This is a genomic window from Jiulongibacter sediminis, assembly GCF_001306455.1.
Taxonomy (GTDB): domain Bacteria; phylum Bacteroidota; class Bacteroidia; order Cytophagales; family Spirosomataceae; genus Jiulongibacter; species Jiulongibacter sediminis.
The window spans coordinates 1-115343 of the sequence record NZ_LGTQ01000010.1 but is presented as its reverse complement, the minus strand read 5'-3'; the positions used below and the strand labels follow the sequence as shown (position 1 = coordinate 115343).

The window sequence follows — 115343 nt, the reverse complement described above, 5'->3', positions numbered from 1 at the left end:
TGGTAGAAAGCGTGTCAATACACTCCATCCAGAACGGGATCCAGGCTTTGAGACCGCTTCTGTGGGTTAACATATCTCTGAAAGTCAGGTTGGCTTTATTGGTGCCTTTTGTTTCAGGAACGTAGTCGGCAAAGGTCTTATCAAGGTCAAATTTACCTTCAGACATCAGTTGCATTACGGCCAATGCAGAGGTGCTGATTTTGGTAACCGAGGCCATGTCGTAAAGGTCGGTCAATTGAACAGCCCCTTCCATTTTAACAGCTTCGGGGTTTCCAATGGCATTTATGGTGCCCACCTGACTATCGGGCTCAAAAGGGTTGTGGTTGTCCATCACATCTTTATTGCCTTTTTCAAACTCTTCGGTGGTGGCGTTACTTCGGTATCCTCCTCGCTCGGCATCTTCATAAGTATGATATCCATAAGCTCTTCGATAAATAACACGACCATTCTTGGCTACCTGAAAGGCCGCTCCTGGATAAGCTTTTTCTTCCAAACCGTAATTAATGACGGAGTCAATTCGACTTCTAAGGGTCTCTCCGTCAAGCCCTACTTGTTCAGGGACACCATAGGCTAGTCTATCTAATGTTTCAGGGTGTAATCCAAAGCCTGCTTTGTAATTTTCATTGACTGTGACAGGCAATGTTCCCTCGAAAGGAATAGCTCCAAAAATGGCCTGAGTGGCGGCTTCTTCGGTGTACGAGGTCAATTGATTTGCCATCACAATTGATTTGGCCTTACCTAAATCTTCAATTTTATTGATTGAGAAAGGATTGCCGAAAATAACTACTGTACTGTTCGGGTTTTCCAGTAAAGCACTTAGTGCAAATTGATTTTGTGGAGTTACCCCGTAATTACTGTATGGTCTAATGCTTTGTAAATGTAACCCAATGACCAAATGATCATAGTCTTTTGTTCTGTTGTGAATCAGCTGTACCAGATTGTCAGAGGCATTGACAGGCAAATTGAAAAAGTCAATTGCCGTGTAATTTTCTGCCATTTTTTGAAAATCTGAAGTGCCGGCATTGTCAATGGAGACAAAAGCAATTTTGCTCTGCAAATCCTTTATGGGTAACTGACTTCCCTCATTTTTAAGCAAAGTCAAGGTTTTTTCAGCAAACTCACGGTTGAGGTAATCGGATTTGATAGTGTTTAAATCCTCAATCAGGTTTTCCACTTTGGTGGACCGGTAATGGTCGAGACCCACCCATGATTTGGCTTTGAGAATTTTGAGGACACGCTCATTGATAATCTCTTCTGTCAGCTCTCCACTTTCCAGAGCTGCTTTGATCGCTTTGACGGCTGTAGGCACATCCACAAAAGTTTCCAAAACATCATTGCCGGCAATAATGGCCTGAACCAATGCTTTTCCGTCAGGGAAGTGTTTAGTGATACCCTGCATGTCCATGGCATCGGTAAAAGTAAGTCCCTCAAAACCAAGGTCTTCTTTGAGCAGGCTGGTAATAATTTTAGGTGAAAGCGTTGCCGCCAGATTTGGAGTATCATCCAGAACAGGAATACTCAGGTGAGCTGTCATAATTCCGGTGAGCCCGTTATCAATCATAGCTTTAAACGGCATGAGTTCTATGGAGTCAAGCCGAGCTCTGGAATGAGGAATAACCGGAAGGTCATAATGTGAGTCGACACCTGTATCACCGTGCCCGGGGAAGTGTTTTGCAGTAGCAATAATATGCTGACGCTGAAGGCCATTCATGTAAGCAAGGGCTTTTCTGGCTACCATTTGAGGGTCTTCCCCAAAAGAGCGAAAATTGATCACCGGGTTCTGCGGATTTACATTAACATCAGCTACGGGACCGTACATTACATGCACACCAAGACGCTGACATTGTTGCCCTATTTCAGCACCCATTTGTTCTATCAGTTCAATATGCCCTGTCATAGCCCCAAGTGCCATTTGGTAAGGAAAACGGACAGTAGAATCAAGACGCATGGCCAGCCCCCATTCAAAATCCATTCCTATGAGAAGCGGCACTTCAGAGATCGATTGTAGTTCATTGATAATACCAGCCTGAACGCTCGGCTGCCCGGCAAACATAGCAAGGCCGCCAATATGGTATTCTTTAACCCACTCTTTTAGTTTTTCCGGTTCATAGCCCTGGCCAGAGAAATTTCCTCTGGGCATTAGTAATTGCCCTATTTTCTGATCAACTGAAAGAGAATTGAAAACCGAATCCACCCATTGATGATTATAATCTTTTAGAAAAGCAGGTTGCTGAGCAAACAGATTAAGGGACAAAGTGGTTGAAAAAAGTACTATAAGGGCTTTTTTGAACATAATGAAGTGTATAACGTTATTCTGTCAAAACTAAGGATTTAATCAATCTCTGACGATATCAATAGGTTTTGATTTATCTAAAAAGTGTAGATTTGAGGCCGATAAAATTGGAATAACACAATGAAGAAAATATTTGCCACTTTAGTAATCCTGACTTTTTTGGTCAGCTCATGCTGGAAAAACAAGAGCCCGGAGGATTTACCGAGATTAAAAGAAGCCTTCAAAAAGCAGGTAGAGACCTTTGAAAAAGACAAGGTTTCGACGAATGAAAATGTAACCAAAAGCCTAGAATCACTCAGTGGATTGAAGGCAGCTCTGGAAGATTCTAAAAATGAAGATAAAGAGTTTGCCAAAGTTTATGGTAACTGGGAAAAGGTGGACAAAAAAGTCAAAGATCTTAATAAAGAATATGAAGATTTGAAAAGTAGGGCGGAGGGACTTTTTACCGCAATGGAAGAGCAAACCAACAGTTTGTCAGATGCCAAGAGCAAGGCAGATTTATCAAAAGCAATTCAATCGGCCAGAACGAAATATAACGCAACTTTGGCTAATACGGCAAAAGCGATCGGTAAGTTAAGAGTTCTTCATACAGATGCTGTAGATATCGTGAAAGCTTTGGAAGTGGCAGTAGCTCTGAATTCTTTTGATAATATCAATGCTCAATTGGAGAGTATTGAGGGGCGTGTTGATGGTATTATGCAGGAGCTTAACGTGGCTGTAGAGGAAAGTAAAAAGCTTTATGATCAGCGAATTGATGAGCTGAATTAATATCAAAAAAAGATAATTAAAGAGCGGCTGCCTTTACAAGACAGCCGCTCTTCTTATTACGGGCACACATTCTGAATTTTAGCTTCGAACACAGTGCCTGAATCAGCTTTAAAACCTGGATTCAAAAGGATGCTGTTACCTGAACGGTAATCCGACTGACTGTTGCCTGAAATCTGATTTGCAGCTTCAATCGTCTGTACTGCTTTGAAATCTTTGGTCTGACTGATCAGATCATCATTTGGTGAGGTCAGCAGGGCGTTAGTTCCTATAATGTTGAATGCAGAAGTAGAGATTTCAGAGTTGACAATTGGTGAAGTGGAGACCACTTTAATCTTGTAGCCAGTCCCTGAAGTAATAGTGGCAGGAAGACTGCAGGCAATGCTGTTTCCACTTCCTGAGCCAATCTGAGTCGGGTTTGTAAAATACCCATTGGCATCAGAGAGGTAAACGATGAAGTTATTCCCAGCCTCAAAAGTACCGGTTGTACTAAAATCGACATTGAAACTACCCTGAGCACAAAGAGCAGTGACCGAAGGTTCATTCAGATTTATGCTTCTCTGCCCGTTAACAACCCAGAAACCAATAACATCAGGTCCCAAGACAATATTACCCTGATTGTTTGGCTGGTCATAGCCTCTGGCAATAAAGGTGTAGAAATTTGTGCCTAGGTAGTCTCCTGTAGCCATATTGTTTGCTTCATACAAGGAATACGGAGCCTGATTGTCTTCAAAATACTGAAGATTAGAAGTACTGGATAGCTGTAGCCTTGTACTTGCCACGTTTACATTTGGAACGGCCAGCACAGTCACTGGTCTGTCAGAGATCTGGAACTCCGCATTTTGAGTTAAAGGAGCAATGATTTCCGGGTTCGCACCTCCAAAGGCGTAATAATAGCTGAAAGCTGGAGTGGCATTCTGAATGGAAACGATTGTTGTCGCTGTCGCTGTACAGGCTCCGTTTACAACGGTGAGGGTGTAGGTTCCCGCATCAGCGGTTGTGGCATTGGCTACAACAGGATTTTGCAGACTGCTGCTAAAGCCATTTGGTCCCGACCAGTTATAGGTTGGCCCGCCGGTTCCGGTGAGCTGAACGGTTTCACCTTCCAGGTAAGGCCCGCCATTAGAGGCAGTGACATTCAATGGAATAGAAACGATATCAACTTCAGCAGAGGAGTTCGCCGAACAAAGACCTGAACTGACGCTGAAAGCAGAATAAAGTCCCGGCTGCAGATTACTCAAAATAAAACTTCCTGAGCTCACCGTGACAGCAGCCGAAGAAGCTAGACTGTTTCTGGTATATCCAAGGGTATAACCACCGTCAGGCAAAGAAGTAGAGAAGGTGATGCTGGCGTCATTTAAGCCACAGGCCGAAGGTCTTTCATAAGAAGTTACACCAATGGTTTGCGGAGTCTCGTCAACGGTTACAACGGTTGTTGCTGTCGCCGTACAACCGTTGCCTGAAGTGATGGTCACGGTATAGGTTCCGGCGGCACTGATGCTGACGGTGGCTGTATTACCTAGTCCACCCGACCAGGCGTATTCATACGGATCCGTTTGGGACAAACCAGGTGAGGAATTGAAATCAACACCGCTACCTCCGTGAGCGGTTCTGGAAACTGTGTTTACAGTACAAGTGAGATTATCCGTTCCTGAAATGGAAGGGGTAGGAGGAGTATCATCAAGGGTTACAACGGTTGTGGCCGTAGCAGTACAGCCATTGCCGGTCGTTACGGTCACCGTATAGGTGCCCGGCGAAGAAATATTGACAGCGGCCGTATTCCCAAGACCGCCTGACCAGGTATATTCATAAAGATCGGTCTCAGACACAGAATTTAGCGTGACAAGTCCTCCTCCCTGAGCGGTTCTGGTGACACTCGTTACTGAACAACTGAGGTTTTCTGTGCCGTCAATGGTGGCTGTGGGCGGATTGTTATCAAGAAATACTTCATTCGTTGCCGTGGCTGTACAACCATTAGACCCTGTCACTGTTACGGTATAAGTTCCGGCAGCAGTAATAGTAGCTTCCGCGGTAGAAGCCGAATACCCACTAGGCCCTGACCAGGAATAAGAATTACCACCTGAAGCAGTTCTGGTGACGGAAGTGACCGCACAAGTCAGGTTATCCGTTCCTGAGATAGAAGGGGTAGGAGGAGTATCATCAAGAGTTACAACGGTAGTCGCCGTAGCAGTACAACCATTAGTTGCTGTCACCGTTACGGTATAAGTCCCGGCTGAAGTGATGGTGGCTTGAGCCGTCGAAGACGAAAAAGCACTCGGTCCCGACCACGAATAAGAATCCCCACCTGAAGCAGTTCTGGTGACTGAAGTGACCGCACAGGTCAGATTATCCGTTCCTGAAATGGAAGGCGTAGGAGGAGTATCACCAAGGGTTACAACGGTTGTTGCCGTAGCAGTACACCCATTAGTTCCGGTAACGGTGACGGTATAAGTCCCGGCAAAAGTGATAGTAGCTTGAGCCGTCGAAGCTGAATATGCACTTGGCCCTGACCACGAATAAGAAGTTCCACCAGAAGCTGTTCTGGTGACCGAGGTAACCGTACAATTCAAATTATCCATTCCTGAGATAGAAGGCGTAGGAGGAGTACCATCAAGGGTTACAACGGTTGTTGCCGTAGCAGTACACCCATTAGTTCCGGTAACGGTGACGGTGTAAGTCCCGGCAACAGTGATAGTAGCTTGAGCCGTCGAAGCTGAATAAGCACTTGGCCCCGACCACGAATAAGAAGTTCCACCAGAAGCTGTTCTGGTGACCGAGGTAACCGTACAAGTCAGATTATCTGTTCCTGAGATGGAAGGCGTAGGAGGAGTACCATCAAGAGTTACAACGGTTGATGCGGTAGCGGTACAACCATTAGACCCTGTCACCGTCACTGTATAAGTTCCGGCAGCAGTGATGGTGGCTTTAGCCGTAGAAGCCGAATAAGCACTCGGTCCCGACCACGAATAAGAATTACCACCGGAAGCCGTTCTGGTGACGGAAGTAACCGTACAAGTCAGATTATCCGCCCCTGAAATTGAGGCCGTTGGAGCGGATGGGTCTGTTAAAGTGAATGATGAGGGATCAGTGCCTGTGCATCCGGCATTGGTTACACTGAAATTGGAATAAGTACCCGCAGAAAGGCCTGATAATATAAACGATCCTCCAGCGACAGAAACGGTTTTTGGGCTTCCTGTACCGGTATAAGAAATTGAGTAACTACCATCAGGTATGTTTGTAGCAAAAGTTATACTACCATCTGCCCCTCCACATGTTAATGGATTTACTTCTGATTGACCTGTCAATGTTGGAGTAATATTGAAGACAACTTCCTGAGTGGGCACCCTTTCGCTCTCCAGATTGCCGTCATCACATGAAGCGTAATATGTTTTAGTAGCTGTAGGCATATAACTAAGTGGACTGCCCGAGCCTATAGCTGTTCCACCAGTGGCTACATTATACCATTTGACGGTGTTTGTGCCGCAATCTGCCGTTAGTGTAATATTATTTCCTTGGCAAACGTTATTGGCAGAGGCCGCAACACTGACCGGAGTATCCGGCCCACAGATTAATTCTCCTTTAATGTAAAGGTGATACATAAATCCAGAATTATTTTGAGTTACAGGAGAATTAGGAAATGGTGTTGAAAAATTTATGGATGCATGCTTGGTATAGGAATCTGGCCCGTAAGGATTATACGATAATTCTGTGAAGCCTTCGAAATTAAATGCCAGCCAATAGTATCCAGCCGTAAGCTCAATAGTTGAATCCAACACAAAAGTATTGTAGCCATCAATAATTTGTGGAGAAGAATCCAAAGAATTCCCTGCGGAGGTTCCCAATAATTGACCAGGTGCTTCACTCCCTGAGTTAGAATAGATTGCAAATTTGAATCGATTACTAATTGGAAAGGAATTCAAATGGTCTTTCAAAATAATTCCGATGCTATCAGCCACTATGTCATTTTCAACTTTCACTTTTAAGAAAAATGCATTATTCCCTGAAGTGGTAATGAATTCGTCTGCCTCATTATCTCCAGGAAAAAGTGTGGTATTTCCAATGGTAATATCATCTTGAATAAGCAGTTCCACTTCACGCGTTAGGGTATCGCCAGAAGCAGAGCTGATGAAACAACGATAAAGGTTTCCAGCCAAACCAGTTACATCAGAAATTGACAACTCGGATGTAGTCGCACCTGAATAAGTTACATTGTCTGAAATAGGAACAAAACCTTCTCCTGTATTTACCTGCCATTGATAAGTATCAGCAAAAAATGCGATGGTTGAAAGAATTGTTGACGAACCTGCACATGCAGACAAATCATTAGGCTGAATGGCAATTACAGGCTTTGTCTCGTAACGAAAATGAAAAGGAACAATATAGGTGCAGGCTGCACCTAATGTTTCAATTTTGGCAAATAAGGTTTGTCCACCTTGTGGCAAACTGCTTAAGGGTACAAATGTATTTGGAGCTGTAAAACTACCTGCTGAAACCAGTGCCAATGAGTCCTGAAAAATTCCAAGAATATTCCCGTTGAATGTTCCGCCATACACAAAAATAGAAGCATAGCTATCTCTAAACCCTGAATGGCTTACCGGTGTTCCTTTCACAAGAAGCGAAGCATTGGTATTATTAATAAGAGCGGCCTGAATTAAACTGGATTCAAAAACGCTTTCATTGGTGATGGTGCCGAAATTGATTACTTGACGATAGGCTACAAAAAGTCCTTGATTAGTAATATTAGCTCCATTTAGATTAATTAAGTCAGTCGATAGTTTTATTTGACCGCATGCATAATTATTGACGGTTCCGGCATTTTGAAAATTATTGCCATCAGGCAATCCAGATTCTAGTAAACCATAGTTATTTAAAATCCCATTTAAGGCATTCTCGAATGATATATTAAAAAAAGATGCTTGCGTCCTGATTTGACCAGCTGCCAGATTGGTAAAAGTGGCATTGTTATAAATGAAGTGTGCTCCACTGAGTCCTTGTTCACCCAGAGAAATACTTCCAGCATTGGTAAATGTACCTATATCATTGGATATACTTCTGGTGTTCGAATTGTCAATAACTATTTGCCCGCCAACATTATTATTGAAAACATTGTCATTCAATATGCCATAATCACCTACACTGGCATTGGCTCCTATGGTGATTTTGCCATTATTATCAACGGTACCTCCAAAATTATAAATGGCGTTAACAGAGGTGCGGTCAATTTCTATTTCGGCACCGGAGTTATTATTTAAACTGCCTGTATTTATAATACCATCTGATTGTAGGGCATTCAAATTCCCAAGCACCAGTTTACCATTATTATTAAGTGTACCATCATTTAGAATAGTAGTACCTAAAGAATGAGCACCATTAAGTGTCAACTGGGCATTAGTGATAATATTTAAACTTGCCCCACTGTTTATATCAAGTGAATATGCTACAGCAGTATTAATCCCTACAAAGGGTTCATAAGGAGTACCCGAAGGAATGACCACATCATTGGCGGCTGTGGGCACGCCGTTGGGTGACCAGTTGCAGGCGTTATCCCAAGCTGTATCAAAAGCTCCTGTCCAGGTCAGGGGTTCGGTTGCCGTGGCAATGGTGGTACAGGCGTTTGTTCCTGTTCCTTGAACAGTAAAATCATAGGCCGCTTCATCTGCATCATCACTGTTCACAGTAATTGTGGCCGTTCTAACTCCCACAGCAGCCGGGTCAAATGTAACATCAAATGGAGCAGAATTTGATGCCGCTATAGAAGTAGGGACATTGCTGATTACAAATTCACTATTATTTGTGCCGGTAGAAGTAATACTGCTAATGTTTAGCGTAGCTGTTCCTGTATTTTCAATCGTAAATCTATTGGTATTGCTGCCTGAGGCAATATTAATGGTTCCGAAATCAGTGCTGTCACTTACAGAAGGGCTATTGGCACCATCGGATATATTAACACTGTTTCCCCGTATGTTTATTTCTGGAGAAGGATTATTATAGGTAAATGGTACCCAATGGCTGCAGGCTCCACCATTAGGTGTTATTTTCGCCAGCAATGTTTGTGAGCCAACGGGCAGGCTGGCATCAGGGTTAAACGAATTAGGGCTTATAAAAGTACCAGCCGATGTTACTGAATCTGTTTTGAAGATACCGTCAACAGTGCCGTCATAGGTGCCGCCATAGGTAAAAATTGGGGTAGGGTCATCTTTGACAATGACAGAAGGGTTTGTGGCGTTGGCTACTGACCCAGAAAGGGTCTCATACTTCAAAACACCATTATTTGTAAAACTACTTACATTAGAGCTATGCAGTGTTCCATCAATCAAGAGATAGCCTTGATTCAAGGTGGAGCCACTATTAGTAAAGTAATCACCCGTAACCTCTAGTGTCCCGCATAAATTATTGTTGATTTGTGCAGGACTAATATTTTCAATTTGACCGGTCAATTTGATTCGTCCTGAATTATTTATAGCCCCTCCTGAATTAATTAAAGATGATTGAGAGCCTGTTCCCAGTATTGATGCTCCACTTTCGTTGGTAAAATTGGTACTTGATCCCAGGTTAAGCCCAATTCTTGCATTAATAGAGATACTTCCTCCTGATTTGTTGATAAATAGTTGGCCAGCTGAAGAGATACCAACATTTTGAAGCGATGTCATAGTGATTGTCCCATAATTATAAGCAGAGGCGTTTTCATCCACTACCATACAATCTGCTCCTGTAGTTGATGCCGTTGTATTCGTAAGGTTTATCGTTCCATTATTGATCAAAACAGCAGAGAAGCTAACGGCAATTAATGTTTGAACACTTCCCGAAATGGTTAAGGTTGCTCCAGAATTTATCGTAAGGCTGGCACCAGATCCAGAAACAAACATTGTGCCTACCTGGACTGTACCAGAACTAATAAGAGGATCATTCGGGCCGTCATTGATAATTACCTCGTTAGTAGCCGTAGGTACACCATAAGGTGCCCAGTTGCAAGGGTTCGTCCAGTCTGAATTTACGCTACCGGTCCATGTCATAGTCTCGGTTGCGGTGGCTACAGAGGTGCACACGTTTGTTCCTGTACCTTGAACAGAAAAATCATAAACGGCCTCATCTGAGTCATCACTATTTACAGTAATGGTAGCAGTTCTAACACCAACGGCTGTCGGGTCAAAAGTTACATCAAAAGTGGCTGAACTTGATGCTGCTATTGAAGATGGAACGTTACTAACCACAAACTCGCTGCTATTGGCACCGGTTGAAGTTATACTGCTGATATTCAGGGTAACACCACCATTATTTTCTATAATAAAGGTATTGGTATTGCTGCCAGAAGCCGCATTAACGCTGCCGAAATCGGTACTGTCGGATACTGTAGGATTGTTGGCTCCATCGGCTATATTCTGACCATTTCCTTTAATATTTATTTCGGGATATCCTCCATCTTCGTCTTTAATCACTACCGTCACTTGTTGCGTTCCACTCTCCACGGCATTTGTGGGAGTTCCCATATCAATGATAACGGTTTCGTCACCCTCGGGTATCCCGTCGTATTGAGATGTCACCCTTATACTGTCCATGGTCTCTCCGGGAGATAAGGTAATTGTATTTCCGGTAATTGAATAGTCAGTCCCTCCTCCGGTGGCAGTCCCACTAAAAGAAAGTGGAATGAAAACGGTGGTACCTGCCACCGCATCTATTTTGCCACGGATGTAAGCCTGACCACCACTCTCGTCAGTAATAGGGTTGTAATTGCCTAGGACCTCCAAGGTTGCATTAGGGGGAGAATCATCATCGATTATGGTATAGGTGACTTGCTGAGTACCACTTTCGGTACCGTTGCTAACACTAGTTATGTCTATCTCAATACTTTCATTTCCTTCGTATAGGGCATCAGGAACGTTGGTGAGACTAATGCTATTGCTTGTGTTTCCTGAAGGGATGAGAATATTGGTACCACTTCGGCTATAATCCACGCCGGAGCCTATCGCTGTTCCGCTAAAACTTAGATTCACTGTAGTGGCAGCTCCATATGCGTTGGACAATGTTGCTGTTACTGCCGTTGACGTAGTGATGGACTCAGATTTGGATTCAGGGGTGACGCTCAGTGATACGGTTGGAACGGGTAATACACTTATGGTGGCAATATAATTTCCTGAACTATTTGCCGATCCGTCATTCACCTCAAATTGAAAAGAAGTATTTGTGCTTCCATTCTGAATATATTGAAGGTTGCCGGCGTCCAGATCTGCTTTACTGATTTGATCATTCATTGAGATTGTTTCGCCACCGTCGAAAAGGTCGTCATTATCAGCATCGAGATACAATGTGCCTACAGCAGGAATTGACTCAATCAACACATGATCTAAGGGGTCAGAATCTCCGTCTGTATATCCGAAATCAGATGTAGAAAATGTGAATATTAAGTTCTCGTAAGCCGTAGAAGCAAACGAGCTGGCGGTAGGAGGATTGCCTCCAATGGTGAAGCCATTCCCACCGTTATAATCGGAAGGCGTAATGTCCTGATTGGTTCCATCATCTCGTATCCAGTTCGTGTAATCATTGATTGCTGCCAACAATTGCGACTGTGAGCCTGAAAAAATACCATTGTATTTATAATTATCAACCTCGGTTACTGGGTCAGGGTTTAGCATGACGGCATTGACTCCGTTGGTTAAATCGTCAGGAAGAGTAGTTATGTCGTTTGACGGGCTGGTGGGAGCTCCCCCAGGAGTACACCCTGAAATAGTATTTGTAAACCATTTAGTAGTCGGATTATCGCAGCCAGTCGTGTGAGCATAATTGTCATCACCATTAAGACCGGCAATAAAACTTGGGTTCGCCGTGCCAATGGCTCCCTGATAGGCCAGAATGGCATCACCTGCCGATAGGTTAAAACTAGAAGGTGTGAAGCCATCAGTAGTCACCAAAGGTCCTAACGTACCCCCTCCTGTAATTTGTAAAACATCTGGCGATGTCTCAATAATGGATACAATGGAGCCTGCTGATAACCCTCCGGCTGGAGCAGTCCATTTTAAATGCGTCTCCGTACTAGGGTACCAGGAGTCATCTTCATGCCACCCCTGATCTGTAAAATAGATAACTTCTCCGGCTGGAATATCTGCTAGGGTCACAAAAGAATAACCATCTGGTGTATCTGTATTGTATCCCACAAAAGCGATATCCCCCTGAGATAAGGAATAAGTGGGTGGGGTTATCATGGTAGCAGCAACACCCGTAAAGGGCTCATCCGGGATAATTGCAGTATAAGGACCTGCATTGAATACCCCGCCGTTTCCGGAATTGTATGAATTTACATCATGAAGATAGGTGCCAGCGGGAATGGTCAAAACAGCTCCATTGGCAATGGCATTTGCAGCTTCGAAAACAATGACCTCATCGGTGTTCACGTCGAATTGTCCATATGAAGATCCATATGTTCCGAAAGCTGTAACACTTCCGCTTTGCCCGCCTGTGGTGGTATATCCGGGGCCGGTGGCCGTGCCATGGCTGTTTAGTTTGGCCGAACTATATACATTTTTAATGACCACTGCTAAAGCCGGATTAGGATCGGTGAAATGATAACTCTGTGAAAATTGGAAATAGGCATCCTCATGGAGTACCATTTGAAGCCGGTTTCCACTAGCTACACTAAATGTAGCGTTCAATTGCTGGGCATTTGTTTTTGGTAAATATGAAAGGGAAAGAGTAATAAGAAATAAGAAAAGTTTCTTCATAGTTTTCGCAGGTATGTTTTCAGGAACATTGGCTCAGTTTGAGCTACGTTTTTAAGACGAAAGGATTTGGCCAAAGATCGTATCTGGTTATTCGTTTGGATTAACACAAATCAGCCAACCTTTGACTCATTTCAGTCAGAAGCTGTCATAGCTCTCTATCTATGTCCTTTTTGACCAGCCTCTGGCATTCTAAAAATCTGCTTTTGGCCTTTGCACAGCACTGCCTTGATTTTTTAAAACCTCCTCTAAATAGATTCCTTTATCACATTTATAAACCAGATTTCCGATGACTGTTTCACCGTTGCTCTTGTTGAAATACCCGGAGGCTTTGCTGAGGTTTCGGTGGTGTGGTTTTTGAGTTTTTGGATATCATTCTGCAGAGTTTTTGGAGAAAACCTCATGAATACGCTTAATGACTAAAAATTGAAATGGAGAATAGCCATTCAATAGTTATTCGATATTGAATTTTATGCCTGAATAGCTTTTAAAAAATTGTCGGTTCTTCTCCGGGAGGTCTTTAGAGTTTGCCCGTTCTTAAGGGTAATCAGTGCAAACTGATCTGAACTTAAAAAGCCTTTGACATACAAGGTATTGATAACTTGGCTTCGGTTAATCCTTATAAAACTATCTGTTGTGATGCCGTTAAAAACATGGCAAAGACTCTTGGCGGCGATAATCCGTCTTTGCCCTCTAATGTAGATTTGGGTGTAATTGCTATCGCTCTCCAGATAAACTATTTCGTCTAGTGGAATTTCCTGTTTGGAAGGTAAGATTAGTTTTTTCACGGTGATTGAGTTTTTGAGACTTCAAAACTCATGAAAACCCTATTTCGGCATTAACACATTTCGGACAATCTTTGACTTATTTCAGGCTGAACTTAACTTCTCGGAACCTCAGAGGGTGCTTTGTTGAATTCTGACTGGAAGATTTTTGAAAAATAGGATAGATTCTCAAATCCGACTTTGAAAGCGATCTCAGAGACACTGGTTTCAGTAGTCTGTAACAGAAATAGAGCTTTCTGAAGTCTGAACTTTCTGATGTATTCATTGGGAGAATAAGAGCTGATGCTTTTGAGTTTTCTTCTCAATTGCGACTCACTCATGTTCATTTTTGTCGCAATAGCGGGTACTGAAAGTGATGAGTCCTGATAGTGGATTTCCAGAAAATCCTGTAATTCCGCGATGAAAGCTTTCTCCCAAGGATTGGTTTCTTTTTCAATTTTAAGAGCTGGCTCTGCCACATTTTGAGAAAAGGCTTCCCTAAGTATGGCCCTGTTTGAAAGGCAGCTATTGATAACACCAATCAGTTCGTCCGGGTCAAAGGGCTTGGTCAGGTAATGATCGATACCAATTTCTAAACTCTGCAACTTGGCGGTTTTGTCACTTTTTGCAGTGAGCATGATTATTGGCACATGGCTTGAAGCTAAATTCTCCCTGATATTTTTACTAAACTCCAGACCATCCATAACGGGCATCATCAAATCGGTAATGATTAGATCCGGGATCTCCATACCTGCCTTTAGAATCCCTTCTTTTCCGTCAAAAGCTCTGATAAGGTCATACTCTTCATGCAATATCTCGAAAAGATACTCCTGCATATCAGGATTATCTTCTACGATTAGAATCAGTTTTTTCTCATCATGCCTTTGATCTTCACCGGAATGGGACTGTGCGTTTTTTGATGTTTTTTCCGGAATAATGAAGTCGGCGGAAGGTTTGCTTTCTTCATCAACAAAATTCTGCCAGGTTTTCTCATCTGCCGGTAGCTCTACCAAAAATGTGGTTCCCACCCCAGTGTTACTAAACACTTCAATTTTACCTTGAAGCAAATCTACAAGTTCTTTCACCAAAGAAAGTCCCACGCCAGAGCCCTGATGCTTTTGAGAATTAACCTGATAGAACTTATCGAAAATATGAAGGATATCTTTCTCAGGAATACCGAAACCACTATCCGCTACACTAATGCTAACTTTTTTGGGCCGAATGTCATAGTGTACATTGACCAAAACTTCGCTGACCTCAGGGGAATATTTAATGGCATTTGATAAAAGGTTGCTGATAATTTTATTCAGTTTATCATCATCAAAATAAGCCTCAAATTCCTCTTTATTTTGGCCGAAACTTAATTTCATGTTTTTGGCCGTAGCCAATGACTCAAATGAAAGTACCTGCAGCCTGATTTGCCGGGCAAGATCTGCTTTTACGATAAATGGCGGCTCTTTACCAGAGTCTAGTTTTTGAATGTCCAGTATCTGACTCACCAGATCACGAAGGCGGGTAACGTTTGGCTGCATCATATCCAGCAACTTTTCCTCCGGATAACGCTTTCTTAATTCCGCCAGCGGCCCACTGATCAGTGTTAAAGGTGTTTTGAGTTCGTGTGAAATGTTAGTAAAGAAACTTGTTTTCAGATTATCAAGCTCCATCAGTTTCTCAGATTGAATACGCTCGTTCTCCAGCTGCTGGTCGGCAATTATGCCTTTCATTTGTGTCTGACTGAAAATTCGCCCTAAAAAGAAAATAAATACCAAAAGTTCAGCTACGAGGAGTATGAAAGCCAGTAAAAGAGCCAAAGGAATCTTAATACCTGTGAGAACCTGAAAATTCATAAGAACATAACCTCCAATGCCCAACATAAATGGGATGGAATAGAAGTTCTGAATTGGAAGTTTACGGCAAGCGGCGTACACAAAACTTCCGATAGAAAAGACGGAAGTCATTAAAACCACCCACAGACCCATGGAAACATAATGCCAGTTGTAGCTAACCCAGACCATGACATGAGAGAGAGTACATAAAGCCAAAAGGATATAGAAGCCTGTTTTAATCCAGCCCGGAAGTTTCTCTAGCGGAAGAACCATTAGACTGAAGAGAATAACTCCGAAAGGTGAAGAGGCATAAAACAAGAAATTGACTTTATTCCCAATCTCAACTGAAGTTACAAAATCAGGATTCATCACATTGATCAATCCCCAATAACCAAAAGTTTTGATAAGAATGAAGAGTGAGTATGCCCTGAAACCTTTGTCTTTGATTACAAAAATACCCAGGGTTAGAACCAGTAAAAGTCTGAAAGCCAGAAGCCCAAAAAGAAAAAGTCGCTCACCCTGATAATCAAGAAGTACATCCGGGTAAATAGAGGCAGGAAAAATATACAGGCTACTTCTTATGCCCCTTTGATTTTTTAATCTTAAATAAATGGTTTCTTGCCGTGCTGGAGTGAATTTAAAGTAAGGTTCTTGTCCTTTAAAATTGCGTTTTTTTGAGGTGTTAATATCCCATGTGTCTGCCAGGATGTAGGCTGATTTTGTGGAATCATAGCGATAAAGCTGAATATCTTCTGATAATTCGTTCGAATATTGAAGAATCCATTCCTGACCTGATTTGGCTTCGTTTTTTAACGATACTTTTAACCAAAGGGCATTGTCAGAAAAGGGGACGAGCATAAAGTCTCCTTTGAGGGGCTTAAAATTTTCATGAGAAAGACTATTGACCTCGGATGTGCCTTTGACATCCTCGAAAAACTCAGTTTGTGATGTAATGTTGAGAGGTTCGGCAATATCACCCGTTAAAGGAATTTTCGCGGCATTTAACTGAAAAGAACCCAAGAAAATCAAAATACAGAGTATTCTGGCTGTCATTTATAGTTTACAAGGCTTAGTCAAATATATTAAAGCTTGTGAATTGTTAATTCGTTTTGAATCAAAATTCATGGGACATACGAGTCAAACCTATACAAGGGTTTAAAAGAACTGTATGAAGAACAAAAGAAGGGCTGATGTTGTCGTCAGCCCTTCTCTAAATTTATGTATTTGAAGATTAGTTTAGCTCAAAGCCTTCACCATCATATCGCCAATTTCTGCAGGTGACTGCACAACGTGAATACCGCACTCGGCCATAATTTTCATTTTTGCTTCAGCGGTATCATCAGCTCCACCGATGATAGCACCGGCATGGCCCATACGTTTACCTTTAGGAGCGGTTTGACCTGCAATGAAACCAACAACTGGCTTCTTGTTGCCAGTTGATTTTATATATTCAGAAGCAACAGCCTCATAGTTTCCTCCAATTTCGCCGATCATAACGATGGCTTCAGTTTCAGGGTCATTCATTAACAACTCAACTGCATTCTTTGTAGGAGTACCAATGATTGGGTCACCACCAATACCAATAGCAGTAGAGATACCGTATCCAGCTTTAACGATCTGGTCAGCAGCTTCATATGTTAAGGTACCTGACTTAGAAACGATTCCGATTTTTCCTTTCTTGAAGATGAAACCCGGCATGATACCTACTTTGGCTTCGCCCGGAGTAATTACACCTGGACAGTTAGGGCCTATCAGCGTACAGTCTTTACCTTGAATGTAGGTCTTAGCAGTGATCATATCTTTTGTAGGAATACCTTCAGTGATACACACGATCACTTTAATACCGGCATCTGCGGCTTCCATGATGGCGTCTGCGGCAAATCCAGGAGGTACAAAAATGATAGATACATCAGCACCAGCTTTTTCTACAGCTTCTTCAACAGTATTAAAAACAGGACGATCAAGGTGCGTCTGGCCACCTTTACCCGGCGTTACACCACCTACCACATTGGTACCATACTCTATCATCTGACTTGCATGGAATGTACCCTCAGAGCCAGTAAAACCCTGAACTATAACCTTGGAATCTTTATTTACCAGTACGCTCATCTAAAATTAATTTTTGAGATTGAAGGGCAGTTTATACCCCTTTTCATTTGGATGCCAAAAGTAGGTTGAAATAAGAAAAATACAAAATCACCTCGGCTGATTTCCGAGATAATTTTGACCATCTGGCTTAAATGGATGGTATCGGGCTTTGACAGGTCTTGAAATAGTTAAAATTGGCAGGACGAAGGGTACTCGATGTTTGACCTTGTGAATCAAAACGAAACATCAGAGTGCTCATTAATGCTTCGGACAGTCGCAGTCGTTTTTTTTGCCGAAAAGCTTCTTTCTTTTTTTGTAGCGACCGTTTTTCTTGCGTTTCCCTCTTTTGTTTTTGGAGAAGGTGATATGGTCAGGCTGAAGGACGGAGCAGCTGTAACTGACACCGGTTAGCATAAAAAAGGCGAGGATGATCGAAATTTTTTTTAACATACTAAAGCAACGTAAGGTGGCAAATGGAAATTGCCGTTGAAAGTGCAATATACAACGGATTTGAGGAAAGTTAAATTCAGTAGGAATAAAGGATTGATAATGAGTGGTTTGTTGTTTTAAGTTTCTTTAACAGAAATTAAGAAATGGAAGGTCTAAGTTTGTATTGTTGTTGCCGCCTAGGCAGTAAGTCAAAATAAACCAACATGAAAAATGAAAAATCTATTATCTAAAGTAACTCTGATGGCTTTTGCAGGCTTTATGAGTACGGCTGTCTTCGCTCAAAAAAGTGAAGACAAAATCAAAATCAGGGTGGAAAAGAATATCGATGGTGAAGTTCAAGTGATCGAGAAAGAAATTGATGCCACTGGTATGTCTGAAGCGGAACGTCAACGAGTGATGGAAAGCCTCCAAGATTCTCTAATCGGAGATATTGGCAAAGACAAAAAAGTTAAAATTGTAATTGATGAAGATCGCAGAATTGAGCGTCTTGAAGATTTTGACGAAGACTTTGAATTTAAAATGGATGATGAAGACTTCGAGTTTCATCATGATCGTTCGCCGGGTGTAAGAGTCTACAAAAAAGGTCGCAAGGGTGGCTCAGATGGTTGGGATGAGTTCCAGTGGGAGATGGAAAGGTTTGGAGACGAAATGAGAGTACTCGGTGAAGAGCTTCCGCGTCAGATTCAAAGAAGCATGCCTCGCGTATATGCCTGGACTGACGATATGATCAGAGAATTTACACCGTCTTCTACGATTAGAGGCTTGGACGTTTTCCCGAATAAGCCGGATACAGAGATTGTGAATATTAAATTCTTCGCTCCTGAAGAAGGAGATGTGAACATCACCATTTTAGATACCAAAGGCAACGTAGTGGCGAAGAAAGAAGCCAAAAATTTCAAAGGTGAATATGTAGGTCAGCTTGAACTCAAAAAAGCCGAAAAAGGCACCTACTTCGTCATTGTAAGTCAAGGAGATGATGGAGTGACCCGCCGTGTGGTTATTGATTAATTTAAGGTCTATCTAAAATAATAAAGCCCTTCTAAGTTAAACTTGGAAGGGCTTTTTTTTGAATCTAAGAGGCTTTACTTCTTGCCGAAAAGTCTTGCAAAAAAGCCTTTCGCCTTCTTAGAAATTTCCTCAACGGCTTCTTCAGCTTCGTGTGCGAGTTCTGAGGCCTTTGCTTTGGCTTTGTCCGCAGCTTCTTCAAGATCCTCTTTCATGTCCTCCATTTTCTCAGAGGCTTCAGCTTTCATTTTTTGTACTTTTTCATCCTGCATCATGGCTTTGACTTTATCTTTCGCCTTGTTCACAGCTTCTTCAGCCTCCTTAGCCAGCTCCTGCACTTTTTCCTTTGCCTCATCGATAGCCTCTTCAGCATCTTCTTTCAAATCGGCCATTTTTTCGGCTGCTTCTGCTTTCGCTTTTCCGGCAAATGCCTTGGCTTTTCCAGCAGCCTCAGCGGCATCCTCTTTCAGTTCATTGAATTCTTCTTTGGCTTCAGCCGCCGCCTTTGAAGCCATTCCTTTAACTTTTTCAGAGGCTTCAGCTGCTTCTTGCTTCAGCTCGTTAAATTCTTCCTTTACTTCAGCTGCAGCTTTAGAAGCGATGTTTTTAGCTTTGCCTGTCAAATCTTTTTCGTTTTCTGTGCTTTCTGCCATTATTTTATGGGGTTAATGTTGTTCCGAAAATACTTTTATTGATCGATTTGTCAAAATGAAATTATGTGAACGGCTATCTGTAATATTCCATCGGCTGCGAGCGATCAACTCACAAAGTCACCTGGTAAATCGGCTTTAGTGTCAGATTACCTTGAGTTGACAGAAATATTTAAACCATTTACAAGTTATTAATTTCTGTCATCCCTGTATGCCGACAGGCAGGCGTCAACTGTCACCGGTCAGAAATATCAAACACCAAACATCGCCGCATTACAATAAATACTTCAGCATAATCACCTCTTTTTCAGAGAGAAAACGCCATTTGCCGCGAGGCAGGTCTTTTTTGGTTAAACCGCCGAAAGTGGTGCGGTCAAGTTTAGTAACCTCATAACCCAAATGCTCAAAAATACGACGGACAATCCTGTTTTTACCAGAATGAATTTCAATGCCAACCACCTCAGCATCAGGGGTAACATAGGCCAACTGGTCAGGTTTTATAAAACCATCTTCCAGTTCAATGCCCACTTTAAGTAGGTCAAAATGTTCTTCAGAGAAAGGCTTGTCCAGTTCGGCCTGATAGATTTTACGAACATTACCTGAAGGATGTGTCAGCTTTTCTGTCAGTTCGCCGTCGTTGGTTAAAAGCAGAAGACCCGTGGTGTTTCTATCTAATCGACCAACTGGATAAACACGCTCTTTACAGGCTCCGGCAACAAGATCCATCACAGTTCTACGCTCTTCAGGGTCATCCATTGTGGTAATGAAATCTTTCGGCTTATTGAGCAGGATATACATCATTCGCTCACGGCTGAGCACGTCCTTGCCATATTTCACGGTATCCGAGTCTTTGACTTTGTAACCCATTTCGGTGACTACTTTGCCATTGACCTTGATCATGCCCGAGGCTATGAGCTCATCGGCTTCTCTGCGACTACAAAGGCCTGAGTTTGCGATGTATTTATTGAGGCGAATATCCTCATCGTCTGGTTTTGCGTTTTCCTCAATATTCTTTTTAGCCCTGAAGGGAGCCTTTCTTTTCAGGCTTTCCTCATCATAGCGTGGAGGTCTTTTCATACCAACCTGACGGTCTTTGCCCGAATCTCTGCGATCACCCCCAAACTTCCTGAAGCCGGTTTTACGCTCTTCCCCATCAAATTTCTTGAAGCCCGGCTTTCGGTCAAAACGTGGTTTGTCCTCTGACCCTTCAGAGTTATCACGATCATACTTTTTGAAACCACCCGGTTTTCTGTCTTTGTCAAATTTTTTGAAGCTTGGTTTACGATCATCAAAACGACGGGAATCTTCAGCATTATCTCTTCTGAATCCACCTTCTCTTCGGTCGCCCGATCCTTTACCAAACTTTTTGAAACCACCTTCTCTCTTTTCACCGTCAAACTTCTTGAAGCCTGATCTTTTTTCTCCCTCGCTATCCCGATTGTCTCTGTCAAAACGTTTTTGACCACCTCTGCGGCCTTCGCTTTGATTATCGTCTTTTGAGAACTTTTTGAAACCCGGTTTACGATCTCCAAAGCTTTCGTTTCGGTCAAATTTTTTCTGACCACTCTTGCGGTCATCGTTTGAGAACTTTTTGAAAGAAGATTCTCCTTTTTTATCGAACTTTCTGAAGCTCTTGTTTTCTCCTTTTCCTGACTTATTGTCCTTTCTTTCGTCTCTGTTTTTATCGAAATCTTTTGCCATAATTGCAGTAGTCTCTACTGTAAGTTTTTGTGAGTCACAAAATTAGCTTTATTCCATCACTTTATGTCATTGGCTACCATTATTTGGGGTACATCATGTTTTTGCTATAGCTCAAAACGGTAAAATACCATTCATCATCAGGGAATCGATTTTCTTGGATTCCGGGGGGCGTTTGTCCGATTTCCATTGCCGTATATTGGCCATTTTGCTAATTTTAGTACAACAAAATTGAGGTGTGGCTCAAACACTTTTACTTACTCTCGGTAGTTTCCACTCGTTACCGAATTAACCTCTTATAAACATGATTATAGCAATTGCAATTGTAGTGCTGCTGGTACTGGTGGCCTGGTCTATTATTAAAGTGGTGCCCCAGCAAAAGGCCTACATTATTGAAAGACTTGGTAAATATCATTCCACCTTGCAGCCGGGTATTAATTTCGTGGCTCCTTTTGTAGATAGAGTCGCTTATAAACACAGCCTGAAAGAACAAGCTTATGACATTCATGAGCAGGTGTGTATCACCAAAGATAACGTTCAGGTGAAAGTAGATGGTGTGATATTCTTACAAGTAGTAGACCCACATAAAGCATCTTACGGTATCAATGATTACGTTTTTGCGGTAACGCAGCTGGCTCAAACCACCATGCGTTCAGAGATCGGTAAAATTGACCTTGACAAAACTTTTGTGGAGCGTATGGCCATTAACCAGGCTGTGGTGGCTGCTATTGATGAAGCGGCTATTGGCTGGGGTGTGAAGGTGCTTCGCTATGAAATCAGAAATATTGACCCGCCACAAACGGTACTTATGGCCATGGAAAAACAGATGCAGGCAGAGCGTGAAAAACGTGCGGTTATTCTGGAATCAGAAGGTCGTCAGCAGTCAGCGATTAACATTGCCGAAGGAGAAAAACAAAGGGTTGTTTTAAACTCTGAGGCTCAAAAGCTGGAGCAGATTAATAATGCCGAAGGTGAGGCTGCTGCTATTCTTTCTGTGGCTGACGCTACTGCTGAGAGTATCCGCAAAGTAGCCGAGGCTATCAACAGTAAAGGCGGTATGGAAGCCGTACAGCTACAGGTGGCTGAGCAATATATTGAGCAGTTTGGTAAACTGGCCAAAGAAGGCAATACCTTGATACTGCCGTCTAACCTTACTGATGTGGGGTCTGTGATCGCATCAGCAATGACAGTGATTAAACAAACCGATAAAAAGTAAGCCAATGGAATTATCAAACCTTGAAATTTGGGCTATTGTGGGTGTTCTGCTTTTGGTGGCAGAGCTGGTAGCCACTTCCTTTTTCTTTATGTTTTTTGGATTAGGGGCACTTGCCGCAGCATTACTGACCTATCTGGATGTAACGCCTGACCTGCTCTCGCAATTGATTGCTTTTTCTGTGGTTTCTGTAGGGTCGATGTTACTCTTCAGAAGGCAGTTCAAAGAGATGTTTTTTCGCAAGGGCGAAGAGTATCATGAAATGCTGAATGAGCGGGCCAAAGTATCGCAGGATATCCCCGCCAAAGGCGAAGGTAAAGTGTTTTACCGCGGAGCCGACTGGATCGCCGAGAATCTTCATATGGAAGCGATACCTAAAGGCGAGCAGGTAATTATTCGCAAAATCGACGGTATTCGCCTGATGGTGGAGCCTGAGTAATTTTAAATTAAACTAGGATGAAAGACCCTGATATTTCAGGGTCTTTTTATTTTGAGTGGTTCTTTAACCTTGTATTCTCTCGAACAGAGTCTCCTACTGGGGCTCGGCAGTCTTATAACTCGTTTTCCAAATTTTGAAAACCCCGCAATGATGCCCTTCTTTGCGGTATGCCTTTGAATATCGTTTTGATAGAGCCGGAGATTCCGAACAATACAGGCAACATCGGTCGGCTCAGTCTTGCCTCCGGTTCCCGCCTTCATCTGGTGAAACCCTTTGGTTTCGAAATCACCGATAAACGTCTCAAACGAGCTGGCCTTGATTACTGGAAGCATGTGGAGCTTCATACTTACGAAAATATTGACGAGTTTTTTGAGAAAAACGAGGTAAGCAAAATGGCTTTTCTAAGCAGTCATGGGGAAAAAGACTACCTCGAGATTCCATTTCAGGATGACCTCTTTCTGGTTTTCGGTAAAGAATCGAAAGGCCTACCGAAGTCAATCACCGAAAAGTTTAAAAATCAACTTTATAAAATTTCTATTCACAGCAAAAACATCAGAAGCCTCAACCTGTCAAATGCAGTGAGCATTGTGGTTTATGAAGGTTTGAGAAGACTGGGAGCTTAAGGTTGTTCTGTCCCAAGGCCTTCTTATCTTTAAGGATAATTCAACCCGGAAATGACTTCAATTAAGCCTGCAAATCTTCTTTTTCTCTTTCTTTTGGGATTTTTCGCCTGCAAACCGGAGGAGGAACGGGCTAAAAACGTTCTTTTAATTTGTATTGATGATCTGCGGCCTGAGCTGAAAAGCTTTGGGGCAACCCACATCTCCTCACCTAATATTGACGGTTTGGCAGCAAAAGGTTTCGCATTTAAAAGTCATTATGTCAATGCTCCGAGCTGTGGACCGTCACGTTATACCTTATTAACAGGCCGCTATGGCCCTGCAGGCAACTACGCCCTTTTCCAAAGAAGTAAAGTTGAAGATTCTCTTCGTTATGCCACTATGCCTGAGTGGTTTAGAAATCATGGTTATACTACAGTCTCTGTTGGTAAAGTTTCGCATCACCCTGGTGGCAGGGGAGGGGATGATTGGAATGACGAAAGTGTCATTGAAATGCCAAATGCCTGGGATAAACATCTTATGCCTGTGGCCGAATGGCAACATCCTCGTGGAACAATGCACGGTTTGGCCAATGGAGAAATCCGAGTCAAAGAGTCTAAAATGGATGTTTATCAATCCGCTGAAGGTGGCGATGAGATTTACCCGGATGGACTTATCACTGAAGAAGCACTTAATCAGCTAAGTGAACTTTCCCGAAAGGACCAACCCTTCTTTCTGGCCGTTGGTTTGATCAAACCGCATTTACCTTTCGGGGCTCCAAAAAAGTATTATGACCTCTACGAGGAGGTTAAATTTCCAGAAACTAAACATCCTGAGAAACCGGAGGGAAGAACCACCTGGCATGGCTCGGGAGAGTTCAGACAGTATAATATGTGGGGTCAGGAAGCTAATGAAGATGAGGATTTTGCTCTTGAACTTAAAAAACACTATGCCACCTGCATCAGTTATGCCGATGCTCAGGTGGGTAAAATTCTGCAAAAACTGAAAGAAACAGGGGCGGACAAAAAAACTATTGTTGTTTTGTGGGGAGACCACGGCTGGCATCTTGGCGAACACGCCATTTGGGGCAAGCATAGTCTTTTTGAAGAGTCTTTACACTCGCCCTTGATCATTTTTGACCCGGAAGCTCAAAGCCCGGGAGAAACCGCAGAAATTGTTGAAACACTGGATATTTTTCCTACTCTCTGCGAACTGACAAACCTTCCCAAACCGGATTTTGTACATGGAGAATCATTGAGCCTCTTTCTTTCAGATAAAAACGTGTCAGGGCATTCTGCTTATGGTTACATAAGTAATGCCCAAACCATGAGAAATGACCAGTACCGGTTTATTTTACATGAAGATGGTTTTGCTGAGCTCTATGATCACCTTTCCTCTGAAGGAGAAACCCAAAACATAGCTATCGCAAACCCGGCTTTGGTAGAGGAGTTTTCAAAATTAATTGAGAATCGTCTGGGAATAAGAGATGAATACAACACCGATGAATGATCAACTGAACGACTTTTACCTTTCAAAAGCCGAACCTCACAAAAGCTGCCTGCTAGCCCTGCGATCCATCATTCTGGAGCAGGATGAAAATGTGAGCGAAACCACCAAGTACGGCATGCCTTGCTTTTGTTATAAAAACAAGATGTTTTGCTATCTCTGGACAGACAAAAAGTCGGGTTTGCCATACCTGCTCATGGTAGAGGGCGAGCACCTGAATCATCCGAAACTCGAGGAGGGTTCCAGAAAGCGAATGAAGGTTTTTTACGTTAATCCCGAAGCTGATTTGCCGATTGATGATATACAGTCCATTCTTCAAAAGGCTCTTGATTTATACAGAAACGGCGTTGTTCAAGCGAAATAGTACCCTCTGCAAAGCTTTGATTTTCAGGTTTTTTTGGTATATTTAGAGATGCCCCGCAATTGCAGCACGGCACTTTCAATCACCAAAACCTATTGAATCTATGAAGAATTTCCAAAACCGTCGTATAGAAGATTGGCAGTCTGCCACCACGCTTCACGTTCCCTCTGTGACAGAGTACATGACTCCCATAAAAAAGTTGATTACTATCAAAGAAGACACTCCTGTTATGGAAGTGTTACATACACTTTTGGATAAACGGATTACAGGTGCACCGGTGCTGAATGACAATGGCGACGTCGTTGGTTTGATTGATGACAAAGACTGCCTCAATATGCTCCTGGGAAGTGCTTATTACAACCAACCGCTTGAGCGGGATACGGTTTCGGAGTATATGTCAAATGTGATGAAGGAAATTACCGTTGATTACGATATGGTTCGGGTAGCCAATGTTTTTCTCACTACCCCATATAAGCGATTATTGGTGAAAGACCATCAGGGAAAATTGGCAGGTCAAATCAGTCGAAGAGATGTACTGAGAGCCATACGGGATATGAATTCTCAACCGAGGAACTAGAGTGGCGTTGGAAGTCAGGTGTAGGATGTTTTTTTTGGTCGATGTAAATAGCGGTGAAAATCCGGGGTATCCATGTCTTCCATGTTCCTGTGCTCAATAATTCTGCATAATTAATTGTCAATTTTACAACAGACCGACTGAGGTTCTTATTTTTGCAACCTCAACAAGGGCGAATGATTCATTACGAGCACTTTCAGCTGGCCAATGGCCTCAATATTTACCTTCATCAGGATAAAACCACACCAATGGCGGCTGTTAATATCGTCTATAATGTGGGCTCTCGTGATGAAGACGAGAACAAGACAGGTTTTGCTCATCTTTTTGAACATTTGATGTTTGGTGGTAGTAAGAATATTCAAAGTTTTGACGCCCCTCTTCAAAAAGTTGGTGGTGAAAACAATGCCTTCACTTCACCGGATGTAACTAACTATTACGTCACACTGCCGGTTGAAAATATTGAGACTGCTTTTTGGCTTGAATCTGACCGAATGATGAGTCTTTCTTTTGACCCGAAAGTTCTGGAGGTACAACGTAAAGTGGTTATTGAAGAGTTTAAACAACGTTATCTCAATCAGCCCTACGGCGATGTTTGGTTGAAATTAAGACCTTTGACTTATCAAAAGCACCCGTATCGTTGGGCTACTATTGGTAAAGAAATCAAGCATATTGAGGATGCTACTCTGGAAGATGTCAAAGACTTCTTTTTTCGTTTTTATCGTCCGAATAATGCGACACTGGTAGTTGCGGGTAATATTGAGCTTTCTCAACTAAAAGCTTTGGCTGAAAAATGGTTTGGTGATATTCCTGCCGGGGAACCGATAAATAGAAACTTGCCAAAAGAGCCGAGACAAAACGAAGCAAGATATACAACCACCGAAGCGGCGGTTCCGCTCAATGCTTTGTTCAAGGCTTATCACATGCCTGGCAGATATGACAAGGATTATTTTACGGCCGACTTGATCAGTGACGTACTGGGTCGCGGAAAGTCTTCAAGACTCTATACAAGTCTGGTACAGGATCAAAAGCTGTTTAACAGCATTTCGGCTCATGTGATGGGTTCGCTTGACCCCGGAATGCTAGTAATTCAGGGGCATTTGAATAAAGGTGTTAGTTTGGAAGAAGGGAATGCAGCTGTTGAAAAAATTGTTGAGGAAGTGAAGGAGATGAAGCTCGGTGAAAAAGAGCTGGAGAAAGTTAAAAATCAGGCCGAATCTACTTTGCAGTTTTCAGAGGTGGAATTGCTCAACAGAGCCATGAGTCTTGCTTTTACAGCCAACTATGGAGACCCTGAACTTTGCAATGCCGATGCAGAAAAATTGAGAGCTGTGACGCAATACGATATGAAAAACATGGCTGCCGAAGTCTTGAGAAAAGAAAATAGCAGCACTTTATTATACCAATCAAAGAATTAACACCTTAAAGCAATAGAACCGTGAGTAAGAAAGTACAATTAATTATCCTTGACGGCTGGGGAATCCCTAAAAAAGGAGAGGAGTGGAGGTCTGCCATTGATGCCGCCAATGTTCCATATTTCGATCATTTAATGGCCTCTTATCCGCACAGCACACTCGAAGCCTGCGGGCTGGCTGTAGGTTTGCCCGATGGCCAGATGGGTAACTCAGAGGTAGGTCACATGAATCTCGGTGCCGGTCGAGTGGTTTATCAGCAGCTGGAGAAAATCAATATTGAAATCAACGAAGGTCGCCTGGCTCAAGAACCGGTTTTGACAGAGGCATTGAGCTACGCTAAAAAAGAGCACAAAAAAGTGCATTTCATCGGTCTTGTTTCGGATGGAGGTGTGCACTCGCATATTAACCACCTGAAAGGCCTTTGCAAAATCGCTGGTGAAGCAGGTGTAAGAGATGTTTTTGTGCATGCTTTCCTGGATGGCCGCGATACCGACCCGAAATCAGGTAGAGACTTTATTGCAGATCTTCAGCTGTCTATGGCCAGCACCGGTGGGCAAATCGCCTCAGTGGTGGGTCGCTACTATGCTATGGACCGCGATAAAAGATGGGATCGTGTAAAACTGGCCTATGATGCCATGGTGCACGGCGAAGGTGAGCATTATGTTTCTAATGGCGGCCTGTTAACCACTATTCAGGAGGCTTATGAAGCTGGCATAACCGACGAATTCATGAAGCCGATTATTGTAACACAACATGAAGAGCCGATTGCCAAAATTGAAGATGGCGATGTGGTTTTGTGTTTCAACTTCAGAACTGACCGTGGCCGTGAAATTACGGAGGTGCTAACGCAAACTTCTTATCACGAGCAGAATATGCATCCGCTGGATTTGAAATATATCACCATGACAAACTACGATGCCACCTACAAAAATGTAGGAGTGATTTATGAGAAAGACAATCTCAAAAACACGATGGGTGAGGTACTTCAGGATGCGGGCAAAAAGCAAATCAGAATTGCCGAGACTGAGAAATATCCGCATGTAACATTCTTCTTTAGTGGTGGTCGTGAGAAAGAATTTGAGGGCGAGAGCCGTATTCTCGCTCCGTCTCCAAAAGATGTTGCTACGTATGATCTGAAGCCTGAAATGGCTGCCAATGATATCAAAAATGGTATTCTGCCTGAATTGAAAAAGGGTGAAGTTGATTTCGTTTGTCTAAACTTTGCAAACCCTGACATGGTAGGCCACACAGGCGATTTTGAGGCTGTTAAAAAGGCTGTGGAAACAGTAGATGGTTGTCTGAAAGAAGTCGTGGAAACTGGCTTGGAAAATGGCTATGCCTCAATTGTAATCGCCGACCACGGAAATGCTGATTATATGATCAATGATGACAAAACGGTCAATACTGCTCACTCGCTGAATCTGGTTCCGTTTATTGTAGTTGACCCGGAATACAAAGGCCAACCTAAAGATGGAAAGTTAGGTGATGTATCTCCAACGATCCTGTCAATGATGGGTGTAGATATTCCGGCCGAGATGACTGGTAACGTAATTGTGTAGTCGAAACAATAAGGCTTTACGTCTTGATTAATATACATCTTATGAAGACTTAAAAAGGGAGCCTTTTCGCTCCCTTTTTTCATTATTATTCAATTCCTTCTTAATTAGATAGTTTTCTAAGTATATAGTTAAATGATTATTAATGAGATTGTTGTGTTGTAATATTATTAAACTTAACAATTTCTTAATATAGAAATAATACAAAGGTAATTCCAAAATAGTCACATTTGCAGCACCAATATGATATGAGTTAACAAAGCTCAATTTTTAAAGAATAAAAGTGTTTAATCTAGAGACAGATGTCTTCATCCTGCTCGGGATAGTGCTGTTTGCCGCCTGCGTGTTTGAATTCATAAACGGTTTTCACGATACTGCCAATGCGGTAGCCACGGTGATCTATACCAATTCAATGAAGCCAATAAGTGCTGTTGTTTGGTCTGGGGTCGTCAACTTCCTTGGCGTAATCAGCGGAGGTATTGGCGTCGGTTTGAGTATCATACACTTACTCCCCATTGATTTATTGATTGATCAAAACACCGGTGAAATCTTTGCCATGGTGTTCGCCATGCTGCTCTCAGCTATTATCTGGAATTTTGGAACCTGGTATTTTGGAATCCCGTCAAGTAGTTCCCATACACTTATTGGTGCTATTTTGGGAGTCGCCTTAGGCTATGCTCTACTGCCAAATAACACTACCGTTCTGGAATCTGTTAACTGGTCAAAAGCCATAAAGATTTTTACGGGTCTGCTTATGGCTCCGGTAATTGGGTTTACCCTTGCCATAATTCTTATGGCGATATTGAAAAAAGTAGCTCCCGCCAGTCAGAGAGAAATGATTTTCTCTGAACCTGATGTCAGGAAGAAGCCTCCAATCTGGATTAGAGGTATCCTTATAAGCACAAGTACATTAGTGAGTTTTTTTCACGGCAGAAACGACGGTCAGAAGGGTATTGGGCTGATCATGCTAATTTTGGTAGCTGTTGTACCGGCCAAATTTGCTCTTTCGCCAAATACATCATTAGAAGATGTTATGCCCCAAATCACTCAGGCTGAATCTATTCTGAATGCCATTGAAACCAGCGATAATGATCAAATGGGCCTTATTGAAAGCAGTCTATCAGAAATACAGTATATAAAAACATCAGGCAATATTGAAGGTGAAGACCTCAATATCAGAGCATCTATACTTAAACTTTCTGATCATGTGAGTCACTTAGTTCAGTTAGAGAATTCGTCTTTGACAGCGGGTCAGAAATCGGAGCTATCAAAATTGTTGACACAAGATGAAAAAGGAGTCAGAAAGCTAGTAGATTTTGCTCCTTTCTGGGTGATTATGTTAATATCACTTTCTCTCGGTTTGGGTACCATGTTTAGTTGGAAACGTATTGTGGTAACCATAGGCGAAAAAATTGGTAAAACTCACCTGAATTATGCTCAGGGAGCCTCTGCCGAGTTAGTGGCTGCCACGACTATCGGTCTCGCTTCCGGTTTTGGTTTACCGGTTAGTACCACACATACACTTTCTTCAGGTGTGGCGGGTACAATGGTGGCTTCAGACGGCCTCGGAAATTTGCAGTTAAATACGATTAGAAATATATTGATAACCTGGGTTTTAACATTGCCGGCTTCTATTGGTTTATCTGCTGGTTTGTTTTTACTTTTTAGAATGTTTGTGTCATAAAGCACCCCTTAATACTACACTGATGGAGAATTACCTATCTATTTTCTTTTTCTTGTTGGCTTCTTACTCTGTAATAGCCAATGACTCTATTCAGACCCTTGGTACCTGGATGTCTTCAAATAAGAAAACTCCCTGGTATTATCTGGCCACTTTTGCGTCACTTGGGTTGATATTAACTGTAGCATACAGCTGGTATGCCTATGATGGAGATATTTCATACGGAAGGTTGGCTAAAATACCTTATCAGCCAATTCAGTGGTACCATGGTCTGGCACCGTTAATTTTAATTTTACTAACGAGGATAGGAATTCCAGTCTCGACATCTTTCCTGATACTGGCTACTTTTGCCAGCTCGGTGGTATTGGAAAGTATGCTATTGAAGTCAATTGTAGGTTATGCGTTATCCGCAATTGTGGCCTACGTTTTCTGGGTTGCCATTTCAAAAGTCCTGGATGAAAAGGCCAGCATCAGAGATAAAAACAAAGAGTGGTGGAAAAGACTTCAATGGATTTCTACAGGTTTTCTGTGGTGGAGCTGGTTAACACATGATGTAGCCAATATTTCAGTCTTTTTGCCTCGTCAGATTAGCTTTACTATGCTGATCTTAATTCTTGTATTTTTTACAGGAACAATCTTTTTCATTTTCAGAGAAGGTGGAGGTAAAATACAAAAGATAGTTTTATCAAAAACGAATACGAAGTACGTGCGGTCAGCCACCATTATTGACTTTGTTTACGCACTTATTCTGTTTTTCTTCAAAGAATACAACAGTATCCCGATGTCTACCACATGGGTATTTATTGGACTTTTAACAGGTAGAGAGATGGCCATTACTACGTTGTCAAAACATAGAAAGTGGAAAAAACTTTTCCCTATGGTGAGCAATGATTTTGGTAAGCTGGTGCTTGGTATGACTGTGTCTGTAGTAATTGCTCTTGGAGTTAATTACATCGCAAAATAGGAATCAAGAGAATCAATATACCCGGCTAAATCCGGGCCTTTTTTACACCAATAGAATCAATTAAAATGAAAAATGTATTTGTTGCAATTTTTGCAACAGTAGCACTACTATGTTTAAATTTTGAAGCAAAATCTCAGGTTGTTGAGAGTGTAAGCTCGAAATGGTTCGAGAATATACGGCTTGGAGGTTATACGCAGCTTAGGTATAACAGACTTTTTGAAACAAATGAAGATCTTACTTGTGAGCAGTGTGATAAATCACTGGGTAAAGGAAAAGGCTTTTTTCTAAGACGAGCACGTATCAGACTTGCAGGCAACCTCTCAAAAAGAGTTTATGCCTATCTTCAATTTGATATGGCCACTGCTTTTAGCAATTCAATTCAACATGGTCTTGGCTTAAAAGATGCATATTTTGATCTGGCTCTGAATGATGAAAGATCACACAGAATTCGATTTGGCCAATCTAAGATTCCTTACGGATTTGAGAATATGCAGTCTTCAAGTAATCGTTTGGCACTGGATAGAAATGACGCCATCAATAGTGCGGCAAAAGATGAGCGTGATCTTGGAGCTTTCTATTATTATACACCGGTAGGGATCAGAAAAAGACTTTCATTTCTAACTAGATCGGGATTAAAAGGTAGTGGTGACTACGGTATGTTTGGGTTTGGACTTTATAACGGTCAAGGTGCAGGAAGAATAGAGCAGAATGATAATCTTCATGTGATTGCCAGATTTACCTATCCGTTTCTTGTAGGAGAAAAGCAGATCATTGAAGCCGGAATTCAGGGTTATAAGGGTAAATACTCCGTGTCTTTGAGTGAGGTTAATGAAAATAGAGAAAACTTATTTGCTGATGAAAGAGTAGCGGCTTCTCTTACGGTATATCCGCAGCCATTTGGTTTTCAGGGAGAGTATAATATTGGTAAGGGACCAGAGTATAATGCATTAACCAATAGAACTGAGGAGCAAAGCCTTACGGGTGGATACGCTCAGTTAATGTATAGGTATGCCGGCGACAAGCATACTTTTATTCCGTTTTTAAAATACCAGTATTACGATGGAGGAAAGAAATTTGAGCTGGATGCCAGATCATATTTGGTTAGACAAACAGAGATTGGAGTAGAATGGCAATGGGACAAATTTGAGTTGGTCGGCTTATATTCTTTTGAAGACAGAAACTATGTAGACGGACTAAAGCCTGTAAACCATCAGGTAGGGAGCAGATTCAGACTTCAAGCTCAATTCAATTACTAGAAAGAGAAAATGCGAAAGAACAAAACAGGCCTCAATTCTTAAGTTGAGGCCTGTTTTGTTGATATTGTTCCGGATTAAAGACTCACCAGAGCCTCGCTGAAATTCTTCTTATACGTACCGGCTTTATAGGCATCAAAAGTTTCTTTTTTGTGGTAATCGTCACCGATGAATGTGATGATTTCATGAAACTGTCTGGCCTCCAGATAACCCGGTATCGGCTGAATCATGTTGAATTGCTCGTCAAGATAAACCATGCTTGGGTAGCTCATTTTTCCTTGTAATAAAGCTACAGCAATATCATTTGCCCGGTTTTGCTCATTATACTTGTAAGTGGTGTTGCCTATTACGATATCCTCTTTTGACTCAGCATTCAATTTAACAGCATAATAATTTTCATTGACATATTTTACAACTTCAGGGTTTGTAAAGGTTTTCTTATCCATCACCTTGCACCAGCCACACCAGTTGGTATAAACATCAATGATTGTTTTTTTGGGATTCTTTTGAGTAGCCGCAAAAGCCTCTTCAATGCTCATCCAATTTATGCCTTCAGTGGTAGGCCTCTCTTCCAAACACTTGAAAGAGCTGCCAATGGCAAATACAACTACTGTTAAAGCGAAAGCAAATGTCTTTTTTATCATAATGGTTATTCTCCTACTGGCATAAAACGCAAAAAGTATGCCTTTTATTCTCAACAGGATTTTAAACTAAATTCTGCGACTAATTAAACAAAACAGGATCAGGAATCAAAAAACGCTATTTTTGCTACTCCAAAAATCCCTTTCAAATGCTTAAAAGAATTGTCTTTCTACTTCTGACCGCGTTTTCTCTTCAGGTCACAGCTCAGGAACTAACTCAAACCATTAGAGGTGTAATCAAAGACAAAGAAGCCAAATTTGCACTTATAGGAGCTACAGGAGCTATCACAACTTTGGATAACAAAGGTGCTGTGGCCGATGAAAATGGCAATTACATTTTTGAGAATGTGCCTGTGGGCCGTCATACATTGAAGTTCTCCTACATCGGTTATGAAGATGTGGTGCTCAATAATATTGTCGTAGATGCTGGTAAAGAGGTGATTCTGGATGTAGAAATGCAGGAATCTCTCAGTCAGCTGATGGAAGTGGTGGTGAAAGCCAGAAGAAACGGAGCGGCCAAAAATGAAATGGCGATGATTTCTGCCCGTCAGTTTTCGGTAGAAGAGGCTGACCGGTATGCTGGTAGTAGGGGAGAGCCGGCTCGTATGGCTTCTAATTTTGCCGGTGTTCAGGGAGCGGACGACTCCAGAAACGATATCGTTATACGTGGAAATTCGCCTTCTGGTGTTCTTTGGAGAGTTGAAGGAGTTACTATCCCAAACCCTAACCACTTTGCCATCCCGGGTACTAGTGGAGGACCGGTAAGTATTATCAATAATAAGTACCTCGCCAATTCTGATTTTTTTACCGGAGCTTTTCCTGCGGAATTCGGGAACGGTACAGCAGGTGTTTTTGATTTGAAATTGCGAAATGGAAATAATCAGAATCATGAATTTATGGTTCAGTTCGGTTTTCTGGGTACCGAGGCTATGGCAGAGGGACCTCTGAATAAAGAAAAAGGTTCATCTTATTTAGCGACGTATCGGTACGCTAACCTCTGGATGTTTGATAAACTCGGGGTTGACATCGGAACTGCCGCCGTGCCCAAATATCAGGATGGGTTCTTACGTTTTAATTTTCCTCAAAAAGATGGTGCGGAGGTTTCGCTATGGGCTTTTGGTGGAAACAGCACCATTGATATCCTTATCAGTGATCAAACCATTGAAGATAGAAATATCTTCGGCTCAAACGATCGGGATCAATATTATTCCACCCGAATGGGTGTGGCAGGTTTGACCTACTCAAAGCCTATCAAAAAGAAGACTTTTTTGAAGGCAACGCTCGCTGCCAGTACCAATTTGCAGGATGCCAATCATGATTATGTTTTACTCAATTCTGATGCAGAGGGCAATCCTATTGTAGAAGGTGATCGCTATTCTATAAATCGTCTGATTCCGTTGCTTGATTATGTTTTTGATGAAACTAAGCTGACAGGAGTAGTATCGGTCAATCAAAAATACAGTGCTCGCAGTACCCTTAAATTTGGTATAAATACGGAGTTGGTCAATTTTGAGTCATATGATAGTGCTCGTGTAGTGACACCGCTTCCTGAGTTGAACATAACGCCATGGGATACCCGTTGGTTATCAAACAAAAATTATCTTCAGTTGCAGCCCTATCTGCAATGGAAATACTTCCTGAATGAAAAATGGACGATGAGTCTGGGTGCAACTAGTTTTTATAGCTCCATTAATGAAAACTCTTTTTCAGCTATTGAGCCAAGGGCAGGGCTCACCTATGAACTGGGCAATGGAAATAAAATCAGTTTAGCCACCGGTTTGCATTCTCAAATGCAATCACCTTATACATACTTCTATGGCAATAATATCTCAGAGAATAATCTGAACTATCTCAATCCAGACATGGGCCTTACGAAAAGCTGGCATTTTGTGGCTGGTTATAATCGTTTAGTTGGCAAGAACATGCGTTTGCTTTTCGAGACCTATTACCAAAAACTATTTAACATTCCAATTGAAGTGGATCCAACGAGTTCTTTCTCAATGGTGAATTCAGGTGCTGGTTTTTCTCGAATATTCCCGAACAGACTGGTCAATGAAGGAACTGGTCGAAACTACGGTGCCGAACTGACTTTGGAGAAGTTTTTCAGTGATGGCTTTTATTTTCTGACCACGGCCTCACTTTTTGATGCCAAATACATCGGTGCTGATGGTGTTTTGAGAAACACCGATTTCAATGGGAAATATGCTTTCAATGCTTTGTTCGCGAAAGAGATCAAATTCAGGAGGTCTGCTCTAAGTCTGGGAGCCAAGTTTACGGCTGTGGGCGGTCGTTGGTATGGCCCTGTGGACGAAACTGCTTCTGCGGCTGCACAGGAAATTGTTTATGAAGATGAAGGCAGAAACACTCTTCAGTTTGCTCCATATCGCCGTCTGGATGCTAAAATTGATTACAAAATCAATAGGAGAGGCCTGACACATACCATTGCCATTGACCTGGTGAATCCTTTAGGTATCCAGAATATTCTCTCTTTAAGTTATGCTCCGCAACCTGATGGAACATTCATAAAGCAGGAGTATCAGCTGGGTTTCTTACCGGTATTTTTCTACCGAGTGAATTTTTAAAACATAGAGATAAGCGAACGTTCTTATTCAAAACTGTCGTTTTTGAGGCCTGAACCTAAATTTCAAGTATGCAAGAGGTCTATGCCTATCTTCAAAAGTTAAAAGAAAATAACAACCGCCTCTGGTTTGAGCAGCATCGTGATGAGTATGAGGCTTGTCTCGAGAAAATGGTAAAATTTGCGGACGATCTCCTGATTGAAATGAATTCGCATGATGTGATTGAAAATCCTTCAGGAAAAAAATGTCTTCACCGGATTTACAGAGACACCCGCTTCTCAAGAGATAAAACACCTTATAAGAAGCACTGGGGAGGGCGACTAAAAAGAGCCGGAGCCCATCGAAGGGGGAGTTATTATTTTCATTTTGAGCCGGGTAATTCGTTTTTAGGCGGAGGTTTCTGGGGGCCTAACAAAGATGACCTTAAACAGATCAGAATGCATTTGGCCGCTGAGCCCTCTGAATACCTCGAGGTTATTAAATCAAAAGAATTCAAAGCGGCTTTTGGAGAGGTTAGGGGTGAGCAGTTGAAAACTTCGCCGAAAGACTTTGATGCAGATCACGAGAATGTTGAACTTTTGCGGTATAAACAGTTTCTTTTGGTCATGCCTTTAAAAGATGAAGATATTTTTGAACCAAATCTGGCTGCACGCGTATCTGATAACTTTAAGAAGATGCGTCCTTACTTTGAGGTGATGTCAGCTTATCTGACCACTGACCTTAACGGCGAGGAGCTGATTTAGATCATTAATTATTGTAGAAATGTGTCTTATTTTTGTACAAAACAGGCATAGTGAAACAAAACTTGGTTTTTCATCGAGAAATAACAGAAAATAGTAGAGGGAATAGCCCTTTATCTTGTAAAATCGAATCTGATTTTAGTAGATTTGTCTGTTCGAAAGCCATAAGTAAACCGAAACAAATTTTTTAACTAACTATGAAATTGACAACAAAAGTGGCGTTGGTGCTGGCTGCAACAATCGCATTTTCATCTTGTGTAAGTAAAAAGAAGTACACTGAACTTGAGTCTCAATTAGCCTCAGCTCAGTCTTCTTTAAATACTTGCAGCGATGATTTACTGAAAACCAAGCAAGATCTGACCAAAGCTGAGAACGATTTAGCAAACGCAAGATCAAGTGCAGAAAATACTGCAAGATTACGTGAAGAGCAAATTGCCGACCTAAGAGGTCAGGTAGCTGACCTTCAGAAATTGAGAGATCAGCAGATGGAGCAGGTTGAAGGACTTACAGTTCTTTCAAAAACTGCCAACGATAACATCGATAAAACGCTTTCTCAACTCCAGGAGAGAGATCAGTACATTCGTTTGCTTCAAGCGGCTAAAACAAAAACCGATTCTATCAACCTTGCTTTGGCAGTTAACCTGACAAACTCTCTTGATGTTGATATCGAGGATGAGGATGTTGAGATTAAAGTTGACAAAACTGTGGTAATGATCAACCTTTCTGATAAAATGCTTTACAGAAGCGGTAGTGCCAGAATCACAGCCAGAGCAAATGACGTTTTGGGTAAAATCGCAAAAATCATCAAGTCAAGACCTGATCTTGAGGTTATGGTTGAAGGTCACACTGATGACAAGTCAATCAGTACTGACTGTATCCAGGATAATTGGGATCTTAGCGTGAAGAGAGCAACTTCTGTAGTAAGAGTTCTTGAAGAGAATTTTGATGTTCCTTCTGAGAAGCTTATTGCTGCGGGTAGAGGTGAAACCATCCCTGTTGCTTCAAATGAAACAGCTGAAGGTCGTTCTACGAACAGAAGAACACGCATTATCCTAATGCCGAAACTTGAGCAGTTCTACGATCTTCTTGATCCGGATCAGGCGAAATAATACAAAGAGATATTCTCGAACACAAAATCAAAGGCGACTCAAACGGGTCGCCTTTTTTGTTAACTAAGCCGTTGTTTTTTTAATCCTGCTGTTGAGCCAACTCTTTTTCAAGTCGTTCCTCCAACTGTTTCATTTCGTCTCTGTATCGGGCAGCCTGCAGGAAGTCAAGCTCCATAGCGGCATCTTCCATTTTCTTTTTGGTATCCGTCACCAACTTTTTCAATTGATCAGTAGTCAGATAGGCTGTAACAGGGTCAGCCGCAATGTTATATTCCTGTGGCTCCACGTAATAGCCCCTAGTGGTTGGTTTTGAATCAGCCACAGAAGTTTGTTCCAGTATGGCCTCCTTACTTTTTAGAATGGTAGTTGGCACTATCCCATGGTCAGCATTATACTCCATTTGTATGGCCCGGCGTCTTTGGGTTTCATCAATGGCCTGCTGCATGGATTTCGTGATTTTGTCGGCGTACATTATCACCTTACCTTCAGAGTTTCTAGCCGCTCGGCCGATGGTTTGAATCAAAGAACGGATATCGCGAAGGAAACCTTCCTTGTCTGCGTCCATTATCGCCACCAGCGAAACCTCAGGAAGGTCAAGGCCTTCTCTCAAGAGGTTAACTCCGACAAGCACATCAAATTCGCCCAAACGTAGCTGCCTTAAAATCTCCACTCGGTCAAGGGTCTTAACTTCTGAGTGAATGTATCGGCCTTTTATTCCCACACGGTCAAGATATTTACTTAACTCTTCGGCCATGCGTTTGGTTAGCGTAGTAATGAGTACACGCTCATTCTTTTTGATTCGGTCATCAATTTCATTGAGGAGGTCATCAATTTGGTTTAGACTTGGTCTGACGTCAATTTCTGGATCTAAAAGGCCGGTTGGTCTGATAATTTGTTCGACGATAACACCTTCAGATTTTTGTATTTCATAATCAGCTGGTGTAGCCGAAACGTAGATAGTTTGACCTGCTAATTCCTCAAATTCATTAAACTTAAGCGGCCTGTTGTCCATTGCAGATGGTAATCTGAAACCGTATTCAACCAGATTTGTTTTTCTCGACCTGTCCCCACCATACATTGCCCTGAGCTGTGGCATGGTGACATGACTTTCATCTACCACCAAAATATAATCCTCCGGGAAGTAATCCAGTAAACAGAATGGTCTTTGACCGGGTTGTCGGCGATCAAAATATCTTGAATAGTTTTCAATTCCACTACAATAACCGAGCTCACGCATCATTTCAAGATCAAACTCTGTCCTTTCCTGAATACGTTCTGCCTCTGCCGGCCGACCTTCATCTTCAAAATATTTGATTTGTTTGACGAGGTCATCCTGGATTTCCTTGATGGATTGCAGCATAACGTCTTTGCCAGTCACAAAAAGATTGGCCGGGAAGACAACGATATTTTTCAGGTCTTCCATTTTTTTGCCACTGTGTGGTTCTATTCGTTGAATTTCTTCAATTTCATCTCCCCAGAAAATTACCCGATAGGCGTAATCTGCATAGCCCGGGAAGATGTCAACCGTATCACCTTTAACTCTGAATGTACCACGACTAAACTCAATTTCTGTTCTGGAATATAGAATCTCAACTAGGCTATGAAGAAACTGGTTTCGACTAATGGTTTCGCCTTTGACTGCCCTGACTACCGATTTCCGGAATTCATCAGGATTACCGGCACCATAAATACAGGAAACGGAAGCCACCACAATCACATCTCTGCGACCAGACATGAGTGAAGAGACCGTGGCCAGTCTAAGTTTGTCAATCTCCTGATTGATCTGAAGATCTTTTTCGATGTACGTATTGGTACTTGATATAAAAGCTTCCGGCTGATAATAGTCGTAATAGGATATAAAATACTCCACCGCATTCTCAGGAAAGAACTGCTTGAATTCCCCATAGAGCTGAGCGGCCAGAGTTTTATTGTGGCTAAGAATCAGAACAGGTCTGTCCACTTTTTCAATAACATTGGCGACGGTAAACGTCTTACCTGAACCGGTAACCCCCAGCAATACCTGATCTTGTTCTCCGCTTTGAATTCCATTGACCAGCTGATCAATGGCTGCCGGCTGATCACCGGTGGGTTGGAATTGCGAAGTAAGTTTAAAAGACATCTGAATTAGATTTTTACAATATTAAACATTCGAAGGGGCAATAGCAGCAGGATTCTCATTTTGCTAATGAACTGGAAAATTTGAAACGGAAATTCGTCTGTTGCCGTTTTCAATACGTAAATTGGTCAGCAGCAATAGTTGCAGGTCAAAAACGTTTTTATATTTGAGAATTGAACCTTCATGCCGCAGCAATTTCCCTTCAAAATGAGAAAACGCTTTATTACTTACATTTTGTTCTTGTCCGCCTTTGTTTTTGCTTTCGGAGCTACAGCTCAGCTACAATCCTACAAAAAGGGTCTGGCAAGTTTTGAGAAAGGCTTTTATGAAACAGCTCTTGAAGACCTGCTTAAAGTTGAAGAAATTGACCCTTCTCAGGAGGCGAAGCTAAATTACACTATTGCTGAGGCCTATCGCTTATCAAATCGCTGGGTTGAGTCTCTGAATTATTATGAAAAGGCTTTAAGTCAGGGTGCCGATGATGATGACGCTGTTTTTCATTATGCGTACGCTCTCAAAGTGAATGAGCAGTACCAGGAGGCCAGAGATCAATTTGAGAAATATGTTAATCTCAAGACCGATAATAAAGTCTATAACGAATGGGCCAATCGAGAACTGAGTACGCTGCAAATCATCGATTTAATCAAAGAAAAAGAAGTAGGCCTTAACTTCAGAAACCTCAAAGAAATCAATTCCGAAGGTTCTGAGTTTTCTCCGTTTGTGTATAATGGCCAACTGGTTTTTACGTCTTCAAGAAAGGATAAAGTTTACTCAAATGGACTTCCGTTTTTGGGGATCTACTCTGCACCTGTAAATTCTGATCTGACTTCAGTCGGTAAAGTGCAGGAGTTTAGCCCTGAAATTTTTGATCCGGAAAGAAATGAGGGAAGTCCAGCCTTCTCACCTGACGGCCGAACAGTGATCTTTGCCCGTGGGAATAGCGGAAAACGAAAAGATCTCTCCCCTGATGTGGATTTATACATCAGTAGAAAACTACCTGCCGGAAACTGGACGGAGCCGCAATTGGTTTCAGCCTCTGATTCGGCAAGTTGGGATGGAAGCCCCGCTTTTTCAGGTGATGGTCGTACAATTTATTTCGCATCTAATCGTCCCGGCGGTTCAGGTGGAATGGATTTGTATCGCGTTAATATGGATGCCTCGGGCCGCTTCGGGAATCCGGCCAATATGGGCAAGGCTTTAAATACTCCCGGTGATGAAATGTTTCCTTATGTGTCTAAGGATGGAAAGCTATATTTCTCTTCTGATGGCCATCCCGGACTCGGAAAACTGGATTTATTCGTAGCTGAAAGAAAAGGTGGTAAAATAGCCGTTGAAAATATGGGCTTGCCCTATAATTCTTCAAAGGATGATTTTGCCTTAAGTTTTGATGAGAATGGCAATATTTTCTTCTCGTCTAACAGGAGAGGAGGTCAGGGCGACGATGATATTTATTTCTATCAGGCTCCACCTGCTGAGGAATTGGCTTCGGTCGACCCTTTAAATGAAGATGGTAATAATCAAGAAGACGAAAGTGATGAGTCTGAGATCAAAGTTGTAAACTATTATCTCAAAGGTTTAGTGACTGATGCTGAGTCAGGTGATATGATAGCTGAAGCGAAGGTTAGCGTTTATAAAATTGACGGTGGATTTCAGGAATTATTGATTGAGACTAAGTCGAATATACAGGGGGCTTTTGGGCCGATTCAAACTCAGGAAGATACTGATTATCTGCTGATTGTTGAAAAACCTGATTATCTCACCAAAAGAGAGGGCTTTAGTATGTACGGCCGTACCATCCCTCAAATCTTATTGAGAAAACCGGTAACGGACACCACTTTTTCGACCACAGTTCGACTCGAGAAGGTGTTCATTGGAAAAACCTTTGTTCTGGAGAATATCTATTATGATCTTGATAAAGCTGACATTAGGCCTGATGCCGCAGTGGAATTGGACAAACTGGTGCAGATACTGCTAGACAATCCAAAATTGAAAATTGAGCTTGGCTCACATACGGATGTTAGAGGAACGGACATGTATAACCTTCGTCTCTCTCAAAGAAGAGCCGAATCGGCCATTGAATATATCATCAGCCGGGGAATTGAAAGGAGCCGACTGGTTGCTCAGGGCTATGGTGAGCGTGAATTAATTATTGACAATGCCAAAACCGAAGAAGAACATCAGGTTAACCGCCGCACTGAATTTAAGGTATTGGAGATTGCAGAAGATCCGGTTTTGGAGTAAACCACTTCGGATTATTCACTAATTTGGGTTTGAAAATCATTCAAACCCTTTTTTATGCTTAGAAAACTGTTTCTGACCCTCCTTTTTATTTCTCCTATGGCCAATGCTCAAAAAGTGATTCCGCTGTATCCTGATGGTGTTCCCGGTCTAAAAGATAATCATGGACTTAGTGAGGCTAATGTAAGCGATCGTGATGATGGAGTAATACGACTTAGAAACATTACAAATCCTACCTTGACTGTTTTTGAGCCAAAAGCCTCCAAAAAATCTGGGGCGGCTGTAATAATTTGTCCCGGTGGAGGATATTACATTTTGGCTTTCAACAAAGAGGGTACAGACGTAGCCAAATGGTATGCTGAAAGAGGAATTACTGCTTTTGTTTTAAAGTATCGCCTGCCACAGGAGGAGCTTTTTATTGAGAAATCGATAAGGCCTCTTCAAGATGCCCAGCAGGCTTTCCGATATATTCGTTCCCATGCCGATCAATACAAAATTGATAAAAATAAAGTGGGTATAATGGGCTTTTCTGCCGGTGGGCATTTGGCGGCAACGGCTTCAACTCACTATGATGAACAGGTTGGAGAGATCACTGATGAAAAAATGAGTGTGAAGCCTGATTTTAGTGTTTTAATGTATCCTGTGGTTTCTTTCAATGATAAATTCGGACACTCAGGTTCCAGGCAAAACCTTATCGGGCCGGATTTGACGATTAAAGATATTGAGCTTTATTCTAACGAGTTACACGTATCGGGAGATACACCACCTGCATTCCTGGTTCATGCTTTTGATGATCCTGTAAAGGTTGAAAATAGCCTGGCCTATGTTCAGGCGATGAAAAAAAATGGAGTTTCCGCTGAATTTCACATGTACGCCGAAGGTGGCCATGGTTTTGGTCTTGCCGTCAATAAAACAGGTCCTGTCAGTAGCTGGCCTCATCGGTTGGAAGAGTGGTTAAAGACCAGAGGTTTGATGAAATAACAATAACAGATATACGTGAATGTTAAAAAGGTACGATATTTGTACAAATTCATGAAGAATTGGGCCAAGGCCATTTAATAAAAAAGAATTTGAGGGTTTTCTAATCTGGGATTGTATAAGTACTTTTAGATCAGCAAACATTCAAACACATCAAATAGTATGAAAAAAGTAATCTATACCTTGTCATTTGCTGCGTTAGCTGCCTCAGCCTCAGCTCAAGTAGTTAGTTCGACCCAGATATATGTTTCAGAAGGTGCTGTTCTTAGCGTTGGGCAGGATTTTGAAAATAAGGGAGAGCTAATCAACAAAGGTGAGCTTCATTTGCGTCAGAATCTGAAAAACGACGGTGAACTTCGTTCTGAAGGTTCAGTTGTTTTTGACGGTTACAGACCTCAGGAAGTTAATGGAACAAATGACGTTCAGCTGGCATCTGCGACAGTAGAAAATGATGTGAATTTGAATACGCCAATGGTAATTGGTAGAACAATGAATTACAACCAGGGCGTTGTAAGTTCTTCTGATAACAGTCCTTTGGTTTTTGCTGCTGATGCAAATCACTTCGGAGCTTCGGATTATTCTCACTCGGTAGGTACTGTAACCAAACTTGAGGCGAATCAATTTGAGTTTCCTTTAGGTGACGGGGCTAATTATAGAGGCTTCAATGCCAGAAGCCAGAAAGGAAGTGCTTTAAGTGCAGCCTATATAGCTCAAAATCCTAATGAATTCTCTGGAGAACTAGCGAATGGTGTGGAATCAATCAACGATCAGGAGTATTGGGTACTGACCAGCAATGATGAAAATGAGGAGGCTGATGTGAGACTGATTAATACCTATGAAACGAATGTTGCTTACTTGAAGAGAAATACGTGGACAATTGCTGAAAACAGAACTTTAGATAAAACTTCAGGCCTTGATAAAGGTGTTAGATTTACTTCAGGAAGAGGTAAGCTTGTTAAGAAAGATATTGGTGTGTGGCCAAATCCAACTCAGGGTGACTTTAACCTGAAGCTTGCTGGTATGAATGATAAGGATGATGTGATGATTGATGTAACTAATCAGGATGGCCGTATCGTTTTAAGCATGAAAGGTAAAGTAAGTGATCTGAGAAAGGTTTACTCCTTGCCGCAGAGCCTTGTTACCACAGAACTTACTGTTAGAGTGATTAATGGTGAGGATGTGTTAACTGAGAAACTGATTCTTAACAGATAATGAAATTAACAACCATAGGTTGAAAAGGCTGCCCAAACGGGTGGCCTTTTTTGGTATTTACAGGTTATAAAATCTAATGGCATTTTCTCTGAAAATACAGTTTTGATCTTCAATGGAGAGCCCTGAGAAATATGTTTTTAGAATATCCAGCTGCTCCTCATATTTGGCGGCCACGAGACAGACCGGCCAGTCAGAACCATAGATCAGCCTTTTAGGACCGAAATACTCCATCAAATGATCCAGGTAGATGTAGAAGTCTTCTCTCTTCCAGTTTTGGTAATCAGCCTCTGTTACGATTCCGCTGACTTTAATGAAGACATTTTTATGCCGCGAAATCTCTTTCATATAATTGGCCCATCGGGTCAATGACTTATTTTTAATATCAGGCTTAGCGATATGATCAATGATTAGTTTGTTTTCGGGTAATTGACGAATGAAGTGAAGAGCTGCACGAAGCTGACGCTCGTAAATCAAGATATCATAGGTATAATTGAAATCGTGAAGTCTTCTTACTCCTTCGATGAATTCAGGTTGAAAAAGGAAATCATCCGGTTCTCCCTGAACGATATGGCGGAAACCTTTCATTAAAGGTTTGTTCTGATACGATACTAATCTTTCAGTCAGATTTTCTGACCTCAAATCAATCCAGCCAACTACGCCCCTGATGAAATCATGCTTCTCGGCATATCGAAGAAAAAGGTCATTCTCTTTTTCATTCTGATTTACCTGAACTAATACGGACCCTTCAACACCGTTTAAGGTTAGTATGGGTTCAAGGTCTTCCGGTAGAAAACTCTTTTGAATGGCAGCCATGGATTCGTCAATCCAACTGTAATTAATGGGGTCGTAAGTCCAGAAATGGTGGTGGGCATCGATCATACAATAATGTTACAATATCTGTACCTCATTTGAAAACAGAATTGAGCTATACATATAAAAAGGAGAAGTGACTAAAGGTTAATTTCCTTCAAGAGGGCCAGCTGGAAATCCTTCAATGAAAATGAACGGTTAAAGGTTTTCCACTTTTCTGAGTCAATCTGAGCATTTGGGAACAGACTTTCAGGTTGAGTAGCCTGAATGTTGATATTTTGAAAATTGTATCCTGTTAATTCTTCCATGGCCTCAGATAATTGATGTGCCCATTCAGTGAAATTCAGGGCAATCAAGGCTTGATAGAATACATAAGTCCACTCATTTCTGTGCCAAAGGAAACGGTATAAAGAACCTTTTTGGTTCGATTTCTCCAGTTCAATGGCCAGGAAGATCATGACTTTATGTTGAGTATCCATGTTTCCTCTAACGCTTTTTCTGTAGATATACTTTAGCTGCTCTCCAAGGCTAGAGTTTTGGTCAAGGCCTTTTGGGGGTTGAAATGGCCTTGACGGATAATCAGTTAGGCTTTGATAAGGTCTTGTCGCTGTTTTTTTACTGTTTCGGGCTGCGTATATCAATCGCAAGCCTATGGCCAACATTAGGAGTAGCTTGAAAAAGAGAGGAGTTTTCATGTGAGTTATACTTTTTTGCTAGAATCACATGTTTAAAGCTAAGTAAAGGTTAATCCAGAGAGTGAATGAAATCAAAACCAATGCTCATCTCGTCTGACTTCACTTCAGCATGAAAGCCTTCTTTGGTTTTTTTGTACTCAATAGCTTTTGGGAAATCATTTTCAGGATTTTCGGCGAGGAAGGAAACCGAATCGGACTGAGTAAAAATAAAAAGTGTAGGGTCTTCATTTACCCCGGTCACCTCGAAAACCCAGGAGGAGTCTTTCCTGAAAATTCTTAAATCTTCTCTGAAAACGGTATCTCCTTCGCTTAAGGTGTAACCTAGTCCATAGTAATTAGAATCATTTTGTTTAGACCATGATTCAAAAGTTTCTCTACCATCTTCGTCATTAGTTCTTTGCCATGATCCCAATAACCAATCCAGGTTATTTTCCTGTTTCTCCTCAGATAAGCTTGTAGAACATGAATTGAATAAGCCGGCAATAATGACAAGGATTAGGAATCTCATAACTTTTCTCTTAAGAAGTCTGCTGTATAATTTCCTTTAATTTTGGCCATTTCTTCGGGTGTACCTTCAAAACAGATATAGCCACCTTCTTCTCCTCCCTCCGGCCCAAGATCGATTATCCAGTCGGCTGATTTGATGACTTCCATATTATGCTCAATAATGAGGACAGAATCTCCTTGCTCAATCAATTCATTCAGAGCTTTCAATAATTTTTGAATATCATGAAAATGTAAGCCAGTGGTGGGTTCATCAAAAATAAATAGAGTTTTTCCTTTATCTGAGTTGCCTTTGCCAAGGAAGAATGCCAATTTAACACGTTGAGCTTCACCACCTGACAAGGTATTAGAAGATTGGCCTAATCTGATATAGCCGAGACCAACATCTTGTAGCGGGAGCAATTTCTCATAAAGCTTAGGCTGGCTTTCTTTAAAGAACTCCAGAGCTTCATCAATAGTCATGTCAAGGATGTCTGAGATGTCTTTCTCATTGTATTTTACCTCAAGTACTTCCTGTTTGAAACGTTTGCCTTTGCAGCTTTCACATGTTAGTTTTACATCAGCCATAAACTGCATTTCTATTGTTTGCTCTCCTTCACCAGCACACGCTTCGCATCTTCCACCATCTACATTGAACGAGAAAAAGGCTGGCTTATAGTCCCGCTGCTTTGCTAAAGGTTGATCTGCCATTAATGCCCTGATGGCATCATACGCTTTGATATACGTTACCGGATTGGAGCGGCTACTTTTTCCGATGGGGTTTTGGTCCACCATTTCAACCCGTTCTATTCTGCTGATGCTTCCAGTAAGTTCTTTGTATTTGCCTGAATCCTGTGAATATTCACCTTTAATTTTTGCAAGGGCGGGATAAAGTATTTTTCTGACTAATGTTGACTTCCCGGAACCACTGACACCTGTGACTACACTGAGTACATTCAGCGGGAATTTGACATCCACATTCTTAAGGTTATTTTCAGAAGCTCCCGTAAGATTTAGGAAATCAATGGCTTTTCGTCTTCTTTTAGGTATCTCAATTTTATCTTCACCTTTCAGGAATCGAATGGTGTGAGAAACTTCTCCAGCCGGAGCTTTTTGAATGTCTTCCCTATCACCCTGAAAGACGAGTTCTCCTCCCAGGTTTCCGGCATCAGGCCCGATGTCAATGATTTCATCCGCTGCTTCCATGACCTCTTCTTCATGCTCTACCACGATGACCGTATTGCCCAAATCACGCAGTGATTCTAAAACCGAAACCAGTTTTTGCGTATCTCTTGGATGAAGTCCGATACTCGGCTCATCCAGAATATACATACTGCCCACCAAAGCTGAGCCGAGCGAAGTTGCCAGCTTTATTCGCTGAAATTCACCTCCCGATAAGGTAGAAGTTAGCCGGTTTAAAGTAAGATAGCCTAAACCAACCCTGTCCAGATACTCCAGTCTGTTTTTAACCTCCAGCAGAATTCGTTTGCTTATTTTCTCCTGCTGACTTTCCAGTTTCAGTTCTTCAAAAAAATCTCTGGCCTTTTTGACAGGCATCAAAACTAAATCAGTAATGGAGTGGTCATTGATTTTCACAAAAGATGCGTCACCTCTTAGACGTGTTCCACGGCATTCCGGGCAGATAGTACGTCCACGGTATCTGCTCAGCATCACACGATACTGAACTTTATAGGTCTGTTTTTCAAGGTCTTTGAAAAAGGCATCCAGGCCCTCAAAATAATCATTACCGCTCCAGACCAGCTTTTTCTGCTCATCCGTCAAATCTTTATATGATCTGTGAATCGGAAAGTCAAAGCGAATTCCGTTTTTGATCAACGGTGCCAGCCAGTCGCTCATTCGTTCAGATCGCCACGGGGCAATAGCTCCTTCAAAAATGGAGAGTTCTTTATCCGGTATCACCAGATCTTCATCAATTCCTAAAACTTTCCCGAAGCCGTCGCAACGTTTACATGCTCCATAGGGGTTGTTGAACGTAAATAAATTGACCGAAGGCTCTTCAAAGCTCATTCCATCAGCCTCAAAACGATCAGAGAACGCTTTTTTCTCCTTTCCTAAAATTTCGATATGACAATCGCCTTGTCCTTCAAAAAATGCAGTTTGCACAGAGTCTGAGATTCGATAAAGCGTGTCCTCATCAGGCTCATTGTTTTCATCAAATCGCACAACGGCTCTATCAATCAAAATCTCAAACTGATCTGATTTCTTGATATTTTTAATCTCGAGTAATTCCTCAATCTGTTGAATTTCACCGTTTTGAGCGACGCGATTGAATCCTTTTTTAAGTAGAAGGTCAAGCTCCTTTTCTAATGTTCTTCCTTCAGAAACTTTTAAAGGAGTTAAAATCATGACTTTTTGGCCTTCTTCGTGAGAAAAGATGAAGTCACAGACATCTGTTACTGTGTCTTTTTTGACTTCTTTTCCACTCACCGGTGAAATTGTTTTGCCCGCACGGGCAAAGAGCAGTTTCAGATAGTCATAAATCTCAGTTGTGGTTCCTACTGTTGAACGTGGATTTTTAGTGCTTACTCTTTGCTCAATGGCAATTGCCGGCGAAACACCACGAATGTAGTCCACCTCCGGTTTTTCCATTCTTCCCAAAAATTGGCGGGCATAGGAGCTAAGACTTTCAACGTACATACGCTGACCTTCCGCATATAGTGTGTCAAAGGCTAGTGAAGACTTCCCGCTGCCGGATAGGCCGGTCACTACGGTCAGTTTATTTCTTTGAATAGCCACGTCAACATTTTTCAAGTTGTTGACGCGGGCACCTTTGATAATGATATAATTTTTGGGATCCAGGCGGCTGATATCGACTTTGGTCATCCGGTTTTGTAGGAAATGAATTAATCCGCAAATATACAAATGACAAAGCCTTCATCAGGGGTATTGCTAAAAATCTCCTCAATTGAATTCTTAATAAATTCTGAGAACAAGTACCTTTGCGGGCATGAGTAAAAAAGCCGTCATTTTTGACATGGATGGGGTGATTTGTCACACTAATCCTTATCATTCCAAAGCCTTTCGGGTGTTTTTTGAGAAAAGAGGCCTCAACCCTACAGATCAGGAGTTTGCTGAGCATATGTTTGGTAAAAGCAATAGTTACATCTTGAAGCATTTTTTGGGCAGAGAAATAGTTGGAGACGAGTTCAAACAAATGGAAGATGAAAAAGAAGGGCTTTTCAGAGAAATTTATGCCAATGAAATTGAGCCCATTTCGGGTTTTCTCAATTGGTTGGAACTGCTAAAAACAAATGGTTTTAAAACCGGAGTTGCCACATCGGCACCCAGGGCTAATCTTGACCTGATTATGGGAAAACTGGGTTTTGAACCTCAAATGGAAAGCATCATGGCCTCAGAAGATGTATCCAAACACAAGCCAGATCCTGAAGTTTACCTGACCACGGCGGCTAATCTGGGTGTTGAACCTCAAAATTGTGTGGTTTTTGAAGATTCTTTCAGCGGAGTATCGGCGGCCATAAATGCCGGAATGAAAGTGGTAGGTGTTTTGAGTAGTCATACCAAAGAAGAGTTGCCGCCTTGTGATCATCATATCAATACTTATGCTGATGTTTCACTGAGTCAGATTCAAACTTTTTTGAAGTATGCCTAAAATTGAACATTTAGCACTCTACTGCCGAAATCTGGAGGCAATGCGGTCTTTTTATATAGCCTATTTTGGTGCTAAGTGCAACGAAAAGTATGTCAATTCTACCAAAGGTTTTGAATCTTATTTTCTGACTTTTGATGAAGGAAGCCGACTTGAACTAATGGCCAAAACTTCAATAATTGAAGGTGAGAAGCCTGGGTTTGAGCAATTGGGCTATACTCACATGGCTATGTCCGTCGGTTCTAAAGATGAAGTGGACAGATTAACAGAAGCTTTACGAGAAGATGGTTTTGTGGTCGTGGGCGAATGCCGTACTACTGGAGATGGCTACTATGAAAGCGTTGTGCTTGATCCCGAAGGAAATCGAATAGAAATTACCGTTTAAGTCGTATTTTGAAACATCTCACTGATTCTTTTCTAAAAAACAGGCAAAGCCGGGCTATCGGAGCCTCATTTTTTTCTATCGGCTTTCTTTTTGGTACCTGGGCCACTTTTATCCCTTTCGTAAAAGATAAGTTTGGGCTAAATGACGCTGACCTGGGCCTAATTTTACTCAGCATGCCTTTAGGGGCTCTTACGGCTAATATGATAGGAGCCTGGCTGGTTTCTAAATTAGGGATGAAAACCACTACCGTTGGAAGCATGATAGGCATGGCTCTGGCCTTTTTGATTCCGATTAATGCTCCATCCATATATTTTATTCCTCCCGGATTATACCTCTGCGGAGCCGGGATTTCAATAACCAACATTGCTCAAAATATGGGTGTGACTAGTATTGAGTCTCATCAGAAAATCAATATCATGAGCACCTGCCATGGCATGTTTAGTGTGGGTTTGATGCTTGGTTCGTTATTGGCGAGTATTGGTCGGGGAGCGGGCATTTTACCTGGTTCTTACATGTTAGGAATATCGGTTTTAGTTATCGTTTTAGCCTTTTCCGTTAAATCAACGATTTTTAAAATTCAGGAAGAGGAAAGTCAGGTAGGTCAAAAAAGTCGCTTTTTTATTCCGAAAGGGGCATTTTTGATCATGATTTTGATTGGAGTGTGTGGAAACATTGTAGAGGGAACCATGGCTGACTGGACCTCCGTTTATATGCGGGATGTGGTCAAGAGTAGTCCTTATTTTGTGGGCTGGGGGCTTTCAGGTTACTCACTGTTTATGGCTTTGGGTAGGTTATACGGCGATAGTTTAATTCCAAAACTCGGTGCCAATAAGGTGTTAACAGCCGGAGGGCTTCTATCTGCTGCCGGACTTCTGTTAGCCATCTTTCTTCCCATGGTGTGGACCTCGATAGTTGGTTTTGCGATGGTAGGTGCCGGGGTATCATGTGCTGCTCCAATACTCTACGGAAGTGCAGCCAGGGTACCGGGAGTGTCAAAAAGCAACGGACTGGCCATTTTGAACACCTTTGCTATGGGCGGCTTTATGGTGGGACCTGTATTAATTGGCTTTATTTCGGAGGCGACGAGCCTTTCAATAGCTCTAGGAGTGGTTACCTTTTTAGCTTTAATCTGGATGTATTTATCCAGAACCGTTAAGCTCTATTGACGAATTATTTCAGTTGCGTATAAGCATACTGATATCCCTCTTTAATTACCTCTCTGATTTCCTCGCTGGTAAAGCTTGTCAGTTTGATATTGATAGGTTCCATAGGCCTGATGATTTTTAGGCTTATCTTTTTGTTGAGTGAAAAACCGGCAATGCTCATCAGGTTTTCGTTATAGTTTTCTGCCCAGTCTATATCATTGTTTTCAAACTGGTTAACCGAAATGTCTTTTATTCGTTCAATTAAGGAAAAAAAGGATCGGTAATTGATTGGTTCCAGTTTGCGATGTTTTGGGTGCGTGGCAATGGCATAAATTTCAGTAGCTCCATCTTCAATTGCCTTTTTCAAAGGAACCACCTCTCTAAGGCCCCCATCCAGAAAAGCCTGACGATGATCTCCGCCGATCTGAATGGCAGGCATGATGATAGGCAGGGAACTACTTGCTCTCAGGTAATCCAGAAAGTGTTGCTCCATTGGGTCAGCATAGTGCATTTGACCCGTATTGACGTTGACTGCACCTACCTTGAGTTTAACCGGGCTGCGTCTGAGATTTGTCAGGTCAATATGGTGTTTGAGTTTTTCGTGCAAAGGATTGGTATCAAGCAAACCATCAAATCGGCTAAGAATGGTTTCAATTCCCAGCATCCACCGTGATTTTAGAATGCCTATATCAGATGGTTTTGTGATATTTTCGACCCAAAAAGAAATGAGTTTTTTATTGACGAGCTCCCAGTCGATAGCCCCATGAGAAACATGTTGTTTGCCAGCCTCGTTGGCTATAAACGAGCTATTGAGGGCACCGGCGGAGATTCCATAAATCATTTCTGGCTGGAAGCCCGTTTCTAAAACCGCCTGAACGGCTCCGGCTTGCCATGCTCCTTTGAGTGAACCTCCTCCCAGCACTAATGCTCTCATTCTTCTTTGGTGATTTTATTATCTTTTCGTAAGAAATTTTAGGACGAATAATATATGCTAATTTATATTGATTCCGTCGAATGCAAATTTATATTTTTGCGTTGTAAAATTGTAATCTATACTCTCAAAGCCACTGTTCCCTGCAGGAACGTCGAATGTCGATAAAAATTAAGGACATACAAAGACCCATCATTAATGAAATGAAGGAATTTGAACGCAAATTCCGGAGTTCCATGAAAACCGATGTAATGCTGCTTGATCAGATCATGCGGTACATTATCCATCGCAAGGGTAAGCAAATCAGACCTATGTTCGTGTTTTTGTCTGCAGGAATCAATGGCGGAATCACCGAGTCAACTTATCGTGCCGCTTCATTGATAGAACTTGTTCATACGGCTTCTCTGGTTCATGACGACGTAGTGGATGACTCTGATTATCGTCGAGGTTTTTTCTCAATTAAAGCTCTTTGGAAGAATAAAATCGCGGTATTAGTGGGTGATTTCCTTCTTTCAAAAGGACTGGATTTGAGTGTCAAAAATCAGGAGTATAATCTGCTGGGCATAATCAATCAGTCGGTAACTGAGATGAGTGAGGGCGAACTTCTGCAGATTGAAAAAGCTCGTAAACTCAATATTTCCGAAGAAGTTTATTATGAAATAATTCGGAAAAAGACTGCGTCATTAATTGCCAGTTGTTGTGCAGCAGGGGCTAGTTCTGCGGGTGTAGAGGATGATCTCATTGAAAAATCAAGACTACTGGGAGAGAAAATTGGTTTGGCTTTCCAGATTAAAGATGATCTTTTTGATTACGGAGATGAGGAAATCGGGAAACCAACGGGTATTGATATCAAAGAGAAAAAAATGACGCTTCCACTGATATATGCCCTCAATAATTCAGGAAGACTACAGCGAAACCGAATCATTAATATTGTAAAAAGGCATTCAAATAAACCAGCTAAAGTTCAGGAAGTTATCAATTTTGTGAAGCAAAGCGGTGGAATAACCTACACCAAAGAGGTGATGATCGGTTATGTCAATGAGGCTTACACCATTCTAAAAGAATTTCCGGATTCTCCTTTTAAAGAGTCTTTGAAACAATTGATTCAATATACTATTGAAAGGACTAAATAAATTGGAAATGCTAAATTTATCGTATTTTCAATAAATAATGAAAAGTCATTCTTCATCAAAACTTAATCTTAACAATCGCCTCCCATTTGTTGATTGATTAAATTGCCAAAAAATTACACTCGTGAATAGACTTCTTACCCTTGTAGCTCTCGTTTCGCTAAATTCTTGCTTTGCTCAGCCAAAAAACTCCAGTTTGGTTCAGAAAAACGCTGAAAACAAACTAGTGGTGGGTATAGTGGTAGATCAGATGCGGTATGAATATCTCAATCGCTTTGCTGACAGATATTCGGAAGGAGGTTTCAAACGCCTCATGAGTCAGGGGTTTAATTGTAAGAATAATCATTATCATTATGCTTCCACAGTTACCGGGCCAGGCCACGCTCATGTTTATTCTGGAAGTGTGCCGGCGGTATCAGGGATTGTAGGTAATGAGTGGTTTGAAAAGATTAGTGGCCAAGGTATGTACGTGGCCTCAGACAGTACAGCGAGTGTAGTAGGGGAAGGTAGCGACCGTGCCGGTAAAATGTCTCCGAAAAATCTCAAAGTCACTTCTATTACTGATCAATTAAGAATGGCAACCCAGTTTGGGTCGAAAGTCATTGGAGTGGCTATCAAAGACAGAGGAGCTATCATGCCTGCAGGTCATACGGGTACAGCTTATTGGTTTGATTCATCTACCGGTAATTGGATTAGCAGTACGCATTATATGGACGCTTTGCCGGAATGGGCTACTAAGTTCAATAATGCAGACAAAGCCGAAGCGTATGCAAGCCTCACGTGGAATACTTTATACGATATTGAAACTTACACAGCCTCGGAAGAGGATGATCAGCCTTATGAAAACACAATAAGCGGCGAAACAAAAGCTGTTTTTCCTCATTCAATTAAATTGGGCTCTTTGGCTTCTACTCCATGGGGCAATACCTTAACGCTTGATTTTGCCTTGGAAGCAATGAAAAGTGAAAATCTCGGTAAAGGTAAATACACCGATTTTCTGGCTATTAGTTTTTCGTCACCAGATTATGCAGGTCATGCCTTTGGGCCGCAGTCCGTTGAAATTGAAGATATTTACCTGAGACTTGATCAGGATATAGCAAGGCTACTGAACGAACTTGATGCTCAGGTAGGAGAGGGCAATTACACCGTTTTCCTGACTGCTGATCATGCTGTTGCCGATATTCCGGCTTATTTAATGAAGAATAAGATACCTGGTGGATTATTCATCGGTCGTGAATTCCAGAATAAAGTAGAGGCCCTTTTGGATCAGGAATTTGGAGATGGCGACTGGATCAGAGCTGTTGACAATTATCAGATTTACATGAATCGTAACCTGATGAGTGAGAAGGATGTTGATCTTGAAGACGTCTTTGAATATTTACAACCAATTCTAACGCTTGAAGAGGGTGTTTATAATCTCGTTAATCTGGCCGAAGGAGAATTGGGTGGTGTCCCGCCATTTTATCAATCATTGCTCCAGAACCTATACAATCCCAAAAGAACCGGTGAATTGATGATTTTAGTTGAACCAGGCTGGTTCCACGGATATAATAAAGGAACAACTCACGGTACTATGTGGGCTTATGATACCCACGTTCCTTTGTTATGGTATGGTTACGGAATATCGAATGGCGAAACCGTCAAACCAACATATATTTCTGATATAGCCGCTACCTTAAGTCAGTTGCTCGGAATTCAGGAGCCAAACGGCTCTGTGGGTAAGCCTATCGAGGAAGTGTTGAAATAAATCAGCCAAAAAGGTCGGGCTGAATTTCCTGAATGATCTTCTTATCGGTAATCAAATTTCTGTGAGCGAGCACAAAAGCTCTGAATTCCTCCATTTGTTGTAATAAGGGGTCAAAGTCATACTCTCTGAGTTGATAGCTTTCGACAAAAATCTGCTCAAAATCGCATATAATATATTCCATCGATTTGAACCCATAGTCCTGAAGAGCGTACAGGTAAAGGTTCTGAAAATTCAGGTCATGTCTGCCTGGTCTGTGTTTTGCGGTGGATTTGAGATCGATAACCCTCTCTTCTCCCAAAACATCAGCGAAGCCATAAAAGCGGATGTTTTGATGAATGAAGCTCACTAATTGCTGTGTTTTTCTACTGATTGGTAAAAGTGACCTTGCTTCTTCAATGAGCTCAAAAGAAATCTCCGAGGACTTGTCTTTAAGTACAGCCTCTTCAAAACGAATTCCTTTTTTGAATTTTTGTAAGACTTCGGGATCTGTTTCGGGTATTCTGTTTATTCGGTTAAGAAGTCGCTTTTTTGATTCTTGATCAGGTTCTTTGAAGTACCGTTGAAATTCATTAAGCAGAGTAGGGTAAAAATGAAATTGATAGTTCATTAGCGTACCAACTCCACAGCTCCAAAGACCCCGGCACTGTCTCCCAGTTTTGGTTTAAGAAATACCGTTTCCACCTTTTTATGGTTAAAAATATACTTTTTGACTTCTTCCACACCTTTCGAGTAGATTTCGTCAATATTGCTAACACCTCCGCCAAGAACAACCACATCGGGGTCTAAGACATTGATAATGTAATGTATCGCCTTGCCAAAGGACTCAAAAAGCCTTTTCATTGTTGCCGTGGCGTGCTCATCTTCGTTTGCACGGTATCGTTGCACCACTTCTTTTAAAGATCTTTTAGTGCCGCTGATATCCGCATAATACTTTTCAAGAGCTTTGCCCGAGAATACGTTTTCATTGCATCCTCTCTTTCCACAATAACACTCTACACCATCCTCTTCCAGTACATTATGTCCCCATTCGCCGGCAATACCGTGTTTCCCGTTCAGTACCTTGCCGTTGACGACTACACCACCACCAACTCCGGTACCCATAATTACACCAAAAACAACCTGAGCAGTAGGGTATTTTTCAGGGACAATTCCCATAGTGGCTTCTGCCAAAGCAAAGCAATTGGCATCATTGGCCATTTCAATGCGTACACCCAAAGCATTTTTCAGGTCTTTTTTCATGGGCTGACCATTCATACAGGTAGTATTGCAGTTTTTCATGGTCTGTGACCCCGGATCAAGGGTCCCGGGAGTACTAAAACCGATGGCCTCAGGCTTAAAACCGGTTTTTTCAATCAAAAGGTCAATAAGTTTTTTAATCTGACTTATGATATGCTCGTAGCCTTTGTTGGCCTCAGTAGGGATTCTTTCACGAATAATGACATCATTACTTTCTGCCCCGATAACAATGCCTTCTATTTTGGTGCCGCCCAGATCTACGCCCCAAAGGTGCTTTTCAATATTCATTCAGTAATTAGGTTAAGTATCTGCAAAATGCCTGATTTGAAGAAAATATCAAAGAAGAAGCTGTTGCAGGGTTTAAAGTATTTTTTGAAAAGCGTTAAAAGCTGTTCATCTTTACCAAAACTATTGAAGTGAGAACAATGGAACGCATAGCGTTTTTTCCCGGATCTTTCGACCCTTTTACCAAAGGCCATGCAGACATTGTGGAGCGTGGACTGAAGTTATTTGATCAGGTTATCATAGGTATTGGTACCAATCCCGCAAAGAAGAGGCATTTTTCTCTGGAACTCATGGAGAAGGTAATTAAAGGGGCTTTTAATGATGATGCTCGAATACGAGTTGTTAATTATGATGACCTAACGGCCAACGTAGCCAGAGATTACGGAGCAAAGTTTCTTTTGAGAGGTTTGAGAAACACCACTGACTTTGAGTATGAAAACACCATTGCTCAGGTGAACCGGCAAATAGTAGAAGGGTTGGAAACGGTTTTCCTTATTACTTCACCATCTCTTGCCCCGATTAGTTCTACGATCGTTCGTGAGCTTCACAGTTACGGGGTTGATGTGAGTGACTATTTACCTTATCCCTTAGAAAGTCTGACCTCAGATTAAGTTTAGTTTTCCATGAATTGAAGTTTTTGCGAGATGGTCTCATCAATAACCTGAGCTATGGAGGGGTAACTATCCTCCAACGCCTTGTGCATTTCACTTCTGTTCATCCATCTTATTTCCTCAATTTCCTCTTCAAGCTGAGGCTGCATATTATCATCAGAAATAAGTGACATTTTGTACCAGTAAGTACGTTTTAGTACGCGTTCATTTTTGTGCGTATAGGTATGGTAGGATACAAAATAATCATCAATTACCTTGACCTCAATTCCGCATTCTTCCTCCACTTCTCTTTCAGCGGTTTCAATAATGGTTTCACCTTTTTCAGCTTTTCCTTTGGGTAAATCCCATTTGTTTCTTCGGTAAATCATTAAAATTTCACCCTCGTCGTTCAGAACTACTCCACCTGCGGCATCCACTATTTTGTAGTGTTTTGAAAGGGTTTGATAGGCTTCAGGTACCGAGGAAACCAAAAACGTAGCTGATTTGAAACTGAATTTTTTGACTTCCTTGATTGTCTTAAAAAAATCGTTTAAAAAAGCGTTGTTTGCATCCAGAACAAGCACTTTTTTCTTCCACTCTTCAATATCTCTGATCTTTTTATTGCCGGTGATCAGGGTGTGGTAATCATCTTTAGAGGCCTGATTGAAATTCTTTTTGGCTACTAATTTCAAGGGCCTGTCATTGATGAATATGATCATAAAAATGTTTCGATTTGCTGCAAAATTAGACTTTGATAAAGATGTATGCCCCTGATTTCTAAAAAAATTATTTTTCAGTAGCAAAGCGTCTCACAATTGTATTATTTTGCATATCAATTAAATGGTGCTCGATAACCTCATGTGAGGTTACAATGCTTAATGGAAATATTTATACTTTTCTTCCTGATCCTTCTCAACGGGTTGTTTTCTATGTCAGAAATCGCCCTGATATCTTCAAGAAAAACTAAGCTTGAAATAGCCGCCAAAAACGGAGACAAGAAAGCCCAGGCTGCTCTTGATCTTGCGGGATCCCCTAATAAGTTTCTCAGTACTGTTCAGATAGGTATTACCCTCATCAGTATTTTTACAGGTATTTACTCCGGTGACCGACTCGGAGTCTATGTGAAACCTCTTTTTGAGCAAATTCCTGCCTTAGTTCCTTATGCTGAAACCCTTTCGGTGGCTCTGATCACCATTGCTGTTACCTTTTTATCGTTGATTTTTGGTGAACTTTTACCGAAAAGAATAGGCATGGCTGTGCCTGAGGGTATCTCAAAATTTATGGCAGGGCCTATGGCTTTGTTGTCAAAAATTACCTCTCCATTGATATGGGTTTTGAGTCAAACCAGTAAGTTTTTGTTCAGTCTTACGGGTATCAAAGAATCGGATAACTCCATAACCGAAGAAGAAATAAAATCATTGGCTAAGGAAGGAGCTACGGGTGGAGCCATTGAGGAAATTGAACATGAAATTGTTCAGAATGTTTTTCATCTCGGCGATAGAAAAATCACTTCTTTGATGACAAACATTAACGAAGTGACTTACCTCGATTTGGAAGATCCCTATAATATTAACCGTAAAAAAGTGATGGATTCCCGTCACTCGGTATATCCGGTTTGTAAGGATGGTATCAATAATATGATGGGTCTTCTCTACGTCAAGGATATTCTTGGGAAGTCACTTACGGCAGAACTGAAAAATCTGGAGTCTAATCTCAGGGAGTGTCTTTTTATACCCGAAAATAATTTGGGTTACCAGGTATTAGAGAAATTTCAGGAAGAACGAAAGCACTTTGGTGTAATCGTTGATGAATATGGTAGCGTGCAGGGTGTGGTAACCATGAATGATATTCTGGATGCTCTTGTAGGTGATATTTCAGAGACCAACGAATTTGAATTTGAGATATTCAGGAGAGATGATGGTACATTCCTGATTGATGCCTCTTTGCCTTTCGATGAATTTTTGCAGGAGTTTGATATTGAGTTGAGCAATAGAAAGGAATACTCGGGATTTGACACTATGGGCGGTTTTGCCCTTGAAATTCTTCAGGAAATCCCTGATACTGGTGACAAATTTGAATGGGAGGAGTTCCGTTTCGAGATTGTGGATATGGACAAAAACCGTATCGATAAAATTCTTGTGAGCAGAATTGATGGTGAAGAAATCGTGATCGAAGAAGACTGATATTAATCTGGAGTCAACTAAGTGACTCTGACATCTATTTAGAATGACTACAGCGAGAAAAATAGCCACTATTCTATTGAAAACCGAAGCCGTAAAACTGAGTCCGGCAAACCCCTTTACCTGGAGTAGCGGTTGGAAATCCCCAATTTACTGCGATAATAGAATTACACTTTCTGATGTAGAAGGGCGTACTTTTATCAAAAAAGCATTGGCGAAGGCCATTAAAAAGAATTTTCCTGAAGTGCAATTAGTGGCGGGTGTTGCCACAGCAGGCATCGCTCAGGGAGCTTTGGTGGCTGATTATCTCAAAGTACCATTTGCCTATGTTCGGCCAAAACCAAAAGAGCATGGTATGGGTAATCAAATCGAAGGTCGAATAGAGAAAGGTCAGAAAGTTGTGGTACTTGAAGATCTTATTTCAACCGGTGGAAGCTCTCTCAAAGCTGTGGATGCTCTCAGAGCCCAGGGTATTGAGGTCATCGGAATGATCGCTATCATGACCTACGGTTTTAAAGTTGCTGATACCAATTTTGAGGAAGCCGGTGTTCCACTGGTGACTCTGAGTAACTATTCTTTCCTTATTGACGAGGCTAAAAAGCAAAACTACGTCAAAGAAGAAGATATCGACTCCCTCAAAAAGTGGCGTAGATCGCCTGAGAAGTGGGGTAAGTAAAACCGGCCTATTATGAAGTTTGATGTTTCTTCTCCGCACAAAGAATTTACAAATCATCTTCTCTTACCTGAAAATGAAAGGATTTTATTCTCGGGAATATTTGGAATCGGGAAAACCACTTTTCTAAACGAGTATTTTAAAGGTCACAGCGATTATGTAGCCATTCATTTATACCCAGTGAATTACTCGGTGGTGTCAAATGATGACATTTTTCGTTTGATCAAGTTTGATATTCTTTGTGAGCTACTGGGTAGGGGAATAGAATATGATTTATTGGAAGTAGGTTCCTGGGAAACTCTCAGTTTATTAAGTCAAAAAGAAACCTTAGAGGCCTTAAGGCCTTTTGTAAAGAGTATCCCAAAACTTGGCAAAACTGTTGATGAAATTTTAAGTGGGCTTCGAAACTTTGTAGAAATACTTCATGAAAAGAAGGCGGAAATAACAATTGATACAAAGAATGAGCACATTAAGTTTTTAAAAGAGTTTTCTCTGACCTCTCCAAATCTTTATGAGGAAGATTTAATCACGGAATTGATCTCAGAATTATTAGAAACGCTTAAAAGGCCTGCAGAAGAAGCTAATAAGAAGCTTGTATTAATAGTTGATGATCTGGATAGGCTTGACCCTGAACATATTTTTCGTATTCTTAATGTTTTTGCAGCCCAAGTTGACAAAGTTGGTAGGAGTAAGTTTGGTTTCGATCATGTGATAGTCGTTTGCGACGTCCTTAACATTAGGAATATATACTCTCACCGATATGGTGTTTCTGTTGATTTTAATGGTTATTTAGATAAATTTTATAGTCATGAGGTTTTTGTTTTTGACAACAGTCTTATAATAACTAAAAATGTATATCAGGTTTTAGAGAATTCATCAAACGTTCTAGCGAAGAAACATCAGTCTTTACTGCAGTTAGGAAACACACAAAATATTTTTACAAAATGTTTATGCTATATTTTGACCGAACTTATTAATCGTAAAAGGGTTAACCTTCGCGATATTGGAAGAATTCAAAATTTAGAAAATATAGTTTCTGGCCGGAAAAAAGTATTTGTTAATGAACGAGAGATTGTTTCAGGCGAAGTTCCAATTTTTCTAATTGTCGACTACTTGTTAGTAATATTTCAAAGCTGGATCGATTTAGTTGACAGTATAAAAGCTTGCAGAGATTTTCATAATGTTGAGTTCAATTCTCAACAAATGGTTTCATTACATGAGACAATTATAACAGGGATACAAATTTTATCAAATATTTACCCAAATGGCCAGTCTATATTTATCCTTCCCAATTCCTCCGATGAAATTAAAGTTGATATTAGATTTCTCCAACAGAATTATTTTGTAAGTAAAATCATCGAGAAGGATAACAATCCAAAGCTGAATTTCTTTGAACTGTTAACAGAGTTTTTAATTAAATGTGAACAAAAGGGTATCTACAATTGAAGAAAAACCTTTTTCATATTACTCAAAATGTTCTAAAAGCTACCGTCTGGATCAGCTCAGGTCTTTTCGGTTTATATATTTTGGGTTATTATTTCAAAGCTCTTCTTCAGTGCAATACCGCTCAATGGAACGAAATTCTTCCGGGTTTGTATGACCAAAATACCCGTCAGGCTACTAATGGAATAGGCCTCCACTTCGCCGCCGGAGGTTTGATTCTGGTACTTGGAAGTATTCAGTTCATTCACAAAATCAGATTAAAGTGGCCGCAAGTTCATCGTTGGATCGGTCGAATTTATATACTGGCCTGCGTTTTGGCAGCTATTGGTGGTCTGGTTTTTATTTTTCAGAAAGGTACTATAGGCGGCTGGATCATGGATATTGGCTTTGCGGGCTATGGTATTCTTATGCTGATAGCTGGTGTTGAGACCTTCCGAAATGCCTATTCAGGGAATTTTGAATTACACAGAGCCTGGGCCATTCGTTTATATGCTTTGGCTATCGGCTCATGGCTATACCGAATGGATTATGGTTTCTGGCATGCGGCGACTGATCTGGCAGGTCATGGTGATAATTTCAGTGGGCCATTTGACTATTTCATGGATTTCTTCTTCTATCTGCCAAATCTGATTGTGGCTGAGCTCATTATCCAAAGAAAAACACTTTCAAAGTCGCCGTTTCTATCAGGAGTTGTCTCAGTTTTATTTATCGGAATTATTGTATTCATCGTGTTAGCCACTAAAGTCTTCTGGGATCACTATTGGGGCGAGCCTATAATGAACTTCTTCAAATAGACAGATCAAACTTCTGAGCAAGTTGCTTTAGCCCATCAAGTGTATCTTCCCGAAGTTCAAGTCCATTTTCTAACTGATGCTTTTTCAGTGCAAGGCCCCGGCTTCCCGGGAGGCGGACAGGCTTTGATTTGTCGATCGGCTTGCTGCTTAAACACTGCTTTTTCAGATTTTCCATTTCTTTTTTGAAATAATTCTCTCCCGCAAATTTTGAAGGATTGATCACTTGGATGAAAGTGCTGGCACCCCATCTGCCCGGTTCATTGACTCTGCCGTGACCTCCAAGAGCAGAGGTTAGGGCTTCAATCATAATACCGAGGGCAAAGCCTTTATAACCGCTGTCTAAACCTCCCAGAGGTAAAATAGTGGAAGGCTCTTCCTCAAAAAATGAGTCAGGGTCATCTGTAGCTTTACCTTCTGAATCCAAAAGCCAGAGGTTAGGGAGTTTTTGGCCTTTGTTTCTCGCCTGATGAACCAATCCATTTGAAGTGGTCGACATACTGACGTCAATAATAATAGGTTCTGATTCAGTTGGAATGCCAAGAGCCAATGGGTTTGGACTATACACACCTGTCGTACCTCCAAATGGGGCTACGGTAGCATTGTCAGGATCACTGCAGGCAACGATGACCATATGACCGTTTCCAGTGGCTTTCTCCATATAGGCAGCCAGACAACCGATATGAGAACATTTTTGAATTACAACAGTACCAGTTCCATTCTCATCTGACATCTTGGTCGCCTTAGAAATAGCTTCCTCTACCAGCCAGGGGCCCGGCAGGTATTTTCCATCCCAGAGTTGACTTGAATCTGTCTCATTGAGAATTTCATAATCGCCATCAGACTCCATACTGCCTTTAAGAAGATGGTCTATATAAGGCATGACCAAGTGTAAACCGTGGGTTCGGTGTCCCATCAGTTCTCCTTCTAAAAGAATCTGGCTGACCGAGGAAGTTTTTTGCGAGTCCAGGCCTGCTTTGGTAAAAAGCTTCTTCAGGAAGTTTTGAGCGGTTGATGCATTCATGCATTCAAATTAGGGAGAAATTTGAGGACATATATAAAAAGGCTGGTCACTTTTGCGACCAGCCTCCTCATTTCGTCGATAACTCTTCTGTTTTTACTTGGCTACTTCTATGGAAGCCTGACGGGCATTGATGGTTTTACCTTTCATACCAGTAATCACTTTATTGACATCACGCTCCGGTACCTCTACAAAACTGAATTTGTCATACATATCAATCTGACCAATCACACGACCAGGAATACGACTTTCAGCTGCAATAGCACCTACAATATGATTTGGAGAAACGTGATCTTTTTTGCCAAGACTGATGAACAAACGTACCATGCCCGGCTCCCCTGAACCCTGACCAGTACCACGTCTTGCCCCTCTTCTTTCACCACGGTCTCTATCTCCACGTCCACCTCTTTCTCTTCGGCCACCTTCAAAACGAGCAGAGCGTGAAGATCTGTCACCTCTTTTGCCGTCGGCAAGATCATCATCACCTGTTTTTACCTCAAGATCACCCACTTGCATTCTCAATAGAGCAGTGATGATATCGTAAGTTTTAACGTCTTCTGATTTAAGTTCGTCAACTAACTTCTCAAAAAGCTCGTTGCCTTCATCAGTAATATTTGCCTTAATACGCTCTTTGAATTTCTGAACTTTGATTTCTTTCAGATCTGCCAAAGTTGGAATTTTGCCTTCCTCGATCTTTACCTTGGTATATCGCTCAAGATCACGAAGTTTATTCATGTCACGTCTTGGTACCATCATAAAGGCTTGGCCTTTTTTGCCGGCACGGCCTGTACGACCAATTCGGTGTACGTAATATTCAAGATCAAGAGGAACGTCGTAGTTAAAGACGGCATCTACGTCATTCACGTCAATTCCACGAGCGGCCACGTCAGTTGCCACAAGAATGTTGCAATTACCCGTTCTGAATTTATGCATCACCTGATTACGGGCACCCTGGCGAAGATCACCATGAAGTCCTTCTGCTGAATAACCGCGTTCCTGAAGCTCCATAACTACCTGATCTACTTTAGATTTAGTGTTACAGAAAACCAGCATAAGTTTCAGATCATTAGCATCGATAAGACGACACATGGCCTCAGTTTTAGCGTCTCTTCTTACATTGAAGTATAACTGTTCAATATTATCATTGGTCACTTCATTGCGGGTAACTTTGATAAGTTCAGGATCGTTCTGGAAGCGTTTTGTGATGCTCAAAATTTCTTTTGACATCGTGGCAGAGAACAATATTGTTTGACGCTCCTCAGGAGCAAAACTCAAAATTTTCTCAATATCTTCTCTGAAACCCATGTTTAGCATTTCATCGGCTTCATCCAGAATCATCATCTGAAGATTTGAAAGGTCAAGCGTTTTACGCTCAATATGGTCCATGATACGGCCAGGCGTACCCACCACAATTTGTGAACCTCTTTTAAGGTCTCTGAATTGTCTTTCATAAGACTCGCCACCAAAAATGGAAGTGACGAAAAGGCCTTTTTTGTATTTTGATAGCTGATACATTTGCTCTTTTACCTGAAGAGCAAGCTCACGGGTAGGGCACATGATCAAAACCTGTGTGGTTCTGTCATCCACATCTACTTTTTCAATGGCCGGAATACCGAAAGCAGCTGTTTTACCAGTTCCTGTTTGAGCCTGACCAATAACGTCAAGTCCATTAAGAATAGGTGTAATGGCCTGAGATTGAATCGGTGAAGCTTCCTGCCACCCCATTTCTTCTACTGCCTGAAGCATAAAATCAGACAAAGGAAGTTCGTTAAACTTTACAGTTTGCATAGTTCTTTTGGGCTGCCCAGCTAGCAGCCTTCTCTTTAAAATGTATTGAGGCGATTGCGACACGCCTTTTCGTGAACATCACGGTCTCCCGTTGCCTGCTCTGAAAAGGAAATTGGACTTAAAGATTTCAGCCCTTAAAAACGAATGTCGCTGTCAGAGAACCCGAACGGGGTTAAAAATTTTGGCAAAAGTAAGATAAATATTTGATATTTCCTCGTTTGGGGTATTTTGTGTTGTATTATTTTAAGATTTGTTCAGTCTTTCCTCCAAATAAAGCCGTTTTCAGGGACGTTGGTGAAATTTAAATTGTCTAATGTCTCGCTTTCAAGTGTAAATGTTTTCAAAACCATGGCGTCTGAATTGAGATGACTTTTCTCATTATTTTTCAAATAAATGGTTTCTACATAGTTGTTTCCATCTAATTGAATATTGCTGAGGCCTTGATTTTCAATACGTAAGTCTTTAATGCGGCAATCATAAAGTCGGAGGGCACTGGAGTTATTGACAACTGACAACCGAGGTGTATCAAAGCTCTCCAAAGTTACCCGACTAACACTTGTTTCCAGGTAATTGAGCTTGGGAAGAAAGAGGTTGATATATTTTTTTACCTCAAGGTCCTCAGTGCTTTTAGGAGTATTTTCAGTGTAGATTAGTAAAGTATCACCTTTGGGCTCAAAACGCACATATTTTTGGTAGGACTTATGAACCTCCATTTTTGGATGGTCATATTGACGCAAAGTCAATTTTAAACGGCCCAGATCAACATTGATTTTTACAGCCGAGAAATCTTCAATGTTAAAAGTGGTAAATCTGGCTTCGTGCGAAAGTCTGGGCTCTCGGGTTGAGGCTTCTTTACTCTTAGTTGAACATGACCAAAAGAAGGCTGAAAAGACGAGTAAAGGAATAAGCTGTTTCATATGACCACAGGGTGTTTCCAAAACTAAGGAAATCTCATGAAGATGAGTACTTTTGTCAAAATTTTGGAACAGACCTTTTTCTATGCAGAAAGTACTATTTATTGACCGAGACGGCACTATCATTATTGAACCACCAGTAGATTTTCAGGTGGATTCTCTTGAAAAACTTGAATTCTATCCGAAAGCCCTTTCCGTTTTACGAAAAATAGCCGAGGAGACTGACTACAAACTGGTGATGGTCACCAATCAGGATGGACTGGGGACAGACTCTTACCCTGAAGAAACTTTCTGGCCGGCTCATCAGAAAATGATGACAACGTTAGAAGGTGAGAACATTCACTTCAGTGAGGTTTTAATTGACCGCACTTTTGAGCATGAAAATGCCCTAACCCGCAAGCCAAGAACGGGATTGCTCACACATTATATAAACAACGAGAACTATGATTTGGCAAATAGCTATGTCATTGGTGATCGTTTGACGGATATTCAATTGGCTAATAATCTTGGTTCAAAAGGTATTTTGATTTCTGAAGATACGTCGGCAAAAGAAAAAGATGACACAATATCTTTGGTTACGACCAACTGGGATGAAATCTTTGAGCATTTAAAGTTACCCGCCCGAATTGCTGAGATTCAACGGGATACTAAAGAGACCGAGATATATGTGAAGGTCAATCTGGACGGCACAGGGCACGCATCAATGGATACGGGCCTTGGCTTCTTTGATCATATGCTTGATCAGTTGGCTAAGCACTCAGGGGCAGACATTACAATTAAGGTCAAAGGTGACCTTCATATTGATGAACATCATACCATTGAAGATACTGCACTCGCTCTTGGAGAGGCCTTTTTGAAAGCCCTTGGCGATAAAAAAGGTACCAACAGATATGGATTCCTTTTGCCAATGGACGAGGCTCTGGCTCAGGTGGCCATTGATTTTAGTGGAAGGCCATGGCTGGTATGGGATGCCGACTTTAAGCGTGAAAAAGTAGGGGAGATGCCTACGGAGATGTTCATGCACTTTTTTAAATCGTTCTCAGATACCTCAAAATGCAATCTTAACATCAAATGTGAAGGGGATAACGAGCATCATAAAATTGAGGCGATTTTTAAAGCTTGGGCCAAAGCCATCAAGATGGCCATCAAACGGGATATCAATGCAATGGATAGCTTGCCGAGTACAAAAGGTGTGCTCTAAGATCCAAATAAATGAGGGGAAGGCCGTTTATACGGCATTTCTTGATTCTTGAGAACATATTAGCGAATTTTGAGAAAAGCCTTCGGGAATAACCCGGAGGCTTTCTTTAAGAACCTTCTCAAATAAACTACATGGAACTGTTCAAAATACTCACACTTCTCATTGTGATTTCGGCCCTTTTCGGCTATCTCAATGTCCGTTTTCTGAAGCTGCCAACCACTATCGGTTTGATGATTATGGCATTGGTTTTCTCTCTGTTAATGATCCTTTTTCAGTTTGTTAACCCTGAGTTGACGGTTTTAGCCAGAGACTTAATTGGTCGAATTGACTTCACTACGGTTTTGATGGATGTGATGCTATCCTTTTTGCTTTTTGCAGGAGCATTGCATACCAATGTGGGAATGATCAACGAAGAAAAGCGAAGTATTGGTTTGTTCGCTCTCGTTGGAGTTCTCATCTCCACATTTTTGATTGGTACATTGATCTATTACTTGTCTCTGTTTTTAGGGCATGAGATCGGCTACGTTTATTGTATTTTGTTCGGTGCTTTGATTTCACCAACCGATCCAATAGCCGTTTTGGGTATCCTGACCAAATCTAATATTCCGAAGAAAATTGAGATCAATATCGTCGGAGAATCCCTTTTCAATGATGGCGTAGGTGTGGTGATTTTCTTTACGATATTGGAAATTGCTCATTTGGGAGTAGGCAATGTAACTATCGGTGACGTAGCAACATTATTCATTCAGGAGGCCATTGGCGGAATCGTTTTTGGTCTTGGTCTTGGCTGGATTATGTTCCGTTTGTTAAAGTCAATTGATGATTACGAAGTAGAGGTAATGATCACTTTAGCTTTGGTGATGGGTGGCTACTTGATTGCTCAAACTCTGCATACCAGCGGCCCTCTGGCAATGGTGGTTGCTGGTCTGTTCATGGGTAGTAGCGGACTCAAGCAAGATGCCATGAGTGAAACCACGGAGCTTTACGTTGACAAGTTCTGGGAGCTCATTGACGTTCTGATGAACGCTGTTTTGTTTGTCCTCATCGGACTTGAAATTCTCATTCTTGAGTTCAAACCCTATTATTTCCTCGCGGGTATTGGTGCCATTATTATTGTTCTGTTAGCTCGTTACGGAGTTATTCACTTTTTGCTACGTATTTCAAAGAAATGGGTGGCCGTTGATAAAGAAGCTCCACTACTATTGACCTGGGGTGGTTTACGCGGCGGTCTTTCCATTGCTATGGCCCTTTCTTTACCCGCTGAATGGGAGGCCAAACAGTATATTGTGTTCATTACATATTCGGTGGTTCTGTTCTCCATCATCGTTCAGGGGCTGACTCTTGAAAAGGTTGTGAAAAGGATTTATCAATCGTAAAAATTTGTAATTTGCATAATATTATCGTGCACCATCGAGTTAGTTAACCAGTTCATATAAATTAATCCTTTTCACATGTTGCAAAACATTTTGCTTCAAGTTCCGGCCGCTGCCGGGATAGATTCAACGCTTACGGCTTCCTCTACCAGTATTAATTATTTCGAGCTCTTATTGAAAGGCGGATTCGTCGTTTATCCAATTTTAATCCTGCTTTTCGTAACCTTCTTTTTAATGGCAGAGCGATATCTGTTTATTAAAAAATCCTCAAAAATTGATTTCGGTTTTTTGAGGTCTCTCAAAGACAACATTCTCAGAGGAGATATGAGGTCAGCTATTGCGATGTGTAAGAGTACAAACCTCCCAATTTCCCGAATTCTTGAAAAAGGAATAGCTCGTATCGGTCGGCCGGTAAAGGATATTGAAAGTGCCATGGAAATTCAGTCCAACCTGGAAATCTCAAAAATGGAAAAGAATATGGGCTATTTGGGTTTGATTGCGGGTGTGGCTCCAACGTTGGGTTTCGTGGGTACTATTTCCGGTATCATCCGCATTTTTTATGAAATTTCAGTAACCGGGGAGTTCTCCATTGAAACCATCTCAAATGGTTTATATGAGAAAATGATTGCCTCGTTCTCAGGTTTGGTGGTTGGTTTGATCGCCTACTCTGCTTATCATGGTATTAATATGATGATTGATAAATTCAGTATTCATCTTCAGGCTACCGTAATGGACTTCCTGGATACACTTAATGAACCCGCCTCGTAATTATGAAGCTGAAAAGACAAAGACGTTTTGAAGCGGAGGTTCAAACGGCTTCGCTTAATGATATCATGTTTTTCCTTTTGTTGTTCTTTTTGATTGTAGCAACACTTGGGAGCCCTAATGTCATAAAACTACTCTTGCCGAAGGCTGATACGGCTACACATGAGGTAAGTAAGCAGCCAATCACCTTGTCAATTACTGAAGATAAAGCTTATTTTATTGATCGTCGCAATGTGCCTTTTCCACAGCTGGAACATGAATTGATGACAGCGACGGCTGGAATGGAAGAGCCTACGGTGATTTTAAGAGCGGCTCAAAGTCTCACTATTCAGGATCTGGTAGACATTATGAGTATGGGAGCTCGTCTTCGAATACGAATGGTGTTGGCCACTGAACTAGATTAAACGAAAAAGAGGCTTAGGCCTCTTTTTGTATATTCCACTTTCATTCGGTTTTATTGAAATATGCTGAATCAAAGGCTCATTAGGTCTTTGAATTTAATCGCCTGTCTTCTTGAAATTTCTATTTTCTCACCTCCCGGGCCTATTTCTCCCGGTTTTAAAGTGACGAGTAGACCGCCAGAGAACCAAGGCTCAATTTTATCGATCCAATTGAGGTTGATGATGTGTTTTCTGTTAGCCCTAAAATAGATTTTTGAGTCAAGACGCTCCTCAAGGCTATTCAACGATTTGAGAATCATTGGTTTCTGATCATCAAAATGGAGTCTGACATAATTTCCCATTGATTCAAACAACCTAACTTTTCCAAGTCTGACAAACCAGCATTTCTCACCATCTTTTACAAAAACCTGATCATGAACTCCGAGTTCTCCTTCTTTTGGTTCGCTCTTATCATCAGATTGGGCCTCTTTCTTCTCCTCTTCAACCCTCTGAATTGCTTCCGCGAGACGAGCTGTATCAATAGGCTTCATGATATAGTCAAGAGCATTGAACTCAAAAGCTTTTAGAGCATATTCATCATAAGCTGTGGTGAAGATAACATCAGGAACGCGGTCTTCAAGAGCTTCCAGAAGTTCAAAACCATCTTTTCCGGGCATCTGAATATCTAGAAAAAGAAGATCTGGCTCCATTTCTTCAATCATCGGAATAGCCTCGTCAGCATTAGCCGCTTCGCCAATAATATTAATTCTGGGAAATTCTTCCAGGAGTCTTTTTAGCTCATTTCTTGCTAATCTTTCGTCGTCAATAATGATGGTTCTCATGATTCTTTTGGTTGATCTAATGGAATCCAAATTTCAGCCCTGACGGTCAATTTGTCTTCCTGATGAATATTAAACTTGAAACGATTTCCATATAAAAGATGTAGTCGTCGCTTTGTATTTTCAATACCAAAACCGGTACTGTTTCTCTTGTTCTTATTGTCCTCTAATTGACCGGTATTTCTGATGATAATGGCCAGGTGGTTGTTTTCGATAAGTGTTTTTATTTCAATAAAGCCCCATCGAAGAGCTTTTTGAACTCCATGCTTGATAGCATTTTCAACCAAAGTTTGAAGCATCATTGGCGGAACCTGAATACTTAACGTATTAGGAGCGATGTCAAATTTGGATTGCAGCCGATCTTCATACCTTATCTTTTCAAGACTGAGATAATCTTCTATGGTTTTTAATTCTTCTTTTAAGCTTACGGTTGTTCTTCGATGTGTTATCAAAGAGCTTCTAAGTAGGTTTGAGAGTTGAGTAATCCCATTGCTAGCCTTTTTCGGGTCTTCGGTAATGAGTGCCCTGATGCTATTTAAAGCGTTGAAAACAAAATGTGGGTTCATCTGAGCACGTAAAACTTTAGCCTCGGTCTCTTTCATAGACGCTTCAAGTTTTACACGTTCTACTTCTGCATTCCTTCGCTCAGTGGCATAAGCATAAAAAACATAAATCAACACCCAAATCAGAACCGGCTTACCATAATTAATAATGTATGAGATATCTCTGATAGCCCAGTTCATTTTCTCGGTATTGATGAATTCAGAACCTATCGGAATATTAATAGCAGCAAGCACGAAAGTGATTAGACCAACCACTCCAATACTGCGTAGAACCAATTGGGTAACCGGGAGTTTTATCCAGTGATAACGCTTAAATATCACTCTGAAAATATGCGTCATAGCTACACCCGCAGCTACATTGACCACAATACTTCCAATGATGCGATTGAATTCGTCAAAATTGAAAGTTAAAAAAGCAAGATTATTTGCCAGATCAGAAAGAAAGTAGACTGACCAGCCAACGATTTGATATATCCAATATGCTTTTTTTGAACCCATAAATGAATGCAACGAAGTTAAGCGAAATTGTTTCGACTAAGTTCTAATTTACATCATAGGTTTTACTGATGCATAAATGGCTGAAAATCTACACCGCTAAAACCTGAAGGTGGTCGGTATTATTTGCCTCAAGAATCTGAAACTTGTTTGTTAGATAAGAGTATTCCAGTTTATAAAGGCAAAGGTTCTGGTGGTGGAAACAATCCATTTCAGACAAAGGCAATCCACTAAGCCAGGTTAATAAAATTCGCATAGCTCTGCCGTGCATTGCAACCAGAACCAGCCTCTCATCTTCATGCTTTAAAATTCTATCAATGGCTTCTTTTTGTCTTCCGGCCACTTGTTCCGGGCTTTCTCCACCTGTAGCTGGTATATGAGTCTCCCCCCTTCTCCATTGATCTATCAACTGAAAATATGAGCTGTCATTGTTAGGGTCAGGGGCCTTTCCTTCTTTATGTCCCCATGAGATTTCGTTGAGACCAGGTAAAATGATATGGGGTAGTTCCTGTTCCAGAAAACCTTTAACGCTTTGATGTGTCCTTTTCAGAGCAGAGGTATAAACAGCATCAAACGGCACATCCTTGTAAGCTGAGAAAAAAGCTTCGGCCTGTTTCTTGCCAATTTCATTCAAATCTGAGTCAATTCCACTGCCTTGCACAATACCTCTTTTATTATAGTCGGTTTCGCCGTGTCTGATCAGAAAAATATGCTTTGTGCTCATTTAGTGCCTGTTGTATTAGCAATGGCCGCAAAATTAATGCAAATGACGATAAAACCTTAGAAATCAATTTATTTTAGAAGTAGATCATTTTCAGAACAGAGTTGTTCTCAAAATGGCGTTATTTTTGTTTTTCATTCATCCTAACCTCAAGGATTATGAGATTTCTACTTATTGCATGTTGCCTTATTGGCTTCTTTCCGGTTTTTTCTCAACATATGGTTCCTGATACGTCCAAGGGCTTGCCAGCTATTCCGGTGGAGATAAACGAGGAAGATGCTGCTTATAATGAAAGAGAGCTTCAGTTTCAGTGGGGCGTTCGTGGAGGATTCAGTAAAACTCAAATAAACACCCCCGGTGGAAATGTAACTCGTGTCTCAGCAAACGGGACACCACTTATTAATAATGGAGTTATTGTCAGGGACGAACTGATCTCGAATTCTGCTTTTGGAAATGGTTTTCAGGGTGCTGCTTTTATCCGTTTCATCAGAGGCTCATTTTATTTACAACCTGAATTTATCTATGCCACCAAGGGCGGCCGTTTTGATTTTATTGACCGTTCAGGGAATCTTTTAAATCGTGTGGATGCCCGTTTTTCAGCGATTGATGTACCCGTTCTTTTAGGAATTAGATTCAGAGATGCGAGAGTCTTCGGTGGGCCTGTGGTATCAACTGCTTTGAAGCAAAATAAAGCTTTACAAGAAGCACTGAAACCATATACCGTCCCTGACTTTAATTTTAATTACTTCAACCGACCGGTTATCAATTCTGTTTTTGGACTTGGTTTTGAGTTCAAATCCTTCTTTTTTGACCTTCGCTATGAAGGTGGAATAGCCAATATCGCAGAAACGGAGATTGGCCCGGCCAATACTCCAAAAGAATTCTTCTTTTCCACAGATCAATTTATACTTTCATTAGGGTTCATAAAGTGACTTTGCACCGCTTGTTAAGTCATAAATAAGACTGAAAATCAGTCATGAATTTATGTAGTTTATTTTTGCTACATTTAAGATCTGTATTAACAAAAAAAACCTTAACAACAAAAATGGCTGGAATTTTAGATCTACTAAATAGCGACCTCGGTAAAACAATTATTAGCGGTGTAAGTGGAAGCACGGGGGCTCCGCAAAACAAAACTGCTGACTTACTAAGCATTGCAATGCCGGTATTAATGGGTGCGATGCAAAAAAATGCTTCCAGCCCGCAGGGTGCTGAAGGTCTTTTAGGAGCAGTTATGGGTAAGCACGACGGAAGCATCCTTGATAATCTTGGAGGTTTATTCCAAGGCGGTGTTGATGATTCAGTAGTAAACGATGGTGCCGGAATTCTTGGTCATATTCTAGGTAGTAAGCAAACTAATGTGGAAGCAGCCCTTAGTCAAAAATCAGGTATGGATATGGCTCAGGTTTCCCAAATTCTGAAGGTAGCTGCTCCGATCCTAATGGGAGTCTTAGGTAAGCAAGCAAGACAAAATGGTGTTCAGGATGCCGGTGGTCTTTCTAATGTTCTTGGCGGACTTCTTGGTGGTGGTCAGGGAAGTAGGCAGCAAAGTCTTATTGAGACATTTCTTGATGCTGATGGTGATGGTAGTATTCTGGATGACGTAGCAGGTATGGTGTTAAATAGTGGTGCTAAGAAAGGAGGTCTGGGAGGTTTACTTGGTGGTCTCTTTGGCAGAAGATAATTTACCTTCAAATAGGTGAAAGTAAAAGCCCCGGGTTCATTTGAACTCAGGGCTTTTTTATGTCACTATCTATCTTTTGAATTAAGCCTCTTTGGCAGATTCCGATTCCTCAGTTTCTTCAGAAGGTTCATTCAGATCGCTATCTTCTGATTTTTCTTCCTCGTCAGAGTCAGATTTCTGATCCATATACTCTTGATAGGCAGTTGGTTTGTCGAAAGGACGTTCACCGATTAGCTCAACGAGGTCACTTTGATAAAGAATTTCTCTTTTGAGAAGCTCCTGAGCTAGTTTATCTAATTCTTCTCTCTTTTCAAGTAACAGGTCACGAGTTCTTTTATAGGCTTCATCAACCAACTTTTTAACTTCCGCGTCAATTTTATTTGCAGTTTCGTCTGAGTAAGGCTTTGTGAAATTATATTCACTTTGACCTTTAGAATCATAGAAAGAAAGATTGCCGATAGCATCGTTCAATCCATAAATCGTCACCATGCTGTAGGCCATTTTAGTGATTTTCTCCAGATCACTTAGGGCACCTGTTGAAATTTTCCCGAAAACCACATCTTCCGCCGCACGACCACCCAAGGCCATACACATCTCGTCGAACATTTGCTCTGTTCGGTAAAGGTATTGCTCTTTTGGAAGATATTGAGCGTAGCCTAAGGCCGCTATACCACGAGGGACAATACTCACTTTAACCAATGGATTTGCATGCTCCAGGAACCAACCCGTTACAGCATGACCGGCTTCATGGAACGCCACAATCTCTTTCTCTTCTGGAGAAATAAGTTTGTTTTTCTTCTCTAAACCTCCAATCTCTCGATCAATGGCATCTTGAAAATCAATCATTTCTACAGCCTTTTTCTCACGGCGGGCAGCCAAAAGGGCAGCTTCATTACAAACGTTTGCAATTTCAGCACCAGCAAAACCTGGAGTTTGAGTCGCCAGCTTTTTAGCATTTACTTCGTCGGCAAGTTTCAACGGTCTCATATGAACCTTGAAAATCGCTTCTCTACCATTGATATCCGGTGCATCTACGCTGATTTGTCGGTCAAAACGACCCGGGCGAAGCAACGCAGGATCAAGAACATCAGGGCGGTTTGTCGCTGCAATGATGATGATTCCGGCCTCTGACCCAAATCCGTCCATTTCTACCAGAAGGGAGTTGAGTGTATTTTCACGCTCGTCATTACCTCCAGGCATGGCACCACGGCCTCTTAGTCTACCTACAGCGTCAATCTCATCGATGAAAATGATGCATGGTGCCTTTTCTTTGGCTTGTTTAAAAAGGTCTCTTACTCTGGCTGCACCAACACCCACAAACATTTCTACAAAATCAGAGCCTGAAAGTGAGAAGAACGGAACGCTCGCCTCACCTGCCACAGCCTTTGCCATCAGGGTCTTGCCTGTACCCGGAGGGCCAACGAGAAGGGCTCCTTTTGGGATTTTACCACCCAGCTCAGTATATTTTTTCGGCTTTTTCAGGAAATCAACAATTTCAGTTAACTCTTCCTTAGCCTCATCCAGGCCAGCCACATCTTTAAAAGTGATTTTAACCTTATTGTCCGTATCAAAAAGTGCTGCTCTTGATTTGCCAATATTGAATAAGGCACCGCCAGGGCCACCGCCACCCGCCATTCTGGTCATCAGGAAGTACATTAAACCAAAGAAAAGGATCAACGGAAGCCAATTGAACAAAGTGTTCATGATATCCTCACGATGAATTGGCTCAGGGTAAAGCTGAGTCTTGCGGGTCTCTGAAAGGCTCGAGTTTTTAATAAAGTTATTGAATTCAGTCATAAACGCGACTTCGCTAACGATATCAACTTTCATGTGAGGCCCGGATGTATACCGGTTATTGCCCAGCAAAGTTTTGTACTCCTGTTTTTGAAGGGCTTCAGATGAAAGTGTAACTTCTACTACATCCGCTCCCGAAACTACGGCGACTTTATCGACATCCCCGTCCAGAACCATTTGCTCCAGCTCTTTATACTTAATTGGGGACAAGCTTTTGCTATTTGAGAAAAACATTACCCCAATGATTCCGAGAATTAAGGCGAGAATAATCCAGCCCTGAAAACCCGGTCCACTCCCCATTGGTGTCTTTTTCTTGGGTTTAGGAGGTAATGAGTTGTTTTCTTGTGACATATAATTTGATTTATAAAATTCTTATTGGATTAGAGAACAGGGGTTTTAGAAGGCTTCATGTCTTCACCAAAATAGGTGAAGTCGGCATCACCCCACAAGGATTCGATATCGTAAAAAGATCGCTTTTCTTTCTGGAAAACATGAACCACGACATCGACGTAGTCAAGCAGTATCCACTCACGGTTTTGGCGACCTTCACGATTCCAGGGATCCTGATTTGTTTTTTTGTATACGGTTTCTTCAACGGATTTTGCGATGGCATCAATCTGAGTGTCAGAATTACCGGAACATATCACAAAATAATCTGCAATAGCATTATGCACCTTCCTTAAATCCATGACAATGATGTTGCCTGCTTTTTTCTCAATCATCCCCTCTAAGACATTCAGGCTTAATTCAGAGCTTGAAAGCTGCTTTTCTTTTTTCATTCAGTATCTTTTACAACTATTTTTGCGGAAGTACCCGATGACATTGTTTTGTAGTTTTCAGGTACTCATTTTAAACGAGCTAAGTTAAGACATCTTGAACAATATTCAGCCCAAAACTCTTTTTACAGGCAAAAAGTCCATTTACCTGCCAACTTGTCATTCTACTAACGACTGGGCCTCTCAAAAAATTCAATCCGAGAGTCTGGACGAAGGCACAATTGTACTAACGGACAATCAGACCCATGGAAAGGGTCAAAGAGGCAATAAGTGGTATGCAGAACCGGGCAAAAACCTGACATTTACGCTAATTTACAAACCGTTTTTTTTACCGGTTTTAGAACAGTTTAAACTCAATGTTGCTGTTTCCTTGGCTATTGCTGATGCTCTTTCAGTATTTTTGAAAAATGAAGAGGTAAAAATAAAATGGCCGAATGATATTTTTGTGGGTCAGAAGAAGGTGGGTGGAATCCTTATTGAGAGTATGATCGCAGGTAATGTTCTGGCAAATAGTATGATAGGGGTGGGTGTGAATATTAATCAGCAGCACTTTTCTGTGCCTTTGGCCACTTCGCTGAAGAATTTGACTAATCAGACCTTTGTGAAGGAAAATGTTCTTGAAACCCTATGTGAAAGCATTGAAAAGGAGTATCTCCATTTAAAAAACGGGAGTTTCGCTCTTCAAAAAGAACGTTACCTTGACAGAATGTTCAGGAGAGAAGAATGGCATATATATCTGGAAAACGGAGAGGAGTTTGAAGGAAGAATAAAGGGTATAGGCCAGGACGGCAGGCTTTTAATGGAAACCAGATTAGGACTTATTCAATTTGGGAATAAAGAATTTGAATATATCATTTAAAAATTGTTCTAATTTGACCGCCATCGCATCTATTTAAATATTTTTGTCAAGCACTTCATGTGAATCATCAATGATTGAAACATTAGAGAAGCAAAGACTTAACGAGAGAGCAGACAACCGGGGTTGGAAAAAGTGGGGGCCTTATCTCTCTGAGCGTCAGTGGGGTACGGTTAGGGAGGATTACTCAGTTTACGGTGATAGCTGGCAATACTTTAGCCATGATCAGTCCAGGAGTCGGGCTTACAGATGGGGGGAAGACGGTATAGGCGGCATCTCTGATAATAAGCAGCACATTTGTTTCTCTTTTTCTTTCTGGAATTACAAAGACCCTATTCTTAAAGAAAGGCTATTTGGCTTAACCGGTGCGGAAGGAAATCATGGAGAAGATGTAAAAGAGCTTTACTATTATCTGGATAGTACGCCCACGCACTCTTACATGAAGATGCTTTATAAGTATCCTATTGAAGAATATCCATACGAAAAGTTATTAGCCGAAGGCCGTAATCGCAGTAAGCTGGATAAGGAATTCGAGATTCTTGACACCGGTATATTTGACAAGGAGAACTACTTCGATATCTATATTGAGTACGCTAAAGCTGGCCCGAATGACGTACTTATTAAGCTAACTGCTTATAACCGTTCTAAAAAATCAGCTAAGCTGGCTGTTTTGCCAACACTTTGGTTTAGAAATACCTGGTCATGGGGTTATACTTCTCACCCGCGTAAGCCAATGCTGACCGGCATTGCAAACAGTCAGGTAGAGATAGATCACGAGCTTTTTGAAAAGTATAAGCTTTATCTTAAGGACGCAGATCAGCTTTTGTTTACGGAAAATGAGACCAATATGGAACGGGTGTTTGGTAAGCCAAACAAAAGCTCTTTTGTGAAAGATGGCTTCAATGAATTCCTGGTTCAGGGCCGGAAAAAGGCCGTCAATAAAAACAAGATCGGGACGAAAATGGCCGGTCTTTATGAAAGAGAGGTCCCTGCCGGTCAAAAGATTGAAATCAAATTAAGACTTTCTGAGAATACCCACCTTCATAATCCTTTTGAGGATTTTGATGAGCTTTTTACCGCGGCTGAGCATAACGCCGATGATTTTTATTCAAAGGTTCAGAAGGACATAAAGTCTGAAGAACAGCGTAAAATTCAACGGCAGGCCTTTGCCGGTATGATGTGGTGTAAGCAGTTCTACTATTATAATATTAAGCAATGGGCTGATGGTGATCCCAAAATGCCTTTTGATTTTTATGGGAGAAACTTTGAGCGAAACAGTACGTGGAAACACGCTTACATGCACAATATTCTCTCTATGCCTGACAAATGGGAGTACCCTTGGTTTGCAGCATGGGATCTGGCTTTTCATACGGTCACCCTTGCGAAAATCGATTCAGATTTTGCCAAAAGGCAGCTTGCGGTAGTTTTGCGTGAGTATTATATGCATCCCAATGGACAAATTCCGGCTTATGAGTGGAATTTCTCTGATGTTAACCCGCCGGTACATGCCTGGGCCACCTGGAAAGTCTACGAAATTGATAAAAAACAACGTGGTGGAAAAGGAGATGTTAAATTTCTTGAACGCATTTTTCATAAACTTCTGCTGAACTTCACTTGGTGGGTAAACCAGAAAGACGAGGCCGGCAACAATATTTTCGGTGGTGGTTTCCTTGGGCTTGACAATATTGGTGTTTTCGACAGAAATGCTCAGCTACCAAATATGACTCTTCAGCAGGCAGATGCCACTGGCTGGATGGCCATTTTTACGTTAAATATGCTTCGCATTTCTTTGGAAATTTCTTTGGAGAGGGAGGTTTACCAGGATATGGCTTCTAAGTTTTTTGAGCATTTTCTGCATATCGCGGCAGCCATCAATAACAAGATGGAAGAAGGCAATATGGGTCTGTGGGATGAAGAAGATCAGTTTTATTACGATAAGCTTCACACACCCGATGGTAGAACTATTTTCATGAAAATTAAATCTTTGGTGGGTTTAATTCCTTTATGTGCAGTAGAAGTCATCCATGAAGATTTACTCGAAAAATTGCCAGCTTTCAAACAAAGACTGGAGTGGGTTCTAAAAAATCGTCCGGATTTAGCCTCGCTGATTTCAAGATGGCATGAGCCCGGCAAAGGGGAGACACATTTGCTTTCCTTATTAAGAGGCCACCGAATGAAAATGGTATTGAAAAGACTCTTTGATGAAGAAGAGTTTCTGTCGGATTACGGAATCAGGTCTTTATCTAAATTCCATGAGGAAAACCCTTATGATTTTCATTTAAATGGAGAAGATCTTACGGTACGCTATACGCCGGCGGAGTCTGATTTATCAATAATGGGAGGTAACAGTAACTGGCGAGGACCTATCTGGTTTCCGTTGAATTACCTGATCATTGATGCCTTACATAAATACTCGCACTACTACGGTGATGACTATGAGGTGGAATACCCAACAGGGTCAGGCGAAATAACGACCATCTCAAAAAGTGCTTATGCTATTTCCAGAAGGCTAATCAAAATTTTTGAGCGGAATGGTAAAGGGATTAGACCTTCTTTGACTCAGAATAAGCATTATGATGGCGAGAAATACTTCAAAGATCATTATCTCTTTCATGAATATTTCAATGGTGATGACGGCTCAGGCTGTGGTGCCTCGCATCAAACAGGCTGGACGGGTCTGATCGCTGATCTTATCGAAGAAGTCAACAGCGGAAAGTAATTTAATCCAATAGATTTTTGAGCTCATTGAGCTTTAACAGAGCCTCAATGGGCGACATTGAATTTGGGTCCAAACTCCCTAATTTTTCTTTCAACGCCTCTACTTTTGGATCAGGCGAGTCAAAGAAGCTTAACTGATAGTTGTTTTTCGGGGCCTCCTTTATTTTCTCTTTATTCTTCTCTTTAATGTGGTCTTCTTCCAGATGGTGAAGAATTTCGCTTGCCCTTAAAACGATAGATTGCGGCATGCCGGCGATTTGAGCCACGTGAATACCAAAACTATGTTCACTGCCGCCTTCTTTTAACTTGCGAAGAAAGACCACTTTTCCATTGACCTCTTTTACGGCCACATTAAAGTTCTTGATTCTTGAAAAATCTTCCGTAAGCTGGTTAAGCTCATGGTAATGTGTGGCAAAAAGCGTTCTTGGTTTGTATTTCGGGTGATTATGGAGATACTCTGAAATACTCCAGGCAATACTCACCCCGTCATACGTACTGGTTCCACGGCCTATCTCATCCATAATAACTAGGCTTTTCTCACTCAGGTTATTGAGAATAGAGGCCGTTTCAGTCATTTCTACCATAAAAGTGGACTCGCCTCTGGAGAGGTTATCACTGGCACCTACGCGGGTAAAAATTTTATCAACGAGACCGATATCAGCAGCCTCAGCTGGCACAAAACTGCCAATTTGAGCCATCAGCACAATAAGTGCAGTTTGACGAAGCAAAGCCGACTTACCTGCCATGTTTGGCCCTGTAATAATAATGATTTGTTGCTCTTCCTCGTTTAGTTGTAAATCATTCGGAACATAACTCTCACCGGGAGGTAATTGTTTCTCAATAACCGGGTGGCGGCCATTTTTGATGTCAATGGTGTTTGTTTCATTGAGAACCGGCTTGGAATAATTATTCTGAAGAGCAATTGTTGCAAAACTAGCAAGGGCATCAATCGTTGAAATAACCCGTGCATTTTGCTGGATTTGCCCTACAAATTCTGCGGCAGCCAGAACAAGATTATGGTATAGCCGATGTTCTATCTCAAAAATCTTTGATTCAGCGTTGAGGATTTTCTCTTCGTACACTTTAAGCTCCTCAGTAATATATCGCTCGGCATTGACCAGTGTCTGCTTTCTTATCCACTCTGTTGGTACTTTATCTTTGTGAGCGTTGCTGACTTCAAGATAATACCCGAAAACCTTATTGTAGGCTATTTTAAGAGATGGAATTCCGGTGCGATCAGATTCTCTTTTTTGAATACCCACCAAATAATCTTTACCGGAAAAGGCAATAGATTGATATTCATCCAATTCAGGATCAACTCCGGTTTTGATAATACCGCCGTGATTGCTCACGTTAGGGGCATCATCTTTTATCTCTTTAGTAATTCTGCTCACCAGAAATTCACAATCAGAGAGTTGATTGGCATATTTCTCAAAGACTTTATTTTCGGCCGCCAGGCTTTGAAGCATTTCCCTTAGGGGAGCCACTTGTTTAAGAGCCCTGTTTAGCTGGATCATTTCCCGCGGGTTTATTCGGCCTACGGCTACCTTAGAAATCAGCCTCTCCAGATCACCGATTGGCTTAAGTAGGGTCCGCAATTCCTCCAGTAACTCCTGGTTTTTGACAAATACCTCAACAGTATCTTGTCTATCAGCTATAGGTTTTAACTCCTTCAAAGGCAAAACAAGCCATTTGCGAAGCATACGAGCACCCATTGGTGTAATAGTGTCATCAAGGATATCGATTAACGGAACGCCACCTTCATGCTGAGCAAAAATGAGTTCAAGGTTGCGAATGGTGAAACGATCGAGCCAGACATATTTCTCTTCATCCAGGCGTGTCAGGCCGGAAATATGATTGATTTCCTTGTGCTCAGTATCAGAAAGATACTGAAGAATTACACCGGCAGCAGTAATTCCATCTTTCAAACTCTCAATACCAAAACCCTTTAGTGTACTGGTTTTGAAATGTTGGGTTAGAAGCGGATAGGCGAAATCATAAGTATAGGCCCAGTCATCAAAAGTGTAGGTATTGAACCGATCACCAAAGGAGCTCTCAAAGTTATTTTTATGTTGTCGGCAGTAAATGACTTCTGCCGGAGCAAAGCTTTGCAATAATTTATCAATGTATGCTTTTGAGCCTTCTGTCGTCAAAAACTCACCCGTTGAAATGTCAAGGAAAGCCACCCCAAAATTTTCCTTTGCACCGAAATGTACAGAGGCGAGATAGTTATTTTGTTTGGTTTCCAACACATTATCATTGTAGGAAACTCCGGGTGTTACTAATTCTGTAACTCCTCGTTTCACAATTCCTTTTACCGTTTTCGGATCTTCCAGCTGATCACAAATAGCCACCCTCTGACCTGCTCTCACCAGCTTTGGCAAGTAATTATCCAGTGAATGATGCGGGAAGCCAGCCAGCTCCTGATTAGCTCCTCCGTTATTCCTTTTGGTGAGCACAATTCCCAAAATCTTTGAAGCTTTGATAGCGTCTTCGCCAAAAGTCTCATAGAAATCACCAACCCTGAACAATAGCAAAGCTCCAGGGTATTTGGCCTTAATTTGATTGTACTGCTTGTTTAAAGGAGTTTCTTTCTTAGGGCTTTTTGCTTTGGCCATCTGGGGTTTGAGAACAGTATTTTAGTATGATTCAACAGTTCTCAAAATTAGGAAAATTGAATGACTAACCTTAGCAATTTGATTAAAGCTCACGAAATGAATTTAATTCCTCTTTGATATAGATAATAATATGTTTTGTAAGTAGAATATTCACGTTGATACAACAGAGTTTTGAACTATAAACGGATTGCCTAATTTGTTGATGTTAATCATCAATTAAACTTAATAACTATGAAAATTCAACTCCTATCAGCAGCTGTTTTGGCCGGACTGGTCTTTTCCTGTACTGATAATCAAACGCCTGAAATGGCTGTTTCAGAAAAGGCTCCTGAGCTAAAGAAAAGCATGAGGTCTTTAAGAGTGACGGGAGATCAAACCGTAGCTGTTTATATGGCTGAGTATATTACAATCGATGCAGCCACCGGGAACACCGTTTTCTTTAATGACAGAGGGAATAAACAACTCTCTGCCGATTTTGTGCCTCTAGACCCACGCAGAGGCGGCCGTGCAAACATTACTTATTTGGTGGATGACGAGTTTACGTCGGACAATGGTTTGACAGCCGCTGAACTGGAGCAGGCCATTGATAATGGGATGAACACCTGGGATGCCGAAGGTTGCTCAAATCTTGGTATTACCAAGGTTCCATACTCGGGGAATTCCGGCTTTGTTTCCTCTTCTTTGGGCTTTGGAGGAGATATTACTCTTGATGCTGATATTCAGCACAGTGGTTTTTTGCCAAGGGCGTTTTTTGATGCTCTGGCTCCTGGTGGTGGTGACTTCATTCTCGGAGTAACTTTTACTTTACTTTGGCAAGATGGTGCCGGCAACTTTACGGATATCGATAATAACGGAAAGTTGGATGTGGCCTTCAGAGAAATTTATTATAACGATAAGTTCAGCTGGAATACCGATGGAAATAGCTACGATCTGGAAACCATTGCTTTGCATGAATCAGGTCACGCTTTAAGTCAGGCTCACTTCGGTAAGGCCTTTAGAAGCGGCGGTAACGGAAAACTTCATTTCTCCCCAAGAGCAGTTATGAATGCAGCTTATTCCGGTGTTCAGAGAGACTTGAAATCAACAGATCACTCAGGGCATTGTAGTAATTGGTCTTCCTGGCCAAATAACTAAGGTTTAATCTTCATAAGTAGGATAAAGGCTGCTTTCATAAGGAGGCAGCCTTTTATTTTTTGAAGTAAGCCTCGGCAAATCGCCGTCCCATTTCTCGTTGAGCCATGGCATTAAAATGGATTTTGTCTCCCTTTTCAGGCAAGTCACCAGTGAAAATCAGGTGGGCATTTGGGTCTGATCGGATGTATTGTTCAATCTGCTCATTAATGCCTTGCCAGTTTTCATCATTTTCAGAATAGGAGCCAAGTTGACCTAAAAAAACGGGTAGATTTTGGTCATCAATTACAGTTCTGAATTGTTGCATAAGCATTTTCAGGCTTTCAGCATGTTTCTGTATTTCTTGTTGATTAGCATTTGTTTCTCCCTGATGCCAAAGAATTGCCTTCACTATTCCGAAGGATTTAGCGAGAACTACTTTTTCTTTAAAGTTAGTCATTAACGGTACATCATGATGCGGGCGATTTTCAAGCCATTGATATATAGAACTCCCTCCAATTGCGGTAGGGATCATCAAAATTGAAACATCTTCAGGCACTGCTTGTAACATGGTTCTGGCAAAAGAAAGACCACAGTCGAGTCCGGTGCGTGGAGGTTCATACCAGTGCAAAGGTTCTTTGGCCTGAATGAGCTGCCCTTCAGCATTGATGGAAAGAATTCTTTCATTTGGCAGGGTATCAGTGGGCGAAACAAAACCTCTGCCTGCCATATTTGATTGACCGGCCATAATGAAAACCCAAACCTTTTCTTTTGAAGGCGGAGCATTCACAATTTCCGTCTCTTTAGGAAAGTTGACTTTCCAGTCATTTTGAGCAAAGGTGCCAAAGCTTAAGAAGACTAAAATCAGTTTCAAATATTTCATAGAGTTCAGTTTCAATAGTTTCTCAATTTTGAGATTATCGGGATCAGTAAAAAGAAAAGTCTGCCATCCTGTGAATTGAGAAGATCAAAAATCTTCGGGAATAATTTCTTTGACCCGACCTACCTCTCCGGTATCCAGCATCACTTTTATACCATGTGGATGAAAGCCAGATTTGGTTAGAATTCTTTTGACAAAACCATTGGTGAGTTCGCCAGATCTTTGATGATGTTTTTGTACTATTTCTACTTCATCGCCTATCTGTATATTTTCTCGTTTTCTTCCGTCATTCATAAAAGCAAAGAAACAAAAAGGCCTTCGCTTCTGAAGCAAAGGCCCTCGTTTTAGGCTGAATTTTGTTTAAGATCTGAATTTTCTTTTCCACATTTCATGATGCATTTTGGAGTCACGGACAGATAGACGGTATAAATAAACCGTGAGTCCAATAGCTAATGCACCTAAGACAAGATTGAGCACTCCCACTCCCTGAGTGGTGAGTATCACAAAAGGCATAGCGAAAATACTGAACATAGCCGCAAGAGATACAATATAAAGCAGCTTGCTAATATTCTTGCTTCGGCTTCGAAGTTCGGTAAATGAAAGATTTTGAAGAGTAGAGTTTTCCATCATAGTATAGAATTAAGTTGTAAATTATTCAGGGTGAGGACAATATACAGATATATGAATTGAAAAACTAGAAATCATTTACTTTTAACATTTTGATTATTTCTATAAATATTTCAATAATGTGAGAAGGTCACTTTCTTTTCTTAGGTCAAGTTTATTCTCTCTAATGATATCCATTACCTTTTTTGTGAAAGGCCCGAAGGCTTTTAAACCAGGGTCAATTTGTCGGAATCGTTCATTATTTACGAGGTAATATTTGTTCTGACTAATAAAGCTGCCCTGATAACTTTCTGCTTCTGATGTGTCAATAATCTCAGGATGTTTAAAGTCTGTAATCAGATATTTTACGGACCTTTTGTAATAGGTTTTCTCATTGATTACCAATCGTTGATAATAATACTTTCCAGCTTTTTTAAATTGGTCGTCAAACCTCTCAAAAAGATGACCATTAATCTCGAATGCATTTGGTTTTATCTCAAGAGCTGGTTGAACAGGTCCCTGAGAAAAGTAAACTTTATCGTTTAAAAGGTTGTAAGCAAGAGTCCCTGAAACCGGTGCCGAGTTTTTGAAAAAAAGAGTTCCTTTATGCCATCCATTGAAAAATAGTGGAGTACCTAAGTATTTCTTAGAGATGTTTTTACGGTCGAGCTGGTTAGTGTTAAGATTGACAAAATCTGCTATGCTAATAGTGTCCCCATAAGCATTAGTATCAATTTTAAAGTTATTTGAAGGCAGGTTAACTCTATCCTGAATGTAATGATTTGCCGCTTTTTGAGCAAAAGCAGAGAACTCCGGAAGGAAAAAGCAAAGCAGGCATAAAAAGTATTTCATCAGGGTTCGCTCTTTCCACTAATTTATCAAATTCAGGTTCAGTAAAACAAAAAAGCATTGCTCGGGGAAGAGCAATGCTTTTGAGTAAAGGTCAGTTAATACTATAACCTTACGATATTGGCCCCGATAGCATTCAGACGTTCGTCAATAAACTGGTATCCACGGTCAATTTGTTCTATGTTATCAATAATACTGGTACCATCAGCAGATAAAGCAGCGATAAGCAACGCCACACCTGCTCTGATGTCAGGGGATGTCATTCTTATCCCTCTTAAATTATGATGACGATTCAGACCCACTACCGTTGCCCGGTGAGGATCGCATAAAATAATCTGAGCTCCCATGTCAATCAATTTATCGACAAAGAACAAACGGCTTTCGAACATTTTCTGATGAACCAGCAACGTACCTTTAGCCTGAATAGCCGTCACTAAAATGATAGAAATGAGGTCAGGCGTAAAGCCAGGCCATGGAGCATCGTAAATTGTTAGAATTGAACCATCTATCAAGGTATTGATTTCATAATTTTCCTGAGCCGGAATGTGGATATCATCACCTCTGAACTCCATCTGAATACCCAGTTTTCTGAATGTATCCGGTATAATTCCAAGTTCTTTGATTTTACAGTCCTTGATCGTGATTTCTGATTTGGTCATTGCCGCCAGACCGATGAAAGAGCCAATCTCAATCATATCAGGCAGCATGGTATGTTCGCAGCCACCAAGTTCCTCGACACCTTCAATGGTCAGTAAGTTAGAACCAACCCCCGAAATTTTAGCTCCCATGCTGTTCAGCATTTTGCAAAGCTGCTGCAGGTACGGCTCACAGGCTGCGTTATAAATGGTAGTGGTGCCTTTGGTCATAACCGCAGCCATGAGCACATTAGCTGTTCCGGTTACTGAAATCTCGTCCATCCAAACATATGCACCTTCCATCTTGCTACCCTCCACAGTGTAGAAAGCATCTCCGGCTTCGTATTCAAAAGTGGCTCCGAGTTTTGTGAAGCCTACAAAGTGCGTATCCAGTGGCCTTCTCCCGATTTTATCACCACCAGGCCTTGGAGCTTTCCCTTTGGCGAAGCGACCCAGCATTGGCCCTAAAAGCATGATAGAGCCTCTCAATGAAGATGCTTTTTCCTTATAACTGTCGGTTTCAAAATAGTCAAAATGTACTTCAGAGGCTTCAAACTTGTATGAGCCTTCACCCAATTTTGTACGTTTTACTCCCATATCTTCCAGCAGCTCCATGAGTTTATTCACATCTCTGATGCTGGGGATATTATTAATGATGACAGCCTCTTTGGTAAGCAAAACAGCACAAAGAATCTGAAGAGCTTCATTTTTCGCTCCCTGAGGAGTTAACTCACCTTTGAGTTTCTTACCTCCAGTAATTTTGAATGATGACATTTTATAGGAAAAGGAAAGGGTTTAGTTTCTTCTCTTTTTGAATTTATTGTTGCGGTTATTTCTGTTCTTGTTGAACCTGCGACCGCCATTTCTGTTCTGCTTCAATGACCCGTTTGGTGTATTGGCATTATTGAAGCGATTCGGCGTACGGTTACCATCTTTAGGATTAGCTTCCATAATAATGCCGTCGCGTTTCAGTTCATTTACTTCATCCTGAAGTTTGTATCCTGAAAGTTCAAGAATCTGATCGAGACAAGTGTTGGTCTGGATGGTGTCTTTATTCCACTGCTCGTAAAAGTTCTGCATCAGTTTTACCAGATATGACACAAAAGCCTTACGCTCGTTTTTTGTTGGAGCCACCGTGGCTTTCAGGACCAAAAGCTCAAGGTTTCGACCATAATACTTATGTTTCAGTTTGGACTGATTATAAGGTACACGCATTGGTTTTTTTCCCAAAGCCTCTTTCGGAGGTGGCGGAAAAGGGCTGTCAACATCCAGCTCAAAATTGGCCATGACATAAAGGTCATCCCAAAGCTTTTTGGAGTAATCGTGACCATCACGCATCTGAGGGTGAATCTGACGCATTAGTTCGATCAATATATGGGCATGCTTGGTACGCTTATCTCGGTCTTCTACAGAGACCACATGCTCTACCAGCTTTTGGACATTACTTCCGTATTCTTTCATTTGTTTGTCACCTATTTATTTCAATGGTCATCAGCGACCTTTGACGATCAGAATCAGCATTTTTTGAGTGGTAATGTGATTCCCAATCTTTTCAGTTTCGTTAAATTATTTGGAAAAACAACTGGGAACTATCCCTTCTAAATTGCTCAGTGCAGGGGGAATGCATCGTTATTATTCCCGGCAAATGTAGCAAAAAAACGACGTATCCTTGTATTTTTATCCCAAATTCAAATTCGACAATTCATGTCAAAAAAGCTTTCCTTAGTAAGTTTTCTGGTCCCATTAATTCTAGCCTGCAATCAAAATACGGTCCCATTAGTTGAAAAGACAGAAGAACCTCAATATCAAGCTCTTTATGAAAACTCTGAGTACCAAAAACGTGAATTCAGAGGAGTGTGGATTGCGTCTGTAGCCAATATTGACTGGCCAAGCCGCAAAGGGCTAAGTTCGGATGAGCAAAAGGCAGAATACATCAAACTTGCCGAAAAGGCTAAAGAGACGGGTTTGAATGCCCTTTTGGTTCAGGTCAGGGCTGCTACAGATGCTTTTTATCTCAAGAGTCCTGAACCTTGGTCTGAGTGGTTGATGGGCGTGCAGGGCAAGGCCCCATCGCCTGTTTATGACCCTATGACTTTTATGATTGATGAAACTCATGAAAGGGGCATGGAATTTCATGCATGGCTGAATCTGAACCGTGGAATGCACAAAAAAGCGAGTTCAGTGATGTCAGATCATTTGATTTATACCCGTCCTGAATGGTTTTTGACTTATGACGGTTACAAGCTTTTCAATTTTGGCTTACCGGAAGTTCGGAAATACATTAAAGATGTAGTCATGAATATTGTTCGCGAATATGACGTGGATGGAATTCATTTTGACGACTATTTTTATCCCTACAAGGTCACGGGTCAAAATTTGAATGATGAAGTTACCTTCAAAAAATACCCCGATGGTTTAAGCAATATTGAGGACTGGCGAAGACACAATATTGACCTGATTGTCAAGGAGATTTCAGAAGGAATCAGGGCTGAAAAGCCGTGGGTAAAATTTGGAATAAGTCCATTCGGTGTTTGGCGAAATAAGAGTGACGACCCCATGGGTTCAGAAACCAGAGGGGGGCAGCCGTCTTATGATTTCCTTTTTGCTGATACCCGAAAGTGGGCTCAGGAGGGCTGGATTGACTATATTGCTCCGCAAATTTATTTCCCTTTTGAACATAAGTTGGTGCCGTATGCCACACTTACTGACTGGTGGGCTCAGCACAGAGGTAAGGCTGATCTTTATATTGGGCATGGAGTCTACAGAGTAGATGAAGAGTCAAGTCAAAGCCCCTGGCGAGACGCAAATCAAATAGGCCGCCAGGTTGACTACAATCGCATGAGTCGGAATGTGAATGGGAGCATTTTCTTTTCAGCAAATGGTTTTTTGAAGAATAATCTTGGGGTAGCAGACTCCTTGAAAAACCGGTTTAATATTATTGCCTTGCCGCCGGTTACAGGGCAAAAGGATATTCCGGCAGATTGTTCAGTATCAGATCTATCGATTAAGAACTCAGGTTCGGCTAAAACGTTGTTCTGGAAACTTAATAAGGCAGAATTTTCTGTAATCTATAGATTTGAAAAAGGGGAGTCTTTAAATCTGAATGATCCTTCTAAAATATTGGCGATTGGCAAATTTGAACGTTTTAGCGATCAAACGGCTGTGGCCAATAAAGCGTATATTTATGCTGTAACCGGTCTTGATCGTTTTAAAAGAGAGAGTAAACCGGATTTTATTGAATTATAAGAACACCATGATCACCCCCAAGGAAATCTCTGAAAATCTTAAGAATACATCTTCAATTTTTGTTGAAGCACTGAAACACTATTCAGAGTCTGATTTTGAATTTAAACAGGCTGAAGAGATATGGTCTTTAGGGCAAATGTATGATCACCTGTACAGCTCCGGTATTTACTTTTTTCTTGCGAATATTAACCGATGTCTCGAGAAAAGGAAGGGATCAACGGATGCTGAGCCAAGTGATGCCGGTAAATATGTGATGGCTCAAAATGCTATTCCTCCAAATAAGTATATCAGACCCGGGACGGGGAAAACACCTGACCCGGAGTCGAAAGGTGTTGAGTTCTACAAAAAGGCTTTTCCTGAATTGATACAAAGCTTACTTGAGAAGGAAAAGGAAGTGGAAAATGACGAAGGTAAATACAGGACAGAGCATCCGTTTTTTGGATTTTTAAACGCGAAAGAGTGGTACCAGAATACGGAAATCCATATGCGGCACCACCTTCGTCAAAAAGCAGAGCTTGAAGTATACATTACTCAATAACGACGGCTGTGCCTGAGGCTGTCACCATCAACATACCATTTCCCTGCCCAAGTGTTTCATAATCCAGATCAATACCAATGATGGCGTTGGCTCCAAGTTTCTGAGCTCGTTCTGACATTTCCTTTAAGGCAGTGTTTTTTGCCTCATTCAATACACGTTCGTAAGAGCCTGATCTACCACCCACTATATCCCGAATGCCGGCAAAAAAGTCTTTGAAAATATTGGCACCTATGATGGTTTCCCCCGTTACAAGTCCTTTATAAACGGCTACTTTTCTTCCTTCAATATTGGGCGTTGTTGTTAATAGCATAATTCATTTTTGTTTTGATTGAAAACCAATCTAAGCAAATCCTAAAAAGCTTGAAAGGGGATGTTTATAAAAGGATTAGAGTCCGTTTAAGTGGATTTAGGCTTATTTCATTTTTAATCTTCTGATCAGAAATGAAGTCATGATATGATCAAAACCTTCGTTGATATCGGCTTCAATAAAATCAATTTTGTATTTCCCGCAGCGAAGCTTCAGCTCTTTATAGAAGTCTTTGATAGCTGACTGATAATGCTCTTTGACCTGAGAAGGTTGAGCTCTTACTTTTTCCCCGGTTTCAAGGTCCGTAAACTCATATGGCCGTTCTTCAAACTCAAACTCCCGTTCGGTTTTTTGATCGGTGACATGAAAAAGCAATACCTCATGCTTATTGTGCTTCAGATGTTGAAGTGCGGAGAACAAGACATTAACGTCGTCCATCCGCTCAAACATGTCGCTGAATATTACTACCAGTGATCTTTTGTTGATCTTATCAGCAATCAGATGGAGGGTTTCGGCTACAGAAGTGGCCTTGTTAGGCTGGCTGGTCTGCATCAGGTTTTCCAGCTCCAGATAAATATTATGGATGTGGCCGGGTGTTGATTTTACGGGCAACTGAACCTCAATCTTGTCTGAGAAAGAAGTCAAACTTACAGCATCACGTTGTCTCTGCATTAAATTCGCCAAAGTACCTGCTGCCATGCAGCTGAACGTCAGTTTCCCATTGTTCTCAGTCGGGTAGTACATCGAAGAGGAAGTATCAATTAACAGATGACATCTCAGGTTTGTTTCCTCTTCATACCTTTTGACAAAAAGACGGTCTGTTTTACCATAAACTTTCCAGTCAATATGACGGGTACTTTCTCCGGAGTTATAAAGACGATGCTCGGCAAATTCAACCGAAAATCCGTGAAAAGGCGATTTATGGAGACCGGTAATAAAGCCCTCTACGAGTTGTTTGGCGAGTAGTTCTACATTACCATATTCTCTGATTTTCCCCAGATCCAGATTTTTCATATCGTCGTGTTTTATGGTTTCCGAAATACTTCGGCTACATTTTCTACGAATTCAACAATTGGGCGTGCTGGATTCACATATACCTCACCGTTTTGCCCCACTACAAAAGCTTCAATATTCGCAACCCCGGAATTAATCATATTAATTTTTTTAGCGGCTTCAAGAGATAAATCAATTACCCGTCCTTTCACATAAGGCCCACGATCATTTACCCTGACCACCACCGTAGAGTCGTTTGCGGTATTTCTGACTTCAAGCATTGTGCCGAAAGGCAAAGTTTTATGAGCACAGGTCAGTTCAAATTTATCCATTCGTTCTCCATTTGCAGTGATTTTACCATGGAAATGTGGGCCGTAATATGATGCTCTTCCTTCAAAACGTGTACCTACAAGAGGACTGTCTGGTCCGGGACCAAAGAGGAAGAGGAAGAACATGTAAAAACCGATGGCTTTCATGGGATAGTTTGAAGTATTAAAACAAAGGTACGACTCTGATTCTCAATTGATGAAGAAGAAGTCTTAATAAATCAAAAATGGGTTGATTCAGGGAGTTGAATTTTTAGGGGATTTATTTTTATTCATCATGGAAAAAACTATTTTTGGTGCCATTATTTAACTCTAAACCCTATCATAGACAGTGCAACGAGAAGACAGAGAAATGATCTACTCAAAACGAGTACGTGCAGGGAAACGCACCTATTTTTTTGACGTAAGAGCCACCAGATCAAATGATTACTACTTAACGGTGACTGAAAGCAGAAGACAGCAGAGAGACGGAGAATTTGTCTATGAAAAAAGTAAACTTTTTGTCTACAAAGAAGATTTCAACAAGTTCGTAGACGCTCTGCAAGACACAGTAGATCATATCAAAAAAGAGCTTTTGCCTGATTTTGATTATGATCAGTTTTCAAATGATTCCGAAGAGGCTGACACTGTTGCTCAGCCAGCCAGTGTTTCTCAGGATGAAAGTTCTGAAGATGCTTTCAGTAATTCAGATTTGAAGTGGGAATAGGTCAAAGCATTTGACCCGATGAAATTTCAGAAAGCCCTTTTTTAGGGCTTTTTGCATATTTAAGCATTGCGTTAGCCACTTTTTTGGCCTCAATCGCCTTGAAGTTTGCCGGTATAAGAAAGCCAATGGCCTTCATTACCCATTGTCCGATTTGCTCACCCAAACGGCTTTCTTGTCTGTCTCCCAGAAGCATTGAAGGTCTGAAAATTCCAAGATGATCATAGTTTAATTCTTTGAGTGAAAGTTCTACCTCACCTTTCACTCTGTTGTAAAAAAACATTGATTTGGGGTCCGAGCCCATCGCTGTGACGATGGCAAAAAGCTCGGAACCATTGTTTAACCCGGCCTTTGCTGTTTCAAAGGGATATTGATAATCTACTTTTTTAAAATTCTCCTGGCTCCCTGCTTTTTTGATCGTTGTGCCAAGAGTGCAGAAAATATGATCTGCGTATATCTTTGAAAGGTCAGGATTGTTAAAATCAACGATCTCTTGTTTCAGCTTTGGATGATTTATGTCCAGTTGTTTTCGACCTACCGAGGTTACTGATTGATAAAAATCATCCACTAGGAGTAAATGGAGTAATTGCCGACCAACTAAGCCACTGGCTCCTACGATAAGTGCTGTCATTTTCTGCATAGTCTACTAAGTCATTTCTTATGATTATGGTTCAAAATTGGGTATGAATAAGGTCCAAATGCTGATATTCAAAGCTTTGTGCTATCTTTGTGTACTTTCCTAAAATTAACACCAGTTGACAAGAAACACGATAAGACTGATTATTGTACTTGGCAGTCTTGCCATAGCCGGAATTCTGGCCGTACAAATTTACTGGGTAAAACGGGCATATGATATCGAAAGTGCCAAGTTTCGTCAAACAGCCATTCATGCATTAAGTGAGGTGGCAAATAATATTTCAAGGGTTTATGAGCTGGCTGATATTGAAAACCCTGTAGAACAGTTATCATCAGATTATTACGTTGTCAATTTAAGAACCCCACTTGATGCCGAGGTACTGGAGCATTACCTGAAACTGGAGTTTAAAGAGCACGATCTGAATACTGATTTTGAGTATGGTATTTACGATTGCGATACTGATGAAATACGGTATGGAGCCCGGGTTACGGCCAATTTTGTGACGAACACAGAGGAGCCGATTGTGCTCCCTAAAACTGATAAGTTTCTCAATTATTTCGCTGTTAAATTCCCTAACAGCAGTGAAATGCTTTTCAAAAACCTTGATTTCTGGATTCTTTCCTCGCTGATAACTTTACTGGTTATGGGCTTTTTTGTTTACGCCATGGTGGTGATTCTGCGTCAGAAAAGACTTAGTGAGGTGCAGCGAGATTTTGTGAATAATATGACTCATGAGTTTCAGACACCTATTTCAACCATCAGGGTAGCAACGGATGTTCTAACTCAACCCAAAATTCTGGATCAGCCCGAGAGACTTAAAAAGTATGTCCAGATTATCCGTCAGGAAAACAATAGACTGAAAAGCCAGGTAGAAACAGTTCTTACCACCGCCAAAGTCGGAAGAGGAAAGCTACAATTAGATGTTCAGATGCAGGAACTTCACTCATTGATCAATGAGGTTCTGGAAGGCGTAAAAGCTGAGCATGGTGAGGGTCTTAAATTAAAACTAAATGCAGACAGAACTACCATTTTTGCTGACCGTGTTCATTTGCTTTCAGTCATCAGAAACCTTGTAGAAAATGCGATAAAATACTCTAAAAAGCCTTTTGAGATTACTGTTGAGACAAAAAATACACAAAACGGCATCATTTTGTCTGTAAGTGATAAGGGTATCGGGATTCCGAAGGAGTACCTGAATAAGATTTTCAATAAGTTTTACCGGGTGCCTACAGGCAATGTGCATAATGTAAAAGGCTTTGGTCTTGGGTTAAACTATGTGCAGCAGATTGTCAAGGCACACAAATGGACTATTAATGTAATAAGTGAATATGGTGAAGGAAGTACCTTCAGTATTCATATACCACAAGAAAACTAGAAATGGCAAAGATATTATATGTCGAAGATGACGAAAATCTGGGTTTTGTAACCAGGGATAACCTTGAGGAAGAAGGCTTTGAGATTGTACATTATCCAGATGGAAAAGAGGCCTTTAAAAACTTCAAAAAAGACAAGTTTGATCTGTGCCTTTTGGACGTAAATCTCCCGGAATTAGATGGGTTTTCTCTTGCTGAAAAAATCAGAGAGCAGAATCAGCACATCCCGATCATTTTCCTGACCGCAAAAACTCTTCAGGAGGATAAAATAGAAGGTCTCAAAATTGGTGGTGATGATTATATCACCAAGCCATTTAGTATTGAGGAGCTGACTTTGAGAATCAAGGTTTTCCTTAAAAGAAGTACTATCGCCGATGAAGAAGAGGAGACAGGTGAGTATGAAATCGGGAAATTTCAGTTTTCTTATCCTCAATTAATTCTTGACTCGGAAGAAGGTGAGCAAAAGTTGACTCATAGAGAAGCTGAGGTGCTGAAGTTTTTATGTGACCGTCAAAATAAGGTCATAAAAAGAGAGGATATCCTGACTCAAATCTGGGGCCGTGATGATTATTTTTTAGGCAGAAGCCTCGATGTGTTCATCACCAGAATCAGAAAGATGCTGAAGTCAGATGATAATCTGAAAATTGAAAATGTTCATGGTGTGGGTTTCCGGTTTATTACGGAATAGCCTAATCAGGGTATAACTAAAAGGCCTTCTCAAAATATCTTTGGGAAGGCCTTTTTCTTTTATCAGTTCTGTTTTTCAATCCATTTGCGGGCATTGACAAAAGCTTCGAGCCATGGGCTCACTTTGTCCGCTTTTCTATCCTCAGGGTAATAGGCCCAGTTCCAAGGGAACGTTGACCGCTCAATATGCGGCATGGTGACCAGATGGCGACCGGTTTTGTCGCACATCATTGCCGTATTATAATCGGAACCATTCGGGTTTGAAGGGTATTCTGCATAACCGTATTTTGCTACGATATCATACTCATCTTCTAATTTAGGCAGGTTGAATTTACCCTCACCATGTGAAACCCATACACCAAGTGTGGCACCTTCCAGAGTAGAAAGCATCACAGAATTATTCTTTTGAACCGTTACAGAAGTAAAAATACTTTCATGTTTATGGCTATCATTATGAAGCATTTTACCGTGAACGTCATGTTCGGGGTTGATCAATTCCAGTTCCATAAATAACTGACAACCGTTACAGATACCAACTGAAAGCGTATCTTCTCTTTTGAAGAAATTTTTCAACGCTGTATTCGCCTTTTCATTATACAGGAAGGCCCCGGCCCATCCTTTGGCTGATCCTAAAACATCTGAGTTAGAGAATCCGCCTACTGCTCCAATGAATTGAATATCTTCCAGTGTTTCACGTCCGCTGATCAAATCAGTCATGTGAACGTCTTTGACATCAAAACCAGCCAGATACATAGCATTAGCCATTTCACGTTCAGAGTTAGAACCCTTCTCACGAATAATAGCAGCTTTAGGCTTCCCGTTCGTAGTAATTGTAGGCTTCGCACCAGAATGCTGAGCAGGGAATGAATAAGTGAGCGGCTGATCCTTATAATTTAGGTAACGGGCGTCTGCAGTTCCGTTGGCTGATTGTTTCTGATCCAGCAGCCAACTTGTTTTATACCAGATATCTCTCAGCTGAGGAATGTTCAGTTCAATATGCTCCTGACCATTATTGATACTAACTGTTTGACCTGTTTTTGGTGAACCAATTTTAATTAATTCAATTCCTTTGGATTCAAATGCTTTTTCAACGGACTCATTTGCCTGAATAACAACAGCAATATTTTCATTGAATAATGCTTTTACAAAATCACTTTCTCCCAGGCCGGTCAGGTCAATATCAGCTCCAAGGTTTACTTCAGAGAAGGTCATTTCCAGCAATGTGGTAACTAAACCGCCACTGCCAACATCATGTCCGGAATGAATGTTTCCAGCTTTAATTTGTTCTTGAAGCGTATTGAAGGCTGTTTTGAAGTGAGCCGCATCTTTGATGGTTGGGGCTTCTGTTCCAATTTTATTGAGAATCTGGGCGAAAGAGCTTCCTCCCAGTTTCAGTTTATCTTTTGAGAAATTTAGGTAATACAGATTTCCGCCATTGGCTTTCAGAACGGGCTCTACCACCTGGTTGATATCATCACAATGACCAGCAGCTGAAATAATTACTGTACCTGGTGAAAGCACTTCCTGGTCGGCATATTTCTGCTTCATAGAAAGTGAATCTTTACCTGTCGGGATATTGATGCCTAATTCAATAGCAAAGTCAGAACAAGCCTCCACTGCGTCATATAAGCGGGCGTCTTCACCAGCATTTCGGCAAGGCCACATCCAGTTAGCCGAAAGGGAAACAGATTTGAGACCATCTTTTAACGGAGCCCACACTATGTTAGTCAGTGACTCACCAATAGAGTTTCTTGAACCGGCCTGAGGGTCAAGAATCGCAGACACGGGAGAGTGCCCTATACTTGTAGCTAAACCTTCTTTGCTTTTAAAGTCGAGGGCCATTACACCAACGTTATTCAGCGGCAGCTGTAAAGGGCCGGCACATTGCTGTTTTGCCACACGGCCACCCACACAGCGGTCCACTTTATTTGTAAGCCAGTCTTTACAGGCTACGGCTTCCAATTGAAGCACTTGCTCTAAGTACTCCTGAATATTTGAAGATGAATAGTCCAGGTCAGCATACTTGCGGTTAACCATTTGGTCTTCCATGATGGTTTTTGGCGAGCTGCCGAACATGTCGGCAATAGCAAAATCCATTGGTTTCGCACCAGTACTTTTTGATTCAAACGTAAAACGGTGATCACCGGTGATATCACCTACAGTGTACATAGGTGAGCGTTCCCGATCAGCAATCGTTTTTAACGTGTAAATATCTTTCTCGCCAATTACTAGTCCCATTCTTTCTTGAGACTCGTTACCGATAATTTCTTTGGCCGATAGGGTAGGGTCACCAACAGGTAAAGCGTCGAGATCAATTTTACCTCCGGTTTCTTCCACCAATTCTGACAAGCAGTTGAGGTGCCCACCAGCTCCGTGATCATGAATAGAAACGATGCTGTTATTGTCGCTCTCCACCATGCCTCTGATGGCATTGGCCGCCCTTTTTTGCATCTCAGGATTTGAACGCTGAACGGCATTGAGCTCAATACCTGAACCAAATTCACCGGTATCAGCAGAAGAAACGGCAGCCCCGCCCATACCGATACGGTAGTTTTCGCCTCCGAGTACCACTACTTTATCACCAATTTTTGGTTGGTTTTTGAGAGCATGTTCTTTTTTACCGTATCCGATGCCGCCGGCAAGCATGATGACTTTATCAAAACCAAGCTTTCGGGCATCTTGGGCCTGATCGTTGGCTTCATCGTGCTCAAAAGTCAGTAATGAACCGGCAATCAGAGGTTGCCCGAATTTGTTCCCAAAATCAGAAGCACCATTGGAGGCTTTGATAAGAATGTCCATAGGGGTTTGGTACAGCCAAGGACGTTCCTTCATACCCTTCTCCCATGGTCTGTCTTCTGCCAGGCGTGAATAAGATGTCATATAAACAGCGGTACCAGCCAAAGGCAGAGAGCCAATTCCACCTGCCAGACGGTCACGAATTTCACCACCGGATCCAGTGGCCGCTCCGTTAAAAGGCTCCACCGTAGTCGGGAAATTATGAGTTTCCGCTTTTACAGATAATATTGATTCAAATTCTTTCTCCTCGTAATAGTCTGGTTTCTCCGGTGATTTTGGAGCGAACTGTGTAACCTTTGGTCCTTTTAAAAAAGCGACGTTGTCTTTGTAGGCCGATACAATGTCATTCGGGTTTTCCTGAGAGGTTTTTTTGATCAGTTTGAAAAGCGAGCTTGGTTTGGCTTCGCCATTGATCACAAAGGTGCCATTGAAAATCTTATGACGGCAATGTTCAGAATTGACCTGAGAGAAACCAAAGACTTCGGAGTCCGTAAGGTTTCTACCCAATTTTTGAGCGAGTTCTTCAAGATATTTGACCTCATCCTCACTAAGAGCTAATCCTTCCTTTTGATTGTAGGCCTCAATATTTTCAATTTCCAGAATGGCCTCCGGCTTTACATTGATAGTGTAAATCTCCTGATTCAGTTCGCTGTATTTTTGAGAAAGCATTGGGTCAAAACCCGTAAAACCTTCATCAACAGAGTGAAATTCCTCAATCCGGATAATGCCCGAAATGGCCATGTTCTGCGTTATTTCAACTGCATTGGTACTCCAAGGAGTGATCATTGCGGCTCTGGGCCCCACGAAATTGCTCGTCAGTTTGGCCGACGCATCATTTGTTTTAGAGTTTTCAGGTGAGCTGTTAAAAAGCCAGTGCAGCTTTTTGAGGTCTTCTTCAGCGAATTTTTCGATTGATTGAACAGCAAATACGGTGTTAGAAGGGGCACCAAAAAAGTGAATCATTCCGGAATGTGATTGAGCTTTGAAAAAGAAAGTGCAAAGTTAACAGAAATGGAAAGATTTCCTTTTGAACTATCGCAATGAAATGCTGTATGAATTGGATAATTCTCTGCATTGGACTTTTAGGAAGGCCTTCCAGATTATTTATTCTGAAGGTTTTAACTGGCTGGGCAAATAGCCCATTGTTCTTTTAAAGGCGGTTGTAAAATGCTGTGGATGAGAAAAGCCAACCTCATAAGCGGCCTGGGCGATAGATCGACCATCTTCTGTTATGAGTTTAATAGCTTGCTCCATGCGTATGGAAGTAATGTATTTGAAGATTGTTACCCCGTAGACTTTCTTAAAATCCCTTTTCAGTTTTGTGGCATTGAAACCCGCTACTTCGGACAGGTCAGGAATTCTTAGGGAATTCTCAAGATTTTGACGAATATGATTCTCCACATTCACCAAAGCCAGATAATCAGCATTTGGTATCTGAACCCTTTTTTCGAGTGTTTTATTCGGGTCTCTTTTGAGGAAAAAGTCGATGAGCAAAACTGTCAGAGAGCTTTCTACGTACTTATGCCATGCTCTGCCCTGATAGGGGCAAAGCAAAATATCCATGATTTTATTGCGGATATGCGGAGGTATAAATTTGCTTTTATCCCAATGCTGATAAGCCGAATTATTGTTCAACGCTTCAGAAAGTCGGGGTAAAGTTTTTCCGATTTTGTCGCCTAGTATTTGACTTAATACCTCAGGCCTTAGAAAAATCTCAAAAGCCTTTGATTTTTGTGTTTCGTAAAACTCTTTCCCGGGAGATTTCGGCAAGTAGAAGATGTTGCAATGATTTTCAGGTATCTGAACCTTGAAGCCAATGTGTCGTACTGGTTGGTAGGCATACGTTCCTTCGAGAGAGAAATGAAGTTTTAAAACAGGTTCATCCGATTGAATTTCAATTTGACTATTCTTAGTTAGTTCAACCGAGTCATGCTTAAAATTCAAATTGCTGATTAAGGCCAGATTGTTGTCAGAGTTAACTACCACAACATTATACTGAAGACTATTATTCAGGAAACCTTTTTGAAAAAGTTCTTTTGGATTCAGCTTTCTTTTAAGGGCATCTTCACTCATTACTTCCTTTCGCGTACTTAAAAATTCCTTTTACGGTATTCACCAATGGACCGGAGAAGTACCTTTGCAAAAGTATTTATTTAGACTAAGTATAAATAAAAATAAAGACGTTTTTGCCTTATGCGGGGAGTTATAGCGGGTATAATCCTACTTTTTATACAGCAAGTACAAGGACAGCAACCGACGGGAACTATTACTGGAAAAATTAATAATAGCTCAGGTGAGCCTATGTCATTTGCCAGTGTTAGCATCAGAGGTTTAAACCTTGCGGCCCTTTCAAACGATAAGGGTGAGTATTCTTTGAAGAATGTTCCATCAGGTCGGCATACTGTTGAAGTAAATTATGTCGGATTTGCCGGCCAGGCCAAAACAGTCGAGGTTAAGACAAGTTCAGCCTCTCTCAAAGTGGATTTTGAGCTATCTGAAGAAGCGGGTGACTTGGAAGAGGTTTTGATCAGGGGGAAATCAGAAGAGACTGAAATTGAGACTCGCGGTTTTGCTGTCAATGTAGTGAAGACTAAAGAAGCCAGTCTCAGGAATATTCAAACCAACGAGCTGCTAAATACCACGGTTGGTGTAAAAATACGTCAGAATGGAGGTCTGGGTTCGGATGTTCAATATAGCTTAAATAGCCTGTCGGGCAGTTCTGTTCGCATATTTATTGATGGAATTCCTATTTCAATCTACGGTTCCTCTTTTAACCTGAACAGTATTCCACCGGCAATGATTAAAAACATTGAAGTGTATAAAGGAGTGGTTCCGGGCCATTTGGCTGATGACGCTTTGGGTGGAGCTATAAACATTGTTTTACATAAAAGTGCCCGTACAAACTTTAATGCTTCGGCTTCCTATGGTTCATTCAATACCTTTCAGACTAATGTCAACAGGCTGTATCGTTTTCAAAACTCAGGGTTTACCGTAAAGGCCAGTGCTTTCCATAATTATTCTGATAACGATTACAAGGTTTCAGGTAGAAGTGTGGTTGTTACCGGTTTGGGCGGAGTGCAAACCCCGATTACCGCCAGAAGGTTTAATGATGCCTACCGCTCATCAGGCGGAATATTTCAATTGGGTTTCACTGATGTCAAATGGGCAGATCAGTTTTATCTGGGGGTAACGGGGGCAGATGATTACAAGGAAGTGCAGCATGGAGCTTTCATGACCATAATTCCGTATTTCGGAAGATATGTGGAGTCTCAGGCTCTGCTGGCTACCCTTTCGTATCAGAAAAGAGACTTAGTCAAAGGGCTTGATCTTAATATCAATGGGACTTATGGAAAGCGTGACCGTTTTGTAAGTGATACATTAGCCGCAGCTTACAGCTGGAATGGTGAGCGGGCCATTGATTTTAGGGGAAATGTGTTTGAGTATGTCTGGCGATCGCAGCAGGAGGGTGGACCTACACTATTAAATATTGACCGAAACGTGGCCTCCGTCAGGTCAGGTTTATCGTATCGGATAAACAGAAATCATAAACTTTTACTGAATCATGTTTACAGTGGAATTGAACGTGAGGACAGCGACGCCCTGGTTTCACTGCTCGAGAGCACTTTTGTTGGTATCCGAGATTTGTCTAAAAATATCTTCTCGTTTACCTATGAGCTTTCAGCTTTTAATGAAAGGCTTAAAACCAGCCTTTTTGGAAAATACTATCAGCAGGAAACTACAAGCGTTGACCCTGCAATTAAGCAAGGGCCGGATGGTAAAAGGATTATCGTGGATGAGGTTGTGAGCAGCAATAAAACTTACGACGGCTACGGTTTTGCTTTGTCCTATATGATTAACAAAAACTTTACCTTATTAACCTCAGCAGAGAAAGCGGTTCGGCTACCGAATGAGACCGAAATATTTGGGGATGACGGTGATAATGTAATTGCCAACTCTAGTATCAAACCTGAGCTAAGCAATAATTTCAATTTCGGGTTCAGACTAGGAACCTTTAAACTAAAGCGTCATCAAGTTACAGTTTCAACCAACCTATTTGCCAGAAACATCAAAGACCGCATTGGTTTGCCTATTGAGACTTCACTTAATGTGGATGATGAACTTATTCTTTACGTAAACCAAGGCAGCGGTACTTCAAAGGGAATTGATGCACAATTGAATTATACCTACAACAGAAATCTAGGCTTCGATTTTAATATTTCGCGATTTGATCTCAAAGTAGAAAGTAGGGGTGTGGAGGTAGATGTACCCAATACTCCGTTTTTTACCATGAATGCTGCTTTACGCTACTCTGTTAAAGATTTTATTAAGGATAAGTCAAGGTTGAATCTATTCTACACGGCGTATTTCACAGATGAGTTCTCTTATCTGACAGCTCAGGGGGCAAATACCGTAGGTAATGAATTCTTCAATGTTCCTCGTCAATTATCTCAGGATATGGGACTTAGCTATATGTTTCCTAAAAGCAGGATGGTCCTGAGTTTCGATATTAAAAACATTTTTAATCAACCGGTTTATGACAATCTATCAGTTCAAAAACCGGGAAGAGCTTTTTACGTTAAACTAAATTATTCGATCAATAAATTTTAATTCAAAACACAGTAATGAGAAAGTATATTTTAACAATGAAAAACCTGGTTTTTACAGCGTTCCTTACCGTGCTGAGTGCTTGTACGACAAACGAACCTAACGTAGAACCCGACCCAGATCTGGATGAAACAAGATGGATTACCATAGCGGCCGCCAAAATGGGAGAAAACCCTGGAGACGGAAATGGAGGAACTTTGATTTACTCTTTGTCAACGGAGGATGCGAAAAACCCTGAATTTTCAATTGCTCCTTTTGATAATGGTTTCATCGTTCCGTCAAACCGAACGGCAAGACTACAGGCTTCAGAGGACGGTAAACTAATTTTCAATATCAGCTATGCTGGAGATACAGGAGGAAACTATACCAAATATACCGTAGAAGGTGGTCAGACATTTACCCCTACGGGTTCTGAAGTGAGTATAGCTCCTTATGTGGGTACAGCTCCAAGATGGATCAAGCTTTTTGACGGAGATAAAACGGGATCGGCTGTTTATGTATCTGCTGAGGCTCAGTTCAATGACAACGGTACCCCTGATGACGTGAGCGATGATACCTATCTGCGTCATGAAGCTACTATGGGTGTGGTTACGCTTGATTTGGTAAACTCTCAAATTATTAATTTTGAGGAGTCAAGTATAGCACTAAGTGCTGAAGAAGAGGCACTGGGATATTATATCTCCAGAATTGATATGCCAACCCTGAATGCTGCTGGAAATAAACTTTATATAGGTGCCCGTCTGAGTAAAGTAGATCCTTCAACCGGTGAAACCGACAGAAATGGAGACATTTTGCCTTCAAAGACTATCGTTCTTGACTACCCTTCTTTGACAAACCCGACTGTAATTACCTCTGGTGTAGGCCTTGGTAATACCAATGGCTACCGTAGCATTAATGCTTTTGAATACAACGGTAGTGTATATCAGGCAAACCAAGGAGACCCGAATGGCTCTCATATCCTTAGAATCGGTGCAAATAATCAATATGATGATTCATATGTTTTTAGTCTGGACGACGCCTTGGGAGTAGAAGGAGCTTACGTTTTGGCCTGGAGACCAGCGGCTAATGGTAAAGCTGTCTTGGCTTACCGTCATAATGGTTCTGCCGAAGGAGTAGCCGGTGCTCAGGGTTTCTTTGCTCTGATTGACCTAAATACAAGAACAGCTACTAAGTTGGATGCTATTCCATATGATCCGGATTTCTACTTGTTCCAATATCAGGGTTTCGCTGTAGATGGCAACGAAATCTATTTAACACAAGCACCTGTTGGGCAAAACGGGAATATCTACGTGGTGGATACTGAAACCGGGACGGTTACCAAAGGTGCGGAGTTGGTCAATGTACAAGGCAGCCACTTTATTGGGGCTTTCTAGTTGGTGAAAGATGCAAAGTGAAATGATGAAGCCACAGTCGAGACTTACATTTTTCAAAAAATCAGCACAGAAAAGGCTCCCTTTATTTCCGAATATTCAGGAGCCTTTTGCTTTGAATGTGAAGCTTTTTTGTATTCAATTTATGAGGAGAATCATTTGTTTTTCTTGGTGTTCGATAGTTCTTTTGCGTCTTATTTAAAATAAATCTAAATAAGAAGTGTTGGCATAAAAGTTGGCAGTTCTGATTTTGAAGTGAAAATAATTAACAGATGAAAAAAAGTATTTTAGTCATCCTAAGTCTATGTGCCTGGTTTACTTCTCAGGCTCAGAATGTCTTTCATGACAGAGGTTTTTGGGCGAAAAAACCGACCATTGCCATGATTGAAGCTGAAATCGCGAAGGGTAATGATATCACTGAAATGGGCCCCGGAGGCTGGGATGGACCATTGCTGGCCATTATGGCTGATAATGATTATGACGTTATCAAACATATTCTTGACAAGCCAGGCATTGATGTTAATGTGAATACTCACCATTCTCAAAACTATTTGATTTGGACCACCATGAAGGGGAATTTACCTGTAATGGAGCTTCTTGTAAAGAAAGGCTCGCGTACAGATATTATCAACAGCCATGGGCAAAGTTTGCTCATGCATGCGGCTATGGCTAAACCTGATAAGGCTGTGTACGATTTCTGTATTGCCAATGGTGGTGATATCGTTAACGACAAAGACGAGCAGGGCAGAAACGTTATGCTTTCAGCTGTCAGTGGATTAACAGATATAAGCTTTCTCGACTACTTTCTTTCAAAAGGGCTGTCACTTGACGACACTGATAAGGACGGAAATGGTCTGTTTCATTATGCTGTGCAGGGAGGAAACATTTCTTTGCTGAAAGGTTTGGTAGCTAAAGGTGTTTCAGTAAAACCAAATAAACTTGGCGAAAATGCTTTTGCTTTTGTGGGTAGAGGAAGAGGAGCTAGAATGAGTATTGAGCTGCTTGAGTACCTCAAAAGTTTAGGTCTCGATCCGGCATTGCCGAATGCTCAGGGGAGAACACTGGCTCATACCGCAGCACAGGCTGGTGCCTCAGAAGAAATCTTCAAGTTTTTGGAGGACAATAATATTGATCTTGGTAAGTCGGATGATAATGACAATACCCCTTTGATGGCGGCAGCCCACAGAGGTAATGTTGAGCTATTGAAACGTTTACTGGAAAGCAATTCTGTGAATTTTGTAAACCGAGACGGAGAATCTGCATTAGTTAATGCTGTAGCTTTGAATTCTCCGGAGGCCGTAAACCTACTGATAGAGGCTGGTGGTGATGTGGGAATCATGAGTAAAGAAGGCGATGACCTCTATGGTGTTCTTATAGGATCATACCGCTCAGGCAGAAACAGTATAGATCGAGTTAAGGCACTAATTTCAATTCTTGAAAACAATCGTCTTCAAATGCCTTTAGATGGTAGTTTACTTCACAAAGCTTTTAAGAAAGATGATGAAGAGCTGCTCAGTTTATTAATCGAGAAAGGAATTGATATCAATGCCAAAGACAATGATGGTAACACCATTCTTCATTATGCCGCTATGCAGGCAAAAGACATTGCACTTGTAGAAAGGTTGATTGAAAAGGGGGCTGATCCTGAAATAAAAACCGAGTTTGATGAGTCAATTCTAGACCTATTAAAAGCAAACGAAGCGATTAATTTGGAGGAGACAAACACTGACTTTTTGAACAAATGATGAAATTAAAGATACTTGCTCTATTGGGCTTTTTAACCTTCTCAGGATTTACCTCAAAACCTGCAGACGTTAATTTTAAATGCCTTGTACAGTTAACAAACTATTCAGGGGAAGGTGCTTACGTTGCGGTTTCATTACTGGATGCCACAGGAAAATATCAGAAGACGCTTTACATCTTTGGTAAAGAAAAAAGGTGGTATGATGATCTCACATCCTGGTGGAAATTTTATTCTGCAAAACATGAGTCGGTAGATGCCATCTCAGGGGCCTCCATTACTCCCGGGAGTCGCAAAGTCTTCTCTTTCAGTCTTGATGACGCTTATTTTAACAAGGGTTATAAACTTCGTTTTGAAACCGCTGTTGAGAATCAGGATTATAAGGAGAAAGACCTTGAATTCGAATTTTCTTCAGCCAATGTGGGTAAAAGTCTGAATGGAACAGGTTACATCAGGTATGTAAAACTGATTGGTTCTTAATGAAGGGTAAAGGTTGGAGAAAACTCCATTATCTTCTGGCTGCTGTTGCCGGTTTTTTCATTCTTTTAGCTTCCGGCACTGGGCTAATCCTGTCTATTGAGCCTTTTGTTCTTCATCAATATGCTGTTTCCGGCGAGATTGATAAAAATCTGAAGTTCAATGAGTTACAAAATAAGTTGCAAGAGGATTTTTTGGAAGTTTTTAGTCTGGAAAAAGACTCCTACGGTAATATTAAAATAGAAGGTATCGGTTTAGAGGCTGATGGTACTTTTTTTCTCTCGGCCAATTCCGGTGAAATAGTTGAAGCTCCGCAACCTGTGGCTACAGTTTTTAATTTTTCCCGAGACCTTCACCGCTCTTTATTTCTCAAAACTCCGGGAAGAGTATTGATGGGGATCACCTCATTTGCTATGCTTTTTCTAGCCATCAGTGGTATTGCCCTATGGTTAAAAAGAGCTGGTGGGGTAAGGGGTGTATTAAAGTCAATTCCAATTATTGAATTTAACCGTGACAGGCATGCGTATTGGAGCAGGCTTTTTATTCTTCCCATTATTTTCATTGCTGCCTCTGGTCTTTACCTCTCAATTGATCGTTTCGCTGAATTAGGAAAGGAGAGTACAACATCATCGAAAACCAGACCTCTACTATCGGATATAAAACTCAAGGATGTCGATGCCGTAGTTTTTCCGGTTATGGAGGAAGAGCCGCTCATTATTGAGACCAAATCAGGTGCTGCTCATTATGTGAATGGTGAGTTGTTAGAATTTTACCCTAAAGCCACCTCTGCCAATCTCCGGAAATGGAGTTTTATGGTTCATACTGGCGAAGGCAGCAGACCTATCGCTTTGATATTGGGCCTATCTTCTCTGGTTCTCCTATTTCTTACGTATTCAGGTTTTAGGATGCTTCCGGCTGCTTTGAAAAAACGTGGTAATAGCCAAGAAGACATAGAAAATAAGGATTTGATAATCGCCGTGGGTTCTGAAACAGGACATACCTGGCGGTTTGCCGAGTCTCTTTCAAAGTCTTTAAGTGCTTGCGATATTGATCATGCTTTGATCGGTATGGATCAACTCAAAAACTGTAAGGGTGAGAAGACTATTCTTTTTCTGGTTTCAACATACGGAGACGGTGAAGCACCGGGAAATGCCGAAGATTTTGAGTCGAAAATTCAAGATATTTTTGCCGAAGCGGAACGTTTGAATTTTGGTGTACTTGGCTTTGGCTCAACAGATTATCCGGCTTATTGTGCTTATGCAAAGGAATTGAGAAACCAATTGCTCTCCATCAAAAATAGTAGAGAGGTTATGCCTTATGAAACGGTGAATAACCGTTCGGTCTCCGACTTTGTCGAGTGGGTAAAAGGGCTCAATAAGTCAATGAATTATCAATTAAAGATTGACACGGCAGCTCTGAACCCAGAAAGGCGTAAGCAATTGTCTTCATTTGAGGTTTTGGATAAGAAGGAAATCACCGAGCTGCTATTTCTTAGAATTGACCTTGACAAATCCTCTTATGTACGATCCGGTGATCTTTTGGCGGTTTATCCTCCTGATGAGAATATTGAACGCTATTATTCTATTGCCATTGATCCTGAAACGAAAGATATGATTTTATTGGTGAAGCCAACCGGGCTTTGCTCAAACTACCTTGCAAGCCTTAGTGCCGGAGACAAATTTGAGGCTTTCGTTAAAAGAAATCCGTCTTTTTATAAACCAGAGGGTTCTGTTCTTATGATTGCCAATGGAACGGGTATTGCTCCTTTTCTGGGAATGCTGACACCGTCTGATTCGCTATTTTGGGGCTGCAAATACCGGAGACAACATGATTTGATTCATTCGTTTTTTGAAAATCAAAACGTCAATATCACTTATTCTAAAGAAGCCTCAAAGGCTCATGTGCAGGATCTTCTGTCAGAAGAGAAGAATATGATTGAGAAGGTTCTGAAGTCAAATGGCAGCATTATGATTTGTGGATCGCTATCTATGCTGAAAGGAACAACCGAAGTGTTAAACCAGATTTTTACAGAAAGTGGTTTGCCTGATATCAGGGAATTGAAAAAACAAGGTAGGATTCTTATTGATTGCTATTGATCTTCAATCCTTTTGACAACAAAATCCTTTCTACTAATTATTGGATTTAGTAGTTCGTCAAAACCTTTGACTTCTATTACAAAAGTGCCTGTGATTTCAGAAGTCTGAAAAGGGAAAGTAAACTCTTTTCCGGGCTCCAGTTTCATTTCACTTATCCAGAGTAATTGTGTCCTGAAGTCTGGGAAATGAGGGTCACTTTGGTTTGATTGTGTAGTCAAATGGTTTAGTTGTGTACCAGCCACATCCATAATACTCACCGACTGATCTAGCTTAAACTCAGGCAGATTTCCGTTTTTGGAGTAAAAGGCAATGAGGCCGTTATAGACTTCTTTGTGATGATAATAGGGTTCTCTGAGTACATCAAGGTACTTCAGGTCTTTTGGATTATACCTCAAAAGTTGATCAAAGTCATTGACCGGAACACCGTCGTATAGCACCAATGGTTGACCGGGGAAGGGAATGTCAGTAGTTAATTCTTTTACCTGAATTTTAGTCCCACCTGTCTCTTTTCTGACATAGACCTCACTTACAAACTCTCTGAAAATATCCTCTACAGTCGGGAAGCGGACATAATTGTCAAGATCATACCGCACACTAGCCTGGGTGTAAAAAGGATGTGATTTTATCTCAATTTGTGCGGTACTATCCTTCAGGTAGGTCTTTGAAATCTGATTACTCAAATGGTACAAAGCCAAGTCAGTCGAATCGGTTTTCGCTTTACTTGTAAAAGGATGCTCTGTCTGAATTATCAATTCTTTCTTAAAAGAGTCATCCAGTTCTATCGCCGCATCTTTTTCAAGTGTACTGAAAAACAGCTCTTTGTCTCCATAAAAGTTGGGAATCTCCAGTCCGAAATGACCGGAACTGTCGGTTTGGGTACTGAAATAACGAACCGGCTTCTCCGGAATAGAGATATAAAGATTAGAGTAGGGTAGAGGCTTTTTGGTACTGAGCTGAATCAGCTTCCCCTGAATGCGTTTTCCTTCATATTCTGGTAAATATTTAAATTCGAATTGCTCAGGAAATGGTGGTTTTTCAAATTCGAAATGTGAAGGTTTGACCAGTTGGTCTACCCGGAAAATAGACACTGAAACCTGTGCGGCTCGCTCACTTTTTAGGCTTATTTGGTTGTGTTGTCTCGTTTTGAGTTTATCAGAAGCCAGTTTTATCTCAATGAAATTGCTGGTGGAATTGGTTGGATCAGCAGCCTTGATTTCCTTTGGTTTCTCAAACGTGTTGATGACTGAAATGGGCTTTCTTCCAAAGGTTGATTGACCAAAATTTCGCATCCAGCTGGTATAGGCAATCAATTCATAAATACCGGTGCCTAAGGAATCGGGTAACTCAATTTGACCTTCACTCAGGTCATTTTTCAGACTTATGGAGGTTCTGAAAACTTCCTGATTTTTAGGGTTGAGAAGCTGAACATAAGCGACTTTGCTCAGTCGGCTTGGTTGATTATCATTGACATCAAAAACCTTTAAACTAAAAGGAAGTATTGAGCCGGATACCGCATAATCTCTTACCGTTTGAATAGAAATGACCTCGTTGATATGGTCTTTACTTAGAAGTTTCTGGCCCTTTGAGCTTGTCAAAGCGATGCAAACCAGAAGTAATATTTTGAAGCTCTTTGACATATTAATCTGTTGGTTGTGGCCAAAAGTCCGGTTTGCCATTAAAACCATTTATCCGACAGTTCACACAAGGGGCAAGATCCGCTATAAAAAACGGCACTTGAGGGAAAGGAGCTGCATCAGAAGGGACATATGCGGGCAAAAAGCTATTCAAAACCCGATCTCGGATAATGTCGCTGGAGTTTGAGAATTGCTGCGGGTCGCAGGCGATAAACGGATTCCAGCCGGTAACCTCGCTGCGTTTAATGAAAATGCGTTTCTTTTTGACCGGACTTAAAACGGCATAACCAATGACGAGCTCATCAGGGATGTTGACCGAATGAATATTGCCGTATAAAATGGCAGGTTGAGGGTCAAAAATGGAACCGGTGAGCTCCGTATTTTTCTTCATCAAGTCAAAGAAATCGTAGGCTTTTCTGCTGATAGAAACCTGCTCTACTTCAATACTCCACAGCGTTTTAAATTTCGGAGAAGTGTTCTCTACAAAGGCAATAGGTTGTCTGAGGCGATTCTCCTGCTGCTGACGGGTATTATTGATCAGCAGTTCCCTTGAAAACTCCTGTTGCCAGCAATAATACATTGAGCTATCGAAATAGGGTTTACCATCCTTTTGAAGATAAACCACATTGTAAATTCTTCTGCCGGTGGCACTAACACTTTGTTCTATTTCCAGATACCTCCGGTATTCCGCAAAAGCCTCCCAGGTTTGGGTGTATTTCCAGAGATAGTTTTCGGTGCTGTTTTGCAAGTTATTATTGGTAGCCAATTCAATGTGAACACCATCACCTTCACGATGCCAGTAAACTGAATCAATTTCAGGGGTGTCAAAAACAGTAAGAGAATCAGAAAGATATTCCTGCCCGTTTTGAGTTTGAATTTTTAAAAAATAGGTACTTCCGGATGGTAAATCGGGTGAGTTAATGCCGTATTCTCCCGGAGCGTTTTCGCTAAAAATCAGGGTTTCCCCTGATGCGTTTAGAAGACTAACCGATGCCCCCTCTTCCTTGAAAGTGCTTCTGCTGCTAAGGCTGCCGGTTCTGCTAAGTTTTAAAGTAGATGATCCCGTACCTGAGTCAATGATGCCCTCCACCACTAAAATTCCTTCCTTTCCTACTTTCTCAGGAGCTTCAAATACCTCCTGGCAAGCCAAAAGGCTAAGCAGAATCAGAAATATGAGTGGGTGATATTTCATAAAAAACGGATGTTATAATTAATGTATGGAATGGCGGAGCCAAAAATAGAGAGTTTATAACCCTGCGTACGTCCCTCTTCGCTTACATAATAGACCGAATAAGGATTTTTACGGCCGGTGAGATTATAAACACCTAGGGTGACATCGCTGTGTGTCTTTTGATTCAGCTTGTGATTTCCATCAATTTTTAAACCAAGATCAGCTCTGAAATAGTCAGGAATGCGATATCCGTTTCGCTCAAGATAAAGCGTTCTGAATGACCCCGCATATTCAAAAACGCCCGATGGAACTGTAACAGGCCGACCGGTGGAATAGGAGACATTTGCAGAAAACCCGAATCGGCGTGTTAGGGCGTAATTTGCCACCGCAGTTAAATCATGAGGGCGGTCGTAATTGGCGGGGTAGTATTCACCGCGGTTTATAAGTTCACCTGCCAAAGGATCATCCATTTTTAACAGAGTTTTTGACCAGGTGTAGCCCAGCCAGCCATTCAGTTTTCCTTTGACTTTTCTGAGCAAAAATTCTACACCCCAGGCTTTGCCGGTAGTATTGATTAGGTCGGTCTCCAGACTTCGATTGAGCAATAATTGAGCTCCGCTCTTAAAATCAGGGAAGTTCCTGATTTGTTTATAGTAAGCCTCCAGAGAGATCTCATACATGTTTTGCTGTAGATTTCTATAGACACCTATGGAGGCCTGACGGCCGGATTGCGGCTTGATATTATTATCGCTAAGCTTCCAAATATCCGTTGGGGCTATGCTGGCTGTATTGCTTATGGCATGAATGTATTGCCGTGGCGTACCGATGGATGCCTTAAGTGAAGTCTGATTGGAAAGTAAATACCGTATAGCCACTCTCACCTCCGGAGCATGATAAAACTGAAGAGTTTTGCCTTTTTCAAATTGCTCTTCTGATAGCAAGGAAAGCTCAGTTTTTGGCTCATTTTTGTTATATTCTCTTAATATTTGAGGTCCCAAATATTGATAAAAGACATATCGTAAACCGGCCTCCAAAGTCCATCTATCATTTGGGGAGAAGGTTTCACTCAGAAAAATGCTAGTCTCTAAAGCCTGTTCATTATCAACAGACGAGGTTTGAGCCAACGACTCAGAGTGAGCAGGCTGGTAATCGCCTGGCTGAATTTGATAGAGCAAACTTTGAAAACCAAAATCTAAGGTATGTTGTGTGCCGGGCTGCCATCTCGCTTTTGATTTTAGGTAGGTCTGATTGATTCCAAAATCTATTTTGTAGGCACTTAATGGCTCGGCTCTGTCTGCCAGAGAAAAATTATAGTCGCTGGTTCCAACGGAAGTATTCCATTGAAAGCGAGTATTAAACTCCTTTTGCCAGTGCAATGAAAAGGCTTTATTGCCGTAGGCAATGGCTGTGCTTTGGGTCAATGTGAAATCGTCGTTACTCAGGTAGGCTGAAAAAAGGAGATGGCTTTTATCCCCTGTTTTTTGATGAACGTCAAGATTGACATCATAGAAGGAGGTTCTACTATCATTATAAGGCTCAGGTAACTTTTTGAGAAGCCAGTTGGTGTAAGTGGTTCGACCACCGAAAACGAAATTCGTTCCTTTTTGTCCCACCGGACCTTCGAGGAAAAGGCGACTGGTCAATAACCCAAGACCAGCTTTTCCATTAATTTTTTTACTATCTCCATCTTTTGAATTGACCGAAAGCACTGAGGCCAAGCGGCCGCCCAGGTCAATAGGAGCATGGCCTTTAAAGAGCTCTACATCTTTAACCAAATCGGGGTTAAAAGAAGAAAATATACCAAAAAAGTGTATGGGATTGATGATAGGGGTGCCATTAAAAAGTGTCAGGTTTTGGTCTGCCGATCCGCCTCTTACATTTAGTCCTGTGCTGGCCTCGCCCACAGTTTTTACCCCTGGCAAAGTGCTGATGGCCTTGATCACATCTGCTTCTCCAAAAACAACGGGGATTTGTTTAATGGTTTGAATATCAACTTTCTGGACGCCCATTCGTGTGCTTTGAACGTTGCTTTCCCGCTGTGCTGTCACCTTGGCCTCTTCAAGCTGAATGATATTATCCGCTAGTTCTACATTGAAAGTAGCTGAACCTAGCAACTCAATCTGGCGATAAGCCGGCGGCAAACCAACCTGAGTAAATCGGAGTCGGTGACGGCCCTTAGGTAATTGAAGCTCATAAAAGCCTTCAGCATCGGTCATTCCTCCGATGTTTCTGCCCTCAGAAAGTATGCTGACACCAGCCATACCTTCCAGCGTTTTACTATTTCTTATTTGACCCGTCAAAACAGTTTGTGTCGCATTGCCTTCACTCCCTAAAACATAGAGTTTATTCTCCCAAACCGCCCATTCCTCTGTACTGTCCGCTAATTGTTCCTTAGGTTGATAGACGGATTGAGATTCAATGGGCAATTGAAGATTAGGTAGTAAACCTCTTTTTAAAAACACCAGATTATTCACTTTCTGAAAGGAGATACCCTGCTCGGCAAATAGTTTTTGAAACAGTTGAGAATCTTTTTCAAAGTTTTTGGGCAAAGAAAATTTAAGTGAGTCTAACTCAGATTTGTCGAAGTAAAAGCGGTAGTTGGTATGCTTTTCCAGAACCTGAACAAGAGTGTCAATCCCACTCGTCTGAGCTTTGGCTCCGAAAGTCAGAGCAAGAATAAATGTAAGAAGAAACCATTTTCTCATTGAAGCACGGTGTTTTTAAAAAGTTCAATGAGATATTCATCGGGGCGAGTCCGAAAGTCTTTTTTTGAGTATTCTTTGCCTAAAATGGCAACGGCTTCTTTCTTTTTATTGATAGGGATTAACGCTCCTCCTTTGTTAATAAAATATTGATTTTCAGTCTCAATGCTTCTTTTGACCCCTTCCACCGCTCGGGTGATATCTTCCCGAATTATTTTCCTCGTCAATTTTATGAGCTTGGATTCCTCGTTCTCAGCAAGGATTTGATAAAAGAACGGATCTTGGTCGGAATCGCTGACTTTCAAAAAAGTGATTTCTTCAATTTCAAACTTGTCGATCAAGTCGGTCGCAAGCTCAATCATCCGGTAGTCATCTTTGAGAATGAGTTTCTGTTTTACCAGGTCAAGTTTTAAGGAAAGATCGATGTATTCAAGTCCATTATACCAAAGTCGTCCCTTTTGCCAGTCAGCTGATAGGAAATAGGCGTGAGCATTGTTCTGAATACGGAAGGAGTATCCCTTGTATTGTTTACCGGAGTAAATCTGAGCTTGCTGACCAATCTCAGATTGATAAAGCTTTAGCGTATTTTCAAAGGCAGTTTGAGCGAAAGCGGTTGCTGCTTGTATGAAGATTAAAAATGCAACGAGTTTGGCTCTGAAAGTCATCAGTTAAAGTTTAAGCCAAGGTAAGCTCATTTTCCGAATTGTAAAACCACAATATACCAATGCCAGAAATGGAGCGACGGTGTCATATTTATTTTCCGATACAAAAAGTAATCAATTG

91 protein-coding genes (1 of these 91 running past the window's edge) are annotated in these 115343 nt (G+C 41.3%); 48 read left to right on the top strand and 43 right to left on the bottom strand.

Annotated features, from left to right (window positions below; all coding sequences use genetic code 11):
• Nucleotides 1–2293, bottom strand: the 5' portion of a protein-coding gene (locus AFM12_RS13515) for a serine hydrolase domain-containing protein (RefSeq protein ID WP_055149111.1). Its footprint begins 968 nt before the window's first position; 2293 of the gene's 3261 nt are visible here — the first part of the coding sequence; its start codon is at nt 2291–2293; the stop codon falls past the left edge of the window.
• A gap of 120 nt (nt 2294–2413) precedes the next feature.
• Here AFM12_RS13515 and AFM12_RS13510 point away from each other — a divergent pair, with 120 nt between their 5' ends.
• The gene (locus AFM12_RS13510; RefSeq protein ID WP_055149109.1) at nt 2414–3061 is read left to right on the top strand and encodes a DUF2959 family protein; all 648 of its coding nucleotides are present in this window, start codon (nt 2414–2416) and stop codon (nt 3059–3061) included.
• Nucleotides 3062–3117: 56 nt separating this feature from the next.
• Here the strand turns inward: AFM12_RS13510 and AFM12_RS13505 are convergent, their stop codons facing one another.
• The 5 genes from AFM12_RS13505 to AFM12_RS19710 all read right to left on the bottom strand — a co-directional run bounded on the left by AFM12_RS13505 (nt 3118) and on the right by AFM12_RS19710 (nt 17896).
• Complete coding sequence (locus AFM12_RS13505; protein WP_055149107.1) at nt 3118–12771, bottom strand: beta strand repeat-containing protein; 9654 nt, start codon at nt 12769–12771, stop codon at nt 3118–3120.
• Between the two features lie 467 nt (nt 12772–13238).
• Nucleotides 13239–13556: a LytTR family DNA-binding domain-containing protein gene (locus AFM12_RS13500; RefSeq protein WP_055149105.1), complete on the bottom strand. Its 318-nt coding sequence runs from the start codon at nt 13554–13556 to the stop codon at nt 13239–13241.
• Nucleotides 13557–13648: 92 nt separating this feature from the next.
• Complete coding sequence (locus AFM12_RS13495) at nt 13649–16411, bottom strand: ATP-binding protein (RefSeq protein WP_055149103.1); 2763 nt, start codon at nt 16409–16411, stop codon at nt 13649–13651.
• Between the two features lie 183 nt (nt 16412–16594).
• Nucleotides 16595–17467 (bottom strand): succinate--CoA ligase subunit alpha, encoded by an 873-nt coding sequence (gene sucD, locus AFM12_RS13490; RefSeq protein ID WP_055149101.1) that lies wholly within the window; start codon nt 17465–17467, stop codon nt 16595–16597.
• A gap of 237 nt (nt 17468–17704) precedes the next feature.
• The gene (locus tag AFM12_RS19710; protein WP_157687401.1) at nt 17705–17896 is read right to left on the bottom strand and encodes a hypothetical protein; all 192 of its coding nucleotides are present in this window, start codon (nt 17894–17896) and stop codon (nt 17705–17707) included.
• A gap of 210 nt (nt 17897–18106) precedes the next feature.
• Here AFM12_RS19710 and AFM12_RS13480 point away from each other — a divergent pair, with 210 nt between their 5' ends.
• A complete protein-coding gene (locus AFM12_RS13480; RefSeq protein ID WP_082391342.1) occupies nt 18107–18904 on the top strand; it encodes a T9SS type A sorting domain-containing protein in 798 nt (265 codons plus the stop codon).
• A 74-nt stretch (nt 18905–18978) separates the two neighbouring features.
• Here AFM12_RS13480 and AFM12_RS13475 read toward each other — a convergent pair whose 3' ends face one another.
• Nucleotides 18979–19554 carry a hypothetical protein gene (locus AFM12_RS13475; RefSeq protein WP_055149095.1) on the bottom strand — a complete coding sequence of 192 codons (576 nt, stop codon included), beginning with the start codon at nt 19552–19554 and terminating at the stop codon, nt 18979–18981.
• Nucleotides 19555–19824: 270 nt separating this feature from the next.
• A complete protein-coding gene (locus AFM12_RS13470; RefSeq protein ID WP_082391341.1) occupies nt 19825–21252 on the bottom strand; it encodes a pseudouridine synthase in 1428 nt (475 codons plus the stop codon).
• Nucleotides 21253–21553: 301 nt separating this feature from the next.
• Here AFM12_RS13470 and AFM12_RS13465 point away from each other — a divergent pair, with 301 nt between their 5' ends.
• The 11 genes from AFM12_RS13465 (at nt 21554) to AFM12_RS13415 (ending at nt 32810) form a co-directional block, all read left to right on the top strand.
• Nucleotides 21554–22465: an SPFH domain-containing protein gene (locus AFM12_RS13465; RefSeq protein ID WP_055149093.1), complete on the top strand. Its 912-nt coding sequence runs from the start codon at nt 21554–21556 to the stop codon at nt 22463–22465.
• A gap of 4 nt (nt 22466–22469) precedes the next feature.
• Nucleotides 22470–22901, top strand: a complete 432-nt coding sequence (locus AFM12_RS13460) for an NfeD family protein (protein ID WP_055149091.1) — start codon at nt 22470–22472, stop codon at nt 22899–22901.
• A 167-nt stretch (nt 22902–23068) separates the two neighbouring features.
• On the top strand, nt 23069–23524 hold the full coding sequence (locus AFM12_RS13455) for a tRNA (cytidine(34)-2'-O)-methyltransferase (RefSeq protein ID WP_055149089.1): 456 nt from the start codon (nt 23069–23071) through the stop codon (nt 23522–23524).
• Between the two features lie 51 nt (nt 23525–23575).
• Entirely contained in the window at nt 23576–25009 is a 1434-nt protein-coding gene (locus tag AFM12_RS13450) for a sulfatase (protein WP_055149087.1), read from the top strand.
• Entirely contained in the window at nt 24987–25370 is a 384-nt protein-coding gene (locus AFM12_RS13445; protein WP_229308507.1) for a DUF1801 domain-containing protein, read from the top strand. The genes AFM12_RS13450 and AFM12_RS13445 overlap by 23 nt, the downstream gene beginning before the upstream one ends.
• Nucleotides 25371–25470: 100 nt before the next feature.
• Nucleotides 25471–25944 carry a CBS domain-containing protein gene (locus AFM12_RS13440; protein WP_055149085.1) on the top strand — a complete coding sequence of 158 codons (474 nt, stop codon included), beginning with the start codon at nt 25471–25473 and terminating at the stop codon, nt 25942–25944.
• Nucleotides 25945–26117: 173 nt separating this feature from the next.
• Nucleotides 26118–27356: a M16 family metallopeptidase gene (locus tag AFM12_RS13435; RefSeq protein WP_055149082.1), complete on the top strand. Its 1239-nt coding sequence runs from the start codon at nt 26118–26120 to the stop codon at nt 27354–27356.
• Between the two features lie 20 nt (nt 27357–27376).
• Complete coding sequence (gene gpmI / locus AFM12_RS13430) at nt 27377–28912, top strand: 2,3-bisphosphoglycerate-independent phosphoglycerate mutase (protein ID WP_055149080.1); 1536 nt, start codon at nt 27377–27379, stop codon at nt 28910–28912.
• Nucleotides 28913–29192: 280 nt separating this feature from the next.
• Entirely contained in the window at nt 29193–30593 is a 1401-nt protein-coding gene (locus AFM12_RS13425) for an inorganic phosphate transporter (protein ID WP_055149078.1), read from the top strand.
• 22 nt (nt 30594–30615) lie between these two features.
• Nucleotides 30616–31554, top strand: coding sequence for a hypothetical protein (locus AFM12_RS13420; protein WP_055149076.1), 939 nt, complete (start codon nt 30616–30618; stop codon nt 31552–31554).
• A 65-nt stretch (nt 31555–31619) separates the two neighbouring features.
• Nucleotides 31620–32810 carry a porin gene (locus AFM12_RS13415; protein ID WP_055149074.1) on the top strand — a complete coding sequence of 397 codons (1191 nt, stop codon included), beginning with the start codon at nt 31620–31622 and terminating at the stop codon, nt 32808–32810.
• Nucleotides 32811–32884: 74 nt separating this feature from the next.
• Here AFM12_RS13415 and AFM12_RS13410 read toward each other — a convergent pair whose 3' ends face one another.
• The gene (locus AFM12_RS13410; protein WP_055149072.1) at nt 32885–33451 is read right to left on the bottom strand and encodes a thioredoxin family protein; all 567 of its coding nucleotides are present in this window, start codon (nt 33449–33451) and stop codon (nt 32885–32887) included.
• A 146-nt stretch (nt 33452–33597) separates the two neighbouring features.
• Here AFM12_RS13410 and AFM12_RS13405 point away from each other — a divergent pair, with 146 nt between their 5' ends.
• From AFM12_RS13405 to AFM12_RS13395, 3 genes are all read left to right on the top strand, one after another.
• Complete coding sequence (locus AFM12_RS13405) at nt 33598–36030, top strand: TonB-dependent receptor (RefSeq protein ID WP_055149070.1); 2433 nt, start codon at nt 33598–33600, stop codon at nt 36028–36030.
• A gap of 68 nt (nt 36031–36098) precedes the next feature.
• Nucleotides 36099–36770, top strand: coding sequence for a DUF2461 domain-containing protein (locus AFM12_RS13400; RefSeq protein ID WP_055149068.1), 672 nt, complete (start codon nt 36099–36101; stop codon nt 36768–36770).
• Nucleotides 36771–36964: 194 nt separating this feature from the next.
• Nucleotides 36965–37876, top strand: a complete 912-nt coding sequence (locus tag AFM12_RS13395) for an OmpA family protein (RefSeq protein ID WP_055149066.1) — start codon at nt 36965–36967, stop codon at nt 37874–37876.
• A 79-nt stretch (nt 37877–37955) separates the two neighbouring features.
• Here AFM12_RS13395 and uvrB read toward each other — a convergent pair whose 3' ends face one another.
• Nucleotides 37956–39995: an excinuclease ABC subunit UvrB gene (uvrB, locus tag AFM12_RS13390; RefSeq protein ID WP_055149064.1), complete on the bottom strand. Its 2040-nt coding sequence runs from the start codon at nt 39993–39995 to the stop codon at nt 37956–37958.
• A 204-nt stretch (nt 39996–40199) separates the two neighbouring features.
• Here uvrB and AFM12_RS13385 point away from each other — a divergent pair, with 204 nt between their 5' ends.
• The 3 genes from AFM12_RS13385 (at nt 40200) to AFM12_RS13375 (ending at nt 44420) form a co-directional block, all read left to right on the top strand.
• Nucleotides 40200–42233 (top strand): CHU_0125 family OmpA-like outer membrane integrity protein, encoded by a 2034-nt coding sequence (locus AFM12_RS13385; RefSeq protein ID WP_082391359.1) that lies wholly within the window; start codon nt 40200–40202, stop codon nt 42231–42233.
• Between the two features lie 54 nt (nt 42234–42287).
• Nucleotides 42288–43211 (top strand): alpha/beta hydrolase, encoded by a 924-nt coding sequence (locus tag AFM12_RS13380; RefSeq protein WP_055149062.1) that lies wholly within the window; start codon nt 42288–42290, stop codon nt 43209–43211.
• A 159-nt stretch (nt 43212–43370) separates the two neighbouring features.
• Complete coding sequence (locus AFM12_RS13375; RefSeq protein ID WP_055149059.1) at nt 43371–44420, top strand: T9SS type A sorting domain-containing protein; 1050 nt, start codon at nt 43371–43373, stop codon at nt 44418–44420.
• A 57-nt stretch (nt 44421–44477) separates the two neighbouring features.
• On the opposite strand, the gene AFM12_RS13370 is transcribed toward AFM12_RS13375, so the two are convergent.
• The 4 genes from AFM12_RS13370 to uvrA all read right to left on the bottom strand — a co-directional run bounded on the left by AFM12_RS13370 (nt 44478) and on the right by uvrA (nt 49252).
• Nucleotides 44478–45299 carry an amidohydrolase family protein gene (locus tag AFM12_RS13370; protein ID WP_055149057.1) on the bottom strand — a complete coding sequence of 274 codons (822 nt, stop codon included), beginning with the start codon at nt 45297–45299 and terminating at the stop codon, nt 44478–44480.
• A gap of 71 nt (nt 45300–45370) precedes the next feature.
• Nucleotides 45371–45925 carry a hypothetical protein gene (locus tag AFM12_RS13365; protein WP_131458360.1) on the bottom strand — a complete coding sequence of 185 codons (555 nt, stop codon included), beginning with the start codon at nt 45923–45925 and terminating at the stop codon, nt 45371–45373.
• A 49-nt stretch (nt 45926–45974) separates the two neighbouring features.
• On the bottom strand, nt 45975–46433 hold the full coding sequence (locus tag AFM12_RS13360; protein ID WP_055149054.1) for a DUF6265 family protein: 459 nt from the start codon (nt 46431–46433) through the stop codon (nt 45975–45977).
• Nucleotides 46430–49252, bottom strand: a complete 2823-nt coding sequence (gene uvrA, locus AFM12_RS13355) for an excinuclease ABC subunit UvrA (protein ID WP_055149053.1) — start codon at nt 49250–49252, stop codon at nt 46430–46432. Before uvrA ends, AFM12_RS13360 begins: the two co-directional genes overlap by 4 nt.
• A gap of 124 nt (nt 49253–49376) precedes the next feature.
• Between uvrA and AFM12_RS13350 the strand changes: the two genes are divergently transcribed.
• The 3 genes from AFM12_RS13350 to AFM12_RS13340 are packed head-to-tail and all read left to right on the top strand — an operon-like array spanning nt 49377 to nt 51587.
• A complete protein-coding gene (locus tag AFM12_RS13350) occupies nt 49377–50039 on the top strand; it encodes an HAD family hydrolase (protein ID WP_055149052.1) in 663 nt (220 codons plus the stop codon).
• Nucleotides 50032–50421 (top strand): VOC family protein, encoded by a 390-nt coding sequence (locus AFM12_RS13345; RefSeq protein WP_055149050.1) that lies wholly within the window; start codon nt 50032–50034, stop codon nt 50419–50421. Before AFM12_RS13350 ends, AFM12_RS13345 begins: the two co-directional genes overlap by 8 nt.
• Nucleotides 50422–50429: 8 nt before the next feature.
• Nucleotides 50430–51587: an MFS transporter gene (locus tag AFM12_RS13340; protein WP_229308506.1), complete on the top strand. Its 1158-nt coding sequence runs from the start codon at nt 50430–50432 to the stop codon at nt 51585–51587.
• A 4-nt stretch (nt 51588–51591) separates the two neighbouring features.
• Here AFM12_RS13340 and AFM12_RS13335 read toward each other — a convergent pair whose 3' ends face one another.
• Nucleotides 51592–52500: a patatin-like phospholipase family protein gene (locus tag AFM12_RS13335; RefSeq protein ID WP_055149046.1), complete on the bottom strand. Its 909-nt coding sequence runs from the start codon at nt 52498–52500 to the stop codon at nt 51592–51594.
• Nucleotides 52501–52655: 155 nt separating this feature from the next.
• On the opposite strand from AFM12_RS13335, the gene AFM12_RS13330 reads away from it, so the two are divergent.
• The gene (locus tag AFM12_RS13330) at nt 52656–53630 is read left to right on the top strand and encodes a polyprenyl synthetase family protein (protein ID WP_055149044.1); all 975 of its coding nucleotides are present in this window, start codon (nt 52656–52658) and stop codon (nt 53628–53630) included.
• A 121-nt stretch (nt 53631–53751) separates the two neighbouring features.
• Complete coding sequence (pafA, locus tag AFM12_RS13325; RefSeq protein WP_055149042.1) at nt 53752–55374, top strand: alkaline phosphatase PafA; 1623 nt, start codon at nt 53752–53754, stop codon at nt 55372–55374.
• Between the two features lies 1 nt (nt 55375).
• Here pafA and AFM12_RS13320 read toward each other — a convergent pair whose 3' ends face one another.
• On the bottom strand, nt 55376–55981 hold the full coding sequence (locus AFM12_RS13320; RefSeq protein WP_055149039.1) for a hypothetical protein: 606 nt from the start codon (nt 55979–55981) through the stop codon (nt 55376–55378).
• A complete protein-coding gene (locus AFM12_RS13315) occupies nt 55981–56898 on the bottom strand; it encodes an ROK family protein (RefSeq protein ID WP_055149037.1) in 918 nt (305 codons plus the stop codon). Before AFM12_RS13315 ends, AFM12_RS13320 begins: the two co-directional genes overlap by 1 nt.
• 137 nt (nt 56899–57035) lie before the next feature.
• Here AFM12_RS13315 and coaD point away from each other — a divergent pair, with 137 nt between their 5' ends.
• On the top strand, nt 57036–57506 hold the full coding sequence (gene coaD / locus AFM12_RS13310; protein ID WP_055149035.1) for a pantetheine-phosphate adenylyltransferase: 471 nt from the start codon (nt 57036–57038) through the stop codon (nt 57504–57506).
• 2 nt (nt 57507–57508) lie between these two features.
• On the opposite strand, the gene AFM12_RS13305 is transcribed toward coaD, so the two are convergent.
• A complete protein-coding gene (locus AFM12_RS13305; RefSeq protein WP_055149033.1) occupies nt 57509–58204 on the bottom strand; it encodes an NUDIX hydrolase in 696 nt (231 codons plus the stop codon).
• Nucleotides 58205–58363: 159 nt separating this feature from the next.
• Here AFM12_RS13305 and AFM12_RS13300 point away from each other — a divergent pair, with 159 nt between their 5' ends.
• From AFM12_RS13300 to AFM12_RS13285, 4 genes are read left to right on the top strand one after another with little or no spacing between them, the layout of a single operon-like run.
• Nucleotides 58364–59668 (top strand): hemolysin family protein, encoded by a 1305-nt coding sequence (locus AFM12_RS13300; protein ID WP_055149032.1) that lies wholly within the window; start codon nt 58364–58366, stop codon nt 59666–59668.
• A 43-nt stretch (nt 59669–59711) separates the two neighbouring features.
• The gene (gene pyrE, locus AFM12_RS13295) at nt 59712–60341 is read left to right on the top strand and encodes an orotate phosphoribosyltransferase (protein WP_055149031.1); all 630 of its coding nucleotides are present in this window, start codon (nt 59712–59714) and stop codon (nt 60339–60341) included.
• Nucleotides 60342–60353: 12 nt separating this feature from the next.
• Nucleotides 60354–61784: a P-loop NTPase fold protein gene (locus tag AFM12_RS13290; RefSeq protein ID WP_055149029.1), complete on the top strand. Its 1431-nt coding sequence runs from the start codon at nt 60354–60356 to the stop codon at nt 61782–61784.
• Nucleotides 61781–62575, top strand: coding sequence for a DUF2306 domain-containing protein (locus AFM12_RS13285; protein WP_055149027.1), 795 nt, complete (start codon nt 61781–61783; stop codon nt 62573–62575). Before AFM12_RS13290 ends, AFM12_RS13285 begins: the two co-directional genes overlap by 4 nt.
• On the opposite strand, the gene AFM12_RS13280 is transcribed toward AFM12_RS13285, so the two are convergent.
• From AFM12_RS13280 to AFM12_RS13270, 3 genes are all read right to left on the bottom strand, one after another.
• Nucleotides 62568–63596 carry an Ldh family oxidoreductase gene (locus AFM12_RS13280; RefSeq protein WP_055149026.1) on the bottom strand — a complete coding sequence of 343 codons (1029 nt, stop codon included), beginning with the start codon at nt 63594–63596 and terminating at the stop codon, nt 62568–62570. The two genes, AFM12_RS13285 and AFM12_RS13280, sit on opposite strands and share 8 nt — an antisense overlap.
• 93 nt (nt 63597–63689) lie before the next feature.
• Nucleotides 63690–65381, bottom strand: a complete 1692-nt coding sequence (locus tag AFM12_RS13275; protein ID WP_055149024.1) for a DEAD/DEAH box helicase — start codon at nt 65379–65381, stop codon at nt 63690–63692.
• A 254-nt stretch (nt 65382–65635) separates the two neighbouring features.
• Nucleotides 65636–66298 carry a GIN domain-containing protein gene (locus AFM12_RS13270; RefSeq protein WP_055149023.1) on the bottom strand — a complete coding sequence of 221 codons (663 nt, stop codon included), beginning with the start codon at nt 66296–66298 and terminating at the stop codon, nt 65636–65638.
• Nucleotides 66299–66380: 82 nt separating this feature from the next.
• On the opposite strand from AFM12_RS13270, the gene hisB reads away from it, so the two are divergent.
• From hisB to AFM12_RS13250, 4 genes are all read left to right on the top strand, one after another.
• Nucleotides 66381–67496 carry a bifunctional histidinol-phosphatase/imidazoleglycerol-phosphate dehydratase HisB gene (gene hisB / locus AFM12_RS13265; protein ID WP_055149022.1) on the top strand — a complete coding sequence of 372 codons (1116 nt, stop codon included), beginning with the start codon at nt 66381–66383 and terminating at the stop codon, nt 67494–67496.
• Nucleotides 67497–67627: 131 nt separating this feature from the next.
• The gene (locus AFM12_RS13260) at nt 67628–68872 is read left to right on the top strand and encodes a cation:proton antiporter (RefSeq protein ID WP_055149020.1); all 1245 of its coding nucleotides are present in this window, start codon (nt 67628–67630) and stop codon (nt 68870–68872) included.
• Between the two features lie 75 nt (nt 68873–68947).
• Nucleotides 68948–69637, top strand: coding sequence for a MotA/TolQ/ExbB proton channel family protein (locus tag AFM12_RS13255; RefSeq protein ID WP_055149015.1), 690 nt, complete (start codon nt 68948–68950; stop codon nt 69635–69637).
• Between the two features lie 2 nt (nt 69638–69639).
• Complete coding sequence (locus tag AFM12_RS13250) at nt 69640–70038, top strand: ExbD/TolR family protein (protein ID WP_055149014.1); 399 nt, start codon at nt 69640–69642, stop codon at nt 70036–70038.
• Between the two features lie 68 nt (nt 70039–70106).
• On the opposite strand, the gene AFM12_RS13245 is transcribed toward AFM12_RS13250, so the two are convergent.
• The 3 genes from AFM12_RS13245 to AFM12_RS13235 all read right to left on the bottom strand — a co-directional run bounded on the left by AFM12_RS13245 (nt 70107) and on the right by AFM12_RS13235 (nt 72635).
• On the bottom strand, nt 70107–70856 hold the full coding sequence (locus AFM12_RS13245; RefSeq protein ID WP_055149013.1) for a LytR/AlgR family response regulator transcription factor: 750 nt from the start codon (nt 70854–70856) through the stop codon (nt 70107–70109).
• Complete coding sequence (locus tag AFM12_RS13240) at nt 70853–71914, bottom strand: sensor histidine kinase (protein WP_055149010.1); 1062 nt, start codon at nt 71912–71914, stop codon at nt 70853–70855. Before AFM12_RS13240 ends, AFM12_RS13245 begins: the two co-directional genes overlap by 4 nt.
• A gap of 88 nt (nt 71915–72002) precedes the next feature.
• Entirely contained in the window at nt 72003–72635 is a 633-nt protein-coding gene (locus tag AFM12_RS13235) for a histidine phosphatase family protein (RefSeq protein ID WP_055149007.1), read from the bottom strand.
• 155 nt (nt 72636–72790) lie between these two features.
• On the opposite strand from AFM12_RS13235, the gene AFM12_RS13230 reads away from it, so the two are divergent.
• Both AFM12_RS13230 and AFM12_RS13225 read left to right on the top strand, forming a co-directional pair.
• Nucleotides 72791–73564, top strand: coding sequence for a porin family protein (locus AFM12_RS13230; RefSeq protein WP_055149005.1), 774 nt, complete (start codon nt 72791–72793; stop codon nt 73562–73564).
• 113 nt (nt 73565–73677) lie between these two features.
• On the top strand, nt 73678–74316 hold the full coding sequence (locus AFM12_RS13225) for a DUF937 domain-containing protein (RefSeq protein WP_055149003.1): 639 nt from the start codon (nt 73678–73680) through the stop codon (nt 74314–74316).
• Between the two features lie 81 nt (nt 74317–74397).
• On the opposite strand, the gene ftsH is transcribed toward AFM12_RS13225, so the two are convergent.
• Both ftsH and rsfS read right to left on the bottom strand, forming a co-directional pair.
• Complete coding sequence (ftsH, locus tag AFM12_RS13220; RefSeq protein ID WP_055149001.1) at nt 74398–76461, bottom strand: ATP-dependent zinc metalloprotease FtsH; 2064 nt, start codon at nt 76459–76461, stop codon at nt 74398–74400.
• Between the two features lie 29 nt (nt 76462–76490).
• A complete protein-coding gene (rsfS, locus tag AFM12_RS13215) occupies nt 76491–76889 on the bottom strand; it encodes a ribosome silencing factor (protein WP_055148999.1) in 399 nt (132 codons plus the stop codon).
• 94 nt (nt 76890–76983) lie between these two features.
• On the opposite strand from rsfS, the gene AFM12_RS13210 reads away from it, so the two are divergent.
• Entirely contained in the window at nt 76984–77745 is a 762-nt protein-coding gene (locus tag AFM12_RS13210) for a biotin--[acetyl-CoA-carboxylase] ligase (protein ID WP_055148997.1), read from the top strand.
• A 70-nt stretch (nt 77746–77815) separates the two neighbouring features.
• Nucleotides 77816–80461, top strand: a complete 2646-nt coding sequence (locus tag AFM12_RS13205; RefSeq protein WP_055148995.1) for an MGH1-like glycoside hydrolase domain-containing protein — start codon at nt 77816–77818, stop codon at nt 80459–80461.
• A gap of 1 nt (nt 80462) precedes the next feature.
• Here AFM12_RS13205 and mutS read toward each other — a convergent pair whose 3' ends face one another.
• Nucleotides 80463–83078 carry a DNA mismatch repair protein MutS gene (gene mutS, locus AFM12_RS13200; protein ID WP_055148993.1) on the bottom strand — a complete coding sequence of 872 codons (2616 nt, stop codon included), beginning with the start codon at nt 83076–83078 and terminating at the stop codon, nt 80463–80465.
• A 231-nt stretch (nt 83079–83309) separates the two neighbouring features.
• Here mutS and AFM12_RS13195 point away from each other — a divergent pair, with 231 nt between their 5' ends.
• Nucleotides 83310–84212: a zinc metalloprotease gene (locus tag AFM12_RS13195; protein WP_055148991.1), complete on the top strand. Its 903-nt coding sequence runs from the start codon at nt 83310–83312 to the stop codon at nt 84210–84212.
• A gap of 52 nt (nt 84213–84264) precedes the next feature.
• Here AFM12_RS13195 and AFM12_RS13190 read toward each other — a convergent pair whose 3' ends face one another.
• The 6 genes from AFM12_RS13190 to AFM12_RS13165 all read right to left on the bottom strand — a co-directional run bounded on the left by AFM12_RS13190 (nt 84265) and on the right by AFM12_RS13165 (nt 88619).
• A complete protein-coding gene (locus AFM12_RS13190; protein ID WP_055148989.1) occupies nt 84265–85071 on the bottom strand; it encodes a sialate O-acetylesterase in 807 nt (268 codons plus the stop codon).
• Nucleotides 85072–85155: 84 nt separating this feature from the next.
• On the bottom strand, nt 85156–85362 hold the full coding sequence (locus AFM12_RS13185) for a YwbE family protein (RefSeq protein WP_055148987.1): 207 nt from the start codon (nt 85360–85362) through the stop codon (nt 85156–85158).
• A gap of 66 nt (nt 85363–85428) precedes the next feature.
• A complete protein-coding gene (locus AFM12_RS13180; RefSeq protein WP_055148985.1) occupies nt 85429–85698 on the bottom strand; it encodes a hypothetical protein in 270 nt (89 codons plus the stop codon).
• 99 nt (nt 85699–85797) lie between these two features.
• Nucleotides 85798–86526, bottom strand: coding sequence for a hypothetical protein (locus AFM12_RS13175; RefSeq protein WP_055148981.1), 729 nt, complete (start codon nt 86524–86526; stop codon nt 85798–85800).
• A gap of 101 nt (nt 86527–86627) precedes the next feature.
• Nucleotides 86628–87932, bottom strand: a complete 1305-nt coding sequence (gene murA, locus AFM12_RS13170) for a UDP-N-acetylglucosamine 1-carboxyvinyltransferase (protein ID WP_055148979.1) — start codon at nt 87930–87932, stop codon at nt 86628–86630.
• A 21-nt stretch (nt 87933–87953) separates the two neighbouring features.
• Entirely contained in the window at nt 87954–88619 is a 666-nt protein-coding gene (locus AFM12_RS13165) for a DUF4290 domain-containing protein (protein WP_055148977.1), read from the bottom strand.
• Between the two features lie 243 nt (nt 88620–88862).
• Between AFM12_RS13165 and AFM12_RS13160 the strand changes: the two genes are divergently transcribed.
• Nucleotides 88863–90404 (top strand): glycoside hydrolase family 10-like protein, encoded by a 1542-nt coding sequence (locus AFM12_RS13160; RefSeq protein WP_082391340.1) that lies wholly within the window; start codon nt 88863–88865, stop codon nt 90402–90404.
• A 7-nt stretch (nt 90405–90411) separates the two neighbouring features.
• On the top strand, nt 90412–90942 hold the full coding sequence (locus AFM12_RS13155) for a DinB family protein (protein ID WP_055148975.1): 531 nt from the start codon (nt 90412–90414) through the stop codon (nt 90940–90942).
• Here AFM12_RS13155 and AFM12_RS13150 read toward each other — a convergent pair.
• From AFM12_RS13150 to AFM12_RS13140, 3 genes are all read right to left on the bottom strand, one after another.
• Nucleotides 90932–91252, bottom strand: a complete 321-nt coding sequence (locus AFM12_RS13150; protein WP_055148974.1) for a heavy metal-binding domain-containing protein — start codon at nt 91250–91252, stop codon at nt 90932–90934. The two genes, AFM12_RS13155 and AFM12_RS13150, sit on opposite strands and share 11 nt — an antisense overlap.
• Nucleotides 91253–91354: 102 nt before the next feature.
• Entirely contained in the window at nt 91355–92263 is a 909-nt protein-coding gene (locus AFM12_RS13145; RefSeq protein ID WP_055148972.1) for a DUF58 domain-containing protein, read from the bottom strand.
• Between the two features lie 11 nt (nt 92264–92274).
• On the bottom strand, nt 92275–92718 hold the full coding sequence (locus AFM12_RS13140; RefSeq protein WP_055148969.1) for a septal ring lytic transglycosylase RlpA family protein: 444 nt from the start codon (nt 92716–92718) through the stop codon (nt 92275–92277).
• A gap of 202 nt (nt 92719–92920) precedes the next feature.
• Between AFM12_RS13140 and AFM12_RS13135 the strand changes: the two genes are divergently transcribed.
• The gene (locus AFM12_RS13135; protein WP_055149517.1) at nt 92921–93274 is read left to right on the top strand and encodes a DUF3276 family protein; all 354 of its coding nucleotides are present in this window, start codon (nt 92921–92923) and stop codon (nt 93272–93274) included.
• A gap of 1 nt (nt 93275) precedes the next feature.
• Here AFM12_RS13135 and AFM12_RS13130 read toward each other — a convergent pair whose 3' ends face one another.
• Nucleotides 93276–93902 carry an oxidoreductase gene (locus tag AFM12_RS13130; protein WP_055149515.1) on the bottom strand — a complete coding sequence of 209 codons (627 nt, stop codon included), beginning with the start codon at nt 93900–93902 and terminating at the stop codon, nt 93276–93278.
• Between the two features lie 124 nt (nt 93903–94026).
• Between AFM12_RS13130 and AFM12_RS13125 the strand changes: the two genes are divergently transcribed.
• Together AFM12_RS13125 and AFM12_RS13120 are read left to right on the top strand one after the other, a co-directional pair.
• Nucleotides 94027–95283 (top strand): sensor histidine kinase, encoded by a 1257-nt coding sequence (locus tag AFM12_RS13125; protein ID WP_055148968.1) that lies wholly within the window; start codon nt 94027–94029, stop codon nt 95281–95283.
• A 2-nt stretch (nt 95284–95285) separates the two neighbouring features.
• A complete protein-coding gene (locus AFM12_RS13120) occupies nt 95286–95969 on the top strand; it encodes a response regulator transcription factor (RefSeq protein WP_055148966.1) in 684 nt (227 codons plus the stop codon).
• Nucleotides 95970–96031: 62 nt separating this feature from the next.
• Here the strand turns inward: AFM12_RS13120 and purL are convergent, their stop codons facing one another.
• Both purL and AFM12_RS13110 read right to left on the bottom strand, forming a co-directional pair.
• A complete protein-coding gene (gene purL / locus AFM12_RS13115; RefSeq protein WP_055148964.1) occupies nt 96032–99727 on the bottom strand; it encodes a phosphoribosylformylglycinamidine synthase in 3696 nt (1231 codons plus the stop codon).
• A gap of 141 nt (nt 99728–99868) precedes the next feature.
• Nucleotides 99869–100837: a helix-turn-helix domain-containing protein gene (locus tag AFM12_RS13110; protein WP_055148962.1), complete on the bottom strand. Its 969-nt coding sequence runs from the start codon at nt 100835–100837 to the stop codon at nt 99869–99871.
• A gap of 120 nt (nt 100838–100957) precedes the next feature.
• On the opposite strand from AFM12_RS13110, the gene AFM12_RS13105 reads away from it, so the two are divergent.
• From AFM12_RS13105 to AFM12_RS13085, 5 genes are all read left to right on the top strand, one after another.
• A complete protein-coding gene (locus tag AFM12_RS13105; protein WP_055148959.1) occupies nt 100958–103372 on the top strand; it encodes a TonB-dependent receptor in 2415 nt (804 codons plus the stop codon).
• Between the two features lie 14 nt (nt 103373–103386).
• A complete protein-coding gene (locus AFM12_RS13100) occupies nt 103387–104742 on the top strand; it encodes a DUF4374 domain-containing protein (RefSeq protein ID WP_055148957.1) in 1356 nt (451 codons plus the stop codon).
• Between the two features lie 269 nt (nt 104743–105011).
• Nucleotides 105012–106484, top strand: coding sequence for an ankyrin repeat domain-containing protein (locus AFM12_RS13095; RefSeq protein WP_055148955.1), 1473 nt, complete (start codon nt 105012–105014; stop codon nt 106482–106484).
• Nucleotides 106481–106960: a DUF2271 domain-containing protein gene (locus AFM12_RS13090; RefSeq protein ID WP_055148953.1), complete on the top strand. Its 480-nt coding sequence runs from the start codon at nt 106481–106483 to the stop codon at nt 106958–106960. The genes AFM12_RS13095 and AFM12_RS13090 overlap by 4 nt, the downstream gene beginning before the upstream one ends.
• On the top strand, nt 106960–109053 hold the full coding sequence (locus AFM12_RS13085; protein ID WP_055148951.1) for a PepSY domain-containing protein: 2094 nt from the start codon (nt 106960–106962) through the stop codon (nt 109051–109053). Before AFM12_RS13090 ends, AFM12_RS13085 begins: the two co-directional genes overlap by 1 nt.
• On the opposite strand, the gene AFM12_RS13080 is transcribed toward AFM12_RS13085, so the two are convergent.
• From AFM12_RS13080 to AFM12_RS13065, 4 genes are read right to left on the bottom strand one after another with little or no spacing between them, the layout of a single operon-like run.
• A complete protein-coding gene (locus tag AFM12_RS13080) occupies nt 109047–110690 on the bottom strand; it encodes a hypothetical protein (protein WP_055148949.1) in 1644 nt (547 codons plus the stop codon). The two genes, AFM12_RS13085 and AFM12_RS13080, sit on opposite strands and share 7 nt — an antisense overlap.
• Before the next feature lies 1 nt (nt 110691).
• Nucleotides 110692–111879: a DUF4249 domain-containing protein gene (locus AFM12_RS13075; protein ID WP_055148947.1), complete on the bottom strand. Its 1188-nt coding sequence runs from the start codon at nt 111877–111879 to the stop codon at nt 110692–110694.
• Nucleotides 111876–114563: a TonB-dependent receptor gene (locus AFM12_RS13070; RefSeq protein WP_055148945.1), complete on the bottom strand. Its 2688-nt coding sequence runs from the start codon at nt 114561–114563 to the stop codon at nt 111876–111878. Before AFM12_RS13070 ends, AFM12_RS13075 begins: the two co-directional genes overlap by 4 nt.
• Nucleotides 114560–115225, bottom strand: coding sequence for a hypothetical protein (locus AFM12_RS13065; RefSeq protein WP_055148943.1), 666 nt, complete (start codon nt 115223–115225; stop codon nt 114560–114562). The genes AFM12_RS13070 and AFM12_RS13065 overlap by 4 nt, the downstream gene beginning before the upstream one ends.
• Between the last annotated feature and the right edge of the window lie 118 nt (nt 115226–115343).

Bases quoted from the DNA above. Each gene is read 5' to 3' on its own strand.
- AFM12_RS13455 (WP_055149089.1), top strand. From the start codon at position 23,069: ATGCCTTTGAATATCGTTTTGATAGAGCCGGAGATTCCGAACAATACA.
- AFM12_RS13420 (WP_055149076.1), top strand. From the start codon at position 30,616: ATGGAGAATTACCTATCTATTTTCTTTTTCTTGTTGGCTTCTTACTCT.
- AFM12_RS13480 (WP_082391342.1), top strand. From the start codon at position 18,107: ATGAAAAATCTATTATCTAAAGTAACTCTGATGGCTTTTGCAGGCTTT.
- AFM12_RS13360 (WP_055149054.1), bottom strand. From the start codon at position 46,433: ATGAGATTCCTAATCCTTGTCATTATTGCCGGCTTATTCAATTCATGT.
- AFM12_RS13495 (WP_055149103.1), bottom strand. From the start codon at position 16,411: ATGACAGCCAGAATACTCTGTATTTTGATTTTCTTGGGTTCTTTTCAG.
- AFM12_RS13225 (WP_055149003.1), top strand. From the start codon at position 73,678: ATGGCTGGAATTTTAGATCTACTAAATAGCGACCTCGGTAAAACAATT.
- AFM12_RS13400 (WP_055149068.1), top strand. From the start codon at position 36,099: ATGCAAGAGGTCTATGCCTATCTTCAAAAGTTAAAAGAAAATAACAAC.
- hisB (WP_055149022.1), top strand. From the start codon at position 66,381: ATGCAGAAAGTACTATTTATTGACCGAGACGGCACTATCATTATTGAA.
- AFM12_RS13270 (WP_055149023.1), bottom strand. From the start codon at position 66,298: ATGAAACAGCTTATTCCTTTACTCGTCTTTTCAGCCTTCTTTTGGTCA.
- AFM12_RS13380 (WP_055149062.1), top strand. From the start codon at position 42,288: ATGCTTAGAAAACTGTTTCTGACCCTCCTTTTTATTTCTCCTATGGCC.
- AFM12_RS13250 (WP_055149014.1), top strand. From the start codon at position 69,640: ATGAAGCTGAAAAGACAAAGACGTTTTGAAGCGGAGGTTCAAACGGCT.
- AFM12_RS13130 (WP_055149515.1), bottom strand. From the start codon at position 93,902: ATGACAGCACTTATCGTAGGAGCCAGTGGCTTAGTTGGTCGGCAATTA.
- AFM12_RS13435 (WP_055149082.1), top strand. From the start codon at position 26,118: ATGATTCATTACGAGCACTTTCAGCTGGCCAATGGCCTCAATATTTAC.
- AFM12_RS13080 (WP_055148949.1), bottom strand. From the start codon at position 110,690: ATGTCAAAGAGCTTCAAAATATTACTTCTGGTTTGCATCGCTTTGACA.
- AFM12_RS13155 (WP_055148975.1), top strand. From the start codon at position 90,412: ATGATCACCCCCAAGGAAATCTCTGAAAATCTTAAGAATACATCTTCA.
- AFM12_RS19710 (WP_157687401.1), bottom strand. From the start codon at position 17,896: ATGTTAAAAAAAATTTCGATCATCCTCGCCTTTTTTATGCTAACCGGT.
- AFM12_RS13320 (WP_055149039.1), bottom strand. From the start codon at position 55,981: ATGAACTATCAATTTCATTTTTACCCTACTCTGCTTAATGAATTTCAA.
- AFM12_RS13240 (WP_055149010.1), bottom strand. From the start codon at position 71,914: ATGGGTTCAAAAAAAGCATATTGGATATATCAAATCGTTGGCTGGTCA.
- AFM12_RS13305 (WP_055149033.1), bottom strand. From the start codon at position 58,204: ATGATCATATTCATCAATGACAGGCCCTTGAAATTAGTAGCCAAAAAG.
- uvrA (WP_055149053.1), bottom strand. From the start codon at position 49,252: ATGACCAAAGTCGATATCAGCCGCCTGGATCCCAAAAATTATATCATT.
- ftsH (WP_055149001.1), bottom strand. From the start codon at position 76,461: ATGTCACAAGAAAACAACTCATTACCTCCTAAACCCAAGAAAAAGACA.
- AFM12_RS13175 (WP_055148981.1), bottom strand. From the start codon at position 86,526: ATGAAATACTTTTTATGCCTGCTTTGCTTTTTCCTTCCGGAGTTCTCT.
- AFM12_RS13070 (WP_055148945.1), bottom strand. From the start codon at position 114,563: ATGAGAAAATGGTTTCTTCTTACATTTATTCTTGCTCTGACTTTCGGA.
- AFM12_RS13475 (WP_055149095.1), bottom strand. From the start codon at position 19,554: ATGGCAGAAAGCACAGAAAACGAAAAAGATTTGACAGGCAAAGCTAAA.
- AFM12_RS13140 (WP_055148969.1), bottom strand. From the start codon at position 92,718: ATGAAAGCCATCGGTTTTTACATGTTCTTCCTCTTCCTCTTTGGTCCC.
- mutS (WP_055148993.1), bottom strand. From the start codon at position 83,078: ATGGCCAAAGCAAAAAGCCCTAAGAAAGAAACTCCTTTAAACAAGCAG.
- coaD (WP_055149035.1), top strand. From the start codon at position 57,036: ATGGAACGCATAGCGTTTTTTCCCGGATCTTTCGACCCTTTTACCAAA.
- AFM12_RS13375 (WP_055149059.1), top strand. From the start codon at position 43,371: ATGAAAAAAGTAATCTATACCTTGTCATTTGCTGCGTTAGCTGCCTCA.
- AFM12_RS13505 (WP_055149107.1), bottom strand. From the start codon at position 12,771: ATGAAGAAACTTTTCTTATTTCTTATTACTCTTTCCCTTTCATATTTA.
- AFM12_RS13180 (WP_055148985.1), bottom strand. From the start codon at position 85,698: ATGATGGAAAACTCTACTCTTCAAAATCTTTCATTTACCGAACTTCGA.
- AFM12_RS13195 (WP_055148991.1), top strand. From the start codon at position 83,310: ATGAAAATTCAACTCCTATCAGCAGCTGTTTTGGCCGGACTGGTCTTT.
- AFM12_RS13385 (WP_082391359.1), top strand. From the start codon at position 40,200: ATGAGAAAACGCTTTATTACTTACATTTTGTTCTTGTCCGCCTTTGTT.
- AFM12_RS13255 (WP_055149015.1), top strand. From the start codon at position 68,948: ATGTTGCAAAACATTTTGCTTCAAGTTCCGGCCGCTGCCGGGATAGAT.
- AFM12_RS13105 (WP_055148959.1), top strand. From the start codon at position 100,958: ATGCGGGGAGTTATAGCGGGTATAATCCTACTTTTTATACAGCAAGTA.
- AFM12_RS13075 (WP_055148947.1), bottom strand. From the start codon at position 111,879: ATGAAATATCACCCACTCATATTTCTGATTCTGCTTAGCCTTTTGGCT.
- uvrB (WP_055149064.1), bottom strand. From the start codon at position 39,995: ATGTCTTTTAAACTTACTTCGCAATTCCAACCCACCGGTGATCAGCCG.
- pyrE (WP_055149031.1), top strand. From the start codon at position 59,712: ATGACTACAGCGAGAAAAATAGCCACTATTCTATTGAAAACCGAAGCC.
- AFM12_RS13410 (WP_055149072.1), bottom strand. From the start codon at position 33,451: ATGATAAAAAAGACATTTGCTTTCGCTTTAACAGTAGTTGTATTTGCC.
- AFM12_RS13330 (WP_055149044.1), top strand. From the start codon at position 52,656: ATGTCGATAAAAATTAAGGACATACAAAGACCCATCATTAATGAAATG.
- AFM12_RS13350 (WP_055149052.1), top strand. From the start codon at position 49,377: ATGAGTAAAAAAGCCGTCATTTTTGACATGGATGGGGTGATTTGTCAC.
- AFM12_RS13345 (WP_055149050.1), top strand. From the start codon at position 50,032: ATGCCTAAAATTGAACATTTAGCACTCTACTGCCGAAATCTGGAGGCA.
- AFM12_RS13465 (WP_055149093.1), top strand. From the start codon at position 21,554: ATGATTATAGCAATTGCAATTGTAGTGCTGCTGGTACTGGTGGCCTGG.
- AFM12_RS13510 (WP_055149109.1), top strand. From the start codon at position 2,414: ATGAAGAAAATATTTGCCACTTTAGTAATCCTGACTTTTTTGGTCAGC.
- AFM12_RS13150 (WP_055148974.1), bottom strand. From the start codon at position 91,252: ATGCTATTAACAACAACGCCCAATATTGAAGGAAGAAAAGTAGCCGTT.
- AFM12_RS13335 (WP_055149046.1), bottom strand. From the start codon at position 52,500: ATGAGAGCATTAGTGCTGGGAGGAGGTTCACTCAAAGGAGCATGGCAA.
- AFM12_RS13090 (WP_055148953.1), top strand. From the start codon at position 106,481: ATGATGAAATTAAAGATACTTGCTCTATTGGGCTTTTTAACCTTCTCA.
- AFM12_RS13415 (WP_055149074.1), top strand. From the start codon at position 31,620: ATGAAAAATGTATTTGTTGCAATTTTTGCAACAGTAGCACTACTATGT.
- purL (WP_055148964.1), bottom strand. From the start codon at position 99,727: ATGATTCACTTTTTTGGTGCCCCTTCTAACACCGTATTTGCTGTTCAA.
- AFM12_RS13185 (WP_055148987.1), bottom strand. From the start codon at position 85,362: ATGAATGACGGAAGAAAACGAGAAAATATACAGATAGGCGATGAAGTA.
- AFM12_RS13395 (WP_055149066.1), top strand. From the start codon at position 36,965: ATGAAATTGACAACAAAAGTGGCGTTGGTGCTGGCTGCAACAATCGCA.
- AFM12_RS13290 (WP_055149029.1), top strand. From the start codon at position 60,354: ATGAAGTTTGATGTTTCTTCTCCGCACAAAGAATTTACAAATCATCTT.
- rsfS (WP_055148999.1), bottom strand. From the start codon at position 76,889: ATGAAAAAAGAAAAGCAGCTTTCAAGCTCTGAATTAAGCCTGAATGTC.
- AFM12_RS13230 (WP_055149005.1), top strand. From the start codon at position 72,791: ATGAGATTTCTACTTATTGCATGTTGCCTTATTGGCTTCTTTCCGGTT.
- AFM12_RS13275 (WP_055149024.1), bottom strand. From the start codon at position 65,381: ATGCAAACTGTAAAGTTTAACGAACTTCCTTTGTCTGATTTTATGCTT.
- AFM12_RS13135 (WP_055149517.1), top strand. From the start codon at position 92,921: ATGATCTACTCAAAACGAGTACGTGCAGGGAAACGCACCTATTTTTTT.
- AFM12_RS13110 (WP_055148962.1), bottom strand. From the start codon at position 100,837: ATGAGTGAAGATGCCCTTAAAAGAAAGCTGAATCCAAAAGAACTTTTT.
- AFM12_RS13405 (WP_055149070.1), top strand. From the start codon at position 33,598: ATGCTTAAAAGAATTGTCTTTCTACTTCTGACCGCGTTTTCTCTTCAG.
- AFM12_RS13460 (WP_055149091.1), top strand. From the start codon at position 22,470: ATGGAATTATCAAACCTTGAAATTTGGGCTATTGTGGGTGTTCTGCTT.
- murA (WP_055148979.1), bottom strand. From the start codon at position 87,932: ATGTCATCATTCAAAATTACTGGAGGTAAGAAACTCAAAGGTGAGTTA.
- AFM12_RS13100 (WP_055148957.1), top strand. From the start codon at position 103,387: ATGAGAAAGTATATTTTAACAATGAAAAACCTGGTTTTTACAGCGTTC.
- AFM12_RS13280 (WP_055149026.1), bottom strand. From the start codon at position 63,596: ATGAATGCATCAACCGCTCAAAACTTCCTGAAGAAGCTTTTTACCAAA.
- AFM12_RS13065 (WP_055148943.1), bottom strand. From the start codon at position 115,225: ATGACTTTCAGAGCCAAACTCGTTGCATTTTTAATCTTCATACAAGCA.
- AFM12_RS13370 (WP_055149057.1), bottom strand. From the start codon at position 45,299: ATGATCGATGCCCACCACCATTTCTGGACTTACGACCCCATTAATTAC.
- AFM12_RS13365 (WP_131458360.1), bottom strand. From the start codon at position 45,925: ATGAAAACTCCTCTCTTTTTCAAGCTACTCCTAATGTTGGCCATAGGC.
- AFM12_RS13450 (WP_055149087.1), top strand. From the start codon at position 23,576: ATGACTTCAATTAAGCCTGCAAATCTTCTTTTTCTCTTTCTTTTGGGA.
- AFM12_RS13160 (WP_082391340.1), top strand. From the start codon at position 88,863: ATGTCAAAAAAGCTTTCCTTAGTAAGTTTTCTGGTCCCATTAATTCTA.
- sucD (WP_055149101.1), bottom strand. From the start codon at position 17,467: ATGAGCGTACTGGTAAATAAAGATTCCAAGGTTATAGTTCAGGGTTTT.
- AFM12_RS13190 (WP_055148989.1), bottom strand. From the start codon at position 85,071: ATGAAATATTTGAAACTGATTTTAGTCTTCTTAAGCTTTGGCACCTTT.
- AFM12_RS13165 (WP_055148977.1), bottom strand. From the start codon at position 88,619: ATGAAAGAATACGGAAGTAATGTCCAAAAGCTGGTAGAGCATGTGGTC.
- AFM12_RS13095 (WP_055148955.1), top strand. From the start codon at position 105,012: ATGAAAAAAAGTATTTTAGTCATCCTAAGTCTATGTGCCTGGTTTACT.
- AFM12_RS13085 (WP_055148951.1), top strand. From the start codon at position 106,960: ATGAAGGGTAAAGGTTGGAGAAAACTCCATTATCTTCTGGCTGCTGTT.
- AFM12_RS13205 (WP_055148995.1), top strand. From the start codon at position 77,816: ATGATTGAAACATTAGAGAAGCAAAGACTTAACGAGAGAGCAGACAAC.
- AFM12_RS13120 (WP_055148966.1), top strand. From the start codon at position 95,286: ATGGCAAAGATATTATATGTCGAAGATGACGAAAATCTGGGTTTTGTA.
- AFM12_RS13245 (WP_055149013.1), bottom strand. From the start codon at position 70,856: ATGAGAACCATCATTATTGACGACGAAAGATTAGCAAGAAATGAGCTA.
- AFM12_RS13145 (WP_055148972.1), bottom strand. From the start codon at position 92,263: ATGAAAAATCTGGATCTGGGGAAAATCAGAGAATATGGTAATGTAGAA.
- AFM12_RS13445 (WP_229308507.1), top strand. From the start codon at position 24,987: ATGAATACAACACCGATGAATGATCAACTGAACGACTTTTACCTTTCA.
- AFM12_RS13300 (WP_055149032.1), top strand. From the start codon at position 58,364: ATGGAAATATTTATACTTTTCTTCCTGATCCTTCTCAACGGGTTGTTT.
- AFM12_RS13440 (WP_055149085.1), top strand. From the start codon at position 25,471: ATGAAGAATTTCCAAAACCGTCGTATAGAAGATTGGCAGTCTGCCACC.
- AFM12_RS13315 (WP_055149037.1), bottom strand. From the start codon at position 56,898: ATGAATATTGAAAAGCACCTTTGGGGCGTAGATCTGGGCGGCACCAAA.
- AFM12_RS13470 (WP_082391341.1), bottom strand. From the start codon at position 21,252: ATGGCAAAAGATTTCGATAAAAACAGAGACGAAAGAAAGGACAATAAG.
- AFM12_RS13260 (WP_055149020.1), top strand. From the start codon at position 67,628: ATGGAACTGTTCAAAATACTCACACTTCTCATTGTGATTTCGGCCCTT.
- AFM12_RS13235 (WP_055149007.1), bottom strand. From the start codon at position 72,635: ATGAGCACAAAGCATATTTTTCTGATCAGACACGGCGAAACCGACTAT.